Annotated in this window: 79 protein-coding genes and 1 tRNA gene; 18 read left to right on the forward strand and 62 right to left on the reverse strand. The window is 70.2% G+C overall.

Translation table 11 applies throughout. The features are described from left to right. On the forward strand, positions 1 to 570 hold a 570-nt coding region (locus ACWV17_RS26325; protein WP_455361640.1), incomplete at its 5' end, for a glycoside hydrolase family 18 protein. A 67-nt stretch (positions 571 to 637) separates the two neighbouring features. On the opposite strand, the gene ACWV17_RS26330 is transcribed toward ACWV17_RS26325, so the two are convergent. The 26 genes from ACWV17_RS26330 to ACWV17_RS26455 all read right to left on the reverse strand — a co-directional run bounded on the left by ACWV17_RS26330 (position 638) and on the right by ACWV17_RS26455 (position 28,475). Then, the gene (locus tag ACWV17_RS26330; protein WP_455354153.1) at positions 638 to 1,084 is read right to left on the reverse strand and encodes a DUF2550 domain-containing protein; all 447 of its coding nucleotides are present in this window, start codon (positions 1,082 to 1,084) and stop codon (positions 638 to 640) included. A 128-nt stretch (positions 1,085 to 1,212) separates the two neighbouring features. Next, positions 1,213 to 1,587, reverse strand: a complete 375-nt coding sequence (locus tag ACWV17_RS26335; protein ID WP_455354152.1) for a F0F1 ATP synthase subunit epsilon — start codon at positions 1,585 to 1,587, stop codon at positions 1,213 to 1,215. A gap of 121 nt (positions 1,588 to 1,708) precedes the next feature. Then, a complete protein-coding gene (gene atpD / locus ACWV17_RS26340; protein ID WP_455354151.1) occupies positions 1,709 to 3,151 on the reverse strand; it encodes a F0F1 ATP synthase subunit beta in 1,443 nt (480 codons plus the stop codon). Further along, positions 3,151 to 4,068: a F0F1 ATP synthase subunit gamma gene (locus ACWV17_RS26345; RefSeq protein ID WP_455354150.1), complete on the reverse strand. Its 918-nt coding sequence runs from the start codon at positions 4,066 to 4,068 to the stop codon at positions 3,151 to 3,153. Before ACWV17_RS26345 ends, atpD begins: the two co-directional genes overlap by 1 nt. A 20-nt stretch (positions 4,069 to 4,088) precedes the next feature. After that, positions 4,089 to 5,684, reverse strand: coding sequence for a F0F1 ATP synthase subunit alpha (atpA, locus tag ACWV17_RS26350; protein WP_455354149.1), 1,596 nt, complete (start codon positions 5,682 to 5,684; stop codon positions 4,089 to 4,091). 130 nt (positions 5,685 to 5,814) lie between these two features. Next, positions 5,815 to 6,630 (reverse strand): F0F1 ATP synthase subunit delta, encoded by an 816-nt coding sequence (locus ACWV17_RS26355; RefSeq protein WP_455354148.1) that lies wholly within the window; start codon positions 6,628 to 6,630, stop codon positions 5,815 to 5,817. Further along, positions 6,627 to 7,178 (reverse strand): F0F1 ATP synthase subunit B, encoded by a 552-nt coding sequence (locus ACWV17_RS26360; RefSeq protein WP_455354147.1) that lies wholly within the window; start codon positions 7,176 to 7,178, stop codon positions 6,627 to 6,629. Before ACWV17_RS26360 ends, ACWV17_RS26355 begins: the two co-directional genes overlap by 4 nt. A gap of 41 nt (positions 7,179 to 7,219) precedes the next feature. Then, positions 7,220 to 7,447: an ATP synthase subunit c family protein gene (locus ACWV17_RS26365; RefSeq protein WP_046776171.1), complete on the reverse strand. Its 228-nt coding sequence runs from the start codon at positions 7,445 to 7,447 to the stop codon at positions 7,220 to 7,222. 73 nt (positions 7,448 to 7,520) lie between these two features. Continuing rightward, complete coding sequence (gene atpB / locus ACWV17_RS26370) at positions 7,521 to 8,345, reverse strand: F0F1 ATP synthase subunit A (protein WP_455354146.1); 825 nt, start codon at positions 8,343 to 8,345, stop codon at positions 7,521 to 7,523. Between the two features lie 225 nt (positions 8,346 to 8,570). Continuing rightward, positions 8,571 to 9,008, reverse strand: a complete 438-nt coding sequence (locus ACWV17_RS26375) for a hypothetical protein (protein ID WP_455354145.1) — start codon at positions 9,006 to 9,008, stop codon at positions 8,571 to 8,573. Positions 9,009 to 9,265: 257 nt separating this feature from the next. Next, positions 9,266 to 10,609, reverse strand: a complete 1,344-nt coding sequence (locus ACWV17_RS26380; protein WP_455361686.1) for an MraY family glycosyltransferase — start codon at positions 10,607 to 10,609, stop codon at positions 9,266 to 9,268. Between the two features lie 94 nt (positions 10,610 to 10,703). Continuing rightward, positions 10,704 to 11,954, reverse strand: coding sequence for a serine hydroxymethyltransferase (locus tag ACWV17_RS26385; protein ID WP_455361641.1), 1,251 nt, complete (start codon positions 11,952 to 11,954; stop codon positions 10,704 to 10,706). Positions 11,955 to 12,082: 128 nt separating this feature from the next. Further along, the gene (locus tag ACWV17_RS26390) at positions 12,083 to 12,742 is read right to left on the reverse strand and encodes an arsenate reductase/protein-tyrosine-phosphatase family protein (RefSeq protein ID WP_455361642.1); all 660 of its coding nucleotides are present in this window, start codon (positions 12,740 to 12,742) and stop codon (positions 12,083 to 12,085) included. Next, positions 12,739 to 13,386: an L-threonylcarbamoyladenylate synthase gene (locus ACWV17_RS26395; RefSeq protein ID WP_455354142.1), complete on the reverse strand. Its 648-nt coding sequence runs from the start codon at positions 13,384 to 13,386 to the stop codon at positions 12,739 to 12,741. Before ACWV17_RS26395 ends, ACWV17_RS26390 begins: the two co-directional genes overlap by 4 nt. A gap of 44 nt (positions 13,387 to 13,430) precedes the next feature. After that, on the reverse strand, positions 13,431 to 14,276 hold the full coding sequence (gene prmC, locus ACWV17_RS26400; protein ID WP_455361643.1) for a peptide chain release factor N(5)-glutamine methyltransferase: 846 nt from the start codon (positions 14,274 to 14,276) through the stop codon (positions 13,431 to 13,433). 65 nt (positions 14,277 to 14,341) lie between these two features. After that, positions 14,342 to 15,421, reverse strand: coding sequence for a peptide chain release factor 1 (prfA, locus tag ACWV17_RS26405; protein WP_455361644.1), 1,080 nt, complete (start codon positions 15,419 to 15,421; stop codon positions 14,342 to 14,344). Positions 15,422 to 15,564: 143 nt separating this feature from the next. Continuing rightward, on the reverse strand, positions 15,565 to 15,786 hold the full coding sequence (gene rpmE, locus ACWV17_RS26410) for a 50S ribosomal protein L31 (RefSeq protein ID WP_455354139.1): 222 nt from the start codon (positions 15,784 to 15,786) through the stop codon (positions 15,565 to 15,567). 142 nt (positions 15,787 to 15,928) lie between these two features. After that, positions 15,929 to 17,107, reverse strand: a complete 1,179-nt coding sequence (locus ACWV17_RS26415; protein ID WP_455361645.1) for an LCP family protein — start codon at positions 17,105 to 17,107, stop codon at positions 15,929 to 15,931. Positions 17,108 to 17,236: 129 nt separating this feature from the next. Beyond that, entirely contained in the window at positions 17,237 to 18,910 is a 1,674-nt protein-coding gene (locus ACWV17_RS26420; RefSeq protein ID WP_455361646.1) for a trypsin-like serine protease, read from the reverse strand. A gap of 210 nt (positions 18,911 to 19,120) precedes the next feature. Next, positions 19,121 to 21,226: a transcription termination factor Rho gene (rho, locus tag ACWV17_RS26425; RefSeq protein WP_455361647.1), complete on the reverse strand. Its 2,106-nt coding sequence runs from the start codon at positions 21,224 to 21,226 to the stop codon at positions 19,121 to 19,123. Between the two features lie 408 nt (positions 21,227 to 21,634). After that, entirely contained in the window at positions 21,635 to 22,552 is a 918-nt protein-coding gene (gene thrB / locus ACWV17_RS26430; protein WP_455354135.1) for a homoserine kinase, read from the reverse strand. 268 nt (positions 22,553 to 22,820) lie between these two features. After that, positions 22,821 to 23,891, reverse strand: coding sequence for a threonine synthase (gene thrC, locus ACWV17_RS26435; RefSeq protein ID WP_455354217.1), 1,071 nt, complete (start codon positions 23,889 to 23,891; stop codon positions 22,821 to 22,823). A gap of 15 nt (positions 23,892 to 23,906) precedes the next feature. Next, positions 23,907 to 25,205, reverse strand: a complete 1,299-nt coding sequence (locus ACWV17_RS26440; protein WP_455354216.1) for a homoserine dehydrogenase — start codon at positions 25,203 to 25,205, stop codon at positions 23,907 to 23,909. A 154-nt stretch (positions 25,206 to 25,359) separates the two neighbouring features. Further along, positions 25,360 to 26,751, reverse strand: coding sequence for a diaminopimelate decarboxylase (gene lysA / locus ACWV17_RS26445; RefSeq protein ID WP_455361648.1), 1,392 nt, complete (start codon positions 26,749 to 26,751; stop codon positions 25,360 to 25,362). A gap of 34 nt (positions 26,752 to 26,785) precedes the next feature. Then, positions 26,786 to 27,877 carry an ArgS-related anticodon-binding protein NrtL gene (gene nrtL / locus ACWV17_RS26450; protein ID WP_455361649.1) on the reverse strand — a complete coding sequence of 364 codons (1,092 nt, stop codon included), beginning with the start codon at positions 27,875 to 27,877 and terminating at the stop codon, positions 26,786 to 26,788. Positions 27,878 to 27,980: 103 nt separating this feature from the next. Next, a complete protein-coding gene (locus ACWV17_RS26455; RefSeq protein ID WP_455361650.1) occupies positions 27,981 to 28,475 on the reverse strand; it encodes a response regulator in 495 nt (164 codons plus the stop codon). A gap of 168 nt (positions 28,476 to 28,643) precedes the next feature. Between ACWV17_RS26455 and ACWV17_RS26460 the strand changes: the two genes are divergently transcribed. From ACWV17_RS26460 to ACWV17_RS26470, 3 genes are all read left to right on the forward strand, one after another. Continuing rightward, positions 28,644 to 28,715, forward strand: a tRNA-Arg gene (locus ACWV17_RS26460). Between the two features lie 205 nt (positions 28,716 to 28,920). After that, positions 28,921 to 30,084, forward strand: a complete 1,164-nt coding sequence (locus ACWV17_RS26465; protein WP_455354131.1) for a PP2C family protein-serine/threonine phosphatase — start codon at positions 28,921 to 28,923, stop codon at positions 30,082 to 30,084. A 305-nt stretch (positions 30,085 to 30,389) separates the two neighbouring features. Further along, positions 30,390 to 33,095, forward strand: a complete 2,706-nt coding sequence (locus ACWV17_RS26470) for a SpoIIE family protein phosphatase (protein ID WP_455361651.1) — start codon at positions 30,390 to 30,392, stop codon at positions 33,093 to 33,095. 16 nt (positions 33,096 to 33,111) lie between these two features. Here ACWV17_RS26470 and ACWV17_RS26475 read toward each other — a convergent pair whose 3' ends face one another. From ACWV17_RS26475 to ACWV17_RS26490, 4 genes are all read right to left on the reverse strand, one after another. Beyond that, complete coding sequence (locus ACWV17_RS26475; protein ID WP_455354128.1) at positions 33,112 to 33,408, reverse strand: GYD domain-containing protein; 297 nt, start codon at positions 33,406 to 33,408, stop codon at positions 33,112 to 33,114. 87 nt (positions 33,409 to 33,495) lie between these two features. Further along, a complete protein-coding gene (locus ACWV17_RS26480) occupies positions 33,496 to 35,430 on the reverse strand; it encodes an ABC transporter permease (RefSeq protein ID WP_455361652.1) in 1,935 nt (644 codons plus the stop codon). A gap of 68 nt (positions 35,431 to 35,498) precedes the next feature. After that, positions 35,499 to 36,314, reverse strand: a complete 816-nt coding sequence (gene modA / locus ACWV17_RS26485) for a molybdate ABC transporter substrate-binding protein (RefSeq protein ID WP_455361653.1) — start codon at positions 36,312 to 36,314, stop codon at positions 35,499 to 35,501. 271 nt (positions 36,315 to 36,585) lie between these two features. Continuing rightward, the gene (locus ACWV17_RS26490; RefSeq protein ID WP_455354125.1) at positions 36,586 to 36,981 is read right to left on the reverse strand and encodes a TOBE domain-containing protein; all 396 of its coding nucleotides are present in this window, start codon (positions 36,979 to 36,981) and stop codon (positions 36,586 to 36,588) included. A gap of 159 nt (positions 36,982 to 37,140) precedes the next feature. Here ACWV17_RS26490 and ACWV17_RS26495 point away from each other — a divergent pair, with 159 nt between their 5' ends. Then, positions 37,141 to 37,560, forward strand: a complete 420-nt coding sequence (locus ACWV17_RS26495) for a TOBE domain-containing protein (RefSeq protein WP_455361654.1) — start codon at positions 37,141 to 37,143, stop codon at positions 37,558 to 37,560. Positions 37,561 to 37,596: 36 nt separating this feature from the next. On the opposite strand, the gene ACWV17_RS26500 is transcribed toward ACWV17_RS26495, so the two are convergent. Then, the gene (locus ACWV17_RS26500) at positions 37,597 to 37,932 is read right to left on the reverse strand and encodes a non-heme iron oxygenase ferredoxin subunit (RefSeq protein WP_455361655.1); all 336 of its coding nucleotides are present in this window, start codon (positions 37,930 to 37,932) and stop codon (positions 37,597 to 37,599) included. Positions 37,933 to 38,251: 319 nt separating this feature from the next. Here ACWV17_RS26500 and ACWV17_RS26505 point away from each other — a divergent pair, with 319 nt between their 5' ends. After that, positions 38,252 to 38,890, forward strand: a complete 639-nt coding sequence (locus ACWV17_RS26505; RefSeq protein WP_455354122.1) for an RNA polymerase sigma factor — start codon at positions 38,252 to 38,254, stop codon at positions 38,888 to 38,890. Here the strand turns inward: ACWV17_RS26505 and ACWV17_RS26510 are convergent. From ACWV17_RS26510 to acpS, 14 genes are all read right to left on the reverse strand, one after another. Further along, entirely contained in the window at positions 38,876 to 39,061 is a 186-nt protein-coding gene (locus tag ACWV17_RS26510) for a hypothetical protein (RefSeq protein ID WP_455354121.1), read from the reverse strand. The genes ACWV17_RS26505 and ACWV17_RS26510 overlap by 15 nt on opposite strands. Before the next feature lie 124 nt (positions 39,062 to 39,185). Further along, positions 39,186 to 40,148, reverse strand: a complete 963-nt coding sequence (fabD, locus tag ACWV17_RS26515; protein ID WP_455361656.1) for an ACP S-malonyltransferase — start codon at positions 40,146 to 40,148, stop codon at positions 39,186 to 39,188. Between the two features lie 88 nt (positions 40,149 to 40,236). After that, on the reverse strand, positions 40,237 to 40,797 hold the full coding sequence (locus tag ACWV17_RS26520) for a flavin reductase family protein (RefSeq protein ID WP_455361657.1): 561 nt from the start codon (positions 40,795 to 40,797) through the stop codon (positions 40,237 to 40,239). Between the two features lie 14 nt (positions 40,798 to 40,811). Then, positions 40,812 to 41,900, reverse strand: a complete 1,089-nt coding sequence (locus ACWV17_RS26525; RefSeq protein WP_455354118.1) for a 3-oxoacyl-ACP synthase III family protein — start codon at positions 41,898 to 41,900, stop codon at positions 40,812 to 40,814. Positions 41,901 to 41,911: 11 nt separating this feature from the next. Beyond that, entirely contained in the window at positions 41,912 to 42,334 is a 423-nt protein-coding gene (locus ACWV17_RS26530; protein WP_455354117.1) for an acyl carrier protein, read from the reverse strand. Positions 42,335 to 42,485: 151 nt separating this feature from the next. Next, positions 42,486 to 42,704: a hypothetical protein gene (locus ACWV17_RS26535; protein WP_455361658.1), complete on the reverse strand. Its 219-nt coding sequence runs from the start codon at positions 42,702 to 42,704 to the stop codon at positions 42,486 to 42,488. Continuing rightward, positions 42,701 to 44,242: an acyl-CoA carboxylase subunit beta gene (locus ACWV17_RS26540; RefSeq protein WP_455361687.1), complete on the reverse strand. Its 1,542-nt coding sequence runs from the start codon at positions 44,240 to 44,242 to the stop codon at positions 42,701 to 42,703. Before ACWV17_RS26540 ends, ACWV17_RS26535 begins: the two co-directional genes overlap by 4 nt. A 56-nt stretch (positions 44,243 to 44,298) precedes the next feature. Next, positions 44,299 to 45,066, reverse strand: coding sequence for a 3-oxoacyl-ACP reductase family protein (locus tag ACWV17_RS26545; RefSeq protein ID WP_455361659.1), 768 nt, complete (start codon positions 45,064 to 45,066; stop codon positions 44,299 to 44,301). Beyond that, entirely contained in the window at positions 45,063 to 47,546 is a 2,484-nt protein-coding gene (locus tag ACWV17_RS26550; RefSeq protein WP_455361660.1) for a beta-ketoacyl synthase N-terminal-like domain-containing protein, read from the reverse strand. Before ACWV17_RS26550 ends, ACWV17_RS26545 begins: the two co-directional genes overlap by 4 nt. A gap of 12 nt (positions 47,547 to 47,558) precedes the next feature. After that, positions 47,559 to 48,848: a beta-ketoacyl-[acyl-carrier-protein] synthase family protein gene (locus ACWV17_RS26555; protein ID WP_455361661.1), complete on the reverse strand. Its 1,290-nt coding sequence runs from the start codon at positions 48,846 to 48,848 to the stop codon at positions 47,559 to 47,561. After that, positions 48,845 to 49,237 (reverse strand): 3-hydroxyacyl-ACP dehydratase FabZ family protein, encoded by a 393-nt coding sequence (locus ACWV17_RS26560; protein WP_455354112.1) that lies wholly within the window; start codon positions 49,235 to 49,237, stop codon positions 48,845 to 48,847. Before ACWV17_RS26560 ends, ACWV17_RS26555 begins: the two co-directional genes overlap by 4 nt. Next, positions 49,234 to 50,541 (reverse strand): beta-ketoacyl-[acyl-carrier-protein] synthase family protein, encoded by a 1,308-nt coding sequence (locus ACWV17_RS26565; protein WP_455361662.1) that lies wholly within the window; start codon positions 50,539 to 50,541, stop codon positions 49,234 to 49,236. Before ACWV17_RS26565 ends, ACWV17_RS26560 begins: the two co-directional genes overlap by 4 nt. Beyond that, positions 50,538 to 51,005: a hotdog domain-containing protein gene (locus ACWV17_RS26570; protein WP_455354110.1), complete on the reverse strand. Its 468-nt coding sequence runs from the start codon at positions 51,003 to 51,005 to the stop codon at positions 50,538 to 50,540. Before ACWV17_RS26570 ends, ACWV17_RS26565 begins: the two co-directional genes overlap by 4 nt. Next, a complete protein-coding gene (gene acpS, locus ACWV17_RS26575; RefSeq protein ID WP_455361663.1) occupies positions 51,002 to 51,451 on the reverse strand; it encodes a holo-ACP synthase in 450 nt (149 codons plus the stop codon). The genes ACWV17_RS26570 and acpS overlap by 4 nt, the downstream gene beginning before the upstream one ends. 139 nt (positions 51,452 to 51,590) lie before the next feature. On the opposite strand from acpS, the gene ACWV17_RS26580 reads away from it, so the two are divergent. Continuing rightward, positions 51,591 to 52,238: a MerR family transcriptional regulator gene (locus tag ACWV17_RS26580; protein ID WP_455361664.1), complete on the forward strand. Its 648-nt coding sequence runs from the start codon at positions 51,591 to 51,593 to the stop codon at positions 52,236 to 52,238. 96 nt (positions 52,239 to 52,334) lie between these two features. On the opposite strand, the gene ACWV17_RS26585 is transcribed toward ACWV17_RS26580, so the two are convergent. The 12 genes from ACWV17_RS26585 to ACWV17_RS26640 form a co-directional block, all read right to left on the reverse strand. Further along, positions 52,335 to 53,837: a cytochrome P450 gene (locus ACWV17_RS26585; protein WP_455361665.1), complete on the reverse strand. Its 1,503-nt coding sequence runs from the start codon at positions 53,835 to 53,837 to the stop codon at positions 52,335 to 52,337. Positions 53,838 to 53,851: 14 nt separating this feature from the next. After that, on the reverse strand, positions 53,852 to 55,255 hold the full coding sequence (locus ACWV17_RS26590) for a cytochrome P450 (RefSeq protein ID WP_455354106.1): 1,404 nt from the start codon (positions 55,253 to 55,255) through the stop codon (positions 53,852 to 53,854). Between the two features lie 31 nt (positions 55,256 to 55,286). Further along, positions 55,287 to 55,835 (reverse strand): ester cyclase, encoded by a 549-nt coding sequence (locus tag ACWV17_RS26595; protein WP_455354105.1) that lies wholly within the window; start codon positions 55,833 to 55,835, stop codon positions 55,287 to 55,289. Between the two features lie 91 nt (positions 55,836 to 55,926). After that, a complete protein-coding gene (locus tag ACWV17_RS26600) occupies positions 55,927 to 57,441 on the reverse strand; it encodes a phytoene desaturase family protein (protein ID WP_455361666.1) in 1,515 nt (504 codons plus the stop codon). A 130-nt stretch (positions 57,442 to 57,571) separates the two neighbouring features. Continuing rightward, complete coding sequence (locus ACWV17_RS26605) at positions 57,572 to 58,678, reverse strand: FAD-dependent monooxygenase (protein WP_455361667.1); 1,107 nt, start codon at positions 58,676 to 58,678, stop codon at positions 57,572 to 57,574. A 114-nt stretch (positions 58,679 to 58,792) separates the two neighbouring features. Further along, positions 58,793 to 59,755: an ester cyclase gene (locus tag ACWV17_RS26610; RefSeq protein WP_455354102.1), complete on the reverse strand. Its 963-nt coding sequence runs from the start codon at positions 59,753 to 59,755 to the stop codon at positions 58,793 to 58,795. Continuing rightward, entirely contained in the window at positions 59,752 to 61,323 is a 1,572-nt protein-coding gene (locus ACWV17_RS26615) for a DHA2 family efflux MFS transporter permease subunit (protein WP_455361668.1), read from the reverse strand. Before ACWV17_RS26615 ends, ACWV17_RS26610 begins: the two co-directional genes overlap by 4 nt. Positions 61,324 to 61,343: 20 nt before the next feature. After that, on the reverse strand, positions 61,344 to 63,650 hold the full coding sequence (locus ACWV17_RS26620; RefSeq protein ID WP_455361669.1) for an MMPL family transporter: 2,307 nt from the start codon (positions 63,648 to 63,650) through the stop codon (positions 61,344 to 61,346). Between the two features lie 49 nt (positions 63,651 to 63,699). Continuing rightward, the gene (locus ACWV17_RS26625; RefSeq protein ID WP_455354099.1) at positions 63,700 to 64,260 is read right to left on the reverse strand and encodes an ester cyclase; all 561 of its coding nucleotides are present in this window, start codon (positions 64,258 to 64,260) and stop codon (positions 63,700 to 63,702) included. Beyond that, the gene (locus tag ACWV17_RS26630; protein WP_455361670.1) at positions 64,257 to 64,808 is read right to left on the reverse strand and encodes an ester cyclase; all 552 of its coding nucleotides are present in this window, start codon (positions 64,806 to 64,808) and stop codon (positions 64,257 to 64,259) included. The genes ACWV17_RS26625 and ACWV17_RS26630 overlap by 4 nt, the downstream gene beginning before the upstream one ends. A gap of 15 nt (positions 64,809 to 64,823) precedes the next feature. Continuing rightward, positions 64,824 to 65,426: a hypothetical protein gene (locus ACWV17_RS26635; RefSeq protein WP_455361671.1), complete on the reverse strand. Its 603-nt coding sequence runs from the start codon at positions 65,424 to 65,426 to the stop codon at positions 64,824 to 64,826. Positions 65,427 to 65,486: 60 nt separating this feature from the next. Beyond that, entirely contained in the window at positions 65,487 to 67,046 is a 1,560-nt protein-coding gene (locus ACWV17_RS26640) for an MFS transporter (protein ID WP_455361672.1), read from the reverse strand. 218 nt (positions 67,047 to 67,264) lie between these two features. Here ACWV17_RS26640 and ACWV17_RS26645 point away from each other — a divergent pair, with 218 nt between their 5' ends. Together ACWV17_RS26645 and ACWV17_RS26650 are read left to right on the forward strand one after the other, a co-directional pair. Next, complete coding sequence (locus ACWV17_RS26645) at positions 67,265 to 67,999, forward strand: TetR/AcrR family transcriptional regulator (protein WP_455361673.1); 735 nt, start codon at positions 67,265 to 67,267, stop codon at positions 67,997 to 67,999. Between the two features lie 230 nt (positions 68,000 to 68,229). Then, on the forward strand, positions 68,230 to 69,786 hold the full coding sequence (locus tag ACWV17_RS26650; RefSeq protein ID WP_455361674.1) for a M28 family metallopeptidase: 1,557 nt from the start codon (positions 68,230 to 68,232) through the stop codon (positions 69,784 to 69,786). A 70-nt stretch (positions 69,787 to 69,856) separates the two neighbouring features. Here ACWV17_RS26650 and ku read toward each other — a convergent pair whose 3' ends face one another. After that, positions 69,857 to 70,906, reverse strand: a complete 1,050-nt coding sequence (gene ku / locus ACWV17_RS26655) for a non-homologous end joining protein Ku (RefSeq protein ID WP_455361675.1) — start codon at positions 70,904 to 70,906, stop codon at positions 69,857 to 69,859. Positions 70,907 to 70,966: 60 nt separating this feature from the next. Between ku and ligD the strand changes: the two genes are divergently transcribed. Both ligD and ACWV17_RS26665 read left to right on the forward strand, forming a co-directional pair. Then, positions 70,967 to 71,851, forward strand: a complete 885-nt coding sequence (ligD, locus tag ACWV17_RS26660; RefSeq protein WP_455361676.1) for a non-homologous end-joining DNA ligase — start codon at positions 70,967 to 70,969, stop codon at positions 71,849 to 71,851. Further along, on the forward strand, positions 71,848 to 72,744 hold the full coding sequence (locus ACWV17_RS26665; RefSeq protein ID WP_455361677.1) for an ATP-dependent DNA ligase: 897 nt from the start codon (positions 71,848 to 71,850) through the stop codon (positions 72,742 to 72,744). The genes ligD and ACWV17_RS26665 overlap by 4 nt, the downstream gene beginning before the upstream one ends. Positions 72,745 to 72,755: 11 nt before the next feature. On the opposite strand, the gene ACWV17_RS26670 is transcribed toward ACWV17_RS26665, so the two are convergent. Further along, on the reverse strand, positions 72,756 to 73,901 hold the full coding sequence (locus ACWV17_RS26670; RefSeq protein WP_455361688.1) for an RNA polymerase sigma factor: 1,146 nt from the start codon (positions 73,899 to 73,901) through the stop codon (positions 72,756 to 72,758). Between the two features lie 8 nt (positions 73,902 to 73,909). Continuing rightward, positions 73,910 to 74,317: a YciI family protein gene (locus tag ACWV17_RS26675; protein ID WP_455361678.1), complete on the reverse strand. Its 408-nt coding sequence runs from the start codon at positions 74,315 to 74,317 to the stop codon at positions 73,910 to 73,912. Between the two features lie 288 nt (positions 74,318 to 74,605). On the opposite strand from ACWV17_RS26675, the gene ACWV17_RS26680 reads away from it, so the two are divergent. Genes ACWV17_RS26680 through ACWV17_RS26695 form a run of 4 tightly spaced genes read left to right on the forward strand, consistent with a single transcriptional unit; the run spans position 74,606 to position 78,301 of the window. Continuing rightward, positions 74,606 to 74,905, forward strand: a complete 300-nt coding sequence (locus ACWV17_RS26680; protein ID WP_455354213.1) for a zinc-ribbon domain-containing protein — start codon at positions 74,606 to 74,608, stop codon at positions 74,903 to 74,905. Between the two features lie 56 nt (positions 74,906 to 74,961). After that, positions 74,962 to 76,344 carry an FtsW/RodA/SpoVE family cell cycle protein gene (locus ACWV17_RS26685; protein WP_455361679.1) on the forward strand — a complete coding sequence of 461 codons (1,383 nt, stop codon included), beginning with the start codon at positions 74,962 to 74,964 and terminating at the stop codon, positions 76,342 to 76,344. Further along, the gene (locus ACWV17_RS26690; RefSeq protein WP_455361680.1) at positions 76,341 to 77,804 is read left to right on the forward strand and encodes a penicillin-binding transpeptidase domain-containing protein; all 1,464 of its coding nucleotides are present in this window, start codon (positions 76,341 to 76,343) and stop codon (positions 77,802 to 77,804) included. Before ACWV17_RS26685 ends, ACWV17_RS26690 begins: the two co-directional genes overlap by 4 nt. A gap of 26 nt (positions 77,805 to 77,830) precedes the next feature. Next, positions 77,831 to 78,301: a DUF3291 domain-containing protein gene (locus ACWV17_RS26695; protein WP_455361681.1), complete on the forward strand. Its 471-nt coding sequence runs from the start codon at positions 77,831 to 77,833 to the stop codon at positions 78,299 to 78,301. Here ACWV17_RS26695 and ACWV17_RS26700 read toward each other — a convergent pair whose 3' ends face one another. Together ACWV17_RS26700 and ACWV17_RS26705 are read right to left on the reverse strand one after the other, a co-directional pair. After that, positions 78,302 to 78,943 (reverse strand): Uma2 family endonuclease, encoded by a 642-nt coding sequence (locus tag ACWV17_RS26700; protein WP_455361682.1) that lies wholly within the window; start codon positions 78,941 to 78,943, stop codon positions 78,302 to 78,304. It lies immediately after the preceding gene. Positions 78,944 to 79,105: 162 nt separating this feature from the next. Further along, entirely contained in the window at positions 79,106 to 80,218 is a 1,113-nt protein-coding gene (locus tag ACWV17_RS26705) for a ferritin-like domain-containing protein (RefSeq protein WP_455361683.1), read from the reverse strand. Positions 80,219 to 80,388: 170 nt separating this feature from the next. Between ACWV17_RS26705 and ACWV17_RS26710 the strand changes: the two genes are divergently transcribed. The 3 genes from ACWV17_RS26710 (at position 80,389) to ACWV17_RS26720 (ending at position 82,541) form a co-directional block, all read left to right on the forward strand. Further along, positions 80,389 to 81,333 (forward strand): AurF N-oxygenase family protein, encoded by a 945-nt coding sequence (locus ACWV17_RS26710; RefSeq protein ID WP_455361684.1) that lies wholly within the window; start codon positions 80,389 to 80,391, stop codon positions 81,331 to 81,333. Between the two features lie 199 nt (positions 81,334 to 81,532). Beyond that, positions 81,533 to 82,264, forward strand: a complete 732-nt coding sequence (locus ACWV17_RS26715; RefSeq protein ID WP_455361685.1) for a TetR/AcrR family transcriptional regulator — start codon at positions 81,533 to 81,535, stop codon at positions 82,262 to 82,264. A gap of 10 nt (positions 82,265 to 82,274) precedes the next feature. Further along, positions 82,275 to 82,541 carry a hypothetical protein gene (locus ACWV17_RS26720; protein WP_455354082.1) on the forward strand — a complete coding sequence of 89 codons (267 nt, stop codon included), beginning with the start codon at positions 82,275 to 82,277 and terminating at the stop codon, positions 82,539 to 82,541. The last annotated feature ends 116 nt before the right edge of the window (positions 82,542 to 82,657 follow it).

Raw genomic sequence — 82,657 nt, forward strand, 5'->3', positions numbered from 1 at the left:
GCGAGAGACCGAAGTGGCCTGACGTCTGGGGACGTTCGTCTGTACACAACTGGGGAGCTAAGGCCGTACGCCGACAACAACGTCATGACGTACGACTTCTTCGGCGCCTGGGCCGCCCAGGGCCCGACCGCCCCGCACTCCCCGCTCACGTCGTACCCGGGCATCCCCCAGCAGGGCTTCAACTCCGACGAGGCGATCCAGAAGCTCAAGGCCAAGGGCGTCCCGGCATCGAAGCTCAACCTCGGGATCGGCTTCTACGGCCGCGGCTGGACCGGCGTCACCCAGGCCGCTCCCGGCGGCACCGCTACCGGCCCGGCCGCCGGAACGTACGAGCAGGGGATCGAGGACTACAAGGTCCTCAAGACGAGCTGCCCGGCCACCGGGACCATCGCCGGCACCGCGTACGCCAAGTGCGGCAGCAACTGGTGGAGCTACGACACCCCGGCCACCATCGCCGGAAAGATGAACTACGTGAAGAACCAGGGCCTCAAGGGCGCCTTCTTCTGGGAGTTCAGCGGCGACACCGCCAACGGTGAACTGGCGACCGCGATCAACAACGGTCTGCAGTAGCCGACAGACGAAGCCGGGGAGAAGGGACCGCCCCCCGACTCCCCGGCTTCTCCATGCTCACAGGTCGCTACGCGACGTTAACCCTCTGCCCGGGCGGGGCCGCCTCCAGCCAGGCCAGGAAGCCGGTCAGCGCGTCCTCGCTCATCGCGAGCTCCAGGCGGGTCCCCCGGTGGAGACAGCCGAGCACGATCGCGTCGGACAGCAGCGCCAGCTCCTCCTCGCCCTCCGGAGCGCGGCGGGCGAGCACCTCGATCGCCGAGCGCTCCAGCACGCGGCGCGGCCGGGGGGCGTACGAGAAGACGCGGAACCACTCGATCCGGTCACCGCTGTAGCGGGCCACCCCGTAGACCCAGCCCTTGCCGGAGGGGTCGCCCTCCTCGGCGATGTCCCAGCGCAGGCTGCAGTCGAACGTACCGCCGGACCGCTGGATCAGCCGCCGCCGGAGGCCGAAGACGAAGAGTCCGACCACCACCAGGGCGACGACCAGACAGATGACAAGCAGAGCGAGGAACATCTCCACCGACCTCCTCGCTCATCGAGTAACGCAACGGAACTGCACCTGCATCGCCTCAGCCGCGACCCGGTCTGGAAGATCCAGTACGAGCCGCGGCTGAGGCTGTGTCTATACCTGTCGGCGTGGGGTCAGTGCCCCGCCACCGCACGCAGCCGGACATCGGCGCGCCGCTGGGCGGACGCGTCGGCCTCCGACTTGGCGCGCTCCAGTGCCCGCTCCGCGCGCTGGACATCGATCTCGTCCGACAGCTCGGCGATCTCCGCCAGCAGCGAGAGCTTGTTGTCCGCGAACGAGATGAAACCGCCGTGCACCGCGGCGACGACAGTCCCGCCCTCACTCGTACGGATGGTCACCGGGCCCGACTCCAGCACACCGAGCAGCGGCTGGTGACCGGGCATGACGCCGATGTCGCCGGACGTGGTGCGCGCGACGACAAGGGTGGCCTCGCCGGACCAGACATTGCGGTCCGCCGCGACCAGCTCGACGTGCAGCTCAGCAGCCAAGATGGCTCCTCGGGTCTCCACCCGGCGGTTCAGCCGGGTGTTGGGGCTAATTCTAGAGGTTCTCGGTCGGCGCTACGGAGAGGGGCGGGACACACCCGCCCCTCTCCGGCGAGTCAGGGACTCAGGAGACGCCGAGCTCCTTGGCGTTGGCCTTGAGGTCCTCAATGCCACCGCACATGAAGAACGCCTGCTCGGGGAAGTGGTCGTACTCGCCGTCGCAGATCGAGTTGAACGCGGCGATCGACTCGTCGAGCGGCACGTCCGAACCGTCCACGCCGGTGAACTGCTTCGCCACGTGGGTGTTCTGCGACAGGAAGCGCTCGACGCGACGGGCGCGGTGGACGACGAGCTTGTCCTCTTCGCCCAGCTCGTCGATACCGAGGATCGCGATGATGTCCTGGAGGTCCTTGTACTTCTGGAGGATCCCCTTGACGCGCATCGCGGCCTGGTAGTGGTCCTGCGCGATGTAGCGCGGGTCCAGGATGCGGGACGTCGAGTCCAGCGGGTCCACCGCCGGGTAGATGCCCTTCTCCGAGATCGGACGCGACAGAACGGTCGTCGCGTCCAGGTGGGCGAAGGTGGTCGCCGGCGCCGGGTCGGTCAGGTCGTCCGCGGGGACGTAGATCGCCTGCATCGAGGTGATCGAGTGACCACGCGTCGAGGTGATGCGCTCCTGCAGCAGACCCATCTCGTCAGCCAGGTTCGGCTGGTAACCCACCGCGGACGGCATACGGCCGAGCAGGGTGGACACCTCGGAGCCGGCCTGGGTGTAACGGAAGATGTTGTCGATGAAGAAGAGCACGTCCTGCTTCTGCACATCGCGGAAGTACTCCGCCATGGTCAGACCGGCGAGCGCGACACGGAGACGGGTGCCCGGGGGCTCGTCCATCTGGCCGAAGACGAGCGCCGTCTTGTCGATGACGCCCGAGTCGGTCATTTCCTCGATGAGGTCGTTGCCCTCACGAGTACGCTCACCGACGCCCGCGAACACCGACACACCGTCGTGGTTGTTGGCGACGCGGTAGATCATTTCCTGGATCAGAACGGTCTTGCCGACACCGGCACCACCGAACAGACCGATCTTTCCACCCTTGACGTACGGGGTGAGAAGGTCGATGACCTTGACGCCGGTCTCGAACATCTCGGTCTTCGACTCGAGCTGGTCGAAGCTCGGCGCCTTGCGGTGGATCGGCCAGCGCTCGGTGACCTCGACCGTGGACGGGTCCACGTTCAGGATCTCACCGAGGGTGTTGAACACCTTGCCCTTGGTGATCTCGCCGACGGGGACCGTGATGCCCACGCCCGTGTCGGTCACCGGGGCCTGGCGGACCAGACCGTCAGTGGGCTGCATCGAGATCGCACGGACCAGGCCGTCACCGAGGTGCTGGGCGACCTCGAAGGTCAGCGTCTTGAGCTTGCCGTCCTCGGCCGGGTCGGCGACCTGGACGGTGAGGGCGTTGTAGATCTCCGGCATCGCGTCGACGGGGAACTCCACGTCGACGACCGGGCCGATGACCCGGGCGACGCGGCCCGTGGCTGCGGCCGTCTCAACAGTGGTCGTCATTACTTGTCACTCCCCGCGGTCGCGTCGGCCAGGGCGCTGGCGCCACCGACGATCTCGCTGATTTCCTGGGTGATTTCGGCCTGGCGGGCCGCGTTGGCAAGCCGGGAGAGGCTCTTGATGAGATCCCCGGCGTTGTCGGTCGCCGACTTCATCGCGCGGCGGCGGGCAGCGTGCTCGGAAGCAGCGGCCTGAAGCAGCGCGTTGTAGATACGGCTCTCGACGTAGCGCGGCAGCAGGGCGTCGAGGACGTCCTCCGCCGACGGCTCGAAGTCGAACAGCGGAAGGATCTCGCCCTTCGTGCCGGTCTCCTCCGCAACCTGGTCGAGGCTGAGCGGCAGCATCCGGTTCTCCACCGGGTTCTGCGTCATCATCGACACGAATTCCGTGTAGACGATGTGCAGCTCGTCCACGCCGCCCTCGGCCGTCTCCGTCTGGACGGCCTCGATCAGCGGCGCGGCGACGCGCTTGGCGTCCGCGTAGGTCGGGCTGTCGGTGAAGCCGGTCCACGAGTCCGCGACCTTGCGCTCGCGGAAGCCGTAGTAGGCCACACCCTTGCGGCCGACGATGTACGTGTCGACCTCCTTGCCCTCACCGCGCAGCCGCTCGCCGAGCCGCTCCGCCGCCTTGATGGCGTTGGAGGAGTAGCCGCCGGCCAGACCACGGTCGCTCGTGACGAGCAGAACCGCGGCCCGGGTCGGCGTCTCGGACTCGGTGGTCAGAGGGTGCTTGGTGTTCGAGCCGGTCGCCACCGCGGTCACCGCACGGGTGAGCTCGGTCGCGTACGGCGTCGATGCCGCCACCTGGCGCTGCGCCTTGACGATGCGCGAGGCGGCGATCATCTCCATCGCCTTGGTGATCTTCTTGGTCGCGGTGACGGATCGGATGCGACGCTTGTAGACCCGGAGCTGCGCTCCCATGAGTCAGGTCCCTTCCGTCGTCACTTGGAGACGTTGACGGCCGGCGCGTCCTCGCCCAGGAGCTTGCCGTCCGAGGTCTCGAACTGCCGCTTGAAGCCGGCGATGGCGTCCCCGATCGACTGGAGCGTGTCGTCGGACATCTTGGCGCCCTCGGCGATGCTGGTCAGCAGCTCCTTGCGCTCGCGGCGCAGGTGCTCGAGCAGCTCGCTCTCGAAGCGGCGGATGTCCTCGACCGGGACGTCGTCCATCTTGCCGGTGGTGCCGGCCCAGACGGAGACGACCTGCTCCTCGACGGGCATCGGCTGGTACTGGCCCTGCTTCAGCAGCTCGACCATGCGCTTACCGCGCTCCAGCGAGGCCTTCGACGCGGCGTCCAGGTCGGAACCGAAGGCGGCGAACGCCTCCAGCTCGCGGTACTGGGCGAGGTCCACGCGAAGCCGGCCGGACACCTGGCGCATGGCCTTGTGCTGGGCCGAGCCACCGACACGGGAGACCGAGATACCGACGTTCAGCGCCGGGCGCTGGCCCGCGTTGAACAGGTCGGACTCCAGGAAGCACTGGCCGTCGGTGATGGAGATGACGTTGGTCGGGATGAACGCCGACACGTCGTTCGCCTTGGTCTCGACGATCGGCAGACCGGTCATCGAACCGGCGCCCATGTCGTCGGAGAGCTTGGCGCAGCGCTCCAGCAGACGCGAGTGCAGGTAGAAGACGTCACCCGGGTAGGCCTCGCGGCCCGGCGGGCGGCGCAGCAGCAGCGACACCGCGCGGTAGGCGTCGGCCTGCTTCGACAGGTCGTCAAAGATGATCAGGACGTGCTTGCCGGCGTACATCCAGTGCTGGCCGATGGCGGAACCGGTGTACGGCGCCAGGTACTTGAAGCCGGCCGGGTCGGACGCCGGGGCGGCGACGATCGTCGTGTACTCGAGCGCGCCCGCCTCCTCCAGCGCACCGCGCACGGACGCGATGGTGGAGCCCTTCTGGCCGATGGCGACGTAGATGCAGCGCACCTGCTTGTTCACGTCGCCCGAGCGCCAGTTGTCGCGCTGGTTGATGATCGTGTCGACAGCCAGAGCGGTCTTGCCGGTCTGACGGTCACCAATGATCAGCTGACGCTGGCCGCGGCCGATCGGCACCATGGAGTCGACTGCCTTGTAGCCGGTCTGCATCGGCTCGTGCACCGACTTACGCACCATGACGCCCGGGGCCTGCAGCTCGAGGGCGCGACGGCCTTCGGTCGCGATCTCGCCGAGACCGTCGATCGGGTTGCCGAGCGGGTCGACGACGCGGCCGAGGTAGCCCTCGCCGACGCCGACGGAGAGAACCTCACCGGTGCGCTGCACCGGCTGGCCCTCCTCGATACCGCTGAACTCGCCGAGGACGATCGCACCGATCTCGCGCTCCTCGAGGTTGAGGGCGAGACCGAGGGTGCCGTCCTCGAACTTCAGCAGCTCGTTCGCCATGGCCGAGGGCAGACCCTCGACCTTCGCGATGCCGTCGCCGGCAACGCTGACCGTTCCGACCTCCTCGCGCGAGGCCGCGTCCGGCTTGTACGACTGGACAAAGTTCTCCAGCGCGTCCCGGATCTCCTCCGGCCGGATCGTGAGCTCCGCCATCTGGGTTCCCTGCTCTCCTTGTTGGGCCCGAAGTTTCTTAGGGGGTCTGGGGGCCGACCCCCAGGAATCTTCTGCAATCTCTGCACGGCCCAACCGGGCCGCTGGTGTTGCTTGTTCAGTTGGTGGCTGGTCAGCCGGCCATACGACGCGACGCCTCGGCGAGGCGGTCCGCGATGGTGCCGTTGATGACCTCGTCACCGACGCGTACCTCGATCCCGCCGAGGACCTCGGGGTCCACGTCGAGGTTCAGGTGCATCTGGCGGCCGTAGAGCTTCGCCAGAGCCGCGCCGAGACGCTGCTTCTGCTGGTCCGTGAGCGGCACCGCCGTGGTGACGACGGCGACCATCCGGTCCCGGCGCTCCGCGGCGAGCTTGGACAGGGACTCGAGTCCCGCCTCCAGGCTACGTCCCCGAGGCTGGGTCACGAGACGCACGACCAGTCGCTCGGTGACCGCGTGGGCCTTGCCGCCGAGCAGGCTGCGCAGCAGCTCGCTCTTGGCGGAGACCTTGGCGCCACGGTCGGTGAGCGCGGCCCGCAGCTCGGTGTTCGAGGCGACGATCCGCCCGAAGCGGAACAGCTCGTCCTCGACGTTGTCGAGTGCGCCGGCCTGCTGGGCCGCGGTGAGGTCGGCAGTGTTCGCCAGCTCCTCCGCGGCGTCGACCAGGTCACGCGACTGCGACCAGCGGGAGCGGACCATGCCGGAGACCAGGTCGGTGGCTTCGCCGCCCACCTGACCACTCAGCAGGCGTCCGGCCAGTGTGGCCTTGGCCTCACCGGCCTGCGCCGGGTCGGTCAGGACCCGACGCAGCGACACCTCGCGGTCGAGCAGCGCGGTAACGGCGGCCAGCTCACCGGCGAGCTTCGCCACGTCGACGGACGTGTGGTCCGTCAGCGCGTCGAGACGCTCACGTGCGGCAGCCAGTGCCTCGCGGCTCGCTCCGTTCATCGGGCCGCCTCGGCCTTCTCCTCGAGCTCGTCGAGGAAGCGGTCGATGGTGCGGCTCTGCCGGGCGCTGTCCTCGAGGGACTCACCGACGAGCTTGCCGGCCAGGTCGGTGGCGAGCTTGCCCACGTCCTGGCGCAGCGCCTGCGAGGCGGCCTTGCGGTCGGCCTCGATCTGGGCGTGGCCGGCAGCGATGATCTCCTCACGCTGCCGCTGGCCCTCTGCGCGCAGCTCTTCCTTGAGCGCAGTGCCCTGCTCCAGCGCCTCCTGGCGCAGGCGCGCGGCCTCGTGGCGGGCCTCGGCGAGCTGAGCCTTGTACTGCTCGAGCACGCTCTGGGCCTCGGTCTGGGCCGCTTCGGCCTTCTCGATGCCGCCCTCGATCGCCGCGTGGCGCTCTTCCAGAACCTTGTTGATGTTCGGGAGGAGCTTCTTCGCGAGGAAACCGAAGACGATGGCAAAGGCGATCAGACCGATGACCACCTCGGGCCACGGCGGAATGAGGGGGTTTTCCTTACCGCCCTCTGCCGCCAGGTAAACCACGGTGGGGTTCACATCAGTGCCTTTCGTCGAAAGAGGCTAGTCGTCGCGGTCCGTCAGGCGTAGACGAACGGCATGACGAGGCCGATGAGGGCCAGCGCCTCACAGAACGCGAAGCCGAGGATCTGGTTGGCGCGGATCAGGCCGGCAGCCTCGGGCTGGCGGGCGAGAGCCTGGGTGCCGTTACCGAAGATGATGCCGACGCCGACGCCGGGGCCGATGGCCGCGAGACCGTAACCGACGGAGCTGAGGGAACCGGTGACGGCGGCAAGGGTCTGGGACATGCCAGTTCTTCCTTCTCTTTCACGGACCGGTGGGGGTTGGCCACCGGACGACTATGGGTTCGGGGAGGGGCGGTCAGTGGTGCTCGGCGAGCGCGCCCTGGATGAAGCTGCAGGCCAGGAGAACGAAGACGTACGCCTGGACGGCCTGGATGAAGAGCTCGAAGGCGGTCATCACGATGACCATCACGAACGACACGCTCGCGTAGGCGATGCCGATGCCGTTGAGCAGGTACCAGCTGGCGATCGTGAAGAGCAGCAGCAGGGTGTGACCGGCGAACATGTTCGCGAAGAGTCGGACCGCGTGCGTGAACGGGCGGACCAGGACGTTCGAGAAGAACTCGATGACCATGACCATCGGCAGAACCGGGCCGAGCGACTTGTCGTAACCGGTCAGGTTCTTGAAGCCACCGACAAAGCCGTGCGTCTTGAAGGTCAGGCTCATCCAGACGATGTAGACGATCAGGGCCAGACCCGCGGGGTAGGCGATGATCGACGTCACCGGGAACTGGGCGACCGGAACGATCGACCAGAGGTTCATCATCCAGACGAAGAAGAACAGCGTGACCATCAGCGGGACGTACTTCTCGCCCTGCTTCTTACCGAGCGTCTCGTAGACGATGCCGCGGCGGACGAAGTCGTAGCCGGCCTCGGCAACCATCTGGAGCTTGCCCGGAACGACCTTCGGCTTACGGAACGCCGCCCAGAAGAAGCCGACGATGACGACCGTGCCCAGCAGCGCCAGGAGCATCGTCTTGTTGAAATAGAAGTTGCTGTCCGCGTTACCGAAGATCGGCTCGAACAGGAACGAGTGCAGGCCCGGACCCTCGAAGCCACAGCCACTCTCCTGGAAGATGTGGCAATCGACGTCGAAGGCGAGCGTCATCTCGTCAGCACTCACCGCGGACTCCTTCAGCGTGGCGCATAGGTACGGCAACCTCGTTGTGTCGGCGCGGCGCACAGCCGCTGATCGGCACTGGACTGGTGTTACGGATGTGGGGGCGGCTGTCAGGCATGGAGCCTCGCGATTGAGCAGGCGTCAGCTCAGATGCCCGCGCCCGCAGTGCCGCAGTTGGCACCGGACGATAGCAGGATCTCGAACGCCCACTTATACCGGCCCTACCCCTCACGACGACGACCCCTTGTTTCCGGGCTTGTGGGCCTCGGAGGAGTCGGGTTCGACGTAAAGAATCTTGGCCTTCATGTGCGCACGGGTCTGAGCGGCGATCCACACCAGGGTGGCCGCGACCAGCGTGAGCGCGAAGGCCTTCGGGTTGAACAGCGTGGTGTTCTTGAATGCGGCGACAAAGATGAACAGCAACAGAATCTGTGCCGCATAGAGCATGAGTCCCATGGCCTGGAAGAGGTGCGGAAGCGACTTCGCCGTCCGCTCCAGGACCACCAGCCCGATCCCCATGAAGAGGATCACGATCAGCGTCGCGACGACGGCTCCGATCGCTCCCTTACCGCCCGCGACCACTGCACTGATCACGGCGGCGACGGCGCCGGCGGCAGCGGTGGGCAGGGCGGATTGAAGGAGAGTTCGGGCGTCATTGGACCGCATGGCGGCAGCTCCGCAGGTGGTGGGGGCATGAGTGTCGTCATGGACGAGCTACCGGGCCGAGATCGCGCCTCGCGCCAATGAACCGTCGCACTACGGTCCCTCGGCTCTGTCGCCCGGTTCGTGAACGGTATCACAAACTATTTGATGAGGTCTTTACCAACGGGGTGTGCGTACTCTCACACATGAGAGTTACCCCGCGCGTGTGTGCACGGACGCGCGGGTGGTTTGTCTGGTATAGGGCGCCACGCGGAGAATCGTCAGCGCGACGAGCCGGCCTTGCGCCGGTCCGGGAGGTGTGAGCGGGGGCCGATCGCCGTGGCTCCGTTGACGCCCGAGACGCCGGCCGCCACCGGCGTGCGCTCCTGTTCCTGCTCCGGCTCGTGCACCCCCTCGGGCGCCTCGTACGAGGCGCCCGGCCGCACGCGGCGCCGGTAGCGGGGCGGTACGAAGGATTGCGCCCAGAGCGGAGCCCTCGGCGTGAAGCGCGGCAGCAGGAGCAGCACCAGGCCCACCGCGCTCAGCGCGACGATCATCAGCACGATCCACATGGACGCCGAGTGCACGGAGTACGCGACCGCGCCGAAGGCGATCAGGGCGGACCAGAAGTACATGATCAGCACCGCTCGGCTGTGCGAATGTCCGATCTCCAGCAGCCGGTGGTGGAGGTGGCCGCGGTCAGCGGCGAACGGCGACTGGCCGTTCCAGGTACGCCGGACGATCGCCAGCACCAGGTCCGCGACCGGGATCGCGATGATCGTCAGCGGCAGCAGCAGCGGGATGAAGACCGGCAGCATCGCGTGCGTGGCCTCGCGCTCACCGCCGATGAACAGCTTCATCGAGTCCGGGTCGACCTGCCCGGTGATGGAGATGGCCCCTGCCGCCAGGACCAGCCCGATCAGCATCGAGCCCGAGTCCCCCATGAAGATCCTGGCGGGATGCATGTTGTGCGGCAGGAAGCCCAGGCACATGCCCATCAGGATGGCGGAGAAGAGGGTCGCGGGGGCGGCCGCCTCGATCCCGTACCCGTACCAGATCCGGTACGAGTACATGAAGAACGCCCCGGCCGCGATGCAGACCATGCCGGCGGCGAGGCCGTCGAGGCCGTCCACGAAGTTGACCGCGTTGATGGTGATCACGATGAGCGCGACCGTCAGCAGATTGCCCTGCCAGGGCGTCAGCGAGACCGAGCCGATGCCCGGGATCGGGATCCACAGGATCGTCAGGCCCTGCACGACCATGACGCCCGCGGCGATCATCTGACCGCCGAGCTTGATCAGAGCGTCGATCTCGAACTTGTCGTCCAGCACGCCGATCAGCCAGATCAGCGCAGCCCCGGACAGCAGCGCCCGTGGTTCGTTCGACAGCTCGAAGACCCCGTTGAGGCTCGCGAGGTGGTCGGCGACCAGCAGACCCGCGCACAGACCGCCGAACATGGCGATGCCGCCGAGCCGCGGTGTCGGCTCGCGGTGCACGTCGCGGGCGCGGATCTCCGGCATCGCACCGACCGCGATGGCGAACTTGCGCACCGGCCCGGTCAGCAGATAGGTCACCGCGACCGTGACGCAGAGCGTCAACAGGTATTCACGCACGGGCTGCCCCAGATGTATTGCCGGCCATCTCAGCCCCACACACTAGCTTCGATGGCTCTGTGCTCGAGGACACCCGGGTACCCGCTGATGGTTCCGCCAGGCCCCCTCATGCCGGGTACGGCGGGAATCGCCCCGTCAGTTCCTGCACCTCGGTACGCGCCTTCGCGTCCTCGCGCAGCGCCGCGGCGAAGATCACCGCGATCCGGGCCATCTCCGCCTCCCGCATGCCCTGGGTGGTGACCGCCGCCGTACCCAGCCGGATGCCGCGCTGGTCTCCGTACGGCAGGGCGCAGGTGTCCAGCACCAGACCGGCCGCAGCGAGCCGGCCACGGGCCGTACGGCCGTCGAGGCCCAGCGGCGCCGGGTCCGCCGTGATCAGGTGGGTGTCGGTGCCGCCCGTCGTGATCGCGAAGCCCTGCCTCGCGAGCCCGTCGGCCAGCGCCCGGGCGTTGGCGACCACCTGATGGGCGTACGCCGCGAAGGCGGGGGTCGCGGCCTCGCCGAAGGCGACGGCCTTGGCGGCGATGGTGTGCATCTGGGCGCCGCCCTGGGTGAACGGGAAGACCGCCCGGTCGATCCGCTCGGCGAGGTCCCCGCCGCACAGGATCATCCCGCCGCGCGGGCCGCGGAGCACCTTGTGGGTGGTGGCGCAGACGACGTCCGCGTACGGGACGGGACTGGGCGCCGCTCCGCCGGCCACCAGGCCGATGGGGTGGGCAGCGTCGGCGATCAGATAGGCGCCGTACTCGTCGGCGATCTCACGGAAGGCGGCGTAGTCCGGGTGCCGGGGGTACGAGATCGACCCGCACACGATCGCCTTCGGGCGGTGCTTCTTGGCCAGCGTCGCCACCTGGTCGTAGTCGATGAGCCCGCTCTCGGCCTCCACCCCGTACCCGACGAAGTCGAACCAGCGGCCGGAGAAGTTGGCCGGGGAGCCGTGGGTGAGATGACCGCCGTACGGCAGGCCCATCGCCAGCACCGTGTCGCCGGGCCTGAGCAGCGCCGCGTACGCCGCCAGGACGGCCGAGGAGCCGGAATGCGACTGGACGTTGGCGTGCTGGGAGCCGAAGAGGGCCATGGCACGCTCCATGGCGATCCGCTCGGCGACGTCGACCAGCTCGCAGCCGCCGTGGTGACGGGCTCCGGGATACCCCTCGGCGTACTTGTTGGCGAGCGGGGAGCCGAGGGCGGCGAGGACGGCGGGTGAGGTGAAGTTCTCGGCGGCGATCAGCTGGAGTCCGGTGGACTGCCGGTCCAGCTCGCCGAGGAGGATGTCCGCGAGCTCGGGGTCCTGGCGGCGCAGCGCGTCGAAGTCCGGGACCCACTGGGTACGAGTCTGTGCTGAGGTGACCGTCATGGCGCTGCTCCGGGTCGCTCCGCGCGGAGGGGTGGTAACGCCAATGTAGGCCCGCCGCCGCGCCACCGCAGGTGCTCGTGCGCTTCCAGCGCGGGCGGGATACGGGTGGGGTACGGGCCGGGTACGGCTCAGGTACGGGCCGGGACGCCCGTGAGGGCCGTCACCACCGGGTCCAGGGCCTGGTTGATCTCGTCCCCGACGGACCGGAAGAAGGTGAGGGGCGCGCCATAGGGGTCGTACACCTCGTCCGCCTCCGCGGTCGGGGCCAGCAGCCATCCGCGCAGCGCCGCCGCCGCGCGGACCAGGGCGCGGGCGCGCTCGACCACGCCGTCGTCGAGCGGGTCGGGCAGCGTCGCCGGGTCTATGGCCCGCACCAGCCGGGTGAACTCCTTGAGCGTGAAGGTGCGCAGCCCCGCGGAGTGGCCCATCGAGATGACCTGGGCCCGGTGGTCACGGGTCGCGGTGAGGACGAGGTCGGCGCGGATGACGTGCTCGTCGAGCAGTTCACGGCCGGTGAAACCGGAGGCGTCCGCGCCGAAGTCGGCGAGGACGGCCGCCGCGTTGGCCTCCATCGGGGCGCCCTCGTGGCCCCACGTGCCCGCGCTCTCCACGATCAGGCCCCGGGTCCCGAACCGGCCGAGCGGCTCGCCCAGGCGGTCCGTCAGGGCATGCCGGGTCAGCCGCTCGGTGATCGGCGAGCGGCAGACGTTGCCGGTGCTGACGTGGAGGATGCGGAAGGTGTCGGTGGTGCTGGGTCCCGCTATGCCACGCCCCTCAGGGGCAGTCAACTGGCCACCTCGAGGTCGGGTACGACCTCGCGCAGCTGCTCCGCGGAGAGCGCGCCGGCCCGCAGCAGCACCGGGACCTTGCCGGTGACGTCGACGATCGAGGACGGCTCGATACCGGGTGTCGGACCGCCGTCGAGGTACACGGAGACCGAGTCGCCGAGCATCTCCTGCGCGGCGTCGCAGTCCTCGGGGGCCGGGTGGCCGGTGAGGTTGGCGCTGGAGACGGCCATCGGGCCGACCTCGGTGAGCAGCTCGATGGCGACCGGGTGCAGCGGCATCCGTACGGCGACGGTGCCGTGGGTCTCCCCCAGGTCCCACTGGAGCGAGGGCTGGTGCTTGGCGACCAGGGTCAGCGCGCCGGGCCAGAAGGCGTCGACGAGCTCCCAGGCCTGCTCGGAGAAGTCGGTGACCAGGCCGTGCAGCGTGTTCGGCGAGCCGATGAGGACGGGCGTGGGCATGGAGCGGCCCCGGCCCTTCGCCTGGAGCAGGTCGCCGACGGCCTCGGCGCTGAAGGCGTCCGCACCGATGCCGTAGAGGGTGTCGGTGGGCAGCACGACCAGCTCGCCGCGGCGGACGGCGGACGCGGCTTCGCGCAGACCGGTCTTGCGGTCGGTGGCGTCGTTGCAGTCGTATCGCCGTGCCATTTAACGGGCCTCCTCGTGCGTGGTCTGGGATGGGCGAGCCGTCATCACGGCGTTGCCTTGCGGGCGGTCGCGAAACGCGGCCGGTTGTTCAGGTCGGGGTGGTCGGCCGCATCCGCCCAGCCCCGCTCCTCGGTGAAGATCCACGGCACCTGTCCGCCCTGCGTGTCGGCGTGCTCGATGACGACGACACCGCCGGGCACCAGCAGCCGGTGGGCGGTGCGCTCGATACCGCGGATGGTGTCGAGCCCGTCCTCACCGGAGAAGAGGGCCATTTCGGGGTCGTGGTCACGCGCCTCGGGCGCAACGTACTCCCACTCGGTGAGCGGGATGTAGGGCGGGTTGGAGATGACCAGGTCGACCTGCCCGTCGAGCTCCGGCAGAGCCGACAGCGCGTCGCCCTGGTGGACGGTGACACGCGAGCCCTCGGCGTTCTTGCGGGTCCACCGGAGCGCGTCCTCGGACAGCTCGACGGCGTGCACCCGGGAGCGCGGCACCTCCTGGGCCATGGCCAGCGCGATCGCCCCGGAGCCCGCGCACAGGTCGACGATCAGCGGCTCGACGACGTCCATGGCCCGTACGGCGTCTATGGCCCAGCCGACGACGGACTCGGTCTCCGGCCGCGGTACGAAGACGCCCGGCCCGACCTGGAGCTCCAGGAAGCGGAAGAAGGCCCGTCCGGTGATGTGCTGCAGCGGCTCCCGCGCCTCGCGGCGCGCGACGGTCTCCCAGTAGCGGGCGTCGAAGTCCGCGTCCTTGACGTGGTGCAGCTCCCCCCGCTTGACGCCGTGCACGAAGGCGGCGAGCTCTTCCGCGTCGAAGCGTGGTGAGGGCACGCCGGCGTCGGCCAGCCGCTGGGTGGCCTGGGCCACCTCGGCGAGCAGAAGGTTCACGGGCCTTCCTCCGGTTGCGCTGCTGACTGGGGTGTGCGGTGGGTGCGGGTGCGAAACCGCGGGGTCTACTGGGCCGCGGCGAGCTTGGCCGCGGAGTCCGCGTCGACGCAGGCCTGGATCACCGCGTCCAGATCGCCGTCGAGCACCTGGTCCAAGTTGTACGCCTTGAAGCCCACCCGGTGGTCCGAGATCCGGTTTTCCGGGAAGTTGTACGTGCGGATCTTCTCGGAGCGGTCGACGGTGCGCACCTGGCTGCGCCGGGCGTCGGCTGCCTTGGACTCGGCCTCCTCCTGGGCGGCGGCCAGCAGCCGCGAGCGCAGGATACGCAGGGCCTGCTCCTTGTTCTGGAGCTGGCTCTTCTCGTTCTGGCAGGAGGCGACGATGCCGGTCGGCAGGTGGGTGATGCGCACGGCGGAGTCGGTGGTGTTGACCGACTGGCCGCCTGGCCCGGAGGAGCGGTAGACGTCGATGCGCAGGTCGTTCTGGTGGATCTCGACGTCGACCTCCTCGGCCTCGGGCGTGACCAGCACACCGGCGGCGGAGGTGTGGATCCGGCCCTGCGACTCGGTGGCGGGCACGCGCTGCACGCGGTGCACTCCGCCCTCGTACTTCATCCGCGCCCAGACGCCCTGGCCGGGCTCGGTGGCACCCTGGCCGCCCTTGGTCTTCACCGCGACCTGGACGTCCTTGTAGCCGCCGAGCTCGGAATCGGTGGAGTCGATGATCTCGGTCTTCCAGCCGACGCGCTCCGCGTACCGCAGGTACATGCGCAGCAGGTCACCGGCGAACAGGGCCGACTCGTCGCCGCCCGCACCCGCCTTGATCTCCAGGAGTACGTCCTTGTCGTCGCTCGGGTCGCGCGGCACGAGCAGCAGGCGGAGCTTCTCGGTGAGCTCCTCGCGCTGCTTCTCCAGCACCTTGACCTCGGCGGCGAAGTCGGGGTCGTCGGCACCCAGCTCGCGCGCGGTCTCGATGTCGTCGCCCGTCTGCTTCCAGGCGCCGAACGTGCCGACGATCGGCGTCAGCTCGGCGTAGCGCTTGTTGAGCTTGCGCGCGTTCGCCTGGTCGGAGTGCACCGAGGGGTCGGCGAGCTTCTTCTCGAGGTCGGCGTGTTCGCCAACCAGTTCCTCGACCGCCTCGAACATCGGGGGCTCCTGAATTGAAGTACGAAAACTGCTGCTGAACGGCTGCGGGACGGCGCGGGACGGCTCGGGAAGCCGCCGGACGGCAAAGCGCCGGTCCCGGCCGCCCCGCGCGGGGGCAGCCGGAAACCGGCGCAGTTGGCTCGCTACTTGGAGCCGGCAGCCTTCTTGCCGAAGCGGGCCTCGAAGCGGGCCACACGGCCACCGGTGTCGAGGATCTTCTGCTTGCCCGTGTAGAACGGGTGGCACTCGGAGCAGACCTCGGCGCGGATGTTGCCGCTGCCGATCGTGCTACGGGTGGTGAACGAGGCGCCACAGGTGCAGCTGACCTGCGTCTCGACGTACTCGGGGTGGATGTCGCGCTTCAAGGTGTCTCCTAGTTTCGGGAGGGCGCCGGGTCGTAAGGGCGGAGTTGCCGGTACGTGAACCGGGGCCGACGGACCAGTCTGCCAGGACCGGCCCGCGCTTCAAAATCTGAAGTCGCCCACCTCAACGGGGACCGGTGCGGATCTATTCCGCGCTCTGCGGGGCGGTCTGCCGGTCGCTCTGCGATTCGCTCTGTGGGGCGGTCCGCTCGGCGCCCTGCTGCCCGCTCTGCACGATGCCGGACGTCTCGCCCTTGTCGCCCGCCGAGTCCTTGGTCGCGGAGGCCGGGACCGGCCGGTCGAGCCGCAGCGCTTCCCAGACCTGGCGGGACTCCTTCTCGAGCGTGATGACGCGGTTGGGGTCCGCCGGGTCGTACCGCACCGGCAGGGTGATCATCTGGGTCCGGTCCGCGCTGATGCCCTTGAGTCCGCCGGCGAACCCCGTCAGGGACTTCACGTCGTCCAGCCCGGAGTCGGTGGTGACGGCCTTGGTGGCGGTGTCCGCGAGGCCGTAGAGCTTGGAGGGGCTGGTGAAGATGCCGACCTCCCTGACCTGCTCGATCAGCGCCTTGATGAAGGCCTGCTGGAGCTGTATCCGGGCGAGGTCGCTGCCGTCGCCGACACTCTTTCGGGTCCGTACGAGGCCGAGGGCCTGCTCACCGTTCAGCGTGTGCGTGCCGGCCGTCAGATGGAGGTGGCTCTTCGTGTCCTTGATCGCCCGCGTGGTGGTGATCTCGACCCCGCCGAGCTTGTCGATGATCTCCTTGAAGCCGGAGAAGTCGACTTCTATGTAGTGGTCCATGCGGATGCCGGACATCTGCTCAACGGTCTTCACCGCACAGGCCGGCCCGCCCGTGGTGTACGACTCGTTGAACATCACGCGCCGGCCGCCCGGGTCGGTCTTCCCGTCGCCCGTCGTGCACGGAGGGCGGGTGACCATGGTGTCTCTCGGTATGGAGACGACGCTGGCCTTCGTGCGGCCCTCGTGGACGTGGACGACCATCGCGGTGTCGGCTCGGGCGGTGCCCTCGTCAGCGCCGTAGTCGGAGTTGTCGCCGGACCGGGAGTCGGAGCCGAGGACGAGGATGTCCATCGAGCCGTTGTCGACATTGTCGGGGCGGTCGGTGCCGAGCGCGGCGTCGATGTCGACGCTGGTGATGTTCCCGTTGAACTTGACGTAGAGGTAACCGAGTCCCGCCCCGCCGAACAGCATCACCCCGGCGGCACTCCACGCGGCGACGGTCAGCGCCGTACGGTGCCGGGGCTGCTGCTTGCGGCGCCGGCCGGAGGCGAATACGCCCGGGCCCCTGCTCTCCTCGGTCATCTGCTCCTCGCGTCCTCGATGGGCTGATGCCCGCTGAGACGGCGGGCAAGCGAGAAGGGTTGCACAACGCGCTGTGCCCACCGCCCCGAGGCGGTGGGCACAGCGTCGAAAGTGGCGAAGCTCTCGCGACTATCCGAAGAGGTTGTACGAGGAGAAGCCCGTGCCGGCCTGCACCGGAGCGGTGAAGATCTCCGAGGTCGGCTTGCCGGTGCCCCGGAAGAGCTGAAGCGCACCGTTGGACGTGCGGGTCACCAGGTCGGCGCGGCCGTCGCCGGACACGTCACCGAGGGCGATAATCGCGTTGTAGCCGCCCCACGAGTCGCGGACCTTGAACGACGTCGCGAACGGAGCGGCAGCGTTGCCGGTGCCCCGGAGCAGGTAGAGACCGGCATCGCTGCTCTTGCGCGCCAGCAGGTCGACCTTGCCGTCGCCGGTGAAGTCGCCGTGGCCACGGATGGCGTTGAACGCCTGGTAGCCGCTGCCCACGACCTTGAGCGCGCCGACAGTCCCGTTGCCGTTGCCGGGCAGCAGCACCATCGCGCCGGAAGGCGAGACACCCAGGACGTCCGGGTTCCCGTCGCCGGTCACATCGCCGGGGGCCATGATCGCGCGGTACGTGGAGAATCCGGCGGCCAGCCGGCTGGAGACGTACGTCGAGCTGGTCGGCGTACGTCGGATCCAGCGGATGTCACCGTTGGACGTCTGGCGGACGACGAAGTCCTGGTAGCCGTCGCGGTTCAGGTCGGTCTGCAACAGGATGTTGTAGCCGGAGTAGGAACCGGGGAACGAGGCCTTGTTGGTGAAGCCGACTCCGTTGGAGCTGAAGGTGGAGTCCACACCGGCCGAGGTACGGGCGAACAGGTCCGCACGGCCGTCACGGCTGAGGTCGGTGTCATCGACGCGGGCCTGCGCGGCGCCCTTGTAGGTGGACACCTTGGCGAACGCCTCGTGGTAACCCTCGATGTTGCACGCCGCGCCGCCGTCCTGGCCGATGCCCCACGACACGATGCCGACGATCTTGCCGCGGACCAGCAGCGGTCCGCCCGAGTCACCCGGGCAGGGGATCTGGCCGGTGGCGTCGTTTCCGGTGCCCGGATTGCCGGCACAGAACATCGAGCCGTCGGCCGTGTAGCCGAACTCGCCGAGGTTCGCGGTGCAGGTCTCGTCCGACTGCAGCGGCAGCGGCACCTGCTGGAGGACCGAGGCCAGCGAGCTGTTGTCCGTGGCGGAGGTCAGACCCCAGCCGAGTGCGACACCGGTCGTGCCGGGCGCGTAGGACGAGACGTCGTCGGGGCCCGCCATCGGGAGCGGCTTGTACGGGAGCGGCTTGGTGAGCGTGATCACCGCGACGTCTCCGGACGTGTTCTCCGGCTTGTAGCCCGGGTTCACCCAGACGCGGCTGACGTTGACAGTCGTGCCCTCGTAGTCGCTGCCGCCACCGCCGCCGAGCTTCGACGTACCGCCGAGGACCAGGCCCTCGTTGGGGAAGTCGAGCTTGTCGCCGTACTCGTTCGTCACACAGTGGGCGGCGGTGAGCACCTTGTTGGGGGCCACCAGCGTGCCGCCGCAGGTGAAGTAGATCTTGTCGTCGTCGTAGAAGTTGTAGAACAACTGCACCATGTACGGCGCCTTGCTGAACGACGTGTCGGTGCCGCCGATGATGCGCTGCTGGGCCGCCGGCACATCCTTGGCGGTGTACCCCTTCGGCGGTGCGAATTCGAGGCCGGCGAGGCCGCCGGGTGCGGGTTCCTCGGCCTGCGCCGAGAACGCGAAGGCTCCGGTCGCGAGAGCCACGGCCGCCACGCCGGCCGCTATGAACTTACGGACCCGATTGCCAGGTCTGCCATGGCGCGATTCGCGCACGCAAGTCTCCAGTTTTGATGGGGTGGTGAGGTGTTTGGGGGGACCGCGTGGGGGAACGGCTGACCGATCGTACAAACAAGAGGCCCGTTCCGTCACTCACGTAACGGAACGGGCCTCGAATGAAGGCAGTTGAACCCCGGCTAAACCGGGTCAGTCATTGCCGTTTCCGGCAGAAGGCGTCGTCTTCGCGATCTGCATCAGGAACTCGGCGTTCGACTTGGTCTGCTTCATCTTGTCCAGCAGCAGTTCGATCGCCTGCTGCGAGTCGAGCGCGTGCAGCACCCGGCGCAGCTTCCAGGTGATGGAGAGCTCCTCGCTGTTGAGCAGGATCTCCTCCTTGCGGGTGCCGGACGCGTCGACGTCCACCGCCGGGAAGATGCGCTTGTCGGCGAGCTTCCGGTCGAGCTTGAGCTCCATGTTGCCGGTGCCCTTGAACTCCTCGAAGATCACCTCGTCCATGCGCGAGCCGGTCTCGACCAGCGCGGTGGCCAGGATGGTCAGCGAGCCGCCGTCCTCGATGTTGCGCGCGGCACCGAAGAAGCGCTTCGGCGGGTACAGCGCGGTCGAGTCGACACCACCGGACAGGATGCGGCCGGAGGCGGGCGCCGCGAGGTTGTACGCGCGGCCCAGGCGGGTGATGGAGTCCAGCAGGACGACCACGTCGTGACCCAGCTCGACGAGACGCTTGGCGCGCTCGATGGCCAGCTCGGCGACGGTGGTGTGGTCCTCGGCCGGGCGGTCGAAGGTCGAGGAGATGACCTCGCCCTTGACCGACCGCTGCATGTCGGTGACCTCTTCCGGACGCTCGTCGACCAGAACGACCATCAGGTGGCACTCGGGGTTGTTCGTCGTGATCGCATTGGCAATCGCCTGCATGATCATCGTCTTACCGGCCTTCGGCGGCGAGACGATCAGACCACGCTGGCCCTTGCCGATCGGCGCGACCAGGTCGATGACCCGGGCCGTCAGCACACCCGGGTCGGTCTCCAGACGGAGCCGGTCCTGCGGGTACAGCGGGGTGAGCTTGTTGAACTCCGGGCGGCCGCGGCCGGATTCGGCAGCCATGCCGTTCGCCGAGTCCAGGCGCACGAGCGCGTTGAACTTCTCGCGGCGCTCGCCCTCCTTCGGCTGACGCACGGCACCGGTGACGTGGTCACCCTTGCGCAGGCCGTTCTTGCGGACCTGGGCGAGCGAGACGTACACGTCGTTCGGACCGGGCAGGTAGCCGGAGGTGCGGATGAACGCGTAGTTGTCGAGGATGTCCAGGATGCCCGCGACGGGGATCAGGACGTCGTCCTCGGCCACCTGCGGCTCACCGGGACCGAACTCGTCGCGGCCACGACGGCCGCGGCGGTCGCGGTAGCGGCCACGGCGCCCACGGCGTCCGCCGTCGAAGTCGTCGTCGTCCTGGGGAGCGTTGTCGCGCGGCTGGCCCTGGCTCTGGCCCTGACCCTGCTGGCCGCCGCCGCGGGTGTCCCGCTGCTGGCGGCCCTGCTGGCCGCCCTGGTCGTCGCCCTTGCCGCGGTCGCGGCGGTCGCGCTGACCGCCCCGGTCACCGCGGTCGCCCCGCTCAGTGCGGTCGCCCCGCTCACCGCGGTCGCCGCGGTCACGGCGGTCGCCGCGCTGACGGTCCCGGCCACGGCCGTCGGCCGTCTCCTGCGAGGACACGGCTACCGAGGCCTCGGCCTTGGTGTCGGTCTGCGCCTCGCCCTTGGCGTCCGTCCTGACATCGGCGGCGGTGCCGGTCTCGGCCCGCGTGTCGGGCCGGGCCTCGGTGATCACCGAGGCCGGCTCGGGGCTGCCCGCCTGCGCCGTGGCGCGACGGCGGCGGCGCTCGCCGACCGGCTGGTCGTCGCTGGCCGGCTGGCCGGGGATGTCGATCTGCTGCTGGGCCACGGCCTTCTCGGCGGGGGCCTCGGCCGCTTCACCGGTACGGGTCTTGGCCGTGGCGCGGCGCTTCGGCTTGGTCTCGGCCGCGTCGGCGGAGCCGGCGGCGTCGGCGCTCTTGGCCGCGGACGAACCGCCGGCCTGCGCCTCCTTGATGACCTCGATCAGCTGGCTCTTGCGCATCCGCGCGGTGCCCCTGATCCCGAGGCCGGACGCGACCTGCTGCAGCTCGGCCAGGACCATGCCCTCGAGGCCGGTGCCGGAGCGGCGGCGCCGTGTGGCACTGGCAGGGGCAGCACCTGTGGCGGGCGCGCTGGTGTCGACACTGTTGTCGGCAGTCACGCCCATCAGATCGGTGGTGTCGCTCACGAAGGGTCCTTCCCTGGAGCGGACGTCGGCCTGTCTGGCTCGGCGACCGGTTGTGCTGTCCGACTGCGGTCCTTGGCTTGTGGACCGTGCCGGGGCGGTGGTCCGCCGGTGTTACGACGGCGGAGGAGAAAAAACGTGCCTGGGTTCCGGCGTGAAGCCCCAGTCCCCTGCTGTGGAGAGCGTGGGAATGTCACGCCGATTCCGGAGCGTGCTCGAAACTGCCTGGCAGCGATCAAAGCAGTTGGGGAGGCTCCCGGAAGAATGGTGGTCCCGAAGGGGGACACTGAGCACCGAGCCGCAAAGGCTTCGGGTGCAGACTTGAGGTTAACACTACCGGATCCAACAAACATTCCCCCTCTCGCTCACCGGCAATCGCGCTCCTGTCGCACGTGGCGCCCCCGCCGGGCCCTATGAGCCCAGCGGCAGGACGCTCGCACCTGCGGCGTCGAGAGCCAGCCGGTTGGCCGCCCACCCCTCGCCCGCCAGCTGTGCGACCTTGTCGGCCGCACTGTCCTCGGCCAGCGCGAGGACCGTGGGGCCCGCGCCGGAGATGACCGCGGGGACGCCGTCCGCGCGCAGTCGGTTGACCAGGGCCACGCTCTCCGGCATCGCCGGGGCGCGGTATTCCTGGTGGAGCCGGTCCTCGGTGGCCGGCAGCAGCAGCTCGGGGCGCCTGGTCAGCGCCTCGACGAGCAGGCCCGCCCGGCCGGCGTTGACCGCCGCGTCCACGTGCGGGACGGTCCGGGGCAGCAGCCCCCGGGCGGTCTCGGTCAGGACCGGCTTTCCGGGTACGAAAACCACCGGAACGATGGAATCCGCAGGGTCCATCCTGATCGCGCGGGCCGCTCCGCCGTCCATCCAGGCGAGCGTGAAGCCGCCCAGGAGACAGGCGGCGACGTTGTCGGGGTGGCCCTCAATCTCGTTGGCCAACTCCAGGAGCGCCGCGTCGTCGAGCTTCGCGTCGCCCCCTATCGTCACGGCGCGGGCGGCGACGATGCCGGCGCAGATGGCGGCGGAGGAGGAGCCGAGGCCGCGTCCGTGCGGGATGCGGTTGGCGCAGACGACCTCGAGGCCGCGCGGCTGCCCGCCGAGCAGGTCGAAGGCGGTGCGCAGGGAGCGTACGAGCAGGTGGCTCTCGTCGCGCGGGAGGGTCTCGGCCCCCTCACCCGCGATGTCGATGTGCAGGCCGGAGTCGGCCACCCGGACGACCACGTCGTCGTACAGCCCCAGGGCCAGGCCCAGGGCGTCGAAGCCCGGGCCGAGATTGGCGCTGGTGGCGGGGACGCGCACCCGTACGGCGGCGGCGCGGAACGCTGGACCGGCCATCGCTCGATGACTCTCCTTGTGAGACTGCGAGATTCCGAAGATGTACCAACTACCCGAGGGCCATTGCGGCAACACCGCGGCATATGCGGCGGGGCGGGTTCAGTACAGCCTATCGAAGGAAGGTTCTGTCGCGACATAGGGCGCACAGGAGGCGCACGATGCGTGTCGCACGCCGCCTGTGCTCCTATGTACGGTCTTGCTCTGTCTTGCCGTGCTTTACGCCATCCGGAGGATATCCGGAGTGCCCCCGGCCTCGGCCTGACGGATGCTACTTCAGCAGGCCGAGGCGCTCGGCGGCCGCCGCGGCGTCCACCGGCACGGTGACCGGCTGGGGAGCTCCGGCGACGGCCCAGTCCGGGTCCTTGAGGCCGTTGCCGGTGACCGTGCAGACGATCTTCTGGCCCCGGTCGACCTTGCCCTCCTCGGCGGCCTTCAGCAGGCCGGCGACGGAGGCGGCCGAGGCCGGCTCCACGAAGACGCCCTCCTGAGCGGCCAACAGGCGGTAGGCGGCCAGGATCTGGCGGTCCGTCACCTCGTCGATGAAGCCGCCCGACTCGTCCCGGGCGTCCAGCGCGTACTGCCAGGAGGCCGGGTTGCCGATGCGGATCGCGGTCGCGATGGTCGAGGGGTCCTTGACCGGCTCGCCGCGCACGATCGGCGCGGACCCGGAGGCCTGGAAGCCCCACATGCGCGGGGTGTGCGTGGCCATCGCGTCGCCCGCGTACTCCTTGTAACCCTTCCAGTACGCGGTGATGTTGCCCGCGTTGCCCACCGGCAGGACGTGGATGTCCGGGGCGTCGCCGAGCGCGTCGACGATCTCGAAGGCGGCAGTCTTCTGGCCCTCGATACGCACCGGGTTGACCGAATTGACCAGCGACACCGGGTAGTTGTCGGAGAGGCCGCGGGCCAGCGTCAGGCAGTCGTCGAAGTTGCCGTCGACCTGGAGGATCTTCGCGCCGTGGACCAGCGCCTGGCCCATCTTGCCCAGCGCGATCTTGCCCTGGGGCACCAGGACCGCGCAGACCATTCCGGCGCGTACCGCGTACGCCGCGGCCGAGGCGGAGGTGTTGCCGGTGGAAGCGCAGATGACGGCCTGCGCGCCCTCCTCCTTGGCCCGGGTGATCGCCATGGTCATGCCGCGGTCCTTGAAGGACCCGGTCGGGTTGGCGCCCTCGACCTTGAGGTAGACCTGGCAGCCGGTGCGCTCGGAGAGCACCTGCGCGAGGACGAGGGGCGTGCCGCCCTCACCGAGCGAGACCACCGGGGTCGTGTCGCTGACCGGGAGACGGTCGCGATACTCCTCGATGATGCCGCGCCACTGGTGGGTGCCGGTCTTCATAGCGGACATTGCTGGTTACTCCCCTTCAACACGCATGATGCTGGCGACACCCCGCACGGTGTCGAGCTGTCGCAGTGCCTCGACGGTCCCGGAGAGGGCGGCGTCGGGCGCGCGGTGGGTGACCACGACGAGGGAGGCCTCGCCGTCCCCGTCCGGTCGGCCTTGCTGGCGCACCGTGTCGATGGATACGCCGTGCTCGGCGAAGACCGTCGCGACCTGGGCGAGTACACCCGGCTTGTCGGCCACGTCGAGGCTGATGTGGTACCGCGTGACGACCTCGCCCATCGAGCTCACGGGCAGCTGGGTGTACGCGGACTCGCCGGGTCCGGTGGTCTCGGCGACCTTGTTGCGGCAGACGGCGACGAGGTCGCCGAGCACCGCGGAGGCGGTCGGCGAGCCGCCCGCCCCGGGCCCGTAGAACATCAGCCGGCCGGCCGCCTCGGCCTCCACGAAGACCGCGTTGTACGCCTCGTGGACGGAGGCCAGCGGGTGGCTGAGCGGGATCATCGCCGGGTGCACGCGCGCGGTGACGGACGCGCCGTCGGCCGCGCGCTCCAGGATGGCGAGCAGCTTGATGGTGCAGCCCATGCGCTTGGCGGAGGCAAAGTCCGCGGCACTCACCTCGGTCATGCCCTCGCGGTACACGTCGTCGAGCCGCACCCGGGTGTGGAAGGCGATGCCGGCCAGGATCGCGGCCTTGGCGGCGGCGTCGAAGCCCTCGACGTCGGCGGTCGGGTCGGCCTCGGCGTACCCGAGGGCGGTGGCCTCGTCGAGCGCCTCGGAGTAACCGGCGCCGGAGGTGTCCATCTTGTCGAGGATGAAGTTCGTGGTGCCGTTGACGATGCCCAGGACCCGGTTCACCTTGTCGCCGGCCAGCGACTCGCGCAGCGGCCGTACGAGCGGAATGGCACCCGCCACCGCGGCCTCGTAGTACAGGTCCGCGCCGTGCTCCTCCGCGACGGCGTGCAGGGCCGCGCCGTCCTCGGCGAGCAGCGCCTTGTTCGCCGAGACGACGCTGGCGCCGTGCTCGAAGGCGGTGGTGATCAGGGCGCGGGCGGGCTCTACGCCGCCGATGACCTCGATGACGACGTCGATGTCGCCGCGTTTGACCAGCGCGGTGGCGTCCGTGGTGATCAGGGCGGGGTCGATCCCCTCGCGCACCTTGGAGGGGCGGCGGACGGCGACGCCGGCGAGCTCCACCGGCGCCCCGATGCGGGCGGCGAGGTCGTCGGCGTGCGTCGTCATGATGCGCGCCACCTCTGAGCCGACCACTCCACAGCCCAGCAGCGCCACCTTCAGCGGACGCGTACGCATCATCCGACCTACGCCTTTCATCAGCACAGCCCTGTACTTCTACTTGCTTCTGCTTGCTTCGCTTGCTACTGCTACGTGCTTCTACGGTGGGACCAGTCTCACTCACCGGACGGGAGTTTCTATCCCCCGTCCAGATTGCGAGACGTTAATTTCGTCAGCCGATATCGAGACGCAGAAGATCTTCCTCCGTCTCGCGCCGGACGATCACACGCGCCTCTCCGTCCCGGACCGCGACCACGGGCGGGCGGAGTGCGTGGTTGTAGTTGCTCGCCATCGAGCGGCAGTACGCGCCGGTGGCCGGGACCGCGATCAGGTCGCCGGGCGCCAGGTCGGCGGGGAGGAAGGCGTCGCGTACGACGATGTCGCCGCTCTCGCAGTGCTTGCCGACGACGCGGACGAGCATCGGCTCGGCGGCCGACGTCCGTGAGACGAGCGAGACGCTGTACTCGGCGTCGTAGAGCGCGGTGCGGATGTTGTCCGACATGCCGCCGTCCACGCTGACGTACGTCCGCAGACCGTCGAGCGGCTTGATGGTGCCGACCTCGTACAGCGTGAACGCGGTCGGGCCGACGACGGCGCGGCCCGGCTCGACGGAGATCCGGGGCGTGGTCAGCCCGGCGGCCTCACACTCACGGGTGACGATCTCGCTGAGCGCCTTGGCGATCTCGTGCGGCTCGCTGGGGTCGTCCTCCGAGACGTACGCGATGCCGAGGCCGCCGCCGAGGTCGATCTCGGGCAGCTCGACCCCGTGCTCGTCCCGTACCTGGGCGAGCAGCTGGACGACGCGCCGGGCGGACACCTCGAAGCCGGCCATGTCGAAGATCTGCGACCCGATGTGCGAGTGGATGCCGATCAGCTCCAGGCCGTCGAGCTTCAGCGCCCGCCGTACGGCCTCGGCGGCCTGCCCGCCGGCCAGCGCGATGCCGAACTTCTGGTCCTCGTGCGCGGTGGCGATGAACTCGTGCGTGTGTGCCTCGACGCCGACGGTGACGCGGATCTGCACGCGCTGGCGCTTGCCGAGGCCCTGCGCGATGTGCGCGACGCGGACGATCTCCTGGAAGGAGTCGAGGACGATCCGGCCCACGCCCACCCGGACGGCCCTTTCGATCTCCTCGACGGACTTGTTGTTCCCGTGGAAGGCGATCCGCTCGGCGGGCATGCCCGCGTCGAGGGCGGTGGTCAGCTCTCCCCCGGAACAGACGTCGAGGTTGAGCCCCTCCTCCGTCAGCCAGCGCACAACGGCCCGGGAGAGGAACGCCTTCCCGGCGTAGAACACGTCGGCGTCCTTGCCGAAGGCGTCGGCCCAGGCGCGGCAGCGGGCCCGGAAGTCGGCCTCGTCCATGAAGTAGGCGGGGGTGCCGAACTCCTCTGCGAGCCGGGTCACTTCGATGCCGCCGACGGTGACGACGCCGTCCGCGTTCCGCGCGACGGTGCGCGACCAGACGTGCGCGTCGAGGGAGTTGAGGTCGGCGGGCGGCGCGGTGTAGTGGCCCTCCGGGAGAACGTCGGCGTGGCGGGGCCCGGCGGGGTGTGCGGAACGGCTCATGGTTCGTGTCTCTCTGTCACAAGTGTCACAAGTGTCACAGGTATTCGGGTGCGTGGATGCCGAGCAGGGACAGGCCGCCTGCGAGCACCGTCCCGGCGGCCTCGGCGAGGGCGAGACGGGAACGGTGGGCGGCCGAGGGTTTCTCGTCCCCGACGGGCAGCACCGGGCACGTGTCATGGAAGTCGAAGAAGGCGTCCGCGGTCGTCTCGAGGTAGCGGGCGAGCCGGTCGGGCGCGTGGTGGCGTGCGGCGACGGCGAGGACGGCGGGGTAGTCGCCGAGGGCGCCGAGGAGCCCGGGGGCGGCGGCCGCGGCGGCGTCGGCCGCCTCGTCGTACGCGGTGTCGTGCGCACCGTCATGCGCGCTGTCGTACGCGCTTGCGACCCCCAGGTCATCGGCGGCGCGGCTGAGCGCGCGCGCGCGTGCATGGGCGTACCGGATCCGGAAGAGGGGGTTGCTCGCGCGCTGGGCGAGCAGCTCGTCCCCGAACCGGGGGCGGTCGTTGGCGGCGGGACGCAGCAGCGCCCAGCGCGCGGCATCGGCCCCGTACCGGCGCAGCAGCGCGCCGGCGGTCTCGCCTGCGGGCACCGGGCCGGCGCCGGGGCGCCCGGGCCCGTACTCGGTGGTCACCCGGAGATCCGCCCAGTCGGGATCACGGACCTCGTCACAGCTGACCCGTACGACGGCTCCCTGGGACCGCAGAATCCGCCCGACCGAGTCGGCGGCAACGGCGGCACGGACCTCGCCGCGGTGGCCGTACTGCAGCACCTGGCCGGCAAGGGAATCGCCGTGGCCGTACCGGCCCCCGCTCCGCAGCACCTCGCGTACGAGCCCGTACCGGGCGGTGGTGTCCAGGGTGATGTTGAGGAACCCGGGCCCGGTGATCTCGACCCCGGCGATGCCCTGGCTCTCCGCGAGCCGGCGCCTCAGCACTTCGGCGACCTGAAGCGGCGGCACACCGGCGTGGCGGGCGAGCCGCATGGCCACATTCGTCGCGTAGTCCCCGCGCCCGCCGGGCCGGGGCCGCTCCACCTGCACCCGCTCGGGCACGGCGACGCACAGCCCGTCCTCCTCGACGGCGCGCCGCACGGTGCGCAGCACGGTACGGGAGAGATCGGCGGGGGTCACGGGACAAGCCTAGGGGAGGAGGGGGGTCCTTCCGCGAACCGGTTTCGCCATGTGGTCGTCGTGTGGTCGTGGGGTCGGTACGTCGTGGGGACGGCGGTCGCGGTCAGCCGCGGGTGTGCCCGGCCCCGGCGCCTTGCCTGCCGTCGGCGGACGGCGGATCCTCCCGGCGCTCGCGTCGCATCAGCTGCCGGACGACCCGGACGAGCTCGGCCGGCTCGAAGGGCTTGGCGAGAAAGGCGTCCACCCCGGCCCCGGCGCCGCTGTCGACCTCCTGCTGCGTACAGGCGCTGACGATCGCGACGGGCAGATGCCTCGTCCGCGGATCGGAACGCAGCCGCGCGGCGGTGCGCAGCCCGTCGAGGCGCGGCATGACGACGTCGAGCGTGATCACGTCCGGGCGCACGAGGTGCACGATCTCCAGACACTCGGCACCATCGGCCGCGGTCACGACCTCGAAGCCCTCCAGCTCGAGATTGACCCTGATCAGCTGCCGGATGACCTTGTTGTCGTCGACAACAAGCACCCGGCCCGACGCGCCTGGCACAACTCGAGAGTAGGTCGCGGGGCGGGGCTGCGTCCGGGTTTTGCCCACTTCCACCCCGTGCGGGGGAGCCGGCGGAACGGAGGGGAAGGACGGGACGGAGGCGACGGCGCCACCGGGGCGAAAGCCGGACCGCAGCCCCTCCCGGCACGGCCAAATACCCGTTCATGGAGACCTGCCGGGAGCTGGTAGGGTTCTACCCGTCGCCGCACAACAGGGCGACGCGCCCCCGTAGCTCAGGGGATAGAGCAACGGCCTCCGGAGCCGTGTGCGCAGGTTCGAATCCTGCCGGGGGCACAGAAGCCGGACCAGCGTGAAACACCCGCTGACCTGCGGATGTGCCAGACATCGAGAGCCGGACCCAGTCCCACTGGGTCCGGCTCTTTGTCGTTCCCCATTACTGATCCCGAGTGAGTGGCGGGTGAGCCATTCGTCGCAGGGGCGACGCCGGTCATCGGGTTCCCGGGAGGCCGCGACGGCTGCCGCGAGGCAGGCTGTTCCCATGGGGTCACGTCCTCGCTCACCTGTTCGGCCAGGAGCGTCCTCTCGACCAGGAGGGGGCGGTCACCGCGAGGTCCTGTTCACACTGGCGCAGTGTGCGCCCTTCGCGATCGCGCTGGTCGTACTGGGCATCGAGCTCTCGCCCGCACACGAGCTCATCACCGGTCCCGTCCTCACCACGACGCCGGCGCTGGCCGCGCTGACGATGGGCCCGAAGGGCACGCTGTCCGCGGCAGCCCTCGCTGTGGGTGTGACCGTGACCTCCGCGACCTACAACCAGTCGTGGGGAACCCTGACCCAGCTGATCATCGGCAACTTCCTGGGACTGATCGTGGTGTCCGTGGCCAGTGTCCTCCTGAGTAACGCGGTGCGCACGCGTAGACAGAGCGAGCTCGACCAGGTTCGCCAGATCGCAGTTGCGGCTCAGGAGGTCGTCCTGCGGCCTGTCCCCGAGCTCCTGGGCCCGGTACGGGCGGCCAGCCTGTGCCTCGCGGCCGGGACAGGGGCACAGATTGGCGGCGATCTGTACGAGGCCGTGCAGACGCGCTATGGCGTCCGGCTGATCGTGGGGGACGTCCGGGGAAAGGGGCTGTCCGCCATACGTGCGGTCGCGGTGGCGTTGGGCGCGTTCCGGGAGGCCGTTCACTATGAGGACGAACTGCGGGGGGTCGTGGACCGCTGCGCGGCTGCGCTGCGGCGAGAGGGCGCCGTACCGGGTACGTACTCCCAGGAGAAACTTCCTGAAGTTCTGCTGGAGGGATTCACCACTGCGCTCATCGCCCAGGTGCCGGACGAACAGGTGGTGCACCTGGTCAACCGTGGCCATCCGCCTCCGCTGGTTCTCCACCAGGGCAAGGTTCAGGCCCTGACGCCCGCCTCGTCACTGCCGCCGCTCGGTCTCGAAGACCTCGTCAACGGTCCTCCCGCCAAGCCCGAGAGCTACCCGTTCCTGCCCGGCGACCGCCTGCTGTTCTACACCGACGGCGTCATCGAAGCCCGCAACCGCGACAACGACTTCCTCCCTCTGCCGGAGACCATTGAGCAGATACCCGCCGGCACCTCCCCGCAGGAGTTCCTGGACGAACTGCACGAGGCGCTGATCCGCCACACCGAGGGCCGCTTGACAGACGACGTGGCGATGATCCTCATCGACCGCTTCGCATGAGGGAGCGAAGCACGTCAGCGCAGCCGGCTGCGCCTGGCGAAATCCGCCACCTCCGGTCCGCTGCCGTGCGGGGATTTCCACCGCCGGAACCGAAAGGTGCCCGACGGCCCGAAGAAGAGCATTCTGGCTGGGTGAGCGTGCTTCCGGGACGCACCACCCCACCCCGCGGCCGGACACGGAGGAACGGCTTCTCCCTGTCGTCGTTGCGGATCGCGATGTTCACAACCCACCGGGGCAGCCGCAGCAGCGCCCGCGGCAGAACGATCCGGACCGACCAGGCGCCGGCCCCCGGGCGGTGATCCCCCATGGCCTCCCTCCGCGTACGACTCGGGTCGGGCCTCCGGCGCCTGCACTCGACGCTGGGCCCGCGCACTGTCGCCGGCCAGATGTTCGTCCTCGTGCTGGCGATCGTGCTGCTGCTCGTCTCCACGGCGGCGATCGCGCTCGTCCTGCAGGACCGGCGCGACGCCGTGGAGAGGGTGCGCGAGCGCGCGGTCGCCATCGCCACGACCTTCGCGGAGTCCCCCGAAACCGTGGCGGCGCTGCGTTCCCCGAACCCGACCGCGATACTGCAGCCGCGCGCCGAGAGCGTCCGGCAGAGAACCGGCGTCAGGTTCGTCGTCGTGCTGAGCACGGCGGGCATCCGTTACACACACCCTGACACCGACCTGATCGGGAAGCGCTTCGTCGGCCACATCGAAGCAGCCGCGGAAGGCCGTACCTTCACGGAGACCTTCACCGGGCCCTCGGGCGAGACGGTGCGGGCCGTCGTGCCCGTCATCGGCGCCGACCGCTCGGTGGTCGGCCTGGTCGCCGTGGGCGTCGACATCGAAGAGGTGACGCGCGAGATCAGCGCCCATGTGCCGGTCCTGCTCGGAGGCGCGGCCACCTCGTTCGTCCTCGCCGTCGCGGGCGTGGCGTGGGCCAGCAGACGGCTGCGGCTCCAGACACACGGTATGGGTCCCATCGAGATCACGCGCATGTACGAGCACCATGAGGCGGTACTGCACTCGGTCCGCGAGGGTGTGCTCATCGTCGACGACGAGCGCCGCCTGGTGCTGGCCAACGACGAGGCGCACCGGCTGCTGCACCTGCCCGCGGACACGGAGGGACGTCACGTCACCGATCTCGGCCTCACCGCGCCCATCGCCGAGCTGCTTTCCTCCGGCCGTGTCGCCGACGACGAGGTGCACCCGGCCAGGGGACGGCTACTCTCCGTCGTGGTCAACCACCGCCCCGCGCACTGGCGCGGACGGCGATGGGGCAGCGTGGCGACGCTGCGGGACATCACCGAACTGCACACCGTCACCGGCCAGGTCGCCGCGGCGCAGGAACGGCTGACACTGGCCTACGAGGCCGGCCTCAGCATCGGCACGACCCTGGACGTGAGACGGACCGCCGAGGAACTCGCAGAGGCGGCGGTCCCGGAATTCGCCGACTTCGTCACGGTCGACCTGCCCGACGCCGTCCTGCGCGGCGACGAGCCCCCGGCAGGTACCGCCCTCCGCCGCACGGCCATGGGCGCCATCCGCACCGACCATCCCCTGTACCCGCTGGGCAGGCTGATCCGCTTCGAGTCACCCACGCCGCAGGCCGTGGCCCTCACCGGCGAGCGGCCGGTCCTCGACCCCGATCTGTCGCGCTCCCCCGGGGCGGCGACCCAGGACCCGGTGCGCCTTCAAAGGCTCCTGGACTACGGCATCCACTCACTCATCGTCGTCCCCTTGCGCGCCCGGGGCGTGGTCCTGGGGGTGGTCAGCTTCTGGCGTCAGGAGAAGCCCGCGCCGTTCGAGGAGGCCGACCTGGCCCTCGCCGAGGAGCTCGTCGGCAGGGCGGCCGTGTGCATCGACAACGCCCGCCGCTACACCCGTGAACACACCATGGCCCTGACCCTGCAGCGGAGCCTGCTGCCGCGGTGGCTGCCCGCACATACCGCCGTCGACGTCGCACACCGCTACCTGCCCTCTCGGGCCGGAGTCGGCGGCGACTGGTTCGACGTCATCCCCCTGTCGGCGGCTCGAGTCGCCCTGGTCGTGGGCGACGTGGTCGGCCGCGGACTGCATGCCGCCGCCACGATGGGCCGCCTCCGCACCGCCGTGCACAACTTCGCCACTCTGGATCTGCCTCCCGACGAGGTCCTCGCCCACCTCGACGACCTGGTCGCGCGCATGGCCCAGGGCGAGGATGAGGACCGGGCGGCCGGGGACGACAGCGAGGCCGCCGACGGCGGCAGTGCGGGCATCATCGGTGCCACCTGCCTCTACGCGGTCTACGATCCCGTCTCCCGCTCCTGCACCATGGCGCGTGCCGGTCACCTTCCACCCGCCGTCGTGTATCCCAACGGCTCGGCATACTTCCCCGAGCTGCCCGCCGGCCCGCCGCTCGGCCTCGGCGGCCTGCCCTTCGAATCCGCCGAACTGCACCTGCCCGAGGGCAGTCGGCTGGTCCTGTACACCGACGGGCTCGTCGCGGGCCGCGATCTCGACATCGAAGCCGGCCTCCAGCGGCTGCGCCGCGCACTGAGCCACTCCGACCACCCGCCCCAGCAGACCTGCGACGAGTTGCTGGACCTCTTGGTGCCTGCCGATCTCCACGACGACGTCGCCCTGCTCGTCGCCCGCACCCACGGCCTGGACGCCCGCCGGGTCGCCGGCTGGGATCTGCCGGCCGACCCGGCCGTCGTTCACCGGATCCGCTCCGACGTGACCGCGCAGCTGGCCGACTGGGACCTGGCAGAGCTGGAGTTCAGCACCGAGCTGATGATCAGCGAGCTGGTCACCAACGCGATCCGGTACGGCGGCGAGCCGATCCGGCTGCGTCTGATCCGCGACCATGTACTGACCTGCGAGGTGTGGGACGGCAGCAGCACGTCGCCCCGGCTCCGCCGGGCCGCGACCACCGACGAGGGCGGCCGCGGCCTGTTCCTGGTCGCCCAGCTCTCCCAGCGCTGGGGCACCCGGTACACGGCCGACGGCAAGGTCATCTGGACCGAGCAGCCCCTGCCCCTCTGAACAGTCCACAAAGTCCTCAGCCAGTGGCTTTGGCGATGATGCGGTCCATCTCCTCCCGGCCGAAGGCCCGCAGGGTCGTAGTACGGACGTTGCCCAGCCCGCCGACCTGCAGGAGCAGCGCGGTGGCGGTCTCGTCGTCGGGCGCCTCAACGACGACCACGAGGTCGTACGGACCGACGGTCCAGTAGAGGTTCAGGACCTTCGCCCCGAGCTTCTGCGCCGCTGCGGCGAAGGCCTCGGCGCGCTGCGGGGTGTCCCTGTAGGCGCGGACCCCTTGATCGGTCCAGTTCAGCAACGTGACATACGTCGGCATGGCCTTTCACCCCTAAGGAATGGAGACAACACATCGTGTGTCAATTCTGGCCATCATGTGCGTCATGCGCATAAGGAGCGCACTGCCCTACAGGGTCACCACAGTGGTTTCGGTCGCTTTGATACTGGTCCAGACGGGTGTGCCGTCGGTGAGGCCGAGCTCGGCGGCGGCCTGGGGGGTGATCTCGGCCACGAGGTCCGGGGCCCGGTCCGAGGTGATCAGGACGCGCAGCCGGCTGCCGGAGCTGGTGATCTCGCGAACCGTGCCGGGCCAGACGTTGCGGGGGCTGCCGGTCGGCTTGTCGCGGTGTACGGAAACCGCCTCCGGGGCGATGATCGCCAGCGCGTCGGCGCCCACGGGAAGCGGGTCCGCGACCACCAGGGTTTCACCGCCGGCGAGTTGGAGGCCCTTCGCGGTGGCCGTGCCCGGCCATGCGTTGCGGCCGAGCATCCGCGCGACCCAGGGCGAGCGGGGGTGACGGGTGACCTCGGCGGGCGGGGCGTCCTGGAGGGCGCGGCCGTCGTCGAGTACGAGAACACGGTCGGCCAGCGAGACGGCTTCGACGGGGTCGTGGGTGACGATCAGGCAGACGCCGCCGAAGCTGTCGAGATGGGTGCGCAGAGTGTGGCGGACATGGGCGCGGGTGGTCTGGTCGAGGGCCGCGAGGGGTTCGTCGAGGAGCAGCAGTCGCGGTCGGGCGGCCAGTGCGCGGGCGAGGGCGACGCGCTGGGCCTGGCCGCCGGAGACCTGTGCCGGTTTACGGTGCGCGAGGTGGCCGACGCCGAGGCGGTCGAGCCACTCCTGGGCGCTGCGGCGGGCCTCGGCGCGCGGGACTCCGTGGGCACGAAGTCCGTATGCCGTGTTGGCGAGGGCGGTGAGGTGCGGGAAGAGTGCGCCGTCCTGGGGCACCCAGGCGACTTTGCGGCGGTGCGGGGGCAGTTCGGTGACGTCGGAGCCGCCGAGACGCAGTACGGCGTGGGCGCGCGGGGTCAGTCCGAGGAGTGCGCGCAGCAGCGTGGTCTTGCCGGCGCCGTTGGGGCCGACGACGGCGATGGTGGTGCCCGGTTCGGCGTCGAGCGTGAGCTGGTTGAAGCCGGTGACGTCGGCGTGCAGGGCCCAGTGCTCCTGCGGCCCGGGCGGCTCGGGGGCGGTGGGGAGGGCCGCCACGGCGGGTTCCGCCTCGTCCGCCGAGGGCTTGGGCTCGTGCGGGCGGGCGGTCGGTGTGCCGCTCCAGCGGCCGCGCAGCGCGACGAGGACCACCATGGCGATGGCGAGCAGCAGCAGCGAGACGGAGGTCGCGGCCTCGGGCTCGTCCTGGAGCAGCAGGTACACCTGGAGCGGCAGTGTCTGCGTGGTGCCGGGGAGGTTGCCGGCGAAGGTGATCGTCGCGCCGAACTCGCCCAGGGCGCGCGCCCAGGTGAGGGCGGCTCCGGCGATGAGGCCCGGGGCGACCATCGGCAGGGTGACGGTGAAGAAGACGCGTACCGGGGACGCACCGAGGGAGGCGGCGGTCTCCTCGTAGCGGGGCCGTAGTCCGCCGAGGGCTCCTTCGAGGCTGATGACGAGGAAGGGCATGGCGACGAACGTCGCCGCGAGGACCGCGCCGGAGGTGTGGAACGGCAGGGTGATGCCGAAGGTGTCCTCCAGCCAGGGGCCCAGGAGTCCGCGTCTGCCGAAGGCGAGGAGCAGAGCCACGCCGCCGACGGTGGGCGGCAGCACCATCGGCAGCAGGACGAGGGAGCGTACGAACGCCTTGCCGGGGAAGGAGACGCGGGCCAGCAGCCAGGCGAGCGGCACGCCGAGCAGCAGGGACAGGCCGAGCGCCCAGAACGAGACGATGAGCGAGAGCCGCAGCGCCTCGGTGGTTCCCGGACTGCTCAGATGGTCCCCCAGGTCGTTCCACTGCGTGCGTACCAGGATCCCGATCAGCGGGAGCAGCAGAAACGCGACGGCGAGCAGCGCGGGAATCCCCAGAACGGCGGGGGTGCGTGGGCCGGGTGCACGGCTGCGGAGACGTTTCATCTTCAGATCCCTGGGGCGCGTCGTACGGACGCGGACGGCCCTAGTCGGGCCGCCCGCGCAGGAAGGGGTCAGGGCTGCTGGAAGTCCGCGTCCTGGAAGATCTTCTGGGCCTCGGGCGAGGACAGCCACGTCACGAACGCTTCGGCCGCGGCAGAGTTCTTGGAGGTCTTCAGCGTCGCGGCCGGGTATTCGGCGATCGCGTTCTGCGCGTCGGGGATCTCGACGGCGTCGACCTTGTCGGTCGCGGTGGCGGCGTCGGTCCGGTAGACGAGACCTGCGTCGGCCTCGCCCAGCTCGACCTTGCTGAGCACGGCTCGGACGTTCGGCTCCTGCGAGACCGGCTTCACGGTGATCTTCTGGGCGTCCAGGATCTTCTGGCTGTAGCGGCCGACCGGGACCTCGGGCGCGGCCAGCACCACCTTGAGCTTGGTGTCCGCGAGGTCCTTCAGCCCGTCGATCTTCTGCGGGTTTCCCTCGCCCGTGGCGATGACCAGACGGTTCTTGGCGATGATCGTCGGGGCGCCGGTGTCGTCCTTCAGCGCGTCCATGGTCTTGGTGTCGGCGGTGACCAGGGCGTCGGCGGGGGCGCCCTGCCTGACCTGGGCGGCGAGCTCCTGCGAGCCGGCGAAGGAGAAGGTGATCTTCGTGCCCGGGTGGGACTTCTCGTAGGCGGCGCCGGCCGTCTTGAAGACGTCGGTCAGCGAGGCGGCCGCCAGCACGGTCAGCTCGGCCTTCGGGGTACCGGTTGCCGACTCGCCGGTCTTGGCTCCGGCGTCCTTCTTGTCGTCGTTGCCGCTGCCACAGGCAGTGAGCGGGACGAGGAGGGCGGTGGTCACGAGCGCGGCGGCGACGCGGCGTCGGGTGAACGGGAGAGCGAGCGACATGCGGGTGGGACTCCTTGGGAACGCGGCCGGCGGACGCCGTCCGGGCGGATGGTGGTGAGCCGCGCCGGTGACGGGCGACGCCGCTTGGTTGAGCTAGGGCCTGTCCGGCGGATCAGGGCCGGATAGGACGCGGCGTCTGGTGCGGTGCATCGCAAGGCGCCGGAGTGCCCTAATAGCGGAGCTATTCGGGCATTTCGGCAACGCGGCGAGGTGCCGTGCCAGGCGTCGTGGCCCCGGCCAAGATCCGCCGGACAGGCCCTAGGGGTCAGGGTCAGGTGCGGTCGATGTGCACGTTGGTCGACTTCACGCGGGCGGTGGCCTGCATGCCGACCTCCAGCCCCAGTTCCTCGACGGCCTCCCGGGTGAGCAGCGAGACGAGGCGGTGCGGACCGGCCTGGATCTCCACCTGCGCCGCGACGTCACCGAGCTTCACGGCGGTGACGATGCCCGGAAAGGCGTTGCGGGCGGAGGTGTAGGTGGCCTCCTCCTCGCCCGTGCCGCCTTGGCCGACCTCGATGGAGAACGCCGCGAGATCACGGCCGTCGATGAGGCGGCGCCCGCTCTCGTCGCGGTGGGTCGCGACTCGGCCGGCGTCGGCCCAGCGGCGCGCGGTATCAGGGCTGACGCCGAGCAGACGCGCCGCCTGTCCGATGGTGTAGGACTGCATGCGCGCCAAGATAGGACTCTTTACCTCGCATCTGCAACGTTTGGGCCGAACCTCCATGGCAGATGCGAGTCCCCTCAGAGGAAGCACCAAGCGGCAGTCAGCAGGCGAAGACCGGCATTCCACTTCATAGTCGAGACAGTCGAGTCGAGGGGTATCTCCATGCGCCTGAGCATCCGTAACCAGCTCCCCGGGACCGTCACCGCCGTCACCCCCGGCGAGGCCATGGCGACGGTCAGGGTGCGTCTGGCCGGCGGCCAGGACATCACCGCGGCCATCACACTCGATGCCGTCAAGGAACTGGGCCTCGCCGAAGGCTCCGCGGTCCGCACCCTCGTGAAGTCCACCGAGGTGTCGCTGGCCACCGGCCCGGTCGAGGGCCTGAGCATCCGCAACCGGATCCCCGGCACGGTCACCGAGATCTCCACGGGCGGCGCCATGGCCAGTGTGAAGGTCGGCGTCGAGGGCGGCGAGCTGACCGCCGTGGTCACCAAGGACGCCGTCACCGACCTCGGACTGACCGCCGGTTCCTCGGTCGTCGCGCTCGTCAAGTCCACCGAGATCTCGCTCGCCACCGCCTGAGGCGACCCCCTGCGGGCGTCGGCGTACCGGCCGGCGTCAGACCGCTCGCTGGGTGGCGCGGGAGACGAAGATCTCCCCGTCCGCCACCCGCGTCCTGAACGTCTCCACCGGTTCCGTGGCCGGCAGGTCCAGGGCTTCGCCGGTGCGCAGGCAGAAGCGGCTGAAGTGCCAGGGGCACTCCACCGTGCCGTCCGCTGCCACCTCCCCCTCTGACAGCGGGGCCCCCTCGTGCGAGCACATGTCGCGAATCGCGTGCAGCTCGGTGCCAACGCGGGCGAGGAGGACGGGAGTTTCGTCGACGTAAACGCGCAGCGGAGCCTCTGGCGTGATCTGTTCCACTCGGGCCACACGGACTTCGCTCTGGGGTGCCATGACCGTTCCTCTCCGGAGATCGTGCGCAGATGCGCTGATGACCCAACAGATCTGCTCAACTCGGCCCTGGATACGTTGCATTCGTGCGTCTCCCCGGTCGCCTCCGTCCCGGCGTCGCCGGTTGCCGAGGCAGCAGAATGACCGTTGACATCAAGCCCCGGAGTCGCCGTATAGTTAACACCCGTAGCGCTCGCGACAGTAGTTATTGAGACGCTCTTACATTCTCAAGAGGATCTGCGGCCAAGCGGTAGCCCGGACCGGCACCCGCGAAGCTGCACGTCGAATGAGAGCATCGGGGGGATGCATGGAAGCTGTTGCCTTGCATAGGCTCGTGGACGAATGCCTGGCCGGCAGCCAGGAGAGCTGGAACCGGATAGTAGACCGCTATACACCTCTGATCTGGGCGATCGCACGGGGGCATCGACTCAGCGCCGCGGACTGCGAGGACGTCAGCCAGGTGACGTGGATGCGGGTGATCCAGCATCTGGGAAAGCTCCGGGACCCGGAGAAACTCGCGCACTGGATCTCCGTCGCGGCGCGCCGCGAGAGTCTCAAGCACATCCAGAAGTCCGGCCGGAGCACACCGATCGAGGACCCCGAGGTGTTCGACCGTCCGCAGCCGTCGGCGAACCAGCCGGAGGAGTCGGCGCTGGCTCGGGAGCGCCGTGACGAGGTACTTCTCGCGTACTGCACGCTCTCGCCCAAGTGCCAGGCGCTGCTCGGCCTGTTGGTGGCCGACCCGCCGATGTCGTACGACGACGTCAGTGCCACGCTGGGGATGGCACGTGGATCCATCGGTCCCATCCGCGCACGCTGCCTGAAGCACCTGGAGCGGGCTCTGGAGCGTGAGGCGGACCGTTCGGAGCAGGCGAGGGAGTTGTTCGACTCCATCAAGAAGATGGGGCTCCGCGCCTATGCCCTGGAGAGCAGTTCCGGACTGCGTTCAGCGGCGGTGTGATTCCAGGTGGGCGCACTCCGCGACGGCGACCGGTTCCTTGCTGTTCATTCGGGCTTCGTACGCGATGAACGGAAAGAGCGCCTTGGCGTTTTCCACCATGCTCGGTGCGGGCTGTCCGATGGCATCGGCGAGCTTGCCCAGAGCATCGGTGCCGGCTTCGTCCCGTGCCACTGCGCCCACCTCCACACTTAGTTCGTCTCTTAACTAGTCACAGGGTAGGGGAAAGTCCCGCGACCGACAATACCGTTAAGTATGCCGGTTCGCGGGATTCCGCTTTCATCTCCCGGCAGGTTCTTCATGCCTGCGGCCGGGCGCCCTGTCCCAGGGAATTGAGCAGCCTGTCGATACGCCGGGCCTCACCGGCCGGATAACGTTCCACTTCGGGAAGCGTGTTGCGGCAGAAGCCGCTCAACACGCGCCCGGGACCGGCCTCCACGACGGCCCGCACGCCCCTGGCGCCGATCGCCCGCAGCGTCTCCGTCCAGCGGACCGCCCCTGCCAGTTGCCGGCGCAGGCCCTCCCGGGCCTGGTCGGCGGTACGGATCTCGGCCGCCGTCACATTGGCCAGAACAGGTAGCCGCGGGTTCCGGAAAGCGACCGTTTCCAGCTCGGCGGTGAACTCCTCCTCCAGCTCGTGCATGAGACTGCAGTGGAAGGGAGCCCCGACGTTCAGCATGACCGTGCGCTCCGCGCCGAGGGACTTGGCCGCGGCGGCCAGCTCACGCACGGCCTCCCGCTCGCCGGAGACAACCTGCTGCGCCGGGTCGTTGTCGTTGGCGATCTCCACGATCCCGCCGCCGCGCTCGCTCAGTCGCGCGCAGAGCGCCTCGACCCGCTCGGCCGGCAGGCCGATGACCGCCGCCATCGCCCCCGGCGTGCGCTCGTTGACCCGGGCCATCAACTCACCGCGCCTGCGCACCAGACGGAGGGCGTCCTCCCAGTCCAGCACGTCGGCGCAGACGAGCGCCGCGTACTCACCCAGACTGTGACCGGCCGCGACGGACGGGGTGATGCCGTGCCCGCGCAGGATGTCCAGCACGGCGATGCTCGTGAGGAAGACCGCGGGCTGGGTGATCTCGGTGGGCAGCAGATCCTCCGCCGAACCCTCGAAGCAGAGCTTCGACAGCTCCAGGCCCAGCAGGTCGTCGGCGGGCCGGTAGTACCGCTCGGCCAGTTCCGGATGGCGTTCGACGAGATCCCGGCCCATACCGGGCCGTTGGGAGCCCTGGCCCGGGAAGAGAAAGGCGATGTCGCTCATGGTGACTTCCTAGGGTGGGCGGGCGCGAGAGGGGCCGGCGCGCAGGCCGCGCCGGCCCCTCTTCTGCCCGCGGTCGACGGGAGGGGGATCACAGGAGCAGGAACTGTCCCTGGTGGTACGCGAGCGGATCGGTGCTGTCGGCCAGTCCCACGTCCGCGACCTCCCCGACGAAGATGGTGTGGTCGCCGGCGGGAATCTGCTGGGCCACCCGGCAGTCCAGGTGGGTCAGGGCCCCGGCGAGCACCGGGGCGCCCGTACTGCCGGTCCGGTACGCCACGTCGGCGAACCCCGCCGCCCCGCGCGGCCTGCCCGGTGTGGCGAACCAGCCGGCCAGCTCCGACTGGTCACGCCCCAGCACGTTGACGGTGAACGTGCCGGCGGTACGGATCACTTCGGCGCCGTACGAGCGACGGCTCAGGCAGACCAGCAGCATCGGCGGATCGAGGGAGACCGAGGCCAGCGAGCTGACCGTGGTCCCGTGCGGGCCGTCGGCATCGCACGAGGTGACCACCGCGATGCCGGTGAGGAACCGCCCCATGGCCTGCCGGAACCGCCCGGCGCTGAGCCCGGCGTCGCCCTCCGCCCCGGCGACGGAGGCCACAGCGGCGACAGGGGCCACAGGGGCGGCGGACGGCTGTCGGGACATCATGACCGGTCCCTTCCTCAGCCGGTGGGAGCGGGCGCGGTCCAGTCCACGACCGCCCCGGCGTAGATCCACTTGGTGGACTCGACGCCCACCAGCATCAGCCGGTCACCGGGCTTGATACGGCCGCTGCGCCACGCGTCGTCGAGGAAGAGCGGCACCGCCGCACAGCCGACGGCCCCCATGGTGGAGAGGCTGTCGATGATCTTCCCGTCCAGCGCCTTCCAGTCGGCGGTGTCGAGGCCCAGCTCCTTGAGCGAGTCGAGCATCCAGCCGACATTGCCCTCCGGGACGAGACAGAGGTCGACGGAGTCGACGTCCACGCCGCTGCGCCGCAGCGTGCTGCTGATCGCCTCGGTGACCATCACCGGGGTGAAGTCGCCGGCGCCGACCACGTCGACCTTGAGATCGACGAGCCGCTTGGCCTTCAGCTGCTCGTGGATCGGCGCGTGCGTCCCGCCGCCCACCGAGTGGATTCCGGCCTTGCGGTCGCCGCCGATCGCCTCCATCGAGGCCCCGAGCAGTCCCCCGGACTCGGCTCCCTCCTCGGCGCGCAGGACGATCGCCCCCGCACCGTCGCCGAACATGTAGACCGGCACCCGGTCCCGCATGCGGATCTTGTGCGGGTCCTGCCCGAGGAACACCGGCGCCAGGACCGGGGAGATCGCCTCGCTGCCGATGACCAGGGCCGTCCGGTAGACGCCCGACTGCAGGTACATCCGGGCGATGTCCAGGCCCTGGACGACGCCCGCACCGCCGGAGCGCAGCTCCAGAGTGGCGCAGCGCACCAGGCCCAGGCGTTCCTGGACCAGGTTCACCAGCGGAGGGAGCGGGTAGTCGGGCGTGCCCGTGGCGAGGATGATCAGATCCACGTCGCCCGGTTCGATCCCCGCGGAGTCCAGCGCCCGTACGGCCGCCTTGTAGGCCATGTCCGAGTTGTTCTCGCGGTGTTCGCCGGTGGCCGGGTCGATCATCCAGAACCGGCGCTCGATCGACAGACCCTCGCGCACCTCGTCCGGCAGCGGGCCGACGAGGCGTGCGATCTCCTCGGTCGAGATCGGGTCACCGGGCTGGTAGCCCCCGGTGCCGATGATGTGTATCGCGGTCACTGTGCAGCTCCTCAGGCAGCGGCGCCGGCGACCTCGGCGGCGCCGAGCTCCGCCCGGTGCACGACGAGGGAGACCAGGTTCTCCACCGTGAACAGACCCATGACCTGGGTGGCCTGGAGCTTTCCGGTGAGCGTCGCGACGTCGATCTGCGGCATGACCTTCTTCAGCTGGGCCAGGCCGGCCGCCGAGACGATCTCGTTCTCGTCGCCGAACTCCTCGTCCGGGATGCCGCCCTGGACATAGGCGGCGAGCTCGGCCGCCTGGATCTTGATGCCGAGCGAGCGCTCGAGACGGAAGAGGATGTCGAGCAGGTCGATCGACTCGGCACCCAGGTCGTCCAGCAGGGTGGCCTGCGGGGTGACCTCCTCCGGTTCCACACCGAGGGCCTCGATCACAGCCTCGTTCACGGCTTCGACGATGGTGTTGTGCTCCATGGAGAGTCCTCCGGGACTGAAGTAGGCGTTGAGAAACAGGCGTTGACATGCGCCCTGGGGGCGGAGAGGTGCGGCGGCGGGCCGTGGGGCCGCGCCGGCTGCGCGCTGTTATCCGTAAGATCCGCGGACCCCCGCCGCGGATACACCGGGCTCAGCCGGCCGGGGTCCGGGGCGCCGCGGCCCAGGAGACGGCCGACACCTGCGGGACCGCCCGGGGCACCGGCCAGGGTCCGGCCGCCGGTACGGCCTGCGCCTGCCGCGCCGCGGGTGCGTTCGGGGCCGTGGCCAGCCGCAGCGCCACGAGCACCGCGCACAGCTCTTCGTGGGTCGGGTTGCCGCCCACCACACAGAGCTCGACCGGGCCGTTCACTGCGGTGGGTTCCCGTGCTTGCGCTGCACCAGGGCCACGTACTTGGCGCGCAGCAGCTCCAGCGAGCGGATGAGTACGGACCGGGTGTCCCGCGGGTCGATGACATCGTCGACGAGCCCGCGCTCAGCCGCGTAGTACGGGTGCATCAGCGTGCGCCGGTACTCGTCGACGACCTCGCGGCGCTCCGCGTCCGGGTCGTCGGCCGCGGCGATCCGTCGGCGGAAGACGACGTTGGCCGCCCCCTCCGCGCCCATCACCGCGATCTCGTTGGTGGGCCAGGCGAAGGAGAGGTCCGTGCCGATGGACCGCGAGTCCATCACGATGTAGGCACCGCCGTACGCCTTGCGCACGATGACCTGGATCCGCGGCACGGTGGCGTTGCAGTACGCGTACAGGAGCTTGGCGCCGTGCCGGATGATCCCGCCGCGCTCCTGGTCGGCCCCCGGCAGAAAGCCCGGTACGTCGACGAGCGTGACCAGCGGGATGTTGAACGCGTCGCAGGTCTGGACGAACCTGGCCCCCTTCTCGGAGGAGGCGATGTCGAGCACACCCGCCATCCGCAGCGGCTGGTTGGCCAGAATGCCCACCGTCTGGCCGTCCAGCCGCGCCAGCACGCAGATCAGGCTGGGCCCCCAGCCCTCGTGCACCTCGAAGAACTCGCCGTCGTCGACGATCTCCTCGATGACCTTGCGCATGTCGTACGCGGCCTGCGGATCGGTCGGCACGATGTCGAACAGCCCGTCGCAGGAACGGTCCGCCGGATCCTGGCACGCCTCGGCCGGCGGCATCTCGCGGTTGTTGGAGGGCAGCAGCGACAGCAGATGGCGCACGTCCTCGAGGCAGGACTCCTCGTCGTCGTGCGCGAACGCGGCGAGACCCGAGACCTGGGAGTGCATGTCCGCACCGCCCAGCTCGTCCTGGGTCAGCTTCTCGCCGGTGACCGCCTGGACCACGTCGGGTCCCGTCAGGAACATCTGCGAGGTGCCACGGACCATGAACACGAAGTCGGTCAGCGCCGGAGAATAGGCCGCGCCGCCGGCGCATGGCCCGAGGACCACGCTGATCTGCGGAATCACCCCGGAAGCGCGGACGTTCCGGCTGAAGATCCCGCCGTATCCGGCGAGCGCGGTCACCCCCTCCTGAATGCGTGCTCCGGCGCCGTCGCACAGCGAGATCAGCGGGACGCCGCTGCTCTCCGCCAGATCCATCACCTTGTGGATCTTCTCCGCGTGCGCCTCGCCCAGCGCGCCGCCGAAGACGCGGAAGTCATGGCCGTAGACCAGGACCTGGCGGCCGAGCACCCGGCCCCAGCCGGCGACGACGCCGTCGCCGTGCGGCCTTCTGCGGTCCATGCCGAAGTCGGTGGCGCGGTGCCGGCGCATCGGTTCGATCTCGATGAACGAATCCTCGTCCAGCAGGAGCCCGAGCCGGTCGCGGACGGTCAGCTTGCCCTTTGCGCGCTGCCGTTCGGTGGCGGCGGGATCGCCCGCGTACAACTCCTCCTTGAGGACCCGTAGTTCCGCGGCCCGCTCCTCCATGCTCTCGCGAGGCAGCTCGTCGGGTGCCGCCTTGCGTACCGTGGTCCGGGGTGTACTCATGGGCGCCCCAGACCCAGCGCGGTCATGGCCCCGCCGTCCACGTTGACCAGCGAGCCCGTCATGTACGAGGACTCCGGGCCGCTCAGGAAGCGCACCACCTCGGCGATCTGGTCGGTGTTGCCGAACTGCCGCATCGGGATCTGCTTCTTGATCGACCGGCCGGTGGCGCCCTCGGTGAGGCCGGCCACCAGATCGGTGGGGGCGAAGCCGGGCAGGACCGCGTTCACGCGGATGCCGAAGCGTGCCGACTCCATGGCACAGCAGCGGGTGAAGGCGTTGACGGCGCCCTTGGAGGCGGCGTAGTTGGACTCGCCGATCCAGCCGCGCTCACCCATGACGGAGGAGACATTGACGATGACGCCGCCGCCCTTGGCCATGAAGTGCGGCAGGACGGCCTTGGTGCAGTGGAAGACGCCCCCGAAGTTGACCCGCATGACGTCCAGCCAGTCGTCCATCTCCATGTGGTAGATGAGCGCGTCCTGGGCGACACCGGCGTTGTTCACCAGGATGTCGAGGCCGCCGAGGTCCTCGGTGACCTGGCGCACCAGCTCGGTGGCCTGGGCCGGGTCCGCCACGTCGCCGTGTACGGCGAGGGCACGTCCGCCGGCCGCCTCGATCTCGCGGACCAGCTCCTTGGCGGGGCCCTCGGAGCTGCGGTAGTTGACGGCGACGGCGGCACCGTCGGCGGCGAGGCGGCGGCACACGGCTGCGCCGATGCCCCGGGAACCGCCGGTGACCAGTGCGACCTGTCCTTCGAGCTTCATCGGGCCTCTCCTGTCGGGTTTGCTGCGGAGGTAGTACGGGCGTCGGCGGTACGGGCGTCGGCGGTACGGGCGTCGGCGGCACCGGAGCCGCAGCGCACCGCGAGCGACACATGGCTGCCGCCGAGGGACGAGCTGTTCACCAGCACCGGGCGGTGCCCGGCGCGGCCCTGGTGCAGCGCCAGCGCGAGGCTCAGGGCGCCGCCGACGCCCATGGGCTCGCCGAGTACGGTCTTCGGGGCGTGCAGGGCGGGTACCGGGTAGGGGCGGAAGAGCCGGTGAACGGCCTCGGTCTCGGCCGAGTCGGCGGACCGCAGGCCGGCCGCCGCGAGCCAGACGGCCGACACCTCGGCGGGCCCCAGACGGCCGTCGTCCAGGGCGGCGCGCATGGCGCGCTCCAGACCTCGGCCCCGCGGGTCCCACAGCCGGGCGCGGCTGGCGTCGGACGCCATGCCGTGGCCGAGCACCTCGCCGAGGATCCGCGCGCCGCGGGCCAGCGCGGAGGAGCGCCGTTCGAGCACGACGGCGACACTGCCCTCGGCGAGCATGAACCGGCCGTCGGCCGGCTCTCCGGGGGCGCGGGTGGAGGCGGCACCCACCGCGGCGTACGCCTTCGCCACCTGCTCGGTGAGGGTGTCCGTGACGGTGCAGACCAGGGTGTCGGCGTGGCCGGCCGCGAGCAGGTCGGCGGCGTACGCGAGTGCGGCGGCGCCGGTCGCGTGGCCCACGGAGAGTGTGGACGTGGGGCCGCGCAGGCCGAGGTGCATGGCGATCTGCCCGGCCGCCTGGTTGTAGACGGTGTTGGGGAACACTCCCGGGTCGGCGGCCCGCGGCCCCGCCGTCAGCAGCGGGACGGTGAAGCGCTCCATGGCCTCCATCGGCCCGGTGCCGGTACCGAAGACGACACCGACCGCTTCCGCCTCCGCGCTGCCCGGCTCGAAGCCCGCATCGGCCAGAGCCTTCGCGGTGGCGGCCACGCCGAGCTGGCCGAGGCGGTCCATCCGGCGCCGCTGACGCTTGGTCAGATAGGGCTCCGGGTCGAAGTCGAACCGGCTCAGCGGCATCCCGTCCGTCCAGTCGACGGGGCTGTCGCCGCGTGCGAACGCCGACCAGAGCTCGGCCGCGGTGCCGCCCGCCGGGCTGAGCAGGCCGATACCGGTGATCACCACCTGGTCGGTCTCGGGCAGCGGGGGACGGTGCCCGTCCTGCGTCCGGGTCAGCACCAGCGCGGCATTGGCCCCGCCGAAGGCGAAGTTGTTGGACAGCGCCGCGCCGGTGGACAGCGGCCGCGCCGAACCCGGGATGTAGTCCAGCGGGCAGTCGGCGGCGGGCGTGCCGAAGGAGGCGGTGGGCGGTGCGGTCTGCTCGGCCAGGGCGCGCGCGGTCACGATGGCCTCGACGGCCCCGGCCGCGCCGAGGGTGTGGCCGATCATGGACTTGGTACTGGAGACCGGGGTGCGGGCGGCTTCGTCGGCGCCCAGCGCCAGGGCGATGGCGCTGGACTCGGCCGGGTCGTTCTTCGGGGTGCCGGTGCCGTGTCCGTTGACGTACCCGATCTGCCCGGGAGTGACTCCGGCGTGCCGCAGTGCCGCCTCGATGGCCCGGGCGGCGCCCTTGCCCTCCGGATGCGGGGCGGTGGCGTGGAACCCGTCGGCCGACAGCCCGTATCCGGCGATGTCGGCGAGCCCCGCGAGGCCGTGCTCGCTCGCGAACTCGCAGCGCACCAGCAGCATCATGCCGCTGCCCTCGCCCAGCGAGAGCCCCTGCCGGTTCCCGGAGTACGGAGCGGCCGGCTCCGGCGACAGCGACTGCAGGGAGTTGAATCCGGCGAAGACGACGTCCGAGAACGCGTCGCTGCCCCCGGCCAGTACGGCATCGGCCCGGCCGGTGCGCAGCAGGTCCGCGGCCAGTCCGATGGCGTTGGCGCCCGAGGCGCAGGCGGTGTTGACCGCCAGCACCGGGCCGCGCAGCCGGAACGCGGCGCCCACGGTCTCGGCCAGCGCCTGCGGCGTCACCAGCAGCGGCAGCCCGGCCTGCGGCTCCTCGCCGGCCTCGACGGCCCGCAGCCACTCCCGTCCGGAGAGCAGCCCGGCGTTGCAGGTACCGAGCACCACCCCGAACCGCTCGGCCGGTACGAGGCCCGCGGGCAGGGCCGCCATGGCCTCCTCGGCGGCCACCAGGGCGAGTTCGACGGCCCGCTCCCGGAAGCCGGGCGGCCTGCGGTAGGCGTGGACCGGCTCCACCGGGTCGGTGACCTCGCCGCCGAGCTTGGTGTCGAGTCCGTCCATCGGGATGCCCTGCACGGGCTCGATGCCGACGTGTCCCTCCCGCGCGCCCTCCCACAGGTGCGCGGCCGTCCCGCCGAGCGCCGTGATGGCGCCGGTGCCCACGACGGTCACGCCCACGCCGGTCACGCCCACGCCGGTCACGCCCGCGCCGGTCACGCCCGCGCTGGTCGTCGGATGCTTGCTCTCTGCGTTCATCGTTCTCCCCCTTTACGCCTGTACCGCCGGGGCGCTCAGCACGAGCGCCACCTGTTGGCCTTCCAGCCCGCGCGCGACGGCCACGGTGTGCCGCACCCGCAGTTCCCGTGCCTGTCCCGGCACCCAGTCCAGGCCCTGGCAGGCGGGGTCGGGCTTTTCGAGATGCAGCGTCGGCGGCACCGCGCCGCCGTCGATCGCCATCGCGCACACCGCCGCGTTGAGCGCGCCGGCGCCCGCGACCAGATGACCCGTGGCCGGCTTGACGCTGCTCGCGACCGTGCCGGAACCACCGCCGAACACCGTGGTCAGGGCCCGCGCCTCGGTCAGGTCACCGAGCCGGGTGGCGCAGCCGTGGGTGGCCACGTAGTCGACCTCACCGGCGGCCACGGATGCCTCGCGCAGGGCCCGCTGCACCGCTGCGGCCAGCGGCCGGCCGTCCTGGTGCGGGGTGAGCAGGTCCGGGTCCTGGGTGGCGCTGAAGCCCTGGATCTCCGCGTACACATGCGCCTGCCGGCGCCGCGCCGACTCCCACCTCTCCAGGACCAGGAACGCCGCCCCCTCACCGAGCACGGAGCCGCTGCGCTCCCGGTCGTACGGGCGGAACGCCTGCGCACCGCGCTCGTTGCGGTGGGTGAGCACACCCAGGCCGTCCATCTTGGACATCACCCACCACGAGGAGGCGTCGTCGAATCCTCCGGCGACGACCACGTCGGACTCGCCGCTGCGGATCGAGCGGAAGCCCCGGCCGAGCGCGGTCGCGCCCGCGTCGGCAGTGCCGTGGAAGTAGGAGTTGGCGCCCTTGAAACCGTGCGCGTGCGAGAGGTGGAACAGTGCGGCGGACTGCAGGCCCTCCACGAAGTACAGCGGATAGAACGCCGAGGACGCCCGCTCCCCCAGCAGCCGTACGTCCGCGGTGCCGTCCTCGCGGCGGGCGGCGAGGCTGCCGGACAGCAGGTGCTCGGGGTTCGAGATCTCCTTGTTGCCGCCCACGAACACCGCCGCGCGCTCCGGGTCGTAGCCCGCCGCCGCCAGGTCGAGCCCCGCGTCCTCCACGGCCAGCGCGCTGCCCGCGATGGCCAGCTGGTCGTTGCGCGTGGTCATCCGCAGGGACCTGCGGTGCGCGTAGCGGCCGGCCTGGAAGTCCGTCAGCTCGGCGGCGATCCGGGTGTCGAGCGAGGAGGCGTCGTAGGACCGGATCGCGCCGATTCCGGTCCGGCCCTCCAGCAGCCCCTTCCAGGTTTCCCCCCGGCCCTCACCGAGTGCGGTGAGCACTCCGATGCCGGTGACCGCGACCCGCCTCATGACGCCTCCCGACCGCCGCCGGTGCGCTCCAGGCGCAGCTGCCGCACGGTGGTGATGTCCCGTCCGGCCACGCCCACCGCGGCCTTGACGGTGAAGGAGGTCTCGGTCGTCTCGGTGACCTGGACGCTGATCTCCAGCCGGTCGCCGGGCTGCGCGAAGTGCCGGTAGCGGACCCGCCGGACCTCGGCCAGGGTCCAGCCGGAGCCGTGAGGCGCCGGTGGCGCCGCCAGCCGGGCCGTCCTGACGATGTCGTCGAGGATCAGCACGCCCGGCAGCACCGGAAAGCGGGGGAAGTGACTGTCGAACACCCGCAGGGTGCCGGCGACATTGCGGACGGCGACGGCCCGCTTGCCCGGCACCACGTCGAGGATTTCGTCGAGCGCGGTCATGCTGCCCTTCCTTCGGCCGCACCCGAGGGGTCCGGCACATCGGCGGAACGGATCACGAAGCAGGCGTTGGTGCCGCCGAACGCGAACGCGTTGACCATGGCGGCGCGCACGGGCCGGCGTACGGCCGTGTTCGGCACGTAGTCCAGGTCCAGCTTCGGATCGGGGTGGTCGAGGTTGATGGTCGGCGGCACCAGTCCCTCGCGGATGGCGCCGAGCGCGGCGACGAGGTTGACGCCCGCGGCGGCCGACGTGAGATGGCCCGTCATGGACTTGGGGGAACTCGTGCACAGCTCGTGGGCGTACAACCCGAAGACCTGCTTGATGGCGCGGGTTTCGCTCGCGTCGTTGCCCGGCGTGCCCGTCCCGTGGGCGGCGATGTAGTCGATCCCGCCGGGCCCGAGCCCCGACTCCGCCAGCGCGTCGCGCATCGCCGAGATGGCGCCGCCGCCGTCCGGCGGGGAGTCGGTGATCCGGTACGCGTTCAGCGTCGAGCCGTAGCCGACGAGTTCGGCATGGATCCGGGCGCCGCGGGCCACCGCGCTGTCCCAGTCCTCCAGTACCGCGATGACGGCGCCCTCGCCGAGGACGAAGCCGGAGCGCTCGGCGTCGAACGGCCGTGACGCGCGCTCGGGTTCGTCGTTCCAGCGGTCGGTGACCGCGCCGAGCAGCGAGAAGCCGAGTACGTCCATCCAGGTGGTCAGGGCGTCGAAGCCGCCGGCGAGCATCAGCGTGCACTCGCCGTCCTGGATCCGCCGGTAGGCCTCACCGATGGCGTGTGCGGCGCCCGCGCAGGCGGTGCTGACGCTGATCACCGGTCCCTGGCAGCCACCGGCCGCGGCCACGGCCGTGACACCGACGTTCTGGTTGCGCAGCAGTACGTCACCGGGCGCCTGCCGGTACAGGTCATGGAAGTCGCTGGTGCTCAACTGGTGGGACATGTCGACCAGTTCCTGGAGCTCGGGCCGGCCGACCGTGCCGGCGACCGCGGCACCCCGGTCGTACGGGTCGACGCTCTCCCAGCCGTCCCCGGCGTCCGCCAGCGCCTCGCGCGCCGCGGCCTGGGCGAACAGCGCCGCACGGGACAGATGGCGCCGCTTGCCGCGGGGCGCGTCCGCCGGACCGGCCGGATCCGCCGGATCGAAGTCCTTGACCTGGCCCGCGATGCGCACCGAGAAGGTGGAGGCGTCGAAGGTCTCCAGCGGCCCCACCCCACTGCGGCCCTCGGCCAGGCCACGCCAGGTGTCCGCCGCGTTGTTGCCGAGTGGGGTGACCGCGCCGACCCCGGTGATGGCGACCCTTCTCATCGGCGGCCACCTCCCACCGGAACGCGGGAGAGCCGGTCGAGCATGCGCCGCGTCTCCTCGGGATCCTCCAGGTCCTCGGCGGGCAGCAGCGCGCACATGATGGTCTCGGCCTTCATCACGGTCCTGCCGTTCACCGAGGCGGTGCCGGAGAGGACCGCGGTCTCGTCACTCAGGGACTCGACGGTCCCCTCCAGCAGCAGTACGTCCCCGGGACGTACCGGCTCGTGGAAGGAGACCCCGTCCACGGAGAGCAGGGCGGCACGGCGACGCACCCCGGTGGAGGCGATGATCAGCCAGGTGCCGGCCTGGCACAGTGCTTCGAGCACCAGGGGCGCGGGCATCCGGGGCCCGTCGCCCTCGTCCCGCCAGAAGTCCTCCAGCCATGAGGTGAGTTTGCGGGCGCTGATGGCGCGTCCCGCGTCCCACGCGTCGATTCGGTCGATCAGATGAAAACGCATCGTCATCCTTCGTGCGTAACGGCGGGCATGGCCGCGGCTGTGTGCGCGTCGTCGGCGCCGGCGGCGGTCTGCAGGAACATCACGGCGTGGGCGATGGCGTACTCCCCGCTGTGCGACAGCGAGATCTCGACGCAGGAGGCGCCGGCCTCGGCCGCGCGCCTGGCGGCTCCGCCGCCCAGCCGCACCCGCGGCCGGCCGAGCGGGGTGTTCACCACCTCCACGTCCGTCCACCGCAGCCCTGGCCCGAGTCCGGTTCCCAGCGCCTTCAGTACGGCTTCCTTGGCGGCGAACCGCGCGGCGAGATGCGCGATGCGGTTGCGCTTGCCCGTGCAGTAACCGAGCTCGCGGCCGGTGAAGATCTCCTGTTCCGCCGCCGGGTTGTCCAGCAGCAGCCGGCTCAGCCGGGACACCTGCACCAGGTCCACTCCCACCGCAAGCCCTGTGGACACCATTCCCCCATCGTTCGTTCCGGCACTGCACTGAGAGATCCGGGGGACGGCGCCGCGGATACACGCGGTGACGCCGGTGTATCCCGGAAAGGCCGCGCGGGCTCTGAAGGAGACGGGAAGGGAAGACCGAAGAGGGGGGACCTTGCGCGTAGGCGAACTCAGCCGTCGGGCCGGTGTGCCGATACCGACGATCAAGTACTACTTGCGGACGGGCCTGCTCTCGCCGGGAAGCCTCAGCAGCCCCAACCAGGCCGCCTACGACGCGACGCACCTGCACGAGCTGAGGCTGGTCCGCGCGCTGATCGAGCTGGGGAAGATGCCCGTGGCCCGGGTCCGCGCCGTGCTGGACGCGCTGGCGGCGGACGCGACGCCCCACACCGTCCTCCGGGCGTTCCGGGGGGACGACGCGGGGCACGAACCGGCGGCGTGCGACCCGGACCGGGAATGGGCGCAGGGGGTGGTGAGCGGGCTCGCCGCCCGCCGCGGGTGGCGGATCCCGCCGGACCATCCCGAGGCACGCAGGCTCGCGAGCGCGGTCATGGCCTCGAAGCGGCTGGGGCACGCGGAGCTGGTGGCCGCCCTGGACTGCTACGCGGAGGCGAGCGAGCAGGTGGCGCGGGCGGACTCGCGGTACATCGCTCGGGGCACCGACCCTCACGACCGGGCGGAGCGGGCCGTCATGGCCGCCCTGCTGGGCGATGCCATGCACGCGTCCCTGCGCAGGCTGGCGCAGGAGGAGGCCTCGCGCCCGACGGACGCCGTACCGGGAACGCGGGCACCGTGCGGCTGAGCGCGGAGGACCGCCGGACGGCGGTGGTGGTGCCTGGCCGAGGAGTAGGCCACCGCCGGGCGAATGCTCGCGCATCCGCCCGGCGGTGGCCTACTGCTACGGGAGGGCGGGAGACGCCGTGGAGTCCTCCGCGAGAGCCTGCCCGTGCCCGTACGGGCACCCCGCCGCCGGTTCGGCTGCGGCGGCCACCGGTGCCGGCTCGGGCACGGGCGCGGGAGCGGCAGCCGGGGCTGCCGCGTCCCGGGCCGTCACCGGTCGCAGTGTCATCCGGATGCCGTGCTTGGCGCGCAGCGAGATGTCCGGCTGCATCACCACCGGATGACCGGGCACCATGTCCAGGTGGAAGCGCTGCAGGATCGACGCCACCACGATGGTCAACTCCATGTTGGCGAAGGCCAGTCCGACGCAGTTGCGCGGGCCGCCGACGTACGGCACATAGGCGTACCGGGGCCGCCCGGCCGAGCGCTCCCGCGTGAACCGCTCCGGGTCGAACCCCTCCGGGTTGTCCCAGAACTCCGGGTTGCGGTGCGTGATGTACGTACTGAGCAGCAGGAACGAGCCCGCGGGAATGTGGTAGCCGCCCAGCACATCGTCCTGCCGTGGCATGCGTGCCACCTGCCACAGCGGCGGGTAGAGCCGCAGCGCCTCCTGGATGAACAGCTTGAGGTACTTCAGCTGCGGCAGGTCCTCCATGGTCGGCGGCCGGTCCCCCAGCACCGACAGGACCTCGGCCCGGGCCCGCTCGGTCTCCGCCGGCCGGGTCGACAGCAGATGGCAGATCCACGACAGGGTCGCGGCCACCGTTTCGTGGCCGGCGATGAACAGCGTCATCACCTGGTCACGCAGCTGCTCGTCTGTCATCATGCGGCCCGTCTCCGGGTCGGGGGTGCGCATCAGCATGGACAGCAGGTCCTCGGCCTCCGCCTCGGCGGGCATGCCGCGCCGCTCGGCGATCAGCCGGTAGACCGTGTCGTCCAGCAGCCGGCGTGCCGCGCGGAACCGCCGGTTGCGCGGGGTGGGTACCCGTTCCGGGATGTCGGCCACGGCGATCAGCTTGCTGTTGATGTGCTCCAGCTGGACGGCCACCGCGCTGCCGAGCGCGCGGGCATCGCTGGACCAGTCCGCCCGGAACAGGCAGCGGGCCAGGATCTCCAGGGTGAGACTCTGCATCTCGGTCCGGGCGTCGATCACCTCCCCGTACCGGGCCTCCCGCTCCCACCGCTGAAGCATCCGGTCCGCGCTGTCCACCATGACGTCGGCGAACCGCTCCAGCGGCTCCCGGCGGAACGTGGGTGCGACGGTGCGCCGCTGGGCACGCCACACCTCGCCCTCCGTGGTGACGAGGCCCTGGCCGACGGAGACCCCCACCTTGCGGTTGAAGTCGTCGGGGTGCGGATAGTTGTCGAAGTTGTCGACGAGGATGTGCTTGAGGTGATCGGGGTGCGTCACCAGCACCACGGGCACCGGGCCGCGGAACTGCACCAGGTCCCCGTAGTCGCGCCAGGCCCTGATGAAGGTCTGCAGCGGATCCCTGCGGAAGTCGAGTGCGGAGCCGAGCAGCGGCAGCCCGGGCGGTCCCGGCGGACGCCGTCCGGCCACGGCCGGGCCCGCCATCACGCGGCCTCTCCGGTGGCGTGTCCGGCGTTCTTGATGTGCTGCAGCCGCATCGGCATCCCCCCGCGCGGATAGAGGAAGACGTTCGACGTCGGCTCGCACACGTGCCCGCCGGCCAGCGTCAGCCGGTAGGCCTGGAGGATCCTGGCGATGACCAGCGGCGCCTCCAGGACCGCCACCGAGGAGCCGGGGCACAGCCGCGGTCCGCGGGAGAACGGGACGTACGCGTACAGCGGCGCACCTCCAGTGGCGCTCTTCTCGAACCGTTCCGGCCGGAAGCCCTCCGGGTTCTCCCAGAACTCCGGGTGCCGGTGCATCAGATAGGGGCTGATGAACACCTGGGACCCGGCGGGGATGTGGTAGCCGCCGATCTCGTCGTCCTCCAGCGGACTGCGCGAGAGGGTCCACACCGAGGGGTAGAGCCGCAGTACCTCCTGGTAGAAGGCGCGCAGATAGCGGAGCTTCGGCAGGTCGCCGGCGGACGGCTCCCGGTCCCCGCACACCTCGGCGATCTCCGCCCGGGCCTTGCGCTCGGCCTCCGGATGGCGGGAGAGCAGCGAGAACGCCCACACCAGGGACAGCGCGGTGGTCTCGTATCCGCCGAGGAACATCGTGACGACCTCGTCGCGCAGCTGCTTGTCGGACATCCGCTCGCCGGTCTCCTGGTCCTGCGCGTTCAGGAACCGGGTGAGCAGATCGTCCGGGGGCGAACTGTCCCTGCGCCGCTCGGCGATGAGCCCGTACACGAAGGAGTCGAGCGTCGCGCGTGCCTGGAGGAAGCGGGAGCGTGCCCGGCTGGGCAGCGCCTGCGGCAGTTCGACGAAGCGCTGCAGCCGCACATTGGTGTACGCGTTGCAGATGCGCACCGCACGGGCCAGGTCACCCGCCCTGCTGCTGACATCGGTGCTGAACAGCGTCTGCATCACGATGGTCAGCGCGAGACGGAACATCTCGGGGGTGATGTCGAAGGTCTCCTCGCGGGTGGCACGCGGGTACCAGTCCCGTACGAGATCGCTGGTGGCGTCGACCATCGCGGGTCCGAACCCGGAGATCCGCGAGCCCTTGAAGGCGGGCTGGGCCAGCCGGCGCTGACGGAAGTGGAAGTCGCCGTTGCTGGTGAACAGGCCCTGGCCGACCCAGGGTTCGAACTTGCCGACCGACAGCGGGTCCTTGGGGTAGTTGGGCTGCCGGTCGTCGAGGACGTGCTTGATGTGGTCCGGATGCACGATCAGGAACAGGTTGCGCTTGCCCGGCAGCCGGAAGCGGACGACATCGCCGTACTCGCGCCAGGCTCGGGTGAAGGTTCCGACCAGGTCGCGGACGAGGTCGGGGCCGCAGCCGACCACGGGAAGCCCTTGCGGGCCCGGGGCCTGGCGGACGCGGCCGCTCAAAGTCGGACTCATGGTGCCTCGCTCTGCTGGTGGTGACCGGCGGTCAGCGATTACGGATCCGGTGCCTGGCGACATGCAGGATGTTCCCGAAGGTGAGCTTGAGGATGGTGCCGGGACCGCTGCCGGGTTCCGGGGCCATGCCGCACTGCTCGACCATGGAGGCGGTGCTCTCCTCGTGCCACAGCTCGGAGAACTTGCCGTCGCGCACCAGATGGAAGTCCAGGCCCGTCATCGTCATCCGGCGGCCCGTGCCCGGGAATCCGTACAGCTCGCCGTGGAAGGTGCCGGTGGCGGTCCACCTGTCGATGACCTTGTCTCCCATGATCACCACGTCGTCGAGGAAGAAACGCAGATCAGGAAAGGCGTCGTGCATGAGCTGGACGGCCGCCCGGTGGCCGGCCGGGCCCTGCGGGCAGCCGGGCAGCGGCATGTGGTCCTTCCAGTCGGAGGCCAGCAGCTCGCGCTCGGTCTCGGCGTTGTTCTTGTCCCAGACCTCCTCGATGTAGCGGCGGGCCATCTCGTAGTACGTCTTGTCGAGGGAGCCGTCGAAATTGGCATCGGCCTGGGTGTCGATGTGTGCGGGACGCGACATCAGCGGTCCTTTCGGAACGAGTTCGGTACGAGTGCGGTACGAGTCGTGAGGTGGGGGGTGCGGGTGTGCGGGGCGCCGGGGCGGAGAGGGCTCACAGCTCCGGGCCGACGTCGGTGACGCCGTCGGCGCGCAGGATCTCCTGGGCGGTGTGGCTGCCGGAGACGATCACCCGGAGCGCGCTGGCCGCCTGCGCCCAGTGGCCGGAGAGGTAGAGCCCCTCGATCGGGGTGCGGTACGTCAGGCGCTTGCTGCCCGCCTGAGCCGGAGTGTTCTCCCAGCCGTAGGCCGCACCGCGGTGGTTGCCCGTGTAGCGCTCCAGGGTCAGCGGCGTGGCGCTCGAGACGAAGGTGAGCCCGTCCTTGAACCCCGGGTAGAGCCGCTCGATCAGGTTGAGGTACTTCTCCTCCAGCTTGGGCTTCAGCTCCGACCACGGCTCCGGTCCCTCGTACGGGGCCAGGGCGGTGGAGGTCACCAGGTGCTCGCCGGGCGGGCCGAGACTCGGGTCGAGGAGCGTGGGCACGACCACCACGGTGGCCGGGGCCTCCCCCTCGGAGAAGCCGGCGAAGTTGCGGTCGTGGTCGTCGCTCTCGTAGATGAAGGTCTCGTGCGCTCCGCCCGCGGCGGCGATGTCCAGGGTCGTGGCGGCGTACACCACGAACATCGACATGGAGCCCTTGAGCGAGCGGAGCCTGCGGTTGTACGCCTTCGGCAGATGCTCCAGGCCCACCAGGTCGTGGAAGGTGTGCGTGGCGTCCGCGTTGGAGATCACGACCGGCGCCCGCAGCTCCTGGCCGCCGGCCAGCACCACGCCTTCGGTGCGGCCCTCGCTGATCAGGATCCGCTCCACCGGGGAGTTGGTGATCACCTTGCCGCCGTCACGCTCGATCGCCGTCGTGAAGGCCTTGACGAGGTGCTGGAAGCCGCCCTTGCAGTGGTAGAGGCCGTGCATCTGGGTGTACAGAAAACGGGCGAACAGCTCGAAGGACAGCTGCGACGGCGGCAGCCCCATGTACGGCCAGCCCGCGCTGCAGAAGGCCTTGCAGCGCGGGTCGCCGATGTACTGGTCGAGCACCTCGCCCAGGGTGAACATCCGGTGCCCGAAGAGCGTGGGGAAACGTTCGACCGCCTCGCCGAGCTCCTTGGGCGACAGCTGGACCGGGACCTGGTGGGCCTCGGCGAGGAACTGCTCGCACAGGCCGAAGAAACCCCGGATTCCCTTCTCCTCGTGCGGGAAGAGCCGGATGTGCGCGTCGATGAACGCCTCGGACCCGAAGGGCGCGTCCAGCACGTCGTCGTCGATGACCACCCGGTACAGCGCGTCCGACTCGACGAAGTCGCACATCTCGCGGACTCCGAGGTGGCGCAACAGGACGTCGATGGTGCCGCCCTCGGCAGCGCCCGGCACGACATGGATGGCGGGGTCGTAGTAGCGGTCGCCGGCCCGGAAGGCGTGGGCGTAACCGCCGACGCCGGCGGCGCGCTCGGCGACGAGTACGCGTCGGCCGTACCTGGCCAGGTAGGCCGCCGCGGCCAGGCCGCCGAGACCGCTGCCGACCACGATGGCGTCGAAGTCGGCTTCCGCCAGGGGAGGTTCAGTGCTTGCCATGGGCTCTCCAAGGGGCGTGAGCTGCTGTCTTCCAGAAAGATCCGGCCGCGGCCGGCATGGATACAGGCCTGGCCCGCCCGACTGACGAAACGTCATGTCATCGGCAGCGACAGCCGGTTGCGGTCGGCGGTCAGCGGAACTCGGGGAGCGGCAGCGTGGACCGGGTGAACATGCGGGTCAGCAGCGGCCCGGGCATACCGCCCATCATCCGGTCGCGCACGGCGGCCGGCATGGCGCGCATCCGGAGCATCCCCCGGGCCCGTTCGAAGTGCTTGAGCACCCGCGGATAGCGGTCGTCCTCGTACGCGCGCAGCGCGGCCACCGGGTCCTCGGCCCGGGTCAGCCGGGCGGCGAGCACTCCGGCGTCCTCCATGGCCATGCAGGCGCCCTGACCGATGGTGGGCAGGATCGGGTGCGCCGCGTCGCCGAGGAGGGTCACCCGGCCGCGTCCCCAGTTCCGTACCGGGCGCCGGTCCCACGCCTGGCCGGGGAAGAGCTGGTCGGCGGGGGTCCTGGCGACCAGGTCGCGCACCACGTCGGGCCAGCCCTCGCCGGTCGGCGGTTCGTCGATCGCGCCGTCCACGAACCAGTACGCCCGGTTCTGGGTCAGCGGCATGATGCCGCAGGTGCCCTTGGGCCCGAAGTGGAAGTCGGTGCCCTCGTACGTCCACAGGGAGCCGCGGTCGACGACGCCCTGCCAGCTCTCCAGCGGGTTGTCCCGGCGGTCGTCCTGACCCGGCGGCAGCAGTCCGCGGCGGACGGTCGAGCCGACGCCGTCGGCGCCGACGACCACATCGGCGCGCAGCACCTCTCCGTCGGCGAGGGTCACCGTCCCGTCGGTGGACGTGCGTACCACGTCGGCGCCGAACCGGACGTCGGTGCCGGCCTGCTCGATCAGGGTGTCCAGCAGTTCCGCACGGGTCACGCCCTGGCCGGTGACACCGTACTGGTCCGTCAGGAACCGCAGGTCGATGGAGGCGATCTGCCCTCGCGCCGCGCTGAACATCCGGGCCGAGCCGATGGGCTGGCAGACCTTCAGCAGAGCTTCGTACATGTCGTCCCCGCCGCTGCGGCGTACCGCGCGCAGGGCGTTGGGCCAGATGGTGATCGCCAGGCCGTCGCGGCGTGCGGCCGAGCGCTCCAGGACGGTGACATCCATGCCCTTCCGGGTCAGCATCCCGGCCAGGGTGAGGCCCCCCACTCCGCTGCCGACAATGATCACGGACTGTGCTGGCATAACGGTTCCCCCAATGTGGTGCGAAAGTCGTGAATCGACGCGTCGTGGCCCTGAAAAGGGCGCCGGCCGTGGTCGCGGTGGACCTGACCGGCGCCCGACTCAGGTCACTTCAGGTCACTTCAGGCCGAAGGGATTGACCGCCCGGTAGTCGAGGCGGCTCCAGTGCTCGACGAACTTGCCGTCCGCGACGCGGAAGACATCGGCCCGGTTGAGGCTGAGCTCCTTGCCGGTGCCCTTCTCGTGGCCGCGCCAGACCCAGAAGACGACGACCTGGTTGTCGGAGGCGACGGTGTGCTTGATCTCGAAGCTCAGATCGGGGAAGCGTTCCCGGTAGCTGCGCAGGTTGTCCTGCATGCCCCGCAGCCCGGGCGCGACTCCGCGCTGGTGCTGGATCAGGTCCGGGGCGACAGCGCTGGGCACGGGGGCCTGGGGGTGCCGGTAGAGGGTGTTGACGGTGTACAGCAGCGTGACCAGGTTCTGCCGCTGCTGGCGGGTGCCGTGCCAGCTGGTCCGGCTCGCGGGCTGGTCCGCGAAGGGCAGTTCGACCCCGAACTCCTGCATGGCCGCGTAGTCGACGGCGTCCCAGTGCTCGGCGATCTTGCCGTCCTGGACCCGGTACAGCTCGGCGGTCTCGAAGACCAGTTCCTTGCCCGTCTTCACGTGGTGGCCGTTGAACGTGGCGAGCAGCATCACCTTGTCGTGCTGGGCGACCACCGAGTGGATGGTGCCCTTCAGGTCCGGGAAGATGCTGTGGAAGAGCTTGTAGTCCTCGTAGTAGCCCTTGAGGCCCTGCTTGAGACCGGGGCTGTGCTGGATGTAGTCCTCGCGCATGAACTCACCGGCGCGCTCCAGCTGGTTCTTGCCCAGCACCTCCTTGTAGAAGCCGAGGACCACCTGCTTGCTCCGCTCGCCCACCACGTCGGCCGGCTGGTGGCGGGTGGTGGCCGCGTCCTCGACGGCGTTCGCGTTTCCCCAGGTGAACACGGCGAGCAACAGGCCCACCACGCCCACCACGAGAATGCGGCGGAGTCTGCCCTTCTTCTTCATGGGCTTGTCGTCCTGCTTGCGTTCCTTCACGCGACTGTTTCCTTTGCTGTGTCGAGTTCGGTGTCGAGCGGTTGGGGTGCGGTACGGGCGGTGGGCGCCGTCGGCTCCGCCCGCTTGCCGGGCAGCAGCAGCAACGTGGCCACCACACCGGCCGCCGCCACGGCGCCGGCCACGGTCATGGCGTCGGCGAGGGCGTCAATGAAGGCGTCGGACGTGATCGCCAGCAGGCCGGTGCCCGCCTCGCCGCCCATGCGTGCGGCCACTTCGGCGGCGCCTCCGAGCGAGTCCGTGGCCGCCTCGGCCGCCGGGGCGGGGAGCCCGCCCAGATCCGGCAGTCCTTCGCGGTAGGACGTGGTCAGCACGCTGCCGACCACCGCGATGCCGAGCGCCCCGCCCACCTGGAGCGTCGCGTCGGTCACCGCGGATGCGGCGCCGCCCTGCTCCGGGGGCGCGGAGGCCAGGATGGCGTTCGCGCACGGCGGCAGTACGAGGCCCATGGTGAAGCCGAAGAGCGCCAGCGCACCGAGAGCGGTGGCCTCGGACGAGGCGTCGGCGCGGGCCATCAGCAGCATGCTGCCGGTGAGCGCGATCAGTCCGGCGACGGCGATGGGCCGGATGCCGACCCTGGTGGCCAGTTTGCCGCCGAGTCCCGCGCCGATGACGGCGGTCAGCACGGGAAGCAGCCGTACACCCGCGGCGAGCGGCCCGTGTCCGCGGACGAACTGCAGATACTGCGTGACGACGAAGAGCAGCCCGAACAGGCAGAAGTTCACGCAGAACATCGCCACGGCGCTGCCGGCGAAGCTGGGGGCGCGGAACAGCTTCCCGGACAGCATGGGGTGCGCGGTGCGCCGCTCCCACAGGATGAACGCGGCGATGAACACCACCCCGGCGGCCAGCGCGGACAGCGTCAGCGCGTCGGTCCACCCGTACCGCGGCCCCTCGATGATCCCGTAGACGAGCACCCCGAGGCCCGCCACCGAGAGCAGTACACCGACGAGGTCGAGGGGGGTCCGGTCCGGGTTGCGGGACTCGGGGATCATCACCGCGGAGGCGGCCACGGCCAGCAGTACGAGGGGCACACTGATCAGGAACACCGAGCCCCACCAGTAGTGCTCGAGCAGCAGGCCGCCGAGTACCGGGCCGAGCGGTACACCGATGGCGCCGGATCCGGCCCACATGCCGATCGCCTTGGCCTGCTCCTCGGCCGGGAAGACGTGCTTGATGATCGACAGCGTGGCCGGCATGACGAACGCACCGCCCACGCCCATGCCGGCCCGCATCGCGATGAGCGTTCCGGGGCTGTCGGCGTACGCCGCGGCCAGGGTGAAGCCCAGCACCAGCACCAGGCCGGTGATCAGCATGCGCTTGCGGCCGAACCGGTCACCGAGGCCGCCGCCGAGCAGCAGCAGCCCGCCGAAGGCCAGGGTGTACGCGTCGATGATCCACTGCAGTTCGCCGCCGGAAGCCCCCAGATCGTGCTGGACCCGGGGCAGGGCGAGGTTGAGGATCAGGTTGTCCATGCCGATGACGATCAGGCTCAGGCACAGGACGGCCAGGATCCGCCAGCGGGCGCGGTGGACGGCAGAGGGGTCCACGGAAACGACTTCCCTTCAGGTCAGCGGGCCGAAGGCCCGGTGAGTACCGGCGTGTCCGCGGAGCCGGCGGCGGCCCGCCCGGCGTCCGGCGCCGCCGGACTCTCCGCGAGGCCGAAGCGGCGGTGCAGTCTGCGCAGCGGCGCGGGGGCCCACCAGTTGACCGGGCCGAGCAGCCGCATGAAGGCGGGCAGCAGCAGTCCGCGCACCACGAAGGCGTCGATGAACAGGGCCAGGGTGAGACCCAGGGCGAACATCTTCTGGAACGCGATGGTGCTGGTGAACAGGCCCGCGACCGTGACCACACCCATCAGCGCCGCCGCCGCGGTGACCAGTCCGCCGGTGCGCTGCAAGCCGCCGGCGACCGCCGCGACGTCGTCCGCGCCCGCGTCGTGCGCCTCCTTGATCCGCGAGAGCATGAAGACCTCGTAGTCCATGGAGAGCCCGAAGAGCAGGCAGAACATCAGGATCGGCGCGACCGCCGTGAGCGCGCCGGTGGCGGTGAAGTCCAGCCATCCGGACAGGTGTCCGTCCTGGAAGACCCACACCATCGCGCCGAACGTCGCACTGAGGCTGAGCACATTGAGCACCAGAGCCTTCAGCGGCAGCACCACGCTTCCGGAGAACAGGAAGAGCAGCACGAACATCGCCACCGCCATGAAGCCGAGTACCAGCGGCAGATGGTCGCCGAGGGTCTTCTTGGTGTCGGCCAGGGCCGGACCCGCCCCGGTCAGCTTCACCTCCCAGGGCGCGCGCACCTCGCGGAGGTCCTCGACCAGTCGCTCACCGCGGTCCGAGTACGTCTCCACGTCGGGCACGACCCGCAGATACGTTCCCGCCGGCGAGGCCGTGGCCTGGGTGGCGGGTCCCGGCCCGGCGGCCAGGGCGCCGTTCTCGTACACACCGGCGTAGGAGCTCACGGAGGCCACTCCGTCGACCGAGGACAGCCGCTGCGCGTAGGCGCCGATCTGCTCCGACTTGGTCCGGCCGTCGCCGATGCCGGTGGCCACGACGGTGACGACATCCGCCTCGCGGGAGTCGAAATCGGTCCTGATCGCCTCGCCGACCTGGCGGCTCTCCGAGCTCTTGGGCAGCTGCCGGTCGTCCGGCAGACTGAACTTCACGCCGGTGAAGGGCGATCCGAGCGCGACGAGGACGACGACACCCACCGCGGCGATCGGCAGCGGGAAGCGCATCACGAACGTGGCGGTCCGGTGCCAGAAGCCCTGGCCGCCCGAAGCGGCGGCGCCGGCCGCCGCGGCAGGACGCCGGCGGCGGAACGGCTTGCGCACATCAAGGCTGTTGATCTTCGAGCCGAACAGGGCGAGCAGGGTGGGCACGACGATGACGGCGGCGAGCGCGGCGAACAGTGAGACGCCGATCCCGGCCACGGCGATGGACCGCAGGAAGTACAGCGGGAAGATCGCCAGGGCGGCCAGTGACAGCATCACCGTCAATGCCGAGAACATCACGGTCCGTCCGGCGGTCCGGACCGCGGCCACGATCGCCTCCGACCGCACGGCCTTGTCGGTGACATCACCGCCGCGGGCGGCGAGCTCCTCGCGGTAGCGGGAGACCACGAACAGGCTGTAGTCGATCGCCAGCCCGAGGCCGATGATCGTGGTGGCGTTGAGCGCGATCACCGACACGTCCATGAACTCGGCCATGACGCGCAGCATCAGCAGCACGCCGACCACCACGGGGATGGTCATGAGAATCGGCAGGAGGGCGGCCACCAGGCTGCCGAAGACCAGCATGAGGACCAGGAACAGCACCGGGAAGGCGATCTGCTCCATGGCCATCAGGTCTTCCTGGGCCGCCTTCTCGGTGTCGTGGGCCGCCGCGACGCTTCCGCCGAGCTTGACCTCCAGCCCGCCCTGCGAGCCGGCGAACTCCTTGCGCAGGCCGTCAATGCGCTTGGCGGCCTGCGTCTCGTCACCCGAGATATGGGCCAGCACCAGTGCCGTGCGCCCCTGGTCGTCCCGCAGGGACGGCTGCTTGCCGGAGGTCCAGTAGGACGTGACCTGCTCGATGCCGGGCTCGCGGGCCAGGCGCCCGGCCAGGTCGGTGCCGTCCCGGCGCACGCCCGGCTCGTCCACCGAGGCCTTCGCCTTCACCACCAGTACGAGGTTGGGGCCCCGCACGCCGAAGTCGTCGGCAAGGGCGTCCCGGGCCAGGCTGGATTCCGCGGACGGGTCCTCGAAACCACCGCCGGCCAGCTTGCTGACGACTCCGCCGCCCACGGCTCCGCTCAGTACGACGAAGCCGAGGATGGCGAGAAGAAATATCTTTGGTCGGGCCGTGATGGCCCTACCGATGCGCGCGAGCATGATGCTCCGTTCTGCTATCGGGGCCTGCGCCTTGTGGGGTCCGCCGGCGCTATCCGGCCTGTCCCTTGCGGTACTCGCGGTCGAGGCGGGTCAGCCGGACCGCTGTCCGGACGGAATGCACGAGCGTGCCGAGGGGGCCGGTGCCGGGCGGCGGGACGATGCCCATCTGGGTCAGCATCCCGGCGTAGTCGCCTTCCTGACGGAATTCGCGCATACGGCCCTGGTCGTCGTACTTCTCGATGATGATCTCGCCGATTTCCAGCGGACGCCCGGTGGGCGGAATCCCGAAGAGCGGGCCGAGGTGAGTGCCGCGGAATGTCACGTGCAGAACTGCCTCATTGCCGTCGATGAGAATGTCGTGCCATTCGATGTCGACATCGGGCTTCGCCGCGCGGACCAGATTCAGCGTGTCCAGGAACTCCTGGCCGCCACGCAGGACCGGACGACCGGGCAGATAGCACGTGTAGTCCGGTGAATACCAGGGAAGAGCCCTGGAGTTGTCGTCCGACCAGGACAGGTCGGAAACCATGAGAATGTGCTCGCGGGTCAGCTTGAACGCACCGTCCGGACCCGTCCCTGCGGCACTCGCGAACTGCTCGTCGACGGTCATCGGCCTGCCTTCTTCCCGCGCTGCTGGATCCGGTCCCTGGCCATCAGCGCGCCGAGCCGGCCGACGGTCTTGAAGGTGTGGGCGACGCTGCCGACCGGGCCGGCGTCCTCGGGAGGGGTGATGCCCAGCTGAGTGAGAACGCCCAGGTAGTCGGCCTGCTGCCACATCTCGGCGATCTGGTCGCCCTCGAACCGCAGGATCACGTGCTCGGTGAGCCGGGTGGGCAGTCCGGTGGGCGGGATGCCCATCAGCGCGCCCCGGTGATGACCCGTCAACTCGCCCCGCACGAAGACCTTGTCGCCTTCGGCGAGTACCTCGTGCGAACGGCGGGCCAGGTCGGGCAGTGCGGTGAACATCTGCCCGGCCAGGTCCTTCAGGCCCGGTATGCCGTAAATCAACGGCTGTCCAGGCAGCGGGACATGGGTCACCACGCGGGGGCTGAAATGCTCGTCTATGACACCGAGATCCCGCTTGTTCCACAGTTCGTCAAGGACCCGCGGCGCGAGCCTCTTGATGTCCGGCGCGACAGGCGCCGTCTTTCCTGGCATCGTCTCTCCCTCTCCTTACTCATCACTGCGCCCCTTCTCCGCATTCCGGGCCGCCGCGGCCAGCCAGTCATGACGGATCAGGCTGCTGAACGGTTCGATCAGCATCCAGTAGCGCCGGAAACGGCGAACTGATGCGGGGTCGGTCGCCTGGACCCTGGTTTCGGTGTGCAGGTGCGTCGCCTTGCCCTTGCCGGTGGCCGAGAAGGCCATGACGCCCTTGATGTGCCCCGGCTCGTCGAATTCCCGGAATTCCTCGGGACTCAGGCTGAGCCAGTTCTGACGAAGGGCCCACGGCTGGCCCACAAAACCGACGATCAGATCACCGTCCGGGTCGTCCTGGAGCGTGAACGCGCCCACTCCCTCGGTCAGCCCTTCGATGACGGGCGCGCTCTTGTCCAGGTACCGCTCGTCCTTGGGGGACGTGAGCCGGGCCGGAATGCTGCGCACGAAGATCAGCGGCCGGATGACGTACATGTCGCCGGGTACCACGTCGCGTACCGCCCGCGCCGCGACCGCCGGCTCTGCCCGCACGGTGCGCCCGTGGTGGGTGCGCCACTGGTACTGCGGCAGCCATGCGTCACAACTGGCCATCTTCGGATCGATCTTGCGGTCCTTCACCGCATCCGCCTCTCGTCGAGTGCCGGGTCCGGTCTGCAGCCCGGTCCCGGCGTTCACTCGTCAGAGATCCGCCGGCGCCCGCTCCGGATACACCCCGGCGGGATTCTCTTGGGCTTTCGGCCCGTCCCCGGCTCCCCGGCCGGGGAGGATCAGCGCGGCGGCCACGGCGCCGAGCGCGGTGGCCACCAGGCCCACGGTCAGTGCGTCGCCGAGGCCGCTGACGAAGGCCCGTTGAGCGGCGTCCAGCAGTTGCTCGCCCCGGGGGCCCGGGACCGCGGCGGCGGCGCTGGTGGCCGCGCCCAGGGAATCGCGGACGGCCTCTCCCGCGGCCGGCGGCAGGCCCTGGAGCGCCGGCAGCGCCTCGCGATAGGACGTGGTGAGCACGCTGCCGACGACGGCGATGCCCAGCGCGCCGCCGACCTGCATCGCCGTGTCGGTCACCGCCGATCCCGCCCCGGACTGCCCGGCCGGAGCCGCGGCGAGCATGGCGTCCGCGGACGCGGGCATCGCCAGGCCCATCCCCAGGCCGAACACCGCCAGGCTCAGCATGGCCCGGCCCTCGGAGGCGAGACCGGCTCCGGCCATGAGCACCAGGGCAGCGGTGATCAGCGCGAGTCCCGTCGTCACCACCGCCCGCAGACCGGCCCGGCGTACCAGGACGGCGCCGAGCGGCGCGGCGGGAATCATGGTGGCCACCGGCAGCAGCCGCAGCCCCGCCTCCAGCGGCTCGTACGCGAGGACGAACTGCAGATACTGCGTCAGCACGAACAGCGCGCCGAACATGCCGAAGGCGATCGCCGTGATGGCGGCGGCCGAGCCGCCGAACCGGGCATCGCCGAACAGCCGCGGCAGCAGCATCGGATGGGCGGCGCGGCGCTCCCAGGCCGCGAATCCGGCCAGCAGCCCGATGCCGGCCGCCACCAGAGCGAGGGTCACCGGGTCGCTCCAGCCGTTCCTGGGTGCCTCTACCAGGGCGTACACGAGGACGGCGAGACCGGCGACGGAGAGCAGCGCGCCGAAAAGGTCCAGGCCCGGATGACGGTCGTCCCTGGACTCCGGGATCAGCACCGCACCCGCCCAGATCGCCACCAGCACCACGGGGACGTTGACCAGGAAGACCGAGCCCCACCAGAAGTACTCCAGCAGGAAGCCGCCGACGACGGGGCCGAGCGGTACGCCGAGCGCCGCGGCCCCGGCCCAGATCCCGACGGCCTTGGCCTGCTCGTCGGCCGGGAACACGTGCTTGATGACCGACAGGGTGGCCGGCATGAGCAGCGCGGCCCCGACGCCCATCGCCGCCCGCGCCCCGATGAGCCCCGCCGGACCTTCCGCGAACGCCGCGGCGAAGGAACAGACGAGGAACAGCACCAGGCCGAGGAGCAGCAGGCGCTTGCGGCCGAATCGGTCCGCGAGACTGCCGGACAGCAGCAGCAGCCCGCCGAAGGCCAGGGTGTAGGAGTCGACGATCCACTGGAGTTCGCTGCCCGTCGCGTCCAGGCTCCGCTGGATGTGGGGCAGTGCCAGATTCAGGATCAGGTTGTCCAGGCCGATCAGGACGAGGCTGAGGCACAGCACGGCCAGGATCCGCCAGCGGTGCCGGTGGGCGTTCTCGCGGTCCATCGGATGTCTTCCCCCTCGTGAGTGGCGAGCGCCGGGCTGACGGCGCGGCACCCGGCGCGGTGGAGATCTGCCGCGCGCCGCCCGGGATACAGGCAGCCGACCCCCTCCCTAACCAGCGGTGACACCTGTTAACTTTGCTGAAGCCGCGTTAACAGAGCTGCTCGCTGACCACACCACGTCCGCACGGGACATGACGGCACAAAGGACACACAGAAGGCATGAGTCAGAAACAGGTGCCGCAACCGGGACACTCGCGGCGGGAGCGACAGCGGCGCGCGACCATGGACGAGATCAAGCAGGCGGCCCGCGGGCTCCTGGTCGACGAAGGCATCGCGAGCGTCACCATCCGCGCGATCTCGCGGGAGATGGGCATGACCGCGCCGGCCGTCTACCGCTACTTCGACAGCCATGAACGGCTGCTGCGCGCCATTCGCGCCGACATCTTCACCGAAGTCGCCGCGTATCTGCGGGACGCCTGCGACGCCCTGCCCGAGGAGGACGCGGCCCGGCGGCTGATCGCCGCCGCGCGGGCGCTGCGGCGCTGGGGGCTGGAACACCAGAGGGAGTTCGGGCTGCTCCTCGGCCCCAGCGCGCCCGGCGTGCTCGGCGGCAAGGAGTCCGACCTGGAGCAGGACGCGGGCTGGGTCTTCGGACTGGTCTTCGCCGGACTGATGACGGACCTGTGGCGGAGCCGCCGCTTCCCCGTCCCTCCGCCCGGGTCCCTCCCGCCCAGGCTGGCCGACCAGCTCAACCGGCTCCGGGTGAACCGCGATGTGGACCTGCCGGTGGAGGCCATTGCCGTGATGCTGCGGTGCTGGGTTCGGCTGTACGGACTGATCTGTATGGAGACCCTGGGGCATCTGCAGTTCGCGCTGGACGACGGCGGCCTCTTTTTCGAACGTGAACTGTCCGACGCCTGCGAAGTATTGGGCATCGACTACGTCCAGCCCTGATCACCCGGATGGGCTCGGCCGGAACCCCACCGGAGTAACAGGCAGTGAGCTTCGGGGGCGCGCATGCGCCTTCCCCGGAGACCACGTCGGCGCACACGTGTCCGAGATTTCACAGAGCCGGGGCAGCAAGACTCTGTTCAGAGAGGTTCCATGGCGCTTAACGTGCCTCAACCTCTCCACCCTCCGGAGCGCTTTCTCCGACTGACGTGAACTGACGTGAAAGGACTTCCATGCCCTCACGCCGTATAGCCGCGGCCACCGCAACCCTGGCGGCCGCTGCACTGGTCTCTCCGCTCCTGTTCGCCGGTCCGGCCACCGCCGGCAGTGCGACGGGATCAGGCCCCCACAAGGGTGACGCGCTGGCCCGGAAACTGGTCAAGGAGTCCACGGCCAAGGACGCCCACCGGCACCTCCAGGTGCTGCAGAAGATCGCCGACCGCTACGACGGCAACCGTGTCGCCGGCTCCCAGGGGCACGAGCGGTCCGCCCAGTACGTCGAGGCCCTGATGAAGCTGGCCGGCTACCAGGTCTCCAGACACGAGTTCGACTTCGTGTACGTCGAGACCATCGAGGAGAGCCTCAAGGTCGTCTCGCCCGCGCCGCGCGACGTGCCCGTCAAGCTCATGACGTACACCGCCAGTTCGCCCGCGGGCGGTGTCACCGCGCCGCTCGCCGTCGCCCCCGTGGACGCCGACGGCACGAACGGCTGCGAGGCCGGTGACTTCGCCTCCGGTGCCTTCACCGGGAAGATAGCCCTGATCAAGCGCGGCGGCTGCACCTTCGCCACCAAGCAGGCCAACGCCGCGGACGCGGGCGCGGTCGGCGCGGTGATCTACAACAACACCGCCGGCGACCTCAACGGCACCATCGGAGACCCCACCCTCGGCAAGGTCCCCACCGGCGGTATCACCCAGGCGAACGGCGAGGCACTCGCCGCCGACGCCGCCAAGGGCCCGGTGAGCGTCACGCTCGACATCCGTGAGCTGCGCGAGAACCGCACCACGTACAACGTCGTCGCGGAGACCCGCGGCGGGGACGCGGACAACACCGTGTTCCTCGGCGCCCACCTCGACTCGGTCGCCGCGGGCCCCGGTATCAACGACAACGGCTCCGGCTCGGCCGGCATCCTCCAGGTCGCCCTGGAGCTCGCCAAGACGCACGCCAAGCCCAAGAACAAGGTGAAGTTCGCCTGGTGGTCGGCCGAGGAGTTCGGCCTGCTCGGGTCCGAGGCGTATGTCGCCTCGCTCACCGAGGAGCAGAAGAAGCAGATCAAGCTCTACCTGAACTTCGACATGATCGCCTCGCCGAACGCCGGCTACTTCGTGTACGACGGCGACGACTCCGACGGGGTCGGCGCGGGTCCGGGTCCGGAGGGCTCCGCCCAGATCGAGAAGGGGATCAACGACTTCCTCGACTCCAAGAACATCCCGCACGAGGGCACGGACTTCACCGGCCGTTCCGACTACGGGCCGTTCATCGAGGTCGGTATCCCCTCCGGCGGCACCTTCACCGGCGCCGAGGGCATCAAGACCGCTGCCCAGGCGGCCAAGTTCGGCGGCACGGCGGGCGTCGCGTACGACCCGAACTACCACGCCGCCGGCGACGACATCAAGAACGTCGACATGAAGGCGTTCGACGTCAACATCGACATCATCGCCGACGCCGTGGGCCACTACGCCCACGACCTCGCCCCGCTGTCCGCCCCGGTCGAGTCGGTCCCGACCGGCGGCGACGCGGGCAGCGGCGGCGGCCTGCACGACGGCCACGGGCACGACGTGACCGAGTAGCCCATCACGCAGCGGGGCCCCGGCCGTGGGATGGAATTCCACCCCACGGCCGGGGCCGACGCGCGTACGGTCAGGCCGAGCCCCGCTTGCCGGCCGGCTTCTTCGCGGTCGATTTCGCCGCGGTCGATTTCGTCGTGGACTTCGCCGTCTTCGAGGCGGTCTTCCCGTCGGACGTGGACTTCGCCGCCGCCTTCTTCGCGCCCGTCTTCTTCGCCGTGGTCTTCCCGGCCGCCGACTTCTTCGCCGTCGACTTCTTGCCGCCCACCGCCTTCGGCACCGCCGCGGCCGACTTCTTCGCCGTCCTGCGGATGGGCGTCACCTCCGCGGGCTCGCCCGCGTCCTCCCCGCGTGCCCCCTGGGCCGCCCGGACGCTCTTCTCCAGGGCCGCCATCAGGTCGAGCACCTTGCCCTCACCCTCCACCGCCGGGGCCGGTTCGGGCAGCTCGCCGGACGCCTTCGCGGCGATGAGCTCCTCGACCGCCGCACGGTAGTCGTCGTGCAGGGAGTCCATGTCGACCTTGCCCAGGGTGTTCATCAGGGCGTCCGCGAGGTCGAGTTCGGCGTCCCGTACGGCGACATCCTTCTCCGGCGCGATGCCCTCGGGCTCGCGGATCTCGTCCGGCCAGAGCAGTCCGTGCATCGTGATCACGTCATCGACCACACGCAGCATGCCGAGGCGTTCCCGGCCACGCAGCGCGAACTTGGCGATGGCGACCTTCTCGCTGCGCCGGAGCGCTTCCCGCAGGAGCGTGTACGGCTTGGCGGCCGGCGCCCCGTCGGCCGCCAGGTAGTAGGCCGTGTCCATCTGGAGCGGGTCGATCTCCGCGGCCGGGACGAAGGAGACGATCTCGATCGTCTTGGCCGTCGGAAGCGGCAGCGAGGCGAGGTCCTCGTCGGTGATCGGGATGAGCGTCCCGTCCGCGTCCTCGTACCCCTTGCCGATCTCGGCGGTGGTCACCTCGTGCTCGTCGAGCTCGCACACCTTGCGGTAGCGGATCCGGCTGCCGTCGGTCGTGTGGACCTGGCGGAAGGAGATCGAGTGGTTCTCGGTGGCGTTCAACAGCTTGACCTGGATGCTGACCAGGCCGAACGAGACGGACCCGTTCCAGATGGATCGCATGTTTCCTCCCTTCCGCTGCGGTTCATCCTGCTTTGAGACGATACGTGGGATTCTCATCGTATGACGCCGATCACAGAGGTGGAGGGGCGGCGCCTGGCGCTGAGCAATCTGGACAAGATCATCTATCCGGAGAGCGGGTTCACCAAGGGCGAGGTGCTCCACTACTACGCGACGGTCGCCGGGGCGCTGCTGCCGCATCTCCGCAACCGGCCGGTGTCCTTCCTGCGCTATCCGGACGGTGTGGAGGGCCAGAAGTTCTTCACCAAGAATCCGCCCCCGGGCACCCCCTCCTGGGTGACGGTCGCGAGCGTGCCGCGCTCCGACGCGCCGGGCGCCGAGCAGGTCGTGGTGCAGGACATGGCGTCGCTGGTCTGGGCGTCGAACCTGGTGGTGGAGTTCCACACGCCCCAGTGGCAGGCGGACGCGCCCGCCGTCGCCGACCGCCTGATCCTCGATCTCGACCCCGGGGAACCGGCCACCGTGGTGGAGTGCTGCGCGGTCGCGGTGTGGCTGCGCGAGCGGATGGCGGCCGACGGGCTCCACGCGTACGCGAAGACCTCCGGGTCCAAGGGGCTGCACCTGGTGGTGCCGGTGGAGCCGACGCCGTCGGAGCGGGTGTCCGCGTACGCGAAGGGGCTCGCCCAGGAGGCCGAACGCGAGCTGGCCGGGCTGGTGCTGCACAAGATGGCCCGGGTGCTGCGCCCGGGCAAGGTGTTCGTCGACTTCAGCCAGAACGCCGCCGCGAAGACCACCGCCACGCCCTACACCCTGCGGGCCCGCCCCGCGCCGGCGGTGTCCGCCCCGGTCACCTGGGAGGAGGTCGGGGCGTGCCGGGAGCCGGGGCAGCTGGTCTTCCTCGCGAACGACATCGCGGACCGGCTGGAGCGGTACGGCGACCTGCTCGCCCCGCTCATCGACGGCGACGACGCCGGGCCCCTGCCATGAGCGCGCTGGAGCCTCCGCTGCGGCCACCGGTCGACGTCATGCGCCCCCGGCCGGCGGACGAGATCCCCGAGCAAGACAGCACGCCTGAGGGCTTTCAGTACTCCCTAAAGCTCGATGGGTTCCGCGCCCTCGCCTTCATCCTCGAGGGCGGAAGGGTCTTCTTGCAGTCACGCTCACGAAGGGACCTCTCCAGAGAATTCCCCGAGATTGCCGCATACCTGCGAGAGAACTTGCCGCCGGGAATCGTGCTGGACGGTGAATTGTGCGCCTACCGAGAGGGGCGATTGAGCTTCACCGACTTGCTCCGGTCCCACAGTGATCGCGAGCGGCTGGGAGTCCCCGTGTCCTACATCGCGTTCGACATCCTCGCTGTGCCAGGCCGGGATGTCAGGGCCCTGCCCCTGAGGGAGCGTTGGGAGCTGCTCGGAGCCGCGTTGCAAGACGTCGGTCCACCCCTCCAGCGTGTGCTGGCAACGCTGGACGAGGAAACCGCCCATGTCTGGTTTCGCGACATGAGAGCCGTGGGCGTCGAAGGGATCGTGGCGAAAACGCTGAGCTCGCCCTATCGGGCAGGAGGAACCTGGGCCTGGAGGAAGATCCGGCATTCCGATACGCGGGATGGCGCGCTCCTCGGCGTTTTCGGCCCGGTGGAGCGACCGCAGGCACTTCTTGTTCAGCTTCCCGATGATCGAACCGTGAAGACGTCGCCTCGCTTGACCCCGACGCAGTCACGGCAGGTGGGCGAGCTGGTACGCGATCGCTTGGGAAAGCTGACGGACCACCCGGACCACGGGCCGGTGCGCATGCTCACCGAGCCTCTCCTCGTTGAACTGCGCCAGGCGGCCGGACGCCACGAGACCGCCCGTTTCGTGCGCGTACGGGCCGATGGGTGAGCATCGGCCCGTCAGCAACACCCGCGGGCGTTGAGCCGGGCGGCCTGGCGCGTCAGGTGGTCGCGCTCGGCGAGGTTGGGTGCCTTCTGGGCCGCCTCGGCGTACAGCCGTGCCGCCGTCGCCAGGTCGCCGTCGCGCTCGTGGAGGTACGCCGCCACGGCGGCGTGGCGGGGCAGGGAGTGGTCCAGCGCCGCGAGCGCCGCCAGGCCCGCGCGCGGTCCGTCGGCTTCGCCGACGGCCACCGCGCGGTTGAGCCGGACGACCGGGCTGTCGGTCAGGCGCGCGAGCTCGTCGTACCACTCGACGATCTGCACCCAGTCGGTCTCCTCGGCGGTGCGCGCGTCGGCGTGGAGTGCCGCGATGGCGGCCTGGGCCTGGAACTCACCCAGCCGGTCACGGGCGAGGGCCGCCTGCAGGATCTCGACGCCCTCGGCGATCGACTCGGTGTCCCACCGGCCGCGGTCCTGCTCGGCGAGTGGCACCAGGCTGCCGTCGGGCGCGGTCCGGGCGGCGCGCCGGGCGTGGTGGAGCAGCATGAGGGCGAGCAGCCCCGCCACCTCGGGGTGGTCGATCGCGGCCGCGAGCTGCCGGGTGAGCCGGATGGCCTCGGCGGCGAGGTCGATGTCGCCTGAGTAGCCCTCGTTGAAGACCAGGTAGAGGACGCGCAGCACGGTGGCGACGTCGCCGGGCTGGTCGAACCGCACGCCGGAGACGGTGCGCTTGGCCCGGCTGATCCTCTGCGCCATGGTCGCCTCGGGCACCAGATATGCCTGGGCGATCTGGCGGGTGGTCAGCCCGCCGACGGCGCGCAGCGTGAGCGCGACCGCGGACGACGGCGTCAGCGATGGGTGGGCGCACAGGAAGTAGAGCTGGAGCGTGTCGTCCACCGCGGGCCCGGGCCCGGGCGCCGGCTCCTCGTCGACGAGGTCCTCACGCCGGCGGCGGGCGGCGTCCGCGCGGGTCGCGTCGAGGAACTTGCGCCAGGCCACGGTGACCAGCCAGCCCTTCGGGTCCCGCGGAGGGTCGGCCGGCCAGACGCGGACCGCCTCGACCAGCGCGTCCTGCACGGCGTCCTCGGCCGCCGCGAAGTCGGCTCCGCGGCGGACGAGGATGGCGAGCACGCTCGGTGTGAGGCTCCGGAGCAGGGCCTCGTTCATTGATGAGGTCACTCCGTGATGGTGGGCGGAGCGGCCAGGAACGGGCGCACCTCGAGCCACTCGTGGATCGGCTTCCCGCCCGCCCCGGGGGCGGCCGACAGCTCCCCGGCCAGCTCGACGGCGCGCTCGTAGTTGTCGACGTCGATCACCATCCAGCCGGCGATGAGGTCCTTGGTCTCGGCGAACGGGCCGTCGGTGACCGGCGGGCGCCCCTCCCCGTCGTACCGGACCCACGTCCCCTCGGGGGCGAGCGCCTGACCGTCGACGAACTCGCCGGTCTTCTCGAGCCGGGCCGCGAAGTCGTTCATGTACTGCACGTGGGCCGAGATCTCCTCCGGTGTCCACTGACCCATGGGCACGTCGTTGACCGGAGCCGGGGCGCCGCGGTAGTGCTTCAGCAGCAGGTACTTGGCCATCGTGGTTCTCCTCGGTGCTGTGCGACCCATTGTGGTCGCGTTCAAGGCTGGGACGGAGCCAGTCACGGGTTCTCGACATCGCCGCCCGAGTTTTTTTGGTTACGACACCCCGGTGGTCTCCAGCCCGCTGGCCCCGGACGTCCGCAACGAGGCGGGCGCGGCGCTCGCCGGCCGGCCGGCCCACCGGCGAGGCCGGGGCCTGACCCCGGCGCGGCAGTCATGACACGCTGGGGAGTAGCCGCTGGTCGAGCGCCGGCCGGCCACCGAACCGGGAGGGACCGGAGCATGATCGTACTTTTCGGCACCAAGACGTACCTGCACCAGCTGGCCGTACTGACGCTGGTCTGCGGCAGCTGCGGCAATCCGGCCGCGCACACCCTCAGGAAGCGCGTCACCAAGTTCACGCTGTTCTTCGTACCCCTGTTCCCCGTCTCCACCAAGTACCGGACGCAGTGCACCTTCTGCGGTCTGGAGCAGCAGGTGACGCAGGAGCAGGCCGAGCAGCTCGTGGCGCAGAGCGACGGCGGCAGCCAGGCACCGGCCCCGCAGCAGGGTGGCATGCGGCAGCAGAATCCCTACCAGCACTGAGCGGCACACTATGACATAAAGGGACATAAGCTTCGGCTGCTTGCTACGTTGCGGGAATGACCGCAACGACGGCGGATGCTCCCCCGCCCGGCGTACGCCTGCCCAGCAAACGTCGGGGCGTCGAACTGTGCCTCCTCCTGGGCGCCGTCCTCATCTCCGTCTACGGCTACGTCGACGTCGGCCTCACCCGGCAGGGCCACATCCCGGCGGACGCGCTGCGCTACGGCGCGGGCCTCGGCGCGCTCGCGCTCCTCGCCCACCTCGCCGTGCGCCTGCGCGCCCCCTACGCCGACCCGCTCCTGCTCCCCATCGCCGTCCTGCTCAACGGGCTCGGCCTGGTCCTCATCTACCGGCTCGACCTGGAGACCCCGCTGGAGCGGGCGGCCCCGGCGCAGCTGGTGTGGTCCACCCTGGGAGTCGCGCTCTTCATCGCCTGCGTGGTGCTGCTGCGCGACCACCGGATCCTTCAGCGGTACGCCTATCTGTCGGTCGCCGCCGCACTCGCCCTGATGATCCTGCCGATCCTCTTCCCGGCCGTGAACGGCGCCAGGATCTGGATCCGGATCGGCGGACTCTCCTTCCAGCCTGGTGAGTTCGCGAAGATGCTCCTCGCCGTCTTCTTCGCCGCCTACCTCGCGGCCAACCGGGAAGCCCTCGCGTGCACCGGCCGCAGGTTCTGGAAGCTCCAGCTCCCCGCCGGCCGGGTGTTCGGCCCGATCGTGGCGGTCTGGCTGATCAGCGTGGTCGTCCTGGTGCTGGAACGGGACCTCGGCACCTCGCTGCTGTTCTTCGGACTCTTCGTGATCATGCTGTACGTCGCCACCGGCCGGACCGGCTGGATCGCCGTGGGCCTGCTGCTCGCCGCCTCCGGGGCCATGGCCGTCGGCTCGCTCGAACCCCACGTCCACGAGCGGGTCCAGGACTGGCTGTACCCCTTCGCGTCCATCGACGCGGGCGAGGGCCCCGAGCAGCTCGCCCAGTCCCTCTTCGCCTTCGCCGAGGGAGAGATTCTCGGCACCGGCCTCGGCGCCGGTCACTCCATCCTCATCGGCTTCGCGGCCAAGTCGGACTTCATCCTGGCCACCGCGGGCGAGGAGCTGGGCTTCGTCGGGCTGACCGCCATCTTCCTGCTGTACGCACTGCTGGTGGACCGGGGCTACCGGGCCGGCCTGCTGCTGCGCGACCCGTTCGGACAACTGCTCGCCGTCGGCTTCGCCTCGATCCTCGCCCTCCAGGTCTTCGTGATCGCGGGCGGGGTGATGGGGCTGATCCCGCTCACCGGCATGGCGATGCCGTTCCTGGCGCAGGGCGGCTCGTCCGTCGTCACGAACTGGATCATCGTGGCGCTGCTGATCCGGGCCAGCCACTCGGCGCGGCGGCCGGCGCCCGAGCCGGTCGAGACCGGGATCCTCGCACCGGCCGTGGAGTGTGTCCGATGACTCGCTGTATCCGGCGCACGGTGCTGTTCTCCCTGGTGCTGCTCGTCGCCCTGCTGGTCAACACCGCCCGGGTGCAGGTAGTCCAGGCCGACAGGCTCTCCGACACCCCGGCCAACCGCCGCCACAGCATCGCCCGTTACGCCCAGGTGCGCGGCGACATCCTCGTCGACGGAAAGCCGGTCACCGGCTCCCGGGACAGCGGGGAACATCTGCGGTACGAGCGGTCGTACCTCGACGGGCCGCTGTACGCGCCGGTGACCGGCTACGCCTCGCAGCTGTACGGCACCAGCTTCATCGAGCACACCGAGGACGCCATCCTCTCGGGCAGCCACCGCGCGCTCACGCCACTGTGGAGCGGCCTCACCCGGGGCCGGCTGCGCGGCGGCCACGTCGCGACCACCATCCGGGCGTCGATGCAGCGCGCCGCCTACACCGGGCTGGCCGGACGACGAGGCGCGGTCGCCGCCCTCGAACCCGCCACCGGCCGGATCCTGGCGCTGGTCAGCAGCCCCTCGTACAATCCGCAGCTGCTCTCCGGCAACAGCGCCGCGGTCACCGAGGAGTGGCGGCGGCTCAACTCCGATCCCAGCCGGCCGATGCTGAACCGGGCGATCCGGGAGACGTACCCGCCGGGCTCCACGTTCAAGATCGTCACTGCCGCGGCGGCTCTCGACACGGGCACGGTCCGCGACGCCGACGCACCCACCCGGACCCCCGATCCCTTCCTGCTGCCCGGCACCAGCACGGTCCTGCCCAACGCTGCGCCGGGGTGCGAGAACGCCTCCCTCGCCTACGCGGTCCAGTACTCCTGCAACACCGTGATGGCCGGCCTCGCGGTGAAGGTGGGTCTGCGGAAGATGGGGAAAACAGCACGGAACTTCGGCTTCAACGACGGCGGGCTGCGGATGCCGTTCACCATGTCCCGGAGCAACTTCGACACCGACATGAGCCTGGACCAGCTGGCGCTGTCCTCGATCGGCCAGTTCAACACGAGGGCCACGCCACTGCAGATGGCCATGGTCGCCACGGCGGTGGCCGGCGACGGCGCGATCAAGGCCCCCCGTCTGGTGGACCGGACGACGGACGCGGCCGGCCACCCGGTCTCCCGGTCCACAACGGAACCGCTGTACCGGGCGATGAGCTCGGCCACCGCCCGCAAGCTCCGCCGGATGATGGTCAGGGTCGTCGAGGAGGGCTCGGGACACCACGCCGCGATCCGGGGCGCGCAGGTCGGGGGCAAGACGGGTACGGCCCAGCACGGACTGGGCAACGCCGGTACGCCGTACGCCTGGTTCATCTCCTGGGCGAAGGCCCACGACTCCCCGGCGCCGGCGGTGGCGGTCGCGGTGGTGGTCGAGGACGCGGCCGCGGCCCGGCAGGACATCAGCGGCGGCAGCAGCGCCGCACCGATCGCCCGGGCGGTGATGGCGGCGGCACTCGTGGACGGGCACGACAAGTGAGCGCCGGCTGAGGTTATGGTGCGGCCATGACGGATAACGCTGCGTACGAACTCGCCCAGGTGAACATATCCCGTCTCCGATTCCCTCTGGACTCCCCCGAGTTGAAGGACTTCGTCGACGCCCTCGACCCGGTCAACGCGGTGGCGGACCAGGCCGAGGGGTTCATCTGGCGACTGCAGAGCGAGGGGGGCAACGCGACCGACGTGCCGGTGTTCGGAGACTCCTGGATGATCGTGAACCTGACTGTCTGGCGCGATACGAACGCGCTGACCGCGTTCATGTACCAGGGGCAGCACCGGGAACTGCTGGGCCGCCGCAACGAGTGGTTCGAGCGGGTGAAGGAGGCCATGACCGCGCTGTGGTGGGTCGAGGCGGGCCACCGCCCGACGGTGGCGGAGGCCGAGAAGCGGCTGCTGCATCTGCGTGAACACGGCCCGACGCCGCACGCGTTCACCCTGCGGACCAGCTTCCCGGCCGGCCCGCCGGACGGGGAGTGATCAGCTGGGCTTGGGTCCCGCGCCCTCGGCAGGGGCTGCCTTGCGCCGAGGCCGGTTGATGGCGGTGAGGTCGATGTCGACGGGGAACGGGAGATCCAGCTTGAGCTGCTTGTGGTGGACACCTGCGTCCGCGTACGTGTGGGTGGCGGGGTCGAGCTCGTAGACGCATACGACAGGGAGCCCGTCGCTGTCCTCAACGCGCCAGAAGTGCCGGATTCCCGCCCTGGCGTACTTGCGGGGCTTGACCTCGCGGTCACGTTCCACGGAGTCGTTGGAGACGATCTCGACGGCCAGAAGGATGTCGTCGGGGTCGTACCAGGTCTGCCGCGGGCCGGTACGGGCAGTGTGCGGCACCACCATGAGGTCAGGCTCCGGCCGGTCCCGTCTGGCCAGCTTGGTGGTCATCTCGCGGACGACGTAGAGGTCCTCCGGCGCTTGGTCCAGCAAGGCGTTCTCCAGCAGGCGCAGGGTGGCCATGTGGAAGTGGGTCTGCGGACTCTTGAAGACGAGGCTCCCGTCGATCAGCTCCGTGTGCGGAGGCAGGTTGGGAAGCCTGTCGAGGTCGTCGGCCGTCCAGCCGTCGGCCGGCGGGCGGGCCCACTCGTACTGGTCGTCCAGCCCGTACTCGCGAGCGGCGCTCATGATTGCTCCCATGCGGCGGAGTCTGCCTGGCACAGCCAGCGTACCCACCGGGAACTCCGGATCGCCCCTCCGTCGGGTGAACCGCGCTCCGGTGCTGACCAGTGCGGCGGGCGCCCCTCAGCGCCCGGCAGCGGCTCGGGCCCAGGTCTCGCCCATCGGAGGTCAGCCAGAGAGTTGACCGCCCTCCTCGATCGCGGCCTCCACCTCCGCGACGCGCGCCCGCTCCTCCGCCGCGAAGCGCTCCTTGTCCAGCTGTTCCGCGATCTCCTCGTCCTGCGTCATCAGCAGATCGAGGCTGGAGTCCCCCATCTCGAACACGCCCATGTCCAGATACGCCTTCTGCAGCCGCTCGCCCCACAGCCCGATGTCCTTCACGCACGGGACGATGCGGCTGAAGAGCAGCTTGCGGAAGAGGTGCAGGAACTCCGACTGCTCCGAGAGCTCCTCGGCCTCCTTCCGGCCGATGCCGAAGTTCTCCAGCACCTCCACCCCGCGCAGCCGGTCGCGCATCAGGTAGCAGCCCTCGATGACGAACTCCTCGCGCTCGCGCAACTCGGCGTCGGTGAGCTGCTTGTAGTAGTCGCGCAGCGCCATCCGCCCGAAGGCGACGTGCCGGGCCTCGTCCTGCATGACGTACGCCAGGATCTGTTTGGGCAGCGGCTTGTCGGTGGTGTCACGGATCATGCCGAAGGCGGCGAGTGCGAGGCCCTCGATCAGGACCTGCATACCGAGGTACGGCATGTCCCAGCGCGAGTCGCGCAGGGTGTCGCCCAGCAGCCCCTGGAGGTTGTCGTTGATCGGGTAGAGCATCCCGACCTTCTCGTGCAGGAAGCGGCCGTAGATCTCGGCATGCCGGGCCTCGTCCATGGTCTGGGTGGCCGAGTAGAACTTCGCGTCCAGGTCGGGTACGGACTCGACGATCCGCGCCGCGCACACCATCGCGCCCTGCTCGCCGTGCAGGAACTGGCTGAACTGCCAGGAGGTGTAGTGCCGGCGCAGCTCGCCCTTGTCCTTCTCGGTCATCTTGGCCCAGTGCCGGGTGCCGTAGAGGTTCAGTGCCTCGTCGGGGGTGCCGAGCGGGTCGTACGGATCGACCTCCAGGTCCCAGTCGATGCGCGTGGCGCCGTCCCACTGCTTGTCCTTTCCCTTCTGGTAGAGGGCGAGGAGACGGTCTCGGCCGTCGTCGTAGTCCCAGCTGAAGCGGGCCGCGCCGGAGGCCGGGACCTCCCAGCGCGGGTCCCCCGGGTCGTTCACGTACAGCTCGCGCGTCGACACTGCCGTCTCCTTCGCCTCACGGACTGCCGTACAGGACTGGATGGTTGGCAGGTTCACACGTTGGTAGACGCGTAGTCAACAAGTCGCGCACAGGGGATTGACGCCCTTGCTGACAAGCAGTCTCATAAGTGCTGACCCCCGGTAACCCATTGCTCGAGGTGCCCGCAGACATGACGACCGTGACCGACCGCACCGTGCCCGACCACCGCGCGCTCAGGGACGCGCTCGGCCTGCTCAAGGACCGCGAGCAGGTCGCCGAGCGGCTGCTCGAGTCCTCCGCCAAGCACTCCTTCGACCCGGACACCGAACTCGACTGGGACGCCCCGGTCGAGAAGGGCAAGTGGTTCTGGCCGCCGGAGCTGGTCTCCCTCTACGACACCCCGCTGTGGCGGAAGATGTCCGAGGAGCAGCGGATGGAACTGGCCCGGCACGAAGCGGCCTCGCTCGCCTCGCTCGGCATCTGGTTCGAGATCATCCTGATGCAGCTGCTGGTCCGCCACATCTACGACAAGTCGCTGACCAGCAACCACGTCCGCTACGCCCTCACCGAGATCGCCGACGAGTGCCGGCACTCGATGATGTTCGCCCGCATGATCCAGAAGGGCGGCGCCCCGGCGTACCCGGTCTCGAAGCTCAACCACAACCTCGCCCGCGTCCTGAAGACCGTCTCGACCACCCCGGGCTCCTTCGCCTGCACACTCCTCGGCGAGGAGATCCTCGACTGGATGCAGCGGCTCACCTTCCCGGACGAGCGCGTCCAGACCCTGGTGCGCGGGGTGACGCGTATCCACGTGGTGGAGGAGGCGCGGCACGTCCGGTACGCACGCGAGGAGCTGCGGCGCCAGATGGTCACCGCGCCGCGCTGGGAGCAGGAGCTGACCCGGATCAGCTCGGGCGAGGCGGCCCGGGTGTTCTCGGTCGCCTTCGTCAACCCGCAGGTCTACACGAACGTCGGCCTGGACCGGCGCGAGGCGGTCGCCCAGGTCAAGGAGAGCGGCCACCGCCGGGAGATCATGCAGACGGGCGCGAAGCGGCTCACCGATTTCCTCGATGACATCGGCGTGATGCGCGGGGTGGGCCGCAGGCTGTGGAAGAGCTCGGGACTCCTCGCGTGACCCCGGCCGGCGCGCCGCCGACGACATCGCCACGCGGCGGCAGCCGCATATCGGCACAGTATGCGCGGGGTGGGCCGCAGGCTGTGGAAGAGCTCGGGACTCCTCGCGTGACCCCGCTCGGCGGGGCGTGGGCCGCAGGCCGCAGCCGTCCTCCGGGCTGCGGGCCCGGCCGGTGAAGTGTGCGGTTACGCTGCCGGGCATGACCCCGACGACTCCGGCGGCCACCCGCGCGTACCGACGGCTCAGTGTTGAGGAGCGGCGCGTCCAGCTCCTCGACGCCGCTCTCTCGCTCTTCGCGCACCGTGCCCCGGAGGAGGTCTCCTTCGACGACGTCGCCGAGGCGGCGGGGGTGTCGCGGCCGCTGGTCTACCGGTACTTCCCCGGCGGGAAGCAGCAGTTGTACGAGTCCGCGCTGCGCTCCGCCGCCGACGAGCTGGAGCTGTGCTTCGCCGAGCCGCAGACCGGTCCGCTGACCCAGCGGCTGTGCCGCGCGCTGGACCGCTATCTCGCGTTCGTCGACCAGCACGACGCCGGGTTCAGCGCGCTGCTCCAGGGCGGCAGCGTCGCCGAGACCTCTCGTACCACCGCCATCGTCGACGAGGTGCGCAGGACCGCCGCCGACCAGATCCTGGTGCACCTCGCCGTCCCGGAGCCCGGTGTCAGGCTGCGGATGATGGTCCGCACCTGGATCACCGCCGTCGAGGCCGCGTCGCTCATCTGGCTGGACGAGGAGAAGCAGCCACCGGTCGGTGAGCTGCGGGACTGGCTGGTCGACCATTTCGTCGCCCTGCTGACGGCGACCGCCGCCACCGACCCGCAGACCGCGGCGGCGGCACGGGCCGCGCTCGCGCTGGAGACCGCCGACGGCCCGGTGGGGGTGCTGGCCCGCCGGGTGCTCCCCGTCCTGGGCGACGCCGCCCACCTGCTGTGAGACTGGTGGGGTGAGAAGCGAGAACACGCCCTTCGTGGGCGGCCCCCTGGACGGCCGGGTCCTGCCGGTACTGGTCGGCCCGACCGGGCACCCGCCGAAGGTGTACGAGGTGCCGGTGCCGGACGCCGGGGGCGGCCCGCCGACCGTGCTCGTGTACCACCGAGTACCCGCCGGGCACACCAGGCGGCTCGGACTGCAGACCGGCTGGAAGTACGAGTACGACCCGGCCGGGAAGCGGCCCGGCGGCCTCAAATGGCCCTGGTCGAAGCGCTCGTAACACCCCCCGGCCGACGAGTGGCCGACGGGGCGGCGGGCGCTAGGTGTTCTGTCCTGGGAGGTTGTGGACGGGTGAGCCAGGTCTCGGCTGAGGGATCTTGAACAGGTGAGGGCCTT

The organism is Streptomyces mabaensis, assembly GCF_053763515.1.

What these genes read in the sequence shown, in the direction of transcription:
- ACWV17_RS26550 (WP_455361660.1), bottom strand. Translation starts at nt 47,546, where the DNA reads ATGAACGCAGAGAGCAAGCATCCGACGACCAGCGCGGGCGTGACCGGC.
- ACWV17_RS26385 (WP_455361641.1), bottom strand. Translation starts at nt 11,954, where the DNA reads ATGACGGTCACCTCAGCACAGACTCGTACCCAGTGGGTCCCGGACTTC.
- ACWV17_RS26695 (WP_455361681.1), top strand. Translation starts at nt 77,831, where the DNA reads ATGACGGATAACGCTGCGTACGAACTCGCCCAGGTGAACATATCCCGT.
- ligD (WP_455361676.1), top strand. Translation starts at nt 70,967, where the DNA reads ATGACGCCGATCACAGAGGTGGAGGGGCGGCGCCTGGCGCTGAGCAAT.
- atpA (WP_455354149.1), bottom strand. Translation starts at nt 5,684, where the DNA reads ATGGCGGAGCTCACGATCCGGCCGGAGGAGATCCGGGACGCGCTGGAG.
- ACWV17_RS26480 (WP_455361652.1), bottom strand. Translation starts at nt 35,430, where the DNA reads ATGAAACGTCTCCGCAGCCGTGCACCCGGCCCACGCACCCCCGCCGTT.
- ACWV17_RS26330 (WP_455354153.1), bottom strand. Translation starts at nt 1,084, where the DNA reads ATGTTCCTCGCTCTGCTTGTCATCTGTCTGGTCGTCGCCCTGGTGGTG.
- ACWV17_RS26700 (WP_455361682.1), bottom strand. Translation starts at nt 78,943, where the DNA reads ATGAGCGCCGCTCGCGAGTACGGGCTGGACGACCAGTACGAGTGGGCC.
- ACWV17_RS26620 (WP_455361669.1), bottom strand. Translation starts at nt 63,650, where the DNA reads ATGCTCGCGCGCATCGGTAGGGCCATCACGGCCCGACCAAAGATATTT.
- ACWV17_RS26555 (WP_455361661.1), bottom strand. Translation starts at nt 48,848, where the DNA reads ATGAGGCGGGTCGCGGTCACCGGCATCGGAGTGCTCACCGCACTCGGT.
- ACWV17_RS26625 (WP_455354099.1), bottom strand. Translation starts at nt 64,260, where the DNA reads ATGACCGTCGACGAGCAGTTCGCGAGTGCCGCAGGGACGGGTCCGGAC.
- ACWV17_RS26345 (WP_455354150.1), bottom strand. Translation starts at nt 4,068, where the DNA reads ATGGGAGCGCAGCTCCGGGTCTACAAGCGTCGCATCCGATCCGTCACC.
- ACWV17_RS26465 (WP_455354131.1), top strand. Translation starts at nt 28,921, where the DNA reads ATGGGGTCACGTCCTCGCTCACCTGTTCGGCCAGGAGCGTCCTCTCGA.
- modA (WP_455361653.1), bottom strand. Translation starts at nt 36,314, where the DNA reads ATGTCGCTCGCTCTCCCGTTCACCCGACGCCGCGTCGCCGCCGCGCTC.
- ACWV17_RS26475 (WP_455354128.1), bottom strand. Translation starts at nt 33,408, where the DNA reads ATGCCGACGTATGTCACGTTGCTGAACTGGACCGATCAAGGGGTCCGC.
- acpS (WP_455361663.1), bottom strand. Translation starts at nt 51,451, where the DNA reads ATGGTGTCCACAGGGCTTGCGGTGGGAGTGGACCTGGTGCAGGTGTCC.
- ACWV17_RS26495 (WP_455361654.1), top strand. Translation starts at nt 37,141, where the DNA reads ATGCGCCTGAGCATCCGTAACCAGCTCCCCGGGACCGTCACCGCCGTC.
- ACWV17_RS26540 (WP_455361687.1), bottom strand. Translation starts at nt 44,242, where the DNA reads ATGGAGGAGCGGGCCGCGGAACTACGGGTCCTCAAGGAGGAGTTGTAC.
- ACWV17_RS26570 (WP_455354110.1), bottom strand. Translation starts at nt 51,005, where the DNA reads ATGACGATGCGTTTTCATCTGATCGACCGAATCGACGCGTGGGACGCG.
- ACWV17_RS26520 (WP_455361657.1), bottom strand. Translation starts at nt 40,797, where the DNA reads ATGATGTCCCGACAGCCGTCCGCCGCCCCTGTGGCCCCTGTCGCCGCT.
- ACWV17_RS26530 (WP_455354117.1), bottom strand. Translation starts at nt 42,334, where the DNA reads ATGGAGCACAACACCATCGTCGAAGCCGTGAACGAGGCTGTGATCGAG.
- ACWV17_RS26665 (WP_455361677.1), top strand. Translation starts at nt 71,848, where the DNA reads ATGAGCGCGCTGGAGCCTCCGCTGCGGCCACCGGTCGACGTCATGCGC.
- prfA (WP_455361644.1), bottom strand. Translation starts at nt 15,421, where the DNA reads ATGTTCGAGGCGGTCGAGGAACTGGTTGGCGAACACGCCGACCTCGAG.
- ACWV17_RS26600 (WP_455361666.1), bottom strand. Translation starts at nt 57,441, where the DNA reads ATGGCAAGCACTGAACCTCCCCTGGCGGAAGCCGACTTCGACGCCATC.
- ACWV17_RS26640 (WP_455361672.1), bottom strand. Translation starts at nt 67,046, where the DNA reads ATGGACCGCGAGAACGCCCACCGGCACCGCTGGCGGATCCTGGCCGTG.
- ACWV17_RS26545 (WP_455361659.1), bottom strand. Translation starts at nt 45,066, where the DNA reads ATGAAGCTCGAAGGACAGGTCGCACTGGTCACCGGCGGTTCCCGGGGC.
- ACWV17_RS26490 (WP_455354125.1), bottom strand. Translation starts at nt 36,981, where the DNA reads ATGCAGTCCTACACCATCGGACAGGCGGCGCGTCTGCTCGGCGTCAGC.
- ACWV17_RS26560 (WP_455354112.1), bottom strand. Translation starts at nt 49,237, where the DNA reads ATGACCGCGCTCGACGAAATCCTCGACGTGGTGCCGGGCAAGCGGGCC.
- ACWV17_RS26645 (WP_455361673.1), top strand. Translation starts at nt 67,265, where the DNA reads ATGAGTCAGAAACAGGTGCCGCAACCGGGACACTCGCGGCGGGAGCGA.
- ACWV17_RS26685 (WP_455361679.1), top strand. Translation starts at nt 74,962, where the DNA reads ATGACCGCAACGACGGCGGATGCTCCCCCGCCCGGCGTACGCCTGCCC.
- ACWV17_RS26690 (WP_455361680.1), top strand. Translation starts at nt 76,341, where the DNA reads ATGACTCGCTGTATCCGGCGCACGGTGCTGTTCTCCCTGGTGCTGCTC.
- fabD (WP_455361656.1), bottom strand. Translation starts at nt 40,148, where the DNA reads ATGAGCGACATCGCCTTTCTCTTCCCGGGCCAGGGCTCCCAACGGCCC.
- ACWV17_RS26565 (WP_455361662.1), bottom strand. Translation starts at nt 50,541, where the DNA reads ATGAGAAGGGTCGCCATCACCGGGGTCGGCGCGGTCACCCCACTCGGC.
- ACWV17_RS26470 (WP_455361651.1), top strand. Translation starts at nt 30,390, where the DNA reads ATGGCCTCCCTCCGCGTACGACTCGGGTCGGGCCTCCGGCGCCTGCAC.
- ACWV17_RS26675 (WP_455361678.1), bottom strand. Translation starts at nt 74,317, where the DNA reads ATGGCCAAGTACCTGCTGCTGAAGCACTACCGCGGCGCCCCGGCTCCG.
- thrB (WP_455354135.1), bottom strand. Translation starts at nt 22,552, where the DNA reads ATGGCCGGTCCAGCGTTCCGCGCCGCCGCCGTACGGGTGCGCGTCCCC.
- thrC (WP_455354217.1), bottom strand. Translation starts at nt 23,891, where the DNA reads ATGAAGACCGGCACCCACCAGTGGCGCGGCATCATCGAGGAGTATCGC.
- ACWV17_RS26715 (WP_455361685.1), top strand. Translation starts at nt 81,533, where the DNA reads ATGACCCCGACGACTCCGGCGGCCACCCGCGCGTACCGACGGCTCAGT.
- ACWV17_RS26590 (WP_455354106.1), bottom strand. Translation starts at nt 55,255, where the DNA reads ATGAGTCCGACTTTGAGCGGCCGCGTCCGCCAGGCCCCGGGCCCGCAA.
- ACWV17_RS26710 (WP_455361684.1), top strand. Translation starts at nt 80,389, where the DNA reads ATGACGACCGTGACCGACCGCACCGTGCCCGACCACCGCGCGCTCAGG.
- ACWV17_RS26650 (WP_455361674.1), top strand. Translation starts at nt 68,230, where the DNA reads ATGCCCTCACGCCGTATAGCCGCGGCCACCGCAACCCTGGCGGCCGCT.
- ACWV17_RS26500 (WP_455361655.1), bottom strand. Translation starts at nt 37,932, where the DNA reads ATGGCACCCCAGAGCGAAGTCCGTGTGGCCCGAGTGGAACAGATCACG.
- atpD (WP_455354151.1), bottom strand. Translation starts at nt 3,151, where the DNA reads ATGACGACCACTGTTGAGACGGCCGCAGCCACGGGCCGCGTCGCCCGG.
- ACWV17_RS26440 (WP_455354216.1), bottom strand. Translation starts at nt 25,205, where the DNA reads ATGCGTACGCGTCCGCTGAAGGTGGCGCTGCTGGGCTGTGGAGTGGTC.
- ACWV17_RS26355 (WP_455354148.1), bottom strand. Translation starts at nt 6,630, where the DNA reads ATGAACGGAGCGAGCCGCGAGGCACTGGCTGCCGCACGTGAGCGTCTC.
- ku (WP_455361675.1), bottom strand. Translation starts at nt 70,906, where the DNA reads ATGCGATCCATCTGGAACGGGTCCGTCTCGTTCGGCCTGGTCAGCATC.
- ACWV17_RS26630 (WP_455361670.1), bottom strand. Translation starts at nt 64,808, where the DNA reads ATGCCAGGAAAGACGGCGCCTGTCGCGCCGGACATCAAGAGGCTCGCG.
- ACWV17_RS26375 (WP_455354145.1), bottom strand. Translation starts at nt 9,008, where the DNA reads ATGCGGTCCAATGACGCCCGAACTCTCCTTCAATCCGCCCTGCCCACC.
- ACWV17_RS26670 (WP_455361688.1), bottom strand. Translation starts at nt 73,901, where the DNA reads ATGAACGAGGCCCTGCTCCGGAGCCTCACACCGAGCGTGCTCGCCATC.
- ACWV17_RS26395 (WP_455354142.1), bottom strand. Translation starts at nt 13,386, where the DNA reads ATGGCACGGCGATACGACTGCAACGACGCCACCGACCGCAAGACCGGT.
- lysA (WP_455361648.1), bottom strand. Translation starts at nt 26,751, where the DNA reads ATGAGCCGTTCCGCACACCCCGCCGGGCCCCGCCACGCCGACGTTCTC.
- ACWV17_RS26365 (WP_046776171.1), bottom strand. Translation starts at nt 7,447, where the DNA reads ATGTCCCAGACCCTTGCCGCCGTCACCGGTTCCCTCAGCTCCGTCGGT.
- ACWV17_RS26605 (WP_455361667.1), bottom strand. Translation starts at nt 58,678, where the DNA reads ATGCCAGCACAGTCCGTGATCATTGTCGGCAGCGGAGTGGGGGGCCTC.
- ACWV17_RS26415 (WP_455361645.1), bottom strand. Translation starts at nt 17,107, where the DNA reads ATGACCGAGGAGAGCAGGGGCCCGGGCGTATTCGCCTCCGGCCGGCGC.
- ACWV17_RS26595 (WP_455354105.1), bottom strand. Translation starts at nt 55,835, where the DNA reads ATGTCGCGTCCCGCACACATCGACACCCAGGCCGATGCCAATTTCGAC.